At 69.3% G+C, this 113872-nt stretch carries 99 protein-coding genes and 1 pseudogene (2 of these 100 running past the window's edge); 43 read left to right on the forward strand and 57 right to left on the reverse strand.

The window, feature by feature from the left end:
• From test1122_RS09710 to test1122_RS09725, 4 genes are all read left to right on the forward strand, one after another.
• Positions 1-247: the 3' portion of a hypothetical protein gene (locus test1122_RS09710; RefSeq protein ID WP_232268758.1), read on the forward strand. Its footprint begins 128 nt before the window's first position; only the last 247 of its 375 coding nucleotides appear in the window; the start codon falls outside the window, past its left edge; it ends in the stop codon at positions 245-247.
• Positions 248-380: 133 nt separating this feature from the next.
• On the forward strand, positions 381-1124 hold the full coding sequence (locus tag test1122_RS09715) for a DsbA family protein (protein WP_232268759.1): 744 nt from the start codon (positions 381-383) through the stop codon (positions 1122-1124).
• Entirely contained in the window at positions 1121-2020 is a 900-nt protein-coding gene (locus test1122_RS09720) for a cytochrome c biogenesis CcdA family protein (RefSeq protein ID WP_232268760.1), read from the forward strand. The genes test1122_RS09715 and test1122_RS09720 overlap by 4 nt, the downstream gene beginning before the upstream one ends.
• 105 nt (positions 2021-2125) lie before the next feature.
• Entirely contained in the window at positions 2126-3250 is a 1125-nt protein-coding gene (locus test1122_RS09725; protein WP_232268761.1) for an ADP-ribosylglycohydrolase family protein, read from the forward strand.
• A gap of 161 nt (positions 3251-3411) precedes the next feature.
• On the opposite strand, the gene test1122_RS09730 is transcribed toward test1122_RS09725, so the two are convergent.
• From test1122_RS09730 to test1122_RS09740, 3 genes are all read right to left on the reverse strand, one after another.
• Positions 3412-4203: a hypothetical protein gene (locus test1122_RS09730; protein WP_232271850.1), complete on the reverse strand. Its 792-nt coding sequence runs from the start codon at positions 4201-4203 to the stop codon at positions 3412-3414.
• Between the two features lie 258 nt (positions 4204-4461).
• Positions 4462-4650: a DUF397 domain-containing protein gene (locus test1122_RS09735; RefSeq protein WP_232268762.1), complete on the reverse strand. Its 189-nt coding sequence runs from the start codon at positions 4648-4650 to the stop codon at positions 4462-4464.
• Positions 4647-5498 (reverse strand): helix-turn-helix domain-containing protein, encoded by an 852-nt coding sequence (locus test1122_RS09740; RefSeq protein WP_232268763.1) that lies wholly within the window; start codon positions 5496-5498, stop codon positions 4647-4649. The genes test1122_RS09735 and test1122_RS09740 overlap by 4 nt, the downstream gene beginning before the upstream one ends.
• 185 nt (positions 5499-5683) lie before the next feature.
• Between test1122_RS09740 and test1122_RS09745 the strand changes: the two genes are divergently transcribed.
• Together test1122_RS09745 and test1122_RS09750 are read left to right on the forward strand one after the other, a co-directional pair.
• The gene (locus tag test1122_RS09745; protein ID WP_232268764.1) at positions 5684-6019 is read left to right on the forward strand and encodes a hypothetical protein; all 336 of its coding nucleotides are present in this window, start codon (positions 5684-5686) and stop codon (positions 6017-6019) included.
• 648 nt (positions 6020-6667) lie between these two features.
• Positions 6668-7249 carry an extensin gene (locus test1122_RS09750; protein ID WP_232268765.1) on the forward strand — a complete coding sequence of 194 codons (582 nt, stop codon included), beginning with the start codon at positions 6668-6670 and terminating at the stop codon, positions 7247-7249.
• A gap of 4 nt (positions 7250-7253) precedes the next feature.
• On the opposite strand, the gene test1122_RS09755 is transcribed toward test1122_RS09750, so the two are convergent.
• Together test1122_RS09755 and test1122_RS09760 are read right to left on the reverse strand one after the other, a co-directional pair.
• Complete coding sequence (locus test1122_RS09755) at positions 7254-7628, reverse strand: hypothetical protein (RefSeq protein ID WP_232268766.1); 375 nt, start codon at positions 7626-7628, stop codon at positions 7254-7256.
• A gap of 226 nt (positions 7629-7854) precedes the next feature.
• Positions 7855-8664: a TIGR03619 family F420-dependent LLM class oxidoreductase gene (locus test1122_RS09760; RefSeq protein WP_232268767.1), complete on the reverse strand. Its 810-nt coding sequence runs from the start codon at positions 8662-8664 to the stop codon at positions 7855-7857.
• Between the two features lie 99 nt (positions 8665-8763).
• Between test1122_RS09760 and test1122_RS09765 the strand changes: the two genes are divergently transcribed.
• Both test1122_RS09765 and test1122_RS09770 read left to right on the forward strand, forming a co-directional pair.
• Complete coding sequence (locus test1122_RS09765) at positions 8764-10221, forward strand: CehA/McbA family metallohydrolase (RefSeq protein ID WP_232268768.1); 1458 nt, start codon at positions 8764-8766, stop codon at positions 10219-10221.
• 103 nt (positions 10222-10324) lie between these two features.
• Positions 10325-11401 (forward strand): NsdA family TPR-like regulatory protein, encoded by a 1077-nt coding sequence (locus test1122_RS09770; protein WP_422396958.1) that lies wholly within the window; start codon positions 10325-10327, stop codon positions 11399-11401.
• A 48-nt stretch (positions 11402-11449) separates the two neighbouring features.
• Here test1122_RS09770 and test1122_RS09775 read toward each other — a convergent pair whose 3' ends face one another.
• The 5 genes from test1122_RS09775 to test1122_RS09795 form a co-directional block, all read right to left on the reverse strand.
• Positions 11450-13189 (reverse strand): N-acyl-D-amino-acid deacylase family protein, encoded by a 1740-nt coding sequence (locus test1122_RS09775; RefSeq protein WP_232268769.1) that lies wholly within the window; start codon positions 13187-13189, stop codon positions 11450-11452.
• Positions 13182-14309, reverse strand: coding sequence for an LLM class flavin-dependent oxidoreductase (locus tag test1122_RS09780; RefSeq protein WP_232268770.1), 1128 nt, complete (start codon positions 14307-14309; stop codon positions 13182-13184). The genes test1122_RS09775 and test1122_RS09780 overlap by 8 nt, the downstream gene beginning before the upstream one ends.
• Positions 14310-14445: 136 nt before the next feature.
• Positions 14446-15732 carry an MFS transporter gene (locus test1122_RS09785; RefSeq protein ID WP_232268771.1) on the reverse strand — a complete coding sequence of 429 codons (1287 nt, stop codon included), beginning with the start codon at positions 15730-15732 and terminating at the stop codon, positions 14446-14448.
• Positions 15719-16996, reverse strand: coding sequence for an ATP-grasp domain-containing protein (locus test1122_RS09790; protein ID WP_232268772.1), 1278 nt, complete (start codon positions 16994-16996; stop codon positions 15719-15721). The genes test1122_RS09785 and test1122_RS09790 overlap by 14 nt, the downstream gene beginning before the upstream one ends.
• Positions 16997-17012: 16 nt before the next feature.
• Entirely contained in the window at positions 17013-18317 is a 1305-nt protein-coding gene (locus test1122_RS09795; RefSeq protein WP_232268773.1) for a lysine N(6)-hydroxylase/L-ornithine N(5)-oxygenase family protein, read from the reverse strand.
• Between the two features lie 656 nt (positions 18318-18973).
• On the opposite strand from test1122_RS09795, the gene test1122_RS09800 reads away from it, so the two are divergent.
• The 5 genes from test1122_RS09800 (at position 18974) to test1122_RS09820 (ending at position 24336) form a co-directional block, all read left to right on the forward strand.
• Positions 18974-19525 (forward strand): DUF3291 domain-containing protein, encoded by a 552-nt coding sequence (locus tag test1122_RS09800; RefSeq protein ID WP_232268774.1) that lies wholly within the window; start codon positions 18974-18976, stop codon positions 19523-19525.
• Between the two features lie 116 nt (positions 19526-19641).
• Positions 19642-21549, forward strand: coding sequence for a class I tRNA ligase family protein (locus test1122_RS09805; protein WP_277879897.1), 1908 nt, complete (start codon positions 19642-19644; stop codon positions 21547-21549).
• A gap of 11 nt (positions 21550-21560) precedes the next feature.
• The gene (locus test1122_RS09810) at positions 21561-22619 is read left to right on the forward strand and encodes an NAD(P)/FAD-dependent oxidoreductase (RefSeq protein WP_232268776.1); all 1059 of its coding nucleotides are present in this window, start codon (positions 21561-21563) and stop codon (positions 22617-22619) included.
• A 35-nt stretch (positions 22620-22654) separates the two neighbouring features.
• Entirely contained in the window at positions 22655-23146 is a 492-nt protein-coding gene (locus test1122_RS09815; protein WP_232268777.1) for a GNAT family N-acetyltransferase, read from the forward strand.
• 68 nt (positions 23147-23214) lie between these two features.
• Positions 23215-24336, forward strand: coding sequence for an amino acid:polyamine antiporter (locus tag test1122_RS09820; protein WP_232268778.1), 1122 nt, complete (start codon positions 23215-23217; stop codon positions 24334-24336).
• Here test1122_RS09820 and test1122_RS09825 read toward each other — a convergent pair.
• The 3 genes from test1122_RS09825 to test1122_RS09835 all read right to left on the reverse strand — a co-directional run bounded on the left by test1122_RS09825 (position 24326) and on the right by test1122_RS09835 (position 27515).
• Entirely contained in the window at positions 24326-25099 is a 774-nt protein-coding gene (locus tag test1122_RS09825) for an SDR family NAD(P)-dependent oxidoreductase (RefSeq protein WP_232268779.1), read from the reverse strand. The two genes, test1122_RS09820 and test1122_RS09825, sit on opposite strands and share 11 nt — an antisense overlap.
• 262 nt (positions 25100-25361) lie before the next feature.
• Positions 25362-26279 carry a TIGR03619 family F420-dependent LLM class oxidoreductase gene (locus tag test1122_RS09830; protein ID WP_232268780.1) on the reverse strand — a complete coding sequence of 306 codons (918 nt, stop codon included), beginning with the start codon at positions 26277-26279 and terminating at the stop codon, positions 25362-25364.
• Between the two features lie 3 nt (positions 26280-26282).
• A complete protein-coding gene (locus test1122_RS09835) occupies positions 26283-27515 on the reverse strand; it encodes an amidohydrolase family protein (protein ID WP_232268781.1) in 1233 nt (410 codons plus the stop codon).
• A gap of 142 nt (positions 27516-27657) precedes the next feature.
• Here test1122_RS09835 and afsR point away from each other — a divergent pair, with 142 nt between their 5' ends.
• The 3 genes from afsR to test1122_RS09850 all read left to right on the forward strand — a co-directional run bounded on the left by afsR (position 27658) and on the right by test1122_RS09850 (position 31346).
• Entirely contained in the window at positions 27658-30564 is a 2907-nt protein-coding gene (afsR, locus tag test1122_RS09840) for an SARP-family global regulator AfsR (RefSeq protein WP_232268782.1), read from the forward strand.
• A 206-nt stretch (positions 30565-30770) separates the two neighbouring features.
• Positions 30771-30950, forward strand: coding sequence for a hypothetical protein (locus test1122_RS09845; protein WP_232268783.1), 180 nt, complete (start codon positions 30771-30773; stop codon positions 30948-30950).
• Between the two features lie 210 nt (positions 30951-31160).
• The gene (locus test1122_RS09850) at positions 31161-31346 is read left to right on the forward strand and encodes a hypothetical protein (RefSeq protein ID WP_232268784.1); all 186 of its coding nucleotides are present in this window, start codon (positions 31161-31163) and stop codon (positions 31344-31346) included.
• Between the two features lie 77 nt (positions 31347-31423).
• On the opposite strand, the gene test1122_RS09855 is transcribed toward test1122_RS09850, so the two are convergent.
• From test1122_RS09855 to test1122_RS09865, 3 genes are all read right to left on the reverse strand, one after another.
• Positions 31424-33037, reverse strand: a complete 1614-nt coding sequence (locus tag test1122_RS09855) for a glycosyltransferase family 39 protein (RefSeq protein ID WP_232268785.1) — start codon at positions 33035-33037, stop codon at positions 31424-31426.
• Positions 33038-33110: 73 nt separating this feature from the next.
• Positions 33111-33536 (reverse strand): pyridoxamine 5'-phosphate oxidase family protein, encoded by a 426-nt coding sequence (locus test1122_RS09860; RefSeq protein WP_232268786.1) that lies wholly within the window; start codon positions 33534-33536, stop codon positions 33111-33113.
• 10 nt (positions 33537-33546) lie between these two features.
• Positions 33547-35130 carry a FadD3 family acyl-CoA ligase gene (locus tag test1122_RS09865; protein WP_232268787.1) on the reverse strand — a complete coding sequence of 528 codons (1584 nt, stop codon included), beginning with the start codon at positions 35128-35130 and terminating at the stop codon, positions 33547-33549.
• A 209-nt stretch (positions 35131-35339) separates the two neighbouring features.
• Here test1122_RS09865 and test1122_RS09870 point away from each other — a divergent pair, with 209 nt between their 5' ends.
• Genes test1122_RS09870 through test1122_RS09880 form a run of 3 tightly spaced genes read left to right on the forward strand, consistent with a single transcriptional unit; the run spans position 35340 to position 37692 of the window.
• On the forward strand, positions 35340-36491 hold the full coding sequence (locus test1122_RS09870) for a lipid-transfer protein (protein WP_232268788.1): 1152 nt from the start codon (positions 35340-35342) through the stop codon (positions 36489-36491).
• A gap of 5 nt (positions 36492-36496) precedes the next feature.
• The gene (locus tag test1122_RS09875; protein WP_232268789.1) at positions 36497-36931 is read left to right on the forward strand and encodes a Zn-ribbon domain-containing OB-fold protein; all 435 of its coding nucleotides are present in this window, start codon (positions 36497-36499) and stop codon (positions 36929-36931) included.
• Positions 36928-37692, forward strand: a complete 765-nt coding sequence (locus test1122_RS09880) for an enoyl-CoA hydratase/isomerase family protein (RefSeq protein WP_232268790.1) — start codon at positions 36928-36930, stop codon at positions 37690-37692. Before test1122_RS09875 ends, test1122_RS09880 begins: the two co-directional genes overlap by 4 nt.
• A gap of 381 nt (positions 37693-38073) precedes the next feature.
• Here test1122_RS09880 and afsK read toward each other — a convergent pair whose 3' ends face one another.
• Together afsK and kbpA are read right to left on the reverse strand one after the other, a co-directional pair.
• Positions 38074-40461, reverse strand: a complete 2388-nt coding sequence (gene afsK / locus test1122_RS09885) for a protein serine/threonine kinase AfsK (protein ID WP_232268791.1) — start codon at positions 40459-40461, stop codon at positions 38074-38076.
• A 272-nt stretch (positions 40462-40733) separates the two neighbouring features.
• Entirely contained in the window at positions 40734-41540 is an 807-nt protein-coding gene (kbpA, locus tag test1122_RS09890) for an AfsK-binding protein KbpA (protein ID WP_232268792.1), read from the reverse strand.
• Between the two features lie 136 nt (positions 41541-41676).
• Between kbpA and test1122_RS09895 the strand changes: the two genes are divergently transcribed.
• A complete protein-coding gene (locus test1122_RS09895; RefSeq protein ID WP_232268793.1) occupies positions 41677-42324 on the forward strand; it encodes a TetR family transcriptional regulator in 648 nt (215 codons plus the stop codon).
• A 274-nt stretch (positions 42325-42598) separates the two neighbouring features.
• Here test1122_RS09895 and test1122_RS09900 read toward each other — a convergent pair whose 3' ends face one another.
• From test1122_RS09900 to test1122_RS09910, 3 genes are all read right to left on the reverse strand, one after another.
• Positions 42599-43054 (reverse strand): nitroreductase family deazaflavin-dependent oxidoreductase, encoded by a 456-nt coding sequence (locus test1122_RS09900; RefSeq protein WP_232271851.1) that lies wholly within the window; start codon positions 43052-43054, stop codon positions 42599-42601.
• Positions 43055-43056: 2 nt separating this feature from the next.
• Positions 43057-44223 carry an acyl-CoA dehydrogenase family protein gene (locus test1122_RS09905; RefSeq protein WP_232268794.1) on the reverse strand — a complete coding sequence of 389 codons (1167 nt, stop codon included), beginning with the start codon at positions 44221-44223 and terminating at the stop codon, positions 43057-43059.
• 508 nt (positions 44224-44731) lie between these two features.
• Complete coding sequence (locus test1122_RS09910; protein WP_232268795.1) at positions 44732-45766, reverse strand: LuxR family transcriptional regulator; 1035 nt, start codon at positions 45764-45766, stop codon at positions 44732-44734.
• 44 nt (positions 45767-45810) lie between these two features.
• On the opposite strand from test1122_RS09910, the gene test1122_RS09915 reads away from it, so the two are divergent.
• From test1122_RS09915 to test1122_RS09925, 3 genes are all read left to right on the forward strand, one after another.
• Positions 45811-47019 carry a thiolase C-terminal domain-containing protein gene (locus test1122_RS09915; protein ID WP_232268796.1) on the forward strand — a complete coding sequence of 403 codons (1209 nt, stop codon included), beginning with the start codon at positions 45811-45813 and terminating at the stop codon, positions 47017-47019.
• A 126-nt stretch (positions 47020-47145) separates the two neighbouring features.
• A complete protein-coding gene (locus tag test1122_RS09920) occupies positions 47146-48981 on the forward strand; it encodes a glycoside hydrolase family 15 protein (RefSeq protein ID WP_232268797.1) in 1836 nt (611 codons plus the stop codon).
• The gene (locus test1122_RS09925) at positions 48978-49460 is read left to right on the forward strand and encodes a hypothetical protein (protein ID WP_232268798.1); all 483 of its coding nucleotides are present in this window, start codon (positions 48978-48980) and stop codon (positions 49458-49460) included. The genes test1122_RS09920 and test1122_RS09925 overlap by 4 nt, the downstream gene beginning before the upstream one ends.
• Before the next feature lie 16 nt (positions 49461-49476).
• On the opposite strand, the gene test1122_RS09930 is transcribed toward test1122_RS09925, so the two are convergent.
• Genes test1122_RS09930 through test1122_RS09940 form a run of 3 tightly spaced genes read right to left on the reverse strand, consistent with a single transcriptional unit; the run spans position 49477 to position 50921 of the window.
• Complete coding sequence (locus test1122_RS09930) at positions 49477-50028, reverse strand: GNAT family N-acetyltransferase (protein ID WP_232268799.1); 552 nt, start codon at positions 50026-50028, stop codon at positions 49477-49479.
• Positions 50029-50073: 45 nt separating this feature from the next.
• Complete coding sequence (locus test1122_RS09935; protein ID WP_232268800.1) at positions 50074-50472, reverse strand: Zn-ribbon domain-containing OB-fold protein; 399 nt, start codon at positions 50470-50472, stop codon at positions 50074-50076.
• Positions 50472-50921 carry a DoxX family membrane protein gene (locus test1122_RS09940; protein ID WP_232268801.1) on the reverse strand — a complete coding sequence of 150 codons (450 nt, stop codon included), beginning with the start codon at positions 50919-50921 and terminating at the stop codon, positions 50472-50474. Before test1122_RS09940 ends, test1122_RS09935 begins: the two co-directional genes overlap by 1 nt.
• Positions 50922-51049: 128 nt before the next feature.
• Between test1122_RS09940 and test1122_RS09945 the strand changes: the two genes are divergently transcribed.
• The 4 genes from test1122_RS09945 to test1122_RS09960 all read left to right on the forward strand — a co-directional run bounded on the left by test1122_RS09945 (position 51050) and on the right by test1122_RS09960 (position 56099).
• On the forward strand, positions 51050-52225 hold the full coding sequence (locus test1122_RS09945) for a flavin-containing monooxygenase (RefSeq protein ID WP_232268802.1): 1176 nt from the start codon (positions 51050-51052) through the stop codon (positions 52223-52225).
• A gap of 168 nt (positions 52226-52393) precedes the next feature.
• Positions 52394-54625: an acetate--CoA ligase family protein gene (locus tag test1122_RS09950; protein ID WP_232268803.1), complete on the forward strand. Its 2232-nt coding sequence runs from the start codon at positions 52394-52396 to the stop codon at positions 54623-54625.
• A gap of 13 nt (positions 54626-54638) precedes the next feature.
• A complete protein-coding gene (locus tag test1122_RS09955; protein ID WP_232268804.1) occupies positions 54639-55436 on the forward strand; it encodes an enoyl-CoA hydratase/isomerase family protein in 798 nt (265 codons plus the stop codon).
• Between the two features lie 69 nt (positions 55437-55505).
• Positions 55506-56099: a flavin reductase family protein gene (locus tag test1122_RS09960; RefSeq protein ID WP_232268805.1), complete on the forward strand. Its 594-nt coding sequence runs from the start codon at positions 55506-55508 to the stop codon at positions 56097-56099.
• Positions 56100-56431: 332 nt separating this feature from the next.
• Here test1122_RS09960 and test1122_RS09965 read toward each other — a convergent pair whose 3' ends face one another.
• A complete protein-coding gene (locus test1122_RS09965) occupies positions 56432-56707 on the reverse strand; it encodes a hypothetical protein (protein ID WP_232268806.1) in 276 nt (91 codons plus the stop codon).
• A gap of 157 nt (positions 56708-56864) precedes the next feature.
• Between test1122_RS09965 and test1122_RS09970 the strand changes: the two genes are divergently transcribed.
• Complete coding sequence (locus test1122_RS09970) at positions 56865-57173, forward strand: GntR family transcriptional regulator (RefSeq protein ID WP_232268807.1); 309 nt, start codon at positions 56865-56867, stop codon at positions 57171-57173.
• A gap of 26 nt (positions 57174-57199) precedes the next feature.
• On the opposite strand, the pseudogene test1122_RS09975 reads toward test1122_RS09970, so the two are convergent.
• From test1122_RS09975 to test1122_RS09985, 3 genes and pseudogenes are all read right to left on the reverse strand, one after another.
• Positions 57200-57346: pseudogene (locus test1122_RS09975) on the reverse strand (NAD(P)-binding protein); the annotation flags it as partial.
• A 14-nt stretch (positions 57347-57360) separates the two neighbouring features.
• Positions 57361-58425: an ACR3 family arsenite efflux transporter gene (gene arsB / locus test1122_RS09980; protein ID WP_232271852.1), complete on the reverse strand. Its 1065-nt coding sequence runs from the start codon at positions 58423-58425 to the stop codon at positions 57361-57363.
• Positions 58426-58493: 68 nt separating this feature from the next.
• Complete coding sequence (locus test1122_RS09985; protein WP_232268808.1) at positions 58494-58808, reverse strand: ArsR/SmtB family transcription factor; 315 nt, start codon at positions 58806-58808, stop codon at positions 58494-58496.
• A gap of 83 nt (positions 58809-58891) precedes the next feature.
• On the opposite strand from test1122_RS09985, the gene test1122_RS09990 reads away from it, so the two are divergent.
• Positions 58892-59305, forward strand: a complete 414-nt coding sequence (locus test1122_RS09990; protein ID WP_232268809.1) for an arsenate reductase ArsC — start codon at positions 58892-58894, stop codon at positions 59303-59305.
• Here the strand turns inward: test1122_RS09990 and test1122_RS09995 are convergent.
• Positions 59250-60110: an NAD(P)H-dependent oxidoreductase gene (locus test1122_RS09995; RefSeq protein ID WP_232268810.1), complete on the reverse strand. Its 861-nt coding sequence runs from the start codon at positions 60108-60110 to the stop codon at positions 59250-59252. The genes test1122_RS09990 and test1122_RS09995 overlap by 56 nt on opposite strands.
• Positions 60111-60181: 71 nt before the next feature.
• Here test1122_RS09995 and test1122_RS10000 point away from each other — a divergent pair, with 71 nt between their 5' ends.
• Entirely contained in the window at positions 60182-61165 is a 984-nt protein-coding gene (locus test1122_RS10000) for a GlxA family transcriptional regulator (RefSeq protein ID WP_232268811.1), read from the forward strand.
• 164 nt (positions 61166-61329) lie between these two features.
• Here test1122_RS10000 and test1122_RS10005 read toward each other — a convergent pair whose 3' ends face one another.
• Genes test1122_RS10005 through test1122_RS10020 form a run of 4 tightly spaced genes read right to left on the reverse strand, consistent with a single transcriptional unit; the run spans position 61330 to position 65871 of the window.
• Positions 61330-62391 (reverse strand): Zn-dependent alcohol dehydrogenase, encoded by a 1062-nt coding sequence (locus tag test1122_RS10005; RefSeq protein ID WP_232268812.1) that lies wholly within the window; start codon positions 62389-62391, stop codon positions 61330-61332.
• 10 nt (positions 62392-62401) lie between these two features.
• A complete protein-coding gene (locus test1122_RS10010) occupies positions 62402-63844 on the reverse strand; it encodes an aldehyde dehydrogenase family protein (protein WP_232268813.1) in 1443 nt (480 codons plus the stop codon).
• Entirely contained in the window at positions 63841-64983 is a 1143-nt protein-coding gene (locus test1122_RS10015; protein ID WP_232268814.1) for an acyl-CoA dehydrogenase family protein, read from the reverse strand. The genes test1122_RS10010 and test1122_RS10015 overlap by 4 nt, the downstream gene beginning before the upstream one ends.
• 6 nt (positions 64984-64989) lie before the next feature.
• Entirely contained in the window at positions 64990-65871 is an 882-nt protein-coding gene (locus test1122_RS10020) for an SDR family oxidoreductase (protein WP_232268815.1), read from the reverse strand.
• A gap of 100 nt (positions 65872-65971) precedes the next feature.
• Between test1122_RS10020 and test1122_RS10025 the strand changes: the two genes are divergently transcribed.
• Positions 65972-66898, forward strand: a complete 927-nt coding sequence (locus test1122_RS10025; protein WP_232268816.1) for a cyclase family protein — start codon at positions 65972-65974, stop codon at positions 66896-66898.
• Between the two features lie 546 nt (positions 66899-67444).
• Here the strand turns inward: test1122_RS10025 and test1122_RS10030 are convergent.
• The 4 genes from test1122_RS10030 to test1122_RS10045 all read right to left on the reverse strand — a co-directional run bounded on the left by test1122_RS10030 (position 67445) and on the right by test1122_RS10045 (position 71406).
• The gene (locus tag test1122_RS10030; protein WP_232268817.1) at positions 67445-67894 is read right to left on the reverse strand and encodes an ATP-binding protein; all 450 of its coding nucleotides are present in this window, start codon (positions 67892-67894) and stop codon (positions 67445-67447) included.
• A 263-nt stretch (positions 67895-68157) separates the two neighbouring features.
• Complete coding sequence (locus test1122_RS10035; RefSeq protein ID WP_232268818.1) at positions 68158-69048, reverse strand: acyl-CoA dehydrogenase family protein; 891 nt, start codon at positions 69046-69048, stop codon at positions 68158-68160.
• Between the two features lie 10 nt (positions 69049-69058).
• A complete protein-coding gene (locus test1122_RS10040) occupies positions 69059-70222 on the reverse strand; it encodes an acyl-CoA dehydrogenase family protein (protein ID WP_232268819.1) in 1164 nt (387 codons plus the stop codon).
• A complete protein-coding gene (locus test1122_RS10045; protein WP_232268820.1) occupies positions 70219-71406 on the reverse strand; it encodes an amidohydrolase family protein in 1188 nt (395 codons plus the stop codon). Before test1122_RS10045 ends, test1122_RS10040 begins: the two co-directional genes overlap by 4 nt.
• 203 nt (positions 71407-71609) lie before the next feature.
• On the opposite strand from test1122_RS10045, the gene test1122_RS10050 reads away from it, so the two are divergent.
• On the forward strand, positions 71610-73151 hold the full coding sequence (locus tag test1122_RS10050; RefSeq protein WP_232268821.1) for a class I adenylate-forming enzyme family protein: 1542 nt from the start codon (positions 71610-71612) through the stop codon (positions 73149-73151).
• Between the two features lie 12 nt (positions 73152-73163).
• Positions 73164-73634, forward strand: a complete 471-nt coding sequence (locus tag test1122_RS10055; protein WP_232268822.1) for a hypothetical protein — start codon at positions 73164-73166, stop codon at positions 73632-73634.
• Positions 73635-73706: 72 nt separating this feature from the next.
• Here the strand turns inward: test1122_RS10055 and test1122_RS10060 are convergent, their stop codons facing one another.
• A complete protein-coding gene (locus test1122_RS10060; RefSeq protein ID WP_422397066.1) occupies positions 73707-74066 on the reverse strand; it encodes an STAS domain-containing protein in 360 nt (119 codons plus the stop codon).
• Positions 74067-74404: 338 nt separating this feature from the next.
• Between test1122_RS10060 and test1122_RS10065 the strand changes: the two genes are divergently transcribed.
• Positions 74405-74971: a sigma-70 family RNA polymerase sigma factor gene (locus test1122_RS10065; RefSeq protein ID WP_232268824.1), complete on the forward strand. Its 567-nt coding sequence runs from the start codon at positions 74405-74407 to the stop codon at positions 74969-74971.
• Positions 74968-76290, forward strand: a complete 1323-nt coding sequence (locus test1122_RS10070; RefSeq protein WP_232268825.1) for a zf-HC2 domain-containing protein — start codon at positions 74968-74970, stop codon at positions 76288-76290. Before test1122_RS10065 ends, test1122_RS10070 begins: the two co-directional genes overlap by 4 nt.
• Positions 76291-76386: 96 nt before the next feature.
• Here test1122_RS10070 and purU read toward each other — a convergent pair whose 3' ends face one another.
• Entirely contained in the window at positions 76387-77274 is an 888-nt protein-coding gene (purU, locus tag test1122_RS10075; RefSeq protein WP_232268826.1) for a formyltetrahydrofolate deformylase, read from the reverse strand.
• A gap of 31 nt (positions 77275-77305) precedes the next feature.
• A complete protein-coding gene (locus test1122_RS10080) occupies positions 77306-77806 on the reverse strand; it encodes an SCO4402 family protein (protein ID WP_232268827.1) in 501 nt (166 codons plus the stop codon).
• Positions 77807-77923: 117 nt separating this feature from the next.
• Between test1122_RS10080 and test1122_RS10085 the strand changes: the two genes are divergently transcribed.
• The gene (locus tag test1122_RS10085; protein WP_232268828.1) at positions 77924-79249 is read left to right on the forward strand and encodes an ABC transporter substrate-binding protein; all 1326 of its coding nucleotides are present in this window, start codon (positions 77924-77926) and stop codon (positions 79247-79249) included.
• Positions 79250-79259: 10 nt separating this feature from the next.
• Here the strand turns inward: test1122_RS10085 and test1122_RS10090 are convergent, their stop codons facing one another.
• Both test1122_RS10090 and test1122_RS10095 read right to left on the reverse strand, forming a co-directional pair.
• A complete protein-coding gene (locus tag test1122_RS10090; RefSeq protein ID WP_232268829.1) occupies positions 79260-80672 on the reverse strand; it encodes a hypothetical protein in 1413 nt (470 codons plus the stop codon).
• 373 nt (positions 80673-81045) lie between these two features.
• On the reverse strand, positions 81046-82437 hold the full coding sequence (locus tag test1122_RS10095; RefSeq protein WP_232268830.1) for an NsdA family TPR-like regulatory protein: 1392 nt from the start codon (positions 82435-82437) through the stop codon (positions 81046-81048).
• Positions 82438-82777: 340 nt separating this feature from the next.
• On the opposite strand from test1122_RS10095, the gene test1122_RS10100 reads away from it, so the two are divergent.
• The 3 genes from test1122_RS10100 to test1122_RS10110 all read left to right on the forward strand — a co-directional run bounded on the left by test1122_RS10100 (position 82778) and on the right by test1122_RS10110 (position 85999).
• Positions 82778-83461 carry a bifunctional DNA primase/polymerase gene (locus test1122_RS10100; RefSeq protein WP_232268831.1) on the forward strand — a complete coding sequence of 228 codons (684 nt, stop codon included), beginning with the start codon at positions 82778-82780 and terminating at the stop codon, positions 83459-83461.
• Positions 83462-83585: 124 nt separating this feature from the next.
• The gene (locus tag test1122_RS10105; protein WP_232271853.1) at positions 83586-84353 is read left to right on the forward strand and encodes an ABC transporter ATP-binding protein; all 768 of its coding nucleotides are present in this window, start codon (positions 83586-83588) and stop codon (positions 84351-84353) included.
• Positions 84350-85999, forward strand: a complete 1650-nt coding sequence (locus tag test1122_RS10110) for a transporter (protein WP_232268832.1) — start codon at positions 84350-84352, stop codon at positions 85997-85999. The genes test1122_RS10105 and test1122_RS10110 overlap by 4 nt, the downstream gene beginning before the upstream one ends.
• Before the next feature lie 462 nt (positions 86000-86461).
• On the opposite strand, the gene test1122_RS10115 is transcribed toward test1122_RS10110, so the two are convergent.
• Together test1122_RS10115 and test1122_RS10120 are read right to left on the reverse strand one after the other, a co-directional pair.
• The gene (locus tag test1122_RS10115; protein ID WP_232268833.1) at positions 86462-87358 is read right to left on the reverse strand and encodes an alpha/beta fold hydrolase; all 897 of its coding nucleotides are present in this window, start codon (positions 87356-87358) and stop codon (positions 86462-86464) included.
• Positions 87359-87805: 447 nt separating this feature from the next.
• Positions 87806-88501, reverse strand: a complete 696-nt coding sequence (locus tag test1122_RS10120) for an iron-dependent transcriptional repressor DtxR (RefSeq protein ID WP_232268834.1) — start codon at positions 88499-88501, stop codon at positions 87806-87808.
• A 125-nt stretch (positions 88502-88626) separates the two neighbouring features.
• On the opposite strand from test1122_RS10120, the gene test1122_RS10125 reads away from it, so the two are divergent.
• Entirely contained in the window at positions 88627-89382 is a 756-nt protein-coding gene (locus test1122_RS10125) for an SIS domain-containing protein (protein ID WP_232268835.1), read from the forward strand.
• A 16-nt stretch (positions 89383-89398) separates the two neighbouring features.
• On the opposite strand, the gene test1122_RS10130 is transcribed toward test1122_RS10125, so the two are convergent.
• Both test1122_RS10130 and pdxH read right to left on the reverse strand, forming a co-directional pair.
• The gene (locus test1122_RS10130; protein WP_232268836.1) at positions 89399-90784 is read right to left on the reverse strand and encodes a PAS domain-containing protein; all 1386 of its coding nucleotides are present in this window, start codon (positions 90782-90784) and stop codon (positions 89399-89401) included.
• 819 nt (positions 90785-91603) lie between these two features.
• Positions 91604-92227 (reverse strand): pyridoxamine 5'-phosphate oxidase, encoded by a 624-nt coding sequence (gene pdxH, locus test1122_RS10135; protein ID WP_232271854.1) that lies wholly within the window; start codon positions 92225-92227, stop codon positions 91604-91606.
• A gap of 383 nt (positions 92228-92610) precedes the next feature.
• Here pdxH and test1122_RS10140 point away from each other — a divergent pair, with 383 nt between their 5' ends.
• Positions 92611-93714, forward strand: a complete 1104-nt coding sequence (locus test1122_RS10140; protein WP_232268837.1) for a citrate synthase 2 — start codon at positions 92611-92613, stop codon at positions 93712-93714.
• Positions 93715-93732: 18 nt separating this feature from the next.
• Here test1122_RS10140 and test1122_RS10145 read toward each other — a convergent pair whose 3' ends face one another.
• From test1122_RS10145 to test1122_RS10185, 9 genes are all read right to left on the reverse strand, one after another.
• Positions 93733-94311, reverse strand: coding sequence for a TetR/AcrR family transcriptional regulator (locus test1122_RS10145; protein ID WP_232268838.1), 579 nt, complete (start codon positions 94309-94311; stop codon positions 93733-93735).
• Positions 94299-95060 (reverse strand): enoyl-CoA hydratase family protein, encoded by a 762-nt coding sequence (locus test1122_RS10150; protein ID WP_232268839.1) that lies wholly within the window; start codon positions 95058-95060, stop codon positions 94299-94301. Before test1122_RS10150 ends, test1122_RS10145 begins: the two co-directional genes overlap by 13 nt.
• Positions 95061-95635: 575 nt before the next feature.
• Positions 95636-96799, reverse strand: a complete 1164-nt coding sequence (locus test1122_RS10155; RefSeq protein ID WP_232268840.1) for an acyl-CoA dehydrogenase family protein — start codon at positions 96797-96799, stop codon at positions 95636-95638.
• On the reverse strand, positions 96800-98722 hold the full coding sequence (locus tag test1122_RS10160) for an acetyl/propionyl/methylcrotonyl-CoA carboxylase subunit alpha (RefSeq protein WP_232268841.1): 1923 nt from the start codon (positions 98720-98722) through the stop codon (positions 96800-96802). It abuts the gene before it with no gap.
• Positions 98723-98756: 34 nt separating this feature from the next.
• The gene (locus tag test1122_RS10165; RefSeq protein WP_232268842.1) at positions 98757-100382 is read right to left on the reverse strand and encodes an acyl-CoA carboxylase subunit beta; all 1626 of its coding nucleotides are present in this window, start codon (positions 100380-100382) and stop codon (positions 98757-98759) included.
• Complete coding sequence (locus test1122_RS10170) at positions 100379-102136, reverse strand: acyclic terpene utilization AtuA family protein (protein WP_277879821.1); 1758 nt, start codon at positions 102134-102136, stop codon at positions 100379-100381. Before test1122_RS10170 ends, test1122_RS10165 begins: the two co-directional genes overlap by 4 nt.
• A 325-nt stretch (positions 102137-102461) precedes the next feature.
• Complete coding sequence (locus test1122_RS10175; protein WP_232268843.1) at positions 102462-103364, reverse strand: S1 family peptidase; 903 nt, start codon at positions 103362-103364, stop codon at positions 102462-102464.
• Between the two features lie 267 nt (positions 103365-103631).
• Positions 103632-104741 (reverse strand): type III polyketide synthase, encoded by a 1110-nt coding sequence (locus test1122_RS10180; RefSeq protein ID WP_232268844.1) that lies wholly within the window; start codon positions 104739-104741, stop codon positions 103632-103634.
• Between the two features lie 165 nt (positions 104742-104906).
• Positions 104907-107723: an FAD-binding and (Fe-S)-binding domain-containing protein gene (locus test1122_RS10185; protein WP_232268845.1), complete on the reverse strand. Its 2817-nt coding sequence runs from the start codon at positions 107721-107723 to the stop codon at positions 104907-104909.
• A gap of 145 nt (positions 107724-107868) precedes the next feature.
• Here test1122_RS10185 and test1122_RS10190 point away from each other — a divergent pair, with 145 nt between their 5' ends.
• Complete coding sequence (locus test1122_RS10190; RefSeq protein WP_232268846.1) at positions 107869-109074, forward strand: cytochrome P450; 1206 nt, start codon at positions 107869-107871, stop codon at positions 109072-109074.
• A gap of 457 nt (positions 109075-109531) precedes the next feature.
• Here test1122_RS10190 and test1122_RS10195 read toward each other — a convergent pair whose 3' ends face one another.
• Positions 109532-110185, reverse strand: a complete 654-nt coding sequence (locus test1122_RS10195) for a GDSL-type esterase/lipase family protein (RefSeq protein ID WP_232271856.1) — start codon at positions 110183-110185, stop codon at positions 109532-109534.
• A 93-nt stretch (positions 110186-110278) separates the two neighbouring features.
• Here test1122_RS10195 and test1122_RS10200 point away from each other — a divergent pair, with 93 nt between their 5' ends.
• Positions 110279-111301 (forward strand): hypothetical protein, encoded by a 1023-nt coding sequence (locus test1122_RS10200; protein ID WP_232268847.1) that lies wholly within the window; start codon positions 110279-110281, stop codon positions 111299-111301.
• Between the two features lie 392 nt (positions 111302-111693).
• Here test1122_RS10200 and test1122_RS10205 read toward each other — a convergent pair whose 3' ends face one another.
• A protein-coding gene (locus test1122_RS10205; RefSeq protein ID WP_232268848.1) for a cation-translocating P-type ATPase crosses the window boundary here: on the reverse strand, positions 111694-113872 show its 3' portion. Its footprint extends 269 nt past the window's final position; 2179 of the gene's 2448 nt are visible here — the last part of the coding sequence; its start codon lies off the right edge, out of view; it ends in the stop codon at positions 111694-111696.

Below are 113872 nucleotides of genomic sequence, written 5' to 3' on the forward strand. Positions count from 1 at the left end.
ACCGGGCGTGTCGGTCACCGCACAGGCGTCCAGCGGTGATGAGTCCCCCGCGTGCTCCGGTGACACCCAGGAGCCGGTCCCGCTGGTCGTACCGCGCCAACACCAGGACCCGGGCCAGCCCGCCGCGAGCCCCGTCCTGGCACCCGACACCATTGGCGTGCCGCCGGCCGGACCCGGGAATCCCCCGGCGCGCGGCCCTGGTACGCGCCCACCCGATCTCGCTCAGCTGTCGGTCCTACGGATCTAGAATCCCCGCCTTCCCAGCGCGCCGCCACGCGGCGCGCTGGGAAGGCTGCCCGACCCTGAGCACCATCTTCCCTCTCTTCCCTGTCTTCCTCCTGACCTACTTGCCGCGCCGTCAGCGCGGCATGGGAGTTCACATGACCATGAGCAAGAAGAAGCAGAAGCTCTCCGTCACGCTGCTGATCGCAGCGCTCGTCGGCGTGCTCGTCCTCACCTCCGTCTCCGCCTTCGGCTGGATCGGCAACAGCGGCAACAGCGGCTCGGGCGGCGCCTCCGATCCCGCCGCCAGCGCGGACGAGCCCAGCAAAGCCCAGAAGAACGCCCTGCTCGCCCTCGCCCGCCGGGACGCCAAGGACCCCTACGCCATGGGCAAGACCGATGCCCCGGTAGTGATGATCGAGTACGCCGACTTCCAGTGCTCCTTCTGCGGCAAGTTCGCCCGGGACACCAAGCCGGAGCTGGTCAAGAAGTATGTGGACGAAGGGGTGCTGCGGATCGAGTGGCGCCAGTTCCCGATCTTCGGCAAGGAGTCGGAGACCGCCGCGCTGGCCGGTTACGCCGCCGGGCAGCAGGGCAAGTTCTGGGACTTCCACGATGTCGCCTACGGCGAGGAGCGGAGGAAGAACAGCGGCGCCTTCGCCCAGGACAAGGTGGAGGCCATGGCCCGCGAGGCGGGCGTGCCGGACCTGGACCGCTTCGTCAAGGACATGAAGAGCGAGGACGCCAGGACCGCCGTCAACAAGGACACCGGCGAGGGCTACAACCTCGGTGTCTCCAGCACCCCCGCCTTTCTGGTCAACGGTCAGCCGGTGCTCGGCGCCCAGCCCGCCGAGGTGTTCACCAGCGCCATCGAGCAGGCCCGCAAGGCGGCCGCCGAGTGAGCGGTGACATCGGTTATCTCGCCGCGTTCCTCGGCGGGCTGCTCGCCCTGCTCAGTCCCTGCAGCGCGCTGCTGCTGCCCGCCTTCTTCGCGTACTCCTTCGCCACCCCGGCCCGGCTGCTGGGCCGGACCGCCGCCTTCTATCTGGGGCTGTGTCTGACCCTGGTCCCGCTGGGTGCGGCAGGCTCCTTCGCGAGCCGTCTCTTCTACGGTCACCGGGACACCCTGATCGCTGTCGGCGGCTGGACGGTGATCGCCCTGGGCGTCGCGCAGATCCTCGGCTTCGGTTTCGGTTCGCGCCGTATGCAGGAGGCGGCGGCCCGTATCCGGCCGTCCTCGGTGGTGTCGGTCATCGCGCTCGGCGCGGTCTACGGCCTGGCGGGCTTCTGCGCCGGGCCGATCCTCGGCGGCATCCTCACCATCTCGGCGGTGGGCGGCTCCCCGATCTACGGCGGTGTGCTGCTCGCCGTCTACGCCCTGGGCATGGCGGCACCGCTGTTCGCCCTCGCCCTGCTCTGGGAGCGCTTCGACCTCGGTCACCGCCGCTGGCTGCGCGGCCGGGCAGTGCGGGTGGGCCCGCTGGAGCTGCACACCACCTCACTGCTCTCCGGCGCTTTCTTCCTCCTCATCGGCGCGGTCTTCCTCCTCTACAGCGGCACCTCGGCGCTCCCCGGCATCCTGGACGTGGACCAGGAGGCCCGCCTTGAGCAATGGGCCCGCTCGGTGGGCTCAGCGGTCTCCGACACGGGTGTCCTGCTGGCGGTGGCGGCGCTGCTGGCGGTTGCCATCGCCGTACGGCTGTGGCGACGCGGCGGCCCGGCAAAAGAGGGCCCGGAACAGGGCCGGGAGCAGGAGCGGGAGCAGCAGTCGGGCGACGGTGAGGCGGCGCGTAAGTGAACGGCTGCGACGCTCAGCAGAGTGACCCGAACTCGTCCGTTCTGATCACTTCATGTCGTTTACAGTGCTGACTCAGGGCGGAGGCGATCGATTGGAGGGGGCGCGGTGACCGCTGGGACCAGTACGGCGATCTGGGGCCGGGTCGAGCAGCAGGACTTCCGCAGCCGGGTGCGCGGATGCCTGCTGGGTGGGGCGATCGGCGACGCGCTCGGGGCCGGTATCGAGTTCGACTCACTTGACGCCATCCGGGCGGCGCACGGCCCGGATGGCGTCACCGGCTATGTGCCCGCGTACGGGCGGCGGGGCGCGGTCACCGACGACACCCAGATGACCCTGTTCACCGTCGACGGCCTCATACGGGCTCATGTACGCCGCGACGCCGGGGCCTGGCACCCGCCGACCGATGTGCACGCCGCCTACCGCCGCTGGGCCGCGACCCAGCGGGACTGGGGCCCGGACGAGCGTAAGAAGGACGACGGCTGGCTCGCCCGCGAGGAGTGGCTGTACGCCCAGCGGGCCCCCGGGAACGCCTGCGTCACCGGGCTCGCCGATGACCGTATGGGCACCCTGGACAAGCCCAAGAATCCCGGCTCCAAGGGCTGCGGCACCGTCATGCGGTCGGCGCCCTTCGGGCTGCTCGTGGGCTGGGAGCCCCAACTCGTCTTCCAGCTCGCGGTGGAGTGCGCGGCACAGACCCACGGCCACCCGACGGGCTTTCTGGCCGCCGGTGCCTTCGCCGTCATCGTGCACGCGCTCGCCCGGGGCGACTCGCTGGACGCCGCCATCCAGCAGGCCCTCGCCCAGCTGATCACCCGCCCCGGGCACGAGGAGACCACCGACGCCCTCAAGCGGGCGCTCGGCGCGGTACGGCAGGGCCTGCCGACCGCCGAGCGGGTCGAGTCGCTGGGGCAGGGCTGGACCGCCGAAGAAGCCCTCGCGATGGGCGTCTACTGCGCCCTGGTCGCCGAGGACGTCCAGCACGGCCTGCTCCTCGCCGTCAACCACAGCGGCGACTCCGACTCCACCGGCTCCATCTGCGGCAACCTCCTCGGCACCCTGCACGGCGAGACCGCGCTGCCGCCCCGCTGGGTCGTCGAGCTGGAAGGCCGCGCCACGATCCTGGAGCTGGCCGACGACTTCGCCATGGAGATGACGCAGGGCCCCGCCCTGCACGACCCGGCCACCCCCGCGGGCTCCCCCGGCTGGCTGCGGCGCTACCCGAGAGCGTAGCCGCTTCCGGTGCGTTGTGGGTCGGGGGCGGTCCGGGGTGGAACGTTCCGGACCCATGATTTACGACCCGACACGCGGCAGCGTTGAGTGGGCCGGTGAGGTCTGTGTCGGCCCACAAATCACGGGCAAGCGTCCGGAACAACCCACCCCTCCCCACCCCCTCACGCAGACGCAGTCCGCGCCTGGCCGCGTGCGGCCTGAAAGGCAGCCCGTACCAGGGCCGGACCGGGATGCCCGGTCTCCGACGTCGGGTCCGGTTCCGGCGGCGCTACCCCGGCGCAGCGCCCGCAGATCCCCGACTCCTGCCCACGGGGCAAAGGGTCCCGGCATTCCCCGCACTCAGCAGGCGGCGGCACCGGAGGCACAGGCTTCGCGGGCAGCTTGGCCCGCAACCGGTACGCGGCAATCGCCCCCGGAGCATGCACTCGCCGGGGCAACCCGGCCGTCAGCGCATCCCGGATCTCGGCCTTCCCAGCACCGCGTGCGAACCACTCCTCGGCCAGCGGCGCCAGCCGCACGGCCTCGGCCGCCCCCAGCCGCAACCGGGGCTCAACCGCCCCGATACTGGCCAACACACGGGCAGCCCGCCCAAGTTCAGGCCCGGGCTCGGGCTCGGGAGGGTGGGGAGTGTTCTCCCGGGTGTTTACACCCTTGGGTGAGTCGCCGACAGCCCGATCCACTGGCTTACCGGCAGGCAGGATCCTGCCACCCGGCTGCCCTGCGAAAGCGGCGGCGATCTCCTCGTCACTCGTCAGCGCCACATTGGAGACCAGCACCCGGGTCTCCCACCGCCCCGTCTCGGGAGACTGCCACTGCCGGGTGTGAACGAACCCCTCATCCACCAGCTGCTGACGGGCCTTACGGATCGCGATCCGCCCCTCCGGCATCTGCTCCCCGATACTCGTGAACGTCTCCCGCGACCCCTCCGGCAACGACAACGCCCACTGCAACATCCGCACAGCCGTACCGTTCAGCCTCGGATGACGGATGATCTCATTCGGAACTTGAGTAAAGAAGCGCGCAGGCGCGATAACATGCCGAAGCATCCCAGGGTCTCCTCTAGTCGACCTTGGCGGTGAAGGCCCTCTTCGATGTTGGCAGCACCGTTGAGGGCCGCTTCACTTCTGTGAGCGAAGCGTGATGACCCGCTCACTCTAATCACATCACCGGCACCCCGGGCGAATCAGTCAAAACCGGTCAACTTCCGCCCATTAATGGGCGGTTCGCTTGGCAATCTCGATGAACGCGGACCAAGCGTCGGCAGAAAACACCAGCGCCGGGCCGCGTGGGTTCTTGCTGTCCCGAACCGGGACGGTGCCAGCAAAGTTGTCGGCGACCTCGACGCAGTTGCCGCCCTGGGTGTTGCTGTAGCTGGACTTGCGCCATTGTGCGGTGGTCATGTCTGGTCGGGGGGTTCGCATGGCTTGCAGTCCTCCATTGCCGATCGGATCCACGCGGCAGTCTCCTTGGGAGAAAGGGCGTACGCCCTCAGCGCATCGTAGGCGTGCCTGCGCTCCCGCACCGAGTCAGCGTCTTCGTAGAGGCGGCCAGCGTCAATGCCCTCCTCGTAAGCCACCGTAGTGTCGTCCGGCAGCGTGTGGAGCGTGAGCGAGCCGCCTAGCAGGCGGTGCTCACCATGGTTGTTCGGCAGAAGCTGCATCTTGGTCGTTGCGGTGTCCACTACCGGGAGCAAAGAGGCCAGTTGTTCACGCATGACCTCCGGACCGCCAACCATGCGCCGGATGGTTACCTCTTCCAGGATGGCCCACAGCCGAGGGGGGTCGTCGGACCGAAGCCGCTCCTGACGACTCATTCGTGCGGTCACCCGATCCTCAAGCTTCTCTTCCGAGGCATCGGGAGCACCGGCCCGTAGCAGCGCACGGGCATACGCCTCAGTCTGGAGCAGGCCGGGGACGACGTGTCCCGCGTACTCCTCTACGACCCTGGCCTCTGCCTCAAAGTCCATGTGACGGCGGTACTGGTCGGGATGCACCTCTCGCTTGACAGGTCCATACAACCGTGCGAAGTGGCCATCCGTGCCGAACGCCGCGTCCAGCGACTCAGAGAAGCCCGGCGGAGGCATCATCTGGGCTGTCTCAATGCGGTGTAGCTGGCTCTTGCTGTACCGAACGATCCCGGAGAGCCGGTCCAGCGACATATCGGTGTTGGTGCGGTAGCGCCGCATCTCGGCGCCGTAGAAGTGCCGGATAGAGCGGTCCGGTGTCAGTTCGCGTGGTCTCGCCGCCATGTGCAAGCCCCCTTGTTCCGAGCGGAGTCGTGGAACATCAGACCTCTATGAGTTTAGGCAGCGGAACGCAACTCTTGACGTACACACGGTAATTGCCGACCGGACGTACGGAGCACCCAATGACGCCAGATCACCAAAACACAGCTGTACAAGAAACCCGAGCAGCCCGGGACAGCCTGGGCGATGTGCTGGAACTCATCGGCGTTTCCCGATACATCGCCCAGCTCCAGGAGTCGGAGCTGGGCACGCCGCTGGTCCGCTTCGAGCCCCTGGACCGCGCGGCGGTCCGGGTGATCGCCAGCACGCTCACCCAGGGATGCATGAACGGCGCTCCCCAGCTCGGGGTCGCCATGTGGAGTGAGGGGATGCGGTGCGTGGGCGAGGTCATCGGCCGCAACGGGGCCACCGTGCGGCTCCGGGCCCTGGCTGACGGCCGCGAGTGGCGCAGCGCGCCGGACGATCTCCGGATCGCCCGGGTCCAGGAAGTGCACGCCGCCCTGAAGGTCCACCCCACGCAGTAAGCGCCCCGGCGGGTGCTGAAGACACCCCCGGGACATGGTCAACCAGAGAGAGAGCCAGTCGACATGCGCAACCTTATCGCCCGGATCGCCGCAAGGATGCTTACTCCCCGAACCCCGGGGCGGCATGCCCGGATCTCCCCCGCGACGCCGGACGTGATCGTGCCCCCACGTCCGCAGCATCCGCCACGCGTTCCCAAGCACAGCGAGCCGTTGGACGGTGACGCGGCCGCGATGGTCCGCCCGTACGTCGTCGCGCACGAAAGCGCACAACGGCGGCGGGATCGCGGTTTGTTCATCGCCCCGGGGGGACTCGATGACGTAGTGACGATCACTTGTTGAGGACTCAAGCATGACTGCCGCGTGTGACCATCAGGAACTCGAACGGCAAGGGAAGGACAAGGTCTGCAGGGGGTGCGGACAGGTCATCTACAGCGGACAGCTGACCTGAGCTGCCGTGGGTCGGCCGCCGTCCGCAGGCGGCGGCCACCGATGGATGGTTGAATCCCGGACAGAACAGTAGATCGAGGGCCCCTTAAGCTACTGACGCGTACCCACCGCGTAACGAATCCGCATCGGTATACCGTTCGGCCACCCGGTCGCGCTTTACTGTGCGCCACAGCAACCACGTCACTGGGAGATGCGAGCGAGATGGGCCGACACCGCCGACCAACCCGTGCCCACTACGCACGTGCCACGACGCTCAAGGCCGCTGCCGCCCTGAGCGTGGCGGGCAGCTTTGCCCTTGGCTTCCAGATGACGGCTGGCAGCAGCGACGAGGCCGCCCAGGCGCGTTCCGGGGCCGACTCGCAGCCGGACCAGCTGTCCGGCACCGAGCAAACCGCTGCGGACACGCCCAGCAGTCCGGGGCAGATCACCCCCACCGCCGCTGCGGAGCCGACGCTCCTGGAGGAGCGTACGGGCGACGACACCCGGACAAGCCGGGCCGAAGCGTACAGGCCGGGCACCAAATCCGCTCCCGATACCGCAGCGTCAGCTGCGCCCACCCGTGTAGCAAAACCGGCAACGTCGGACCCGGTGAAGTCCTCCTCGTCCGAGGAGACCACGCCGACCAAGGCGTCCACTTCTACGGAGCAGTCGAGCGAACCGCAGTCGGACGACAGCGAGGACGGCGGCCAGGACAAGGGACTGGTTGACGGTCTCGTCGACACCGTCGACAAGACCGTCGACGACGTGGCCGGTGGCCTGAGCGGCGGTCTGCTGGGCGGCTGACCGCTCAGGGGCCCCAGGTATGCGGGACCGGGGTGCACTGCACAGCGGCACCGGCGCCGAGCGAGTACCACTCGGTGATCTCGATGAGCTCGTTCGCCAGGGACGGCTTGCAGAGCATTGGCGCCACCGCGTCCTCTTCCTGCCGTAGCTCCTTCCAGGTCGTCTTCTCAGTAATCGGCGTGTGCGGCGCGCGGCAGCCGAAGTTGGTCATACCGTCGAACAGGGTGCCGCGCGTGCAGATCTTGATCTCTCCGCCGTCTTCGACGAATTCCGCCGGAGTGGGACCTTCGTTGGCGCTGGCGGCGGGAGCGGCGACGACCATCGCCCCTGCGGCGAGGACCGCTGATACACAAAGGGCGGGGAGACTGCGGAGACGCATGGTGTTCTTCTTCCTCTGGGGTCGCTGTCGTTGATGGATCGGACTACGTGCCCGTCCACGCAGACCGCCCAACGATCCGATGCTCTTTAAGACACGTCGTATGACAGACCTTCCATCCCTCATACGGGTGACACCCGCATCGTCGAGCTGCCCCCACCCGCCGGCCAGATCGTCGGAGTACTCCTCGGCTGCGATTCGGACGGCGTCAAGTGCCGTGCAGTCCGCGCTATAGGTACTGCGCGTATGAGTCCAACGCCCGCAGCACCTCGCCCTCCTCCGCCGATGGAAGCTGCACCACGACCTCCTCGATGCCCAGCTCCCGAAAGTGCGCCAGCTTCCCCGCTGATGGGGCCACATAGGCCGGGACGACCTCCGCCCGCGGCGCCACTTCACGCAGCCGGGGGATCGATTCGCGCAGGCTGCGCCCGCCGACCGGCATCCAGCCGTCCGCGTACTCGGCGATATGGGAGAAGAGCCTGGGACCTGCGGCGCCGCCGAGCAGGAGGCGGGGGCCGCGTGGGCGGGTTGGCTTGGGGTGGGCCTCGCTCGCCCGTACGGAGCCGAACTCACCCTTGTACGCGGTGGGTTCCTCCGCCCACAGCGCCCGCATCAGGGCCACCCGGTCACGTACGAGGTCTCGTCTGCGGGACCAGTCCACGCCGTGGTCGGCGGCCTCCTCCACGTTCCACCCGAAGCCGACGCCGAGCGTAAAGCGGCCGCCGGACATCCAGTCCAGCGTGGCGATCTGCTTGGCCAGCACGATGGGGTCATGCTGGGCGACCAGCGTGATCGCGGTGCCGAGGCCGATCCGCTCGGTCACCGCGGCCACCGCGCCCAGGGTGACGAAAGGATCCACGGTCCGGCCGTACTCGCGCGGCAGCGGATCGCCCATCGGGGCGGGGGTCTCCCGGCTGATGGGGATGTGCGTGTGCTCGGGCAGGTACAGGCCGTGGAAGCCGCGCTGTTCCAGCTCCTGAGCCAGCCGTACGGGGTGGATGGACTCATCGGTGAGCATGACGGCCGTAGAGATACGCATGCAGCGTTCCTTCCGTTCTCTTCGTTCCCTTTGTTGTCCTTCCCTGTTCTTACGTCAGGGTTCCGCTGCGTGTCTCGCAGCCGTACAACGGTGTCTTGTATGGACAGACGCGATGTGCTCAAGCTGTCGGCGGTTGCGGGGGCGGCGAGCGCGCTTACGCTCAGTACTGTGAGCTTCGCCCACGCAGCGGTGAGGACGGTCCGTGGCACGCTGCCCACCGGCGCCCCGGACTTCGTCTATCTGCCCATTGAGGTCCCGCGCGGGGTGCGCGAGATCGCGGTTTCGTACACCTACGACAAGCCCGAGGTCCCGCCGGGCACCCCGGGTAACGCCCTGGACATCGGCATCTTCGACGAACGCGGCACGGAGCTGCCGGGACGCGGCTTCCGGGGGTGGTCGGGCGGCTTCCGTACGGAGTTCACAGTGAGCGCGGAACGGGCCACACCCGGGTATCTGGCGGGGCCCATACGGGCCGGGACGTGGCATGTGGTGCTGGGGCCGTACACAGTGGCGCCGCAAGGCATGACGTACGAGGTCACCATCACCCTCCGGTACGGCAAGCAGGGCCGGACCCCGAAGCCGGTTTACCCACCGGAGCGGGCTGAGGGACGCGGGCGGGCTTGGTACCGGGGGGACTGCCATCTGCACACCGTCCACTCGGACGGCCAGCGTACGCCGGAGGAGGTCGCGGTCGCGGCCCGCGCGGCGGGGCTGGACTTCATCGCGACGACGGAGCACAACACAACATCGGGGCACGCCGCGTGGGATGGCCTCTGGGGCGACGATCTCCTGATCCTCTGCGGCGAGGAGGTAACCACACGCAACGGCCACTATCTGGCGCTGGGCACGGACCCGGGGGTGTTCGTGGACTGGCGGTACCGGGCCCGGGACGACGCGTACCGCCGCTATGTGCGGCGTATTCACCGAGGGGGCGGCCTGGTGGTGCCCGCGCACCCCAACTGCCCGTTCGTCGGCTGCCAGTGGAAGTTCGGGTACGAGGGCTCGGACGCGGTCGAGCTCTGGAACGGTCCATGGACGCCGGACGATGAGCTGACCCTGGCCGCCTGGGACAACATGCTGGTCGAGGAGCCGGGGCGATGGCTGCCCGCGCTGGGCAACAGCGACGCGCACCGCGAACCACAAGTGGTCGGCCTGCCCCAGACAGTGGTCTACGCGGAGGACTTGACCCGTTCCGCCATCCTCGACGCGATCCGGGCGGGCCGCAGCTACCTCACCCAGTCCTCGGCCCTCTCCCTCACCCTCACCGCGTCGGACGAGCACGGCAACCACGCCACCATCGGCGACCGACTGCACACCCGCCGCCCGGACGCCAGGGTGACCGTCCGCCTGGAGGCCACCGGCGCCCCAGCCAACGCCACGGCCCGGCTCCTGACCGACCAGGGCCAACTCCGCTCCGGCCCGGCAAGCACCCCGCTGGAGTGGCAGACAACCCCGTCGCTGGCAACGTACGTACGAGCCGAGATCCGCCACCCGGACGGCACTGGCGGCCTCCCGGGCGCAATGGCCGCGATGACGAACCCGGTCTGGCTCAGCTGACCGGCAACCACCGGCGGCCGGGGTGTCGTTCACCGGGCTGAGCAGACCGGTCACTGAGGCCGAGGCGGGCTTCCCGTTGGGGCTGAGTACACAGAGCGGCCCCATGGGCACGAATATTGTGGGAGGTCTCGTCGATCTGGGGAGGTGGGACATGGATCCCTCGCGCAGAACCGTCCTCGGTGCGGGACTGTTCTCGGTAGCCCTCACCATCCCCGGCTGGCCGGATGTGGTGGGCCGGGCAGAGGCGGTCCAGAGCGGCCGTACACGCCGTATCGGTGAGAGCGAAGTGGACACGGTCACCGCCATGACCGAGCGTATTTCTGAGCTCGACGATCAGTTCGGTGGGCGGCACGCTCGGCCGATGGCGGCGGCGTTCATGGTGAATACGGTGGCTGCGTATCTGCGGGCGGACGCACCGGAGAGCGTACGGAAGTCCATGCTGTCCGCCGCATCGGACCTGTGTTACCTAACCGGCTATATGGCCGTGGACGAGGGGCAACACGGGCTGGCCCAGCGCTACTACCTCAAGGCGCTGGAGCTTTCCGGCGCGGCAGAGGATTACCTCACCTACTGCACCACGCTACGCGGCATGAGCGTGCAGGCCGTCGACCTGGGACACGGGACGAAGTCCCTGGAACTGGCCAACGCCGCTGCCGCTGCCTCGCCGCAGGCGGGGCCGAGGATGCGGGCCTTCCTCACCGGACAGCAGGCACACGCGGCGGCTCAGACCGGCGACCGGCGCATGGCGCTGCGGTATATCCGTGAGGCCGAGACAGCGATGGACCGGGCGGAGTCCCGGGAGAAGGCGTTCGGCTCGTACGACCCGGCCGCGCTGAACTACCACATCAGCCAGGTGCGTTACGAGCTAGGCGATACAGGCGGAGCGGTCGCTGCCATGCAGCAATCCGACAAGGTTCGTGACAGCTTCTACCGGCGAACTCGCGTGAGGATGCGCGGTCTGCTGGCCGAACGCCAGCTGAGCGCGGGTCACCTGGAGGCGGGCTGTGCGACGTTTGACCTCGCCCTGGATGACTACCCACAGGTCCAGTCCGCGCGCGCCGACGACCGCATCCGTTCCGTACTCACCCTGCTCCGACCTCACCTGAACAACCGCACAGCCAAGGCCGTCTACGAACGAGCACGCGCCGTCACTCAGCATCGGCCGGTGGCTCCGGCCTGAACGGTCAGAGCGGGGCGTTGGACGCCAGGGTGACGGTCCGCTGACGTATTAGCGCGTGCTGACCGTTTCCGTGTCGCGGCCGGAGCGGAGGACCGTGCCGGGGGTGGCGCCCGTGACCTTGTCGTCGCGGATCGTCTCGGTGCCGTTGACCCAGACGCCGACGACACCGACCGCTTCGGAGTCCAGGCGGGGGCTGTCGCCCGGCAGGTCGTGGACCAGTTTTGCCGGGCCCGCGTCGATCCGGTCCGGGTCGAAGAGGACCAGGTCGGCGTGGTAGCCCTTGGCGATCCGGCCGCGCTCGCGGAGGCCGAAGAGGCGGGCGGGGTCGTCGGTGAGCATCTTCACGGCCTGTTCCAGGCCCACCAGTTTCCGGCCGCGCAGGCAGTCGCCCAGGAAGCGGGTGGTGTACGGGGCGCCGCACATACGGTCCAGGTGGGCGCCCGCGTCGGAGCCGCCGAGCAGGACGTCCTCGTGTTCCCAGGTCTGCCGGCGCAGCTCCCAGCTGGCGGGGTCGTTGTCGGGCGGCATGGGCCACAGCACGGTGCGGAGGTCGTCGTTCGCGCAGATGTCGACCAGGCACGCGAAGGCGTCCTGGCCGCGTTCGGCGGCGATGTCGCGGACCACGCGGCCGGTCAGACCCTTGTTCGCCGCCGAGTAGGTGTCGCCGATCACGTACCGGTCGAAGCGGGCCAGGCGCCGGAAGATCCCGGCTTCCTTGCTGTCCGCCCGGCGCAGCATCTCCGCCCGTACGGCAGGGTCGCGGAGCCGCGTGATCCGCTCGGGGACGGGCAGGCCCAGCACCTCGCCCCAGCCCGGGATGAGGTTCAGCGCACAGAAGGTGCCCAGGGACATGTTCATCGGGGTGAGGATCGGCATGGTGAGCGCGACGATCCGGGCACCCGCCTCGCGGGCCCGTTCGCTGGGCAGGAGCTGGCGCGGCACCCGTTCCGGGACGGCGGCGTCGATGGTGAGGACATTCCAGTTGAGCGGGCGTCCGGCGGCGGCGCTCATCTCCACGAAGAGATCGATCTCGTCGTCCGAGAAGTGGTCCAGGCACCCGGAGACGATCGCCTCCAGCTGGGTGCCCTCGTGTTCGGCGACGGCCCGGGACAGCGCCAGCAGCTCATCGGGCTCCGCGTGCCGCGAGGCGACCGGCTTGCCGTCGCCGTCCGCGTGGGTGGACGACTGGGTGGTGGACAGGCCCCAGGCGCCCGCGTCCATCGCCTCGTGGCAGAGGTTCAGCATGTCGGTCAGCTGGGCCTGAGTCGGCTGGCCGCCAATCGCGTTCTCGCCCATGACGTACCGGCGCAGTGCGCAGTGGCCCACCATGAAGCCCGCATTGACGGCGATACGGCCCTCCAGCGCGTCCAGATACTCGCCGAAGCTGTGCCAGCTCCAGGGCGCGCCTTCCTCCAGGGCCACCAGGGACATGCCTTCGACCTTGGACATCATCCGGCGGGTGTAGTCGGCGTCCTGGGGGCGGGCGGGGTTGAGGGGTGCGAGGGTGAAGCCGCAGTTGCCGCCGGCCACGGTGGTGACGCCGTGGTTCATCGACGGGGTGGCGTACGGGTCCCAGAAGAGCTGGGCGTCGTAGTGGGTGTGCGGGTCGACAAAGCCCGGGGTGAGGACCAGCCCTTCCGCGTTCTGGCTGCTGAGCGCTTCCTCGTGGGTGGTTCCGGGTGCGGCGATGACCGCGATACGGCCGTCACGGATGCCGATGTCGGCGGGGTACGCGGGTGCGCCCGTGCCGTCCACGACCGTGGCGCGCTCGATGAGATGGTCAAGCACTGGCGGCCTCCCGGAAACGCGTCGTCCGGTGAACCGGGTCCGTGTCAATCTTCGGGATGACGTGTTCGCCGATGAGCTTGATGGTGTTCATGGTGTCCCCGTAGCCGATCCCCACCGGCAGCCCGAAGCAGAGCTGGTCGGCCCCGGCCTGCTCCCAGCGCTTGCACTGCCGCAGCACCTCGTCCGGGTTGCCGCAGATCATGAACTCCTCGGCGATCAGCAGGTCGATGAGCTCCTCGGTGTACTCCGGGATCAGCTCCGGCCACTCCGGGATGCCCTCCGGGCGGGGGAAGGTGTCGTGGTAGCGGAAGAGCAGCGACTGGAGGTAGTTCAGGCCGCCGTTCACCGCGATCTGCCGGGCCTTGTCCGTCGTCTCGGCACAGATCGCGGTCGAGGTCACCATGACGTTGTCGTTGACGTAGCCGCCGATGGGCTCGGCTTCGGTGATGGCCGTCTTGTAGGAGTCGACGACCCACTCCATGTCACTGACCTTCTGCACGCTGAAGCCCAGCACGCCCAGCCCCTTTCTGGCGGCCATCGCGTACGAGGGCGGCGATCCCGCCGCGTACCACATCCCGGGGTGCGAGCCCCGGTATGGCTTGGGCAGCACCTTGCGGGGCGGGAGTGACCAGTGCTTGCCCTTGAATCCCGGGTACTCGTCCTGGAGCCACATCTTGGGGAACTCGGCGATGGTCTCTTCCCAGATCTCCTTGGTGTGGTTCATATCGGTTACGCCCGGCAGGAACCCCAGGATCTCGTGGCTCCCGGCACCCCGCCCCGATCCGAACTCAAAGCGGCCACCGGAGAGGTGGTCGAGCATCGCGACCTTCTCGGCGACCTTCACCGGGTGGTTGACCTGCGGCAGTGGGTTGAAGATGCCGGAGCCGAGGTGAATGCGCTCGGTCGCGTGGGCCAGATAGCCGAGGAAGACATCGTTCGCGGACAGATGGGAGTACTCCTCCAGGAAGTGGTGCTCAGAGGCCCAGGCGTACTTGAAGCCCGACCTGTCCGCCTGGATGACGTACTGGGTCTCCTCCATCAATGCGTTGTGCTCGGCCTGAGGGTCGGTCCTCGCCCGTGCGGCGGGCACATACCCCTGCACAAAGAGCCCGAATTCCAAGGCGGTTCACTCCCTCTGATCGGTGGCCTGCCCCTGCGCTTCTGACGGGTGGCTGACGTACCGTCAGATCGCGGTGCGACTGACTGTCGCACCGACCGCATGGACCGTCAATAGCTGACGGGGCATCAGGCAGGGATCAGGCAGACACCTTCTCGGCTCCGCCACGGGAGGAGGTCCTGGACAACAGCCGGAAAAGCAGCACGGTGACCACACAGCCCAGGGCACCGCTGGCCAGCCAGGGCACTTGCGGGCCCAAGCCGTACAAGAAGACACCGGTGGCCGGGCCCAGGGACATTCCGGTGGTCTGGCAGAAGCCCAGAAACGACTGATACCGGGCACCGGCGCCCTGGGGAGCGGCCTCGGTCGCGGCTGCCGCTGCCACCGGAGAGATCAGCATCTCCCCGAGCGTCCACAGAAGTACGCCGCCGATCAGAACCGGCCACACAACAGCCGTCGCGTTGACCACGAATCCGCCGAAGACACACACAGCGCCCAATACGATGGGGATCTGCGGGGTGAATTTCCGTACCACCATGGAGAGCGGTATCTCACAGAGGATGACCAGCACCGCGTTCATGGTGAGCAGCAGACCGAAGGCGGTGGTGCTGAAGCCGTTCTCCTTCATCGCCAGCGGCAGCGGGCCGGTGTGCTGCGCGTAGACCAGGGACACGCTGCCGAGCAGCACGCACGTCATGAGGAACTGCGGGTCCGCGAGAAGCACCCGCCGTTCAACGCGCTTGCTGGGCTCGCTGGTCCCTGGCGCACCGCGCCGTTGCACGCGCTGCCGGGGTGGGTCCTTCGGCAAGGTCAGCAGCAGGGCCGCGGAGGCCGCACCCACCGCGGCGTTGCCCCACAGCAGCGTTTCCATATTGCTTGACGCCCAGAGTCCACCCAGGAGCGCACCGAGGGCGACACCGATGTTCAGCGCTGTCCGGTAGACCGCGAACATCGTCACCCGTCGCGCCGGATGGGCGGCCTCCCCCACCACGGCCTGCGCCACCGGGCTGAAGCCCTGTACCACGGCTGCCATCAGACCGGCGAACACCAGGGTCCCCAGATAGCTGCGAATCCCGACGAGAGCGACCGAGAAGGCCGAGGTGAGCAGCGTAGTCAGCAGCAGCGTCCGACGCGGCCCGATCCGGTCGGCCACCCAGCCTGACATCCCGGCTCCGCCCATGCCGGACACGGCAACCACGATCAGACCCACAGTGATCTGGTTGGCGTCATAACCCCGATCGGCAAGGATCAGGGTCAGGAAGATCGCGAAGAACCCACCGACCCGGTTGAGGAAGACGCTGATGGAAACGGTGAGGATGGGTCGGGGGATGCCCCGGAAGCCCCGGTGGCCAGGGCCCTCCGCGTCGTCGTCCAAAGCAGCCGGATCGGCCGGATCTGCCGGGTCGGCTGGATTAGCCGTGGTCATCCCTCTCCTCCAGAGGTTCGTAATCGAGGGAGGCCAGCTGCTCCGCCTCGGCCAGCCGGGTACGGCACTCCTCCTCATCCCTGCCTTCAGCGATCACAAAGGCATACCGGGAGACATATTCGGCGGGCGGGCAGCGAAGCTCCGTTCCGGGCTGGACCATCGCGGTGGCCTGGACGATGCCTCGCATCCCCGCCGTGTCGCCGATGGTGATCTCGCGAACCCGGCAGTCCACCGTCGGCGCGAAGAAGCGGATACCGAGGGTCCTGGCCCGGTCGGAGCTGAAGTCCGGCTTCACCCCGGTGAGCACATCCACCGCCACACGGCCTGGATCGATGCCGGTGGCAAGCTTGCCCAGATACGGAATGAGGTCCCCGCCGAGCCGCCCGTTCACCTCGACGATGACCGGACCCCGTGAGGTCAGCTTGACCTCGCTGTGTGTCGTACCGTGCGTAATGCCCAGGGCTTTGTGCGCATCGGCCAGCATGGTCATGATGCGCGGGTCATCCAGCAGGGGGTCATCAGCGGACACCAGGTGCCCGGTCTCCACAAAATAGGGAGCCCCGGCCACCTGCTTGCGCCCGATGAACATGGGTGTGTATTCGCCGTCGAAGACGGCACCGTCGATGCTCACCTCCGGGCCGTCCAGATACTGCTCGATCACATAGTCATCCGGGACGTACACCCCCGGATAGGCGGCGGAGCTGGTAGCGGCGAACGCCGCCGCCATGTCCGCCGGCCCGTTGGCCATCACCACGCCTGAGCTGGAACCCAGGGTGCGGGGTTTCAGCACCACCGGGTACTGGAGTTCCTCAGCGGCACGCAATGCTTCTTCGGTCGAGCGCACGGTACGGAACTGTGGCTGAGCGATACCGGCCTCGGTCAGCAGGGCACGGGAGATCTTCTTGTCCCGGCAAGCACGGGCAGATTCCACCGAGAGGCCGTCGAGCCCAAGAGCTTCGGCCGCGTACGCAGCCGACAGCAGAATGCCCTCATCGGGGCAGAACATGCCGATGACCGGGCGGCTCGCGGCCAGTTCACGGGCCCCGTCAGCCAAGGTCTGCCCGTCGTAGCAGTCGAGCGCGGTCGCCCCGACGATGTACTCCCGCTGCCAGCTGGGCTCATCCGAGTCGAACAGCCAGACAGGGAAGCGCTGTGCCGCGGCGGAGAGCAGATACTCCCGGTAGGGGCGGCTGTCCCGGTCCTTCTGGCTGCCGATGCCGATGACCAGCAGTACCGGCTCCGCGGTGGTTACTTCATTGGCCACGGTTTCCTGTCCTTCCTCAGCTGGCATGAGCCGGGGCCGCGAATGTTCCCCGCTTGAGCAGGCCGTCCAGGATGGTCCCGGCACGCAGCGACAACAGGCTGAACGAGCCCGCGTCACCGATACCGTGGGAGGACTCGCACAGACCGTTGAGCAGGACCGGCGGACAGTCGGAGCCGCTGTCCCGGGGCTCAAGCGCGTAGTCCGCCGCGACGTACAGCTCGCCGGACTCCTCGGTGCGGAAGTGGCCGACGATGTCCTCCAGCACCGGCGGGTACGGCTCCTGGTCAGGCCCAGGGCCGAGGTCACGGAAACCCGTGGCCACGACGACCAGATCGAAGGTGTCGGACTCGGTCAGAGCGGTATTCCGCTCCTCAATCTCCAGCACCACCTTGTCGCCTTGCTCCCGCACCGCGGTGACCAGCCGGTTTCCATCGACATGCACCTTCTGGTCACCGTCCAGCCGCTGTTCGTAGATGAGCAGGTACAGCTCTTTGAGGACATCGGCGTCGACGCTGGAGTAGTTGGTGCCGTGCATATAGGCATCGAGGCGGCGCCTGCCCTCGGCCGTGGCCCGGTGGTAGTACTCAGTGAAGGCCGGAAAGTAGCCCTCCTCACTGAAGGGGCTGGTGTCCTTGAGCCGCAGGCTGTAGCTGCGTACCAGATTGCGCACCCGGGTCCTGGGGAACCGGCGGGCCAGGTCCAGGGTCAGTTCCGCGGCGCTCTGGCTGCCGCCCACCACGGCGACGGACTCCGGTGCGCCGTGAGTGGTGAACTCCTCAAGCCGGAACAAGTAGTCCGTCAGGTGGAACACCCGGCGGCTGGCAGCACTGTCGAAGGGCTCCGGGAGATAGGGCGCACGCCCGGGGGCAACCACCAGGGAGCGGCCAAGGTACACACCGCCGCACGCTGTGGTGACTTCGTACAGCGCTTCGCCATCATGCTGGATGAGCCGGACCTGCTCCGCACGTCGGCCGTAGTCCACGACCTCGTCGAACTGGCGCGCCACCCAGGTGATGTACCGGGCGTACTCCTTGCGCAGCGGAAACTCGATGGGCAGGTTCAGATGCTCAATCAGCCTGCCTTCCTCGAAGAGGTAGTTGAGGAAGGAGTAGTGGCTTCTGGGGTTGCGAAGGGAAACGAGATCGCGGCTCGGGTTGTTCTGGATGTCCGAGCCGTCCAGCAGCATGCCCGGCTGCCAAGCCGGTTCCGTACGAGCCTCCAGGAACCGTGCGCTCACGCCGGGCTCCTGCTCCTCCAGAGCAATAGCTAATGCAATGTTGGCCGGTCCGAACCCAATCCCCAATATGTCATAAACACGCATGCAAATCCCCGTTCTCAAGCCGGCACCCTGGGGGTCGACCCATACCTGAAGTGCTTCCGCCTGTCGCGTTAAGGGTGGGTGGGTACAGGGGCTATGTGAGGCAGCAATCCCTGGACCGACGGTCAGTGGGGCCGCGCTGCTCCAGCGGCGATGCGTTTCCCCAGCCGTCACAAACCGTTCTCGATCATAGCTTCAATTCGCACCACGCCAGAGGCGTGGTCTGTGCCGAGGATGACTCCCGTGCCCACAGCAGCCGCACGCCCCGCACCATGACCTCCCCCTAAACGAGCTGGGTCTCATCAACATGAGAGCCCAACAGCTCCAGCAGCATAGGACCATGGCGCAGAGCCTCACAAGAGCCTGACCAAGCCGAGTACATGGCGAATTTCCCTGTTGACGGAACTAAAATCTGTCCCCCGGGGAGGACGGTGACACCTCGCGCTGCGACTCTGACCTGCGGCGCGATGTCTCCTCATGCGGCGGATGCACGGCGTTCATCTGTCACTACATCAAGCCAGTGTTGTATACATCACGTCAGTGATAATCCCGTTGACGCTGGTTGACGCATCATGGCTACGGTGGGACACCGCAGTCAGCCGCAGCGCGGGGCCTCGGGCTGATCAACGGGCCGACTCTGAACAATGGGGGATGGAGAAATGGCACGGGTAGCGTTCACGACGTTCGCCGTACTGAAGAGGCCTTATGGCAACCCAGAGGTTCAGGAATTCGATGACCTGACCCCGCCGACCTTCGATGAGGCAGAGGGCAGTTCTGGCTTCATCGACCGCGCCAAGGCAGTCGACGACAACGAAGATCTCAGCAACTTCGAGCGTGACTGGGGAGTTTGGGGCGCCTTCTCCGTTCCCCGCTTCTACACGGGCGGCCGGACGACAGACACCGACAGCCGCGCCTCCACCCTGTCCCTGTGGCAGGACCTCGAATCAGTCTTCACCTTTGTCTATTCAGGGCTGCACCGGTCCACTCTGCGACGTCGGCATGAGTGGTTCGTCAAACCCGAGTGGCCCACGTACGCGGCCTGGTGGGTCGCGGACGATTCGGTACCGACCTGGGATGACGCATGCCGTCGGCTGGAGCTTCTGCACGACAGCGGCCCCACCCCCGACGCGTTCAACTTCCATCACCCGTTCACCGCGGAGGGCTCACCGACTCGGCCAGCGAGAATCGGCAGCTCCGCGGCCCGGGAATAGCAGGACCCCTTCTCATCGAATTACAGCCAACTCAGCACAAACGGGGGTTTCACTTGATCACGCGTGCTTTTGACCGCGACAGCATGAGCTGGTCCTACGAAATGTATCTGCAGCCCATGCTGGCGTCCACGGACATACCCGGCCTTCCGTTTGGCTCGGTATTCGGAAGCGTACCTCCGCATACGACATCCAAGAGACATGCTCACCAGGACGGGGAAATGTTCATCGTCCTGAGCGGCAAGGCCGTTGTTGTCCTCGGCGAGGAGGAGCAGGAATTCGGACCCCGCGAGGTCGTTCACCTCTCCCCGTTCTCCTTCCACGAGATCCGCAACGAATCCGATGAGCCATTCGATATCGTCTCGATCTTCTGGGAGAACATTCCCGCCGCCGTAGCAGCGCTGGACAAAATATCTCCCCGGGCTGAACTGCCCGAGCGGGCCCTGGTGTTCTGTCCACCACCGACACCGAACGGCGGACTGCACCTCGGGCATTTAGCAGGACCGTATGTCCGTGCCGATATGTTCGCCCGCGCACTGCGCACGATGGGCCGCGGCGCCCGCTACATCACCGGCACTGACGACTACCAGTCCTATGTCGCGGTTGCCGCCGCACTCACCGGGAGCGACCCCGCCAGAGTGGCCGGCAAGGAAGGCGACGGCGTCCTCGCCACGCTCCACGCAGCCGGTGTGCGGTGTGACCGTGCGACCCGGCCCACCCTGAACCCCGATCACACCAGCAGGATCAGAGAACTCTTCGCCCGGCTGCTCGAGTCACCCGCGGTCACCACGCAGGACCGGGAAACCGCCTACTGCGCCCAGTGTGATCTCTCCTTGTACCAGGCATTCGCCCGGGGCCACTGCCCCAGCTGTGCGGCCCCCAGCGACGGCGAGATCTGCGAAGCGTGCGGCCGGCCCAACGAGGCCCGGGACCTGACCGGACTGAGCTGCCGGATCTGCGGTAACGCCGCCACGGTCAGAACCGAAGAAGGCCTCTGGCTGGACATGAACCACTACGCGGACCGGCTGCGCGACTACCTCACACAGGCTGCCGCTACCCCTGACCTCCGGACCTTGGTCGAGAATCTCCTCGACTCCCCCGGTGGGCTGCCGGGTTACCGGCTGACCCGTACGACGGACTGGGGCGTCGCAACGCAAGAGGAGCAAGAGGAGGGGACACAGTCTGTTGACCCCTGGGTGGACCTCGCGCTGACGTTCCTGGACGCGGCTCACGCCGAGAAGGCGGACGGACCAGCCGAGATCACCCTCTTCCTGGGATACGACAACAGCTACTACTACGCGGTCCTTCTGCCCGTACTGGCCTTCGCGGCCGGACTCGAGGACTGCCTGCCCACCGCCTTCGTCACCAACAAGTTCCTGCACCTCGACGAGGAGAAGTTCTCCACCAGCAGGAAACACGCGGTCTGGGCGGACGACGCCCTCGCGGCCAACGGCCCGGATGCGGTGCGACTGGCCCTGCTGCGCCGCGCCCCCGAAGGGCGGATCACCCGGATCGCCCGAGACGACGCCGAGTCGCTGGCCGGAGACCCGCTCTATGCCGGATACCGGGAGTGGCTGACTGGATTTGCCACCGTGCAGGAGGAGTTCGGAACCGGCGTGCCCGGAACAGGGGCGTGGACGGATGCCCACCGGGAGTTCTACCGCTACCTCAATTCCCTCACCCAGCAGCTCGACGGTCTCCTGATCCCGGCAGCGTTCAGTGCCCACGGCTATATCACGCTGCTGGACTCGCTGTTGCACCGGACGACTGACTTCCGGGCGACCGAGACCGATCTGCGCCGGGTTCCCTCACAGGGGGAGGAGGCGCGGACCAGTCTCGCCCTGGAATACCTCGCGGCCAAGGTCTTCGCCGCTCTGGCCTGGCCGGTCATCCCCGGGCTGGCACAGGATGTCTGGAGCTGGCTGGGACTGCCCGGCACTCCTGAGCGCGAAGAGTCCTGGTCGTTCCTGCCCCCTGGGACTGAGTGCGGCCCGCCGGAATTCGCCGCGGTCCGGGGAAACCCGTGATGGGGGCGTCGGTGCGTGCCGGCGCACTGCCCTCGGAAGCCGACATCGTGGTCGTAGGGGCGGGGATCATCGGCGCTTCCATCGCCCACCAGCTGACGCTGCGGGGCAGGAGTGTCGTCGTACTGGAGCAGGCATCGCGCACCGGCGCGGGTGCCACCGGTCTCTCCGGTGGCATGGTGCGTGCTTACGATCCTGACCCCGTCGTCGCGGAACTCGCTCAGCTGAGCCTGGACACCTACCAGGACCCGGCACAGTGGCAGTCGCGGCGGTCGCCACTGCACTCGGTGTGCGCGCTGACGATTCAGGATCCGGCGATGGAGCAGCTACTGCGCGAGTCCGCCGCGCAGCTGGGTCCGTCAGCTCAGGTCATCACGGATTCCCCATATCTGGGCGTCCATTTGGACGGTGGTATCGCGCTGGCCGAGCAGCGGGGCGGCTATGTTCCCGCGGTCACGGTGACCGATGACTGGCTGCGCCAGGCATGTTCCCGTGGCGCCTCACTGCACTACCGAGTGCGGGTGCTGGGGATCGAGAAGGATGACGGCCGCTGCCGGGTGCACACCGGGGCCGGGGAAATCCTGGCCCGGTCGGTGGTAGTGGCGGCGGGAGCCTGGGCCGCTCAGCCGCTGGCCGGGGCCCATCGGCAGCACCCAGTGCGCAGCCGGTCCATCCAGGTGAGCGTTGTGCTGCGGGACCCGGCGGAATCAGCCCACGGGACATTCATTGACCTGCGTACGGGAGCCTATGGCAAGCCAGTCGGTGATAACCGGTCGGTGATCGGCCTGCCTCATCTGGTCTGGGACGAGGAGCCCGGACGCGGCTACGCGGAACCGGACACCAGGCACGCGGAACTCACCGCCAAGACGGTGACCCCGTATCTGCCCTGGGTCGCGGAGGCTGAACGGGCGGCGATTCTCCGTACAGTGGACGGATACTGCGACACCGGAGAACTCTGCGAGCCGACCGAGGTAGCGGGTGTGTGGTCAGTACGGGGCTGGAACGGCGGCGGGGTGAAGGTCGCCCCCGAGGCCGGGCGCCGGATCGCAGAAACAGTGATCGCCGGTATATGAACGCGTCGGCAGGACCAAGGCAGAGGGAAAACAACGTGCAGTACGACATCGACCGGGTGAACAGCGCCAGCTTTGAGCAGGTACTCCCCTTGATCGCCGAATACCAGCGTTTTTACGGCTGCGAACCCGATGAGGCACGCAATCGGAAGTTCTTCGGTGAGCTGCTGGACGACGATACGTATGGGCTGCAGTTGTCGGCCCGAGCCGGTGACCGGGTGGTCGGCTTCGTCACCCTGTACTGGACCAGGACATCAACACAGGCCACCACGGTCGCCCTGCTCAACGACCTGTATGTGCATCCGGACTTCCGCGGCGGAAGAGAGAACGGGGTGGGTGCGGAACTCATGCGTGCGGCAGCGCGCGCCGCCGCTGAACGCGGGTACCCCAGCCTCAACTGGGAGACCGCACCCGACAACCGGTCCGGCCAGGCGCTGTATGACCGCTTCCTCACGGAGGCACCTGCGCCGGGCAGTAAGTCATCCTGGATCCACTACGGTTACCCGCTGCCGCCCGGGCCGACGGCGTGATCTCCCGTACCCCTTTAGCGCCCACAGCTGCCACCGAAGGCAGTGACACCGCCGCACCGGCCGGGGCCGTGAAAACCATTGGCGGCGCGGTCACGCGAGGGGTACTCGGCGCGGGCATGCTGGTCATGCCGCCCGTCGTCCTGGGTCTGGCGGGCTCTCTGACCCCATGGGCCTGGGGGTTCCACCTGCTGCTGGGCGGTGCGGTAGCCCTGGTGCTCGCTCTGCTGGTACGGCAGGGTGCCCGTCCGGCTCCCCTGTCCGTCAGCATGGGGGAGCTGCTGGGGACCTGGGCGGCACGGTCGATCGACGGGGTGTTCGCGGTGGCCTTCACCGCGGGGCAGGCGGCCATCGCGTGGTTCGCCGCCAGCTACGCTCTCGCCGCGGCCTCGGGCGGTCGTCTGCAACCGGCCAACGCCAACGGTCTGCTGCTCGCTCTGGGTATTCTCGCCACAGCGCTCGGCCTGGCCCTGGCCGGCGTGCGCCCGGCACCACTGCTGCTCCGTATCCGCCCTTGGGCCACCGGTGCGCTGGCCATGGCCTGTGCCGCAGCGGGCTGGCCCATCGCCGCCGAAGACGGTTCCCCGCTGGGGCCGCCTGGCACGCTGGAATCTGGCGGCTTCTGGACGGCTGTCGCTGTGCTGTTCTTCGCCGGGGTCGGCTGGGAAACGGTCACCACGGCCGTCCCCGGTATGCGAGCCAGGCGCTCCCACATCATCGGGGGAGTGCTGTTCGGCACGGTCGCGGTGGCCGGTGTCTACCTCGGGATCGCGGTGGTCCACCAGCGCATGAGCGGCTCGTACGGCGAAGCGGACCGGCTGCCCGCCTGGTCGCAGTACGTCCTGGCGGGTGCGGTGGTGATCCTCGCGGCCTCCTACTGCTTCACCAACATCCGTACCGCATCCGTCATCGCCTCACGGCTCCGTGCCGGGGAAGGGTTCGTGACCCGTCCGGTCACGCTCATCATTGGGCTGATGTGTGCTGTGTTCGCCTGCGTCGGCATGCGGGCCGGAGGCGTCCCCCTGCTCCTGCTCGGTCCCGCGGTGGCTGCCTTGACTGGCTACTCTGTCGGCATGTTCGCTGCCGTAAAGCGGGGCGGACGCGGACTCTCGGCGACCGCTGGAGTTGTCCTGCTCACGTTGCTGGGCAGTGGGGCACTCGTCCTGTGGGAGTTGTCCGGCGTCAATAGCTGACGCCGGACAGCCAGCCGCCGTCGATCACAAAGGGCTGCCCTGTGATGTAGGAGGAGTCCTCCGAGGACAGAAAGAGGGCGAGCCTCGCCACCTCATCCGCCCGGCCGATACGCCCCATCGGAATGAGCTGAGCATAGAACTCCGCCAGCGCGCCCGCGTCCGCGCCCGTGTCCGCGCCCTCCTCCGGATGGGTCATCGGTGTATCGATCGCTCCCGGGCAGATGGCATTGACCCGGATTCCCTTACCTGCCAGCTCCATCGACGCGACGCGGGTCATTCCGACGATGGCCGCCTTGGTGGCCGCGTACGAGGTCAGATACGCCATGCCGCTCAGTGCGGCGTAGGACGACACATTGACGATCGTGCCGCCGCCGGCCGCCGCCAGCTCTGGCGCGGCCGCCCGCATCCCGAGGAAGCAGCCGGTCTGGTTGACCCGTACGACCTGCTCGAACTCCTCCAGCGGGGTGCTTGCCAGGGCGTTGAAGCGCACTATCCCCGCGTTGTTGACCAGCCCGTCGACCTTCCCGAAGGCATCGCTGGCGGCCTGCACCGCCGCCGCCCAGTCCTCCTCCCGTCCCACGTCCAGCCGTATGTACCGAGCGACATCCGGGCCAATCTCCCTGGCCACTGCCGCGCCTTGCTCATCCAGCACATCCCCGAGCAGCACGTTCGCGCCTTCGGCGGCGAAGAGCCGGGCCTCCTGCTCACCCTGCCCCCGCGCCGCCCCACTGATAATGACGACCCGCCCATCCAACTTCCCCATCACCCACTCCTCCCTGCCGGGGGCTGCCCCCGATTCGTGTTGTGGGCAGTCGTTCCGCAGGGCGGAACGGGTGGGCACAACACCCGGCCACCGTCCCGCACCCGCCCAACCCCGGGGCCCGGGGCAAAGCCCCGGATTTCGGGAAGGGGCGGGAATTGGGGAACCACCCGCAGCCCCCCGCACCCGGGGCGATGCCTCCCCTTCGCGGCGGAGCCGCACACCGGCACCGCCGCGAAAGGGAGGCATCGAAGGAAACCCACCCCTACTCACCCAGCCGCGGCGCCACCTCCGCCGCGAACGCCGCCATCTGGTCAGCCAGTTCCTCCCCACTCCGGCTACGGAACCGCACCTGTAGCTGCTGAACCCCCATCGCCCGATACGCCCGCAACGACTCGGCGACCGTCTCCGGCCTGCCGCTGACCGTGAACCGGCCGACGTCCCACCCCGGCTCCCCCACATACAGCGGCTCGGCGATGGCGCCGATGGTGAACGGCCCACCCCGCTCCCCCCTGAGCCGCCGCAGCCGCTCGATCTGCCCCGGAAGCTCACCCCTGGGGTCCCCCTGCGGCAGCCAGCCGTCACCGTGCCGGGCCGCCCGCCGGATGGCGGCGGGTGAGGAGCCACCCACCCAGATCGGCGGCCGTGGGGTCTGCGCCGGACGTGGCCGCTGGCCCAGCCCGCCGAAGGTGAAGCGTTCCCCTGAGAACTCCGGGAACTCCGCCTCCCCCAGCGCCGCCTTCAGCGCGTCAATGGTCTCGTCGAGAATCGCCCCGCGCCGGGAGAAGTCCACGCCCAACGCCTCGAACTCCTCCCGCACATGTCCGGCCCCGACTCCCAGGATCAGCCGCCCGCCGGAGAGATGGTCCAGCGTGGCGTACTGCTTGGCGGTGATCAGTGGATGCCGCAGCCCCGCCACCGCGACATGGCTCAGCAGCCGCACCCGCTCCGTCGCGGCGGCCAGGAACGCCAGCGTGGCCACCGGGTCGTACCAGACCGTGCTCATCGCCGCCGCCAGCCGCCTCGGTATCGCGATGTGATCGCAGCAGGCGATATATCCGAACCCCAACCGGTCCGCGGCCCGCGCTATCTCCACCAGATCCGCAGGCCCTGCCTCCGCCTCCCAGCTCTCCGCGTAGAGCGTGCTCTGCGACTGCACCGGCAGCTGTATGCCGTACAGCATGGGCTACGCCCCAGCCCAAGCTCCGGCCCAGAGGCCGTCAGCAGTCAGCCCGAGCAGCTCGATCGCGTTGCCCCGTACGATCCGCTCGACGACCTCCGGCGCCAGATGCCCCATCTGGGCCTCACCGACCTCCCGGCTCTTGGGCCAGGTCGAGTCGGAGTGCGGATAGTCGGTCTCGTACAGCACATTGCCGACGCCGATCGCATCGATATTCCGCAATCCGAAGGCATCGTCGAAGAAGCAGCCGTAGACATGCTCGGCGAAGAGCTCAGACGGCGGCCGCAGCACCTTGTCGGCGACGCCGCCCCAGGCTCGGTTCTCCTCCCAGACCACATCCGCGCGCTCCAGGACGTAGGGGATCCAGCCGATCTGCCCCTCGGCATACATGATCTTCAAGTCGGGGAAGCGGTCGAACTTTCCGCTCATCAGCCAGTCCACCATCGAGAAACAGCAGTTGGCGAAGGTGATGGTGGATCCCACCGCCGGTGGCGCGTCCGCCGAGGTCGACGGCATCCTCGATGACGACCCGATATGCATCGCGATCACCGTCCCCGTCTCATCGCATGCGCGCAGGAACGGGTCCCACTCATCGGTATGGATCGACGGCAGCCCCAGATGTGGCGGAATCTCGCTGAAGCAGACGGCCCGTACGCCCCGCGCGGCATTGCGCCGCACCTCCTCGGCCGCCAGCTCCGCGTCCCACAGCGGGATGAGGGTGAGGGGAATCAGCCGTCCCCGCGCCTCGGGCCCGCACCACTCCTCCACCATCCAGTCGTTGTAGGCCCGCACCCCGAGCAGACCGAGCTCACGGTCCTTGGCCTCGGTGAATGTCTGCCCGCAAAAGCGCGGGAAGGTCGGGAAACAGAGGGCTGACTGCACATGGTTGACGTCCATGTCCGCCAGCCGCTCCGGCACGCTGAATGACCCGGGACGCATCTGCTCGTAGGTGATGCCCTCCAGCCGGATCTCATCGCGGTCATAGCCGACGGCGGTATCCAGCCGTGTCAGTGGTCGGTGCAGATCCTCATAAACCCACCAGTCGGCTATGGGTCCGCCCTCACCGGGCGCACCCATGCTGGGCGCGAACTTACCGCCGACGAAGGTCATTTCCTTCAGTGGCGCCCTGACGACCCGGGGTCCTGTGTCGTGGTATTTCGACGGGAGCCGGTCACGCCAGACGTTGGGCGGCTCAACCGTATGGTCATCCACCGAGATGATCTTGGGGAAGGTCTCCATGTGGACTACCGTAGCGCTTACCTGACGCTTCGTCAGCTCTCGCGTACACGGCAAGAGGCTGGTACGGAGCTGCCGCTTCCGCCCCGGACAGGGCACACTGTGGGATGCGGCACCGACGGCAGGGAAGACGGAGGGGGCACTCATGGTCGCCGACCCGGGGCGGGGGCTGCGCTTTGCGGTGCTCGGGCCCGTACGGGCCTGGCACGACAGCGAGCCGCTGAACACCGGCTCACCACAGCAGAAGGCGCTGCTCGCCGCGCTGCTGCTACGCGGCGGGCACACCGCCACCGCGCAGGAGCTGGTGGACGGCCTCTGGGGGGACGAGCCCCCGCAGCAAGCCCTCGCTGCCCTGCGCACCTATGCCTCCCGGCTGCGTAAGGTCCTCGGCGCCCAGGCCCTGATCAGTGAGTCCGGCGGCTACGCGATACGGACCGGGCCCGGCGCCGAGCTCGACGCCGATACGGCGGCCCAGTTCGCCGCCGACGCGGAAAAGGCAGCCAGCACCGGCGACCGCTGCCGAGCACGGGAGCTCTACAACAAGGCCCTGGCGCTGTGGGACGGCGAGCCGCTGGCCCAGGTCCCCGGGCCGTACGCCGAGGCCCAGCGCGTCCGTCTGACGGAGTGGCGGCTGTCCCTCCTCGAACACCGTCTGGACCTTGACCTGCAGGTCGGCAGCCACGCCGAAGCCGTCTCCGAGCTCACGGCCCTGACCGCGGCCCACCCACTCCGCGAACGCCTGCGCGAGCTGCTGATGCTCGCCCTCTACCGCAGCGGCCGCCAGGCTGAAGCGCTCGCCGTCTACGCCGACACCCGGCGCCTGCTCGCCGATGAACTGGGCGTAGACCCCTGCCCTGAGCTCGCCGAACTCCACCAACGCATCCTGCAGGCCGACGAGGCCCTGACCTCCCCATCGGAGGAGCCCGCGGCCCCTTCCACCTTCATACGTCCGCACCAGCTGCCCGCCACCGTCCCGGATTTCACCGGCCGCGCCGCCTTTGTCGCCGAGCTCAGCGATCAGCTCGCCACCGCCGAAGCCCGCATCATGGCCGTCTCCGCCGTCGCCGGAATCGGCGGCGTCGGCAAAACCACCCTGGCCATCCATGTCGCCCACGCCGCCCGCGACCACTTCCCCGACGGCCAGCTCTACGTCGACCTGCAGGGCGCCAGCGCCACCCCCGCCGAACCCGAGGCCGTCCTCGGTGCCTTCCTCCGCGCGCTGGGCACCGCCGACTCCGCCATCCCCGACAGCGTGCAGGAACGCGCCGCCCTCTACCGCTCCCTCCTGGCCGGGCGCCGCATCCTCACCCTCCTCGACAACGCCCGCGACGCCGCCCAGGTCCGCCCCCTCCTCCCCGGCACCGAAGGCTGCGCCGCCCTCATCACCAGCCGCGCCCGCATGGTCGACCTCGCCGGAGCCCACCTCGTCGACCTCGACGTCATGAGCCCCGACGAGGCCATGACCCTCTTCACCAAAATCGTCGGTGCCGAACGCGTCAACTCCGAACGTGAAGCCGCCATGGATGTTGTCGGCGCCTGCGGCTTCCTCCCTCTGGCCATCCGCATCGCCGCCGCCCGCCTGGCCGCCCGCCGCACGTGGACGGTCTCCGTCCTCGCCACCAAGCTCGCCGACGAACGCCGCCGCCTCGACGAACTCCAGGCAGGCGACCTCGCCGTCAAAGCCACCTTCGAACTCGGCTATGGCCAGCTCGACCCCGAGCAGGCCCGCGCCTTCCGCCTCCTCGGCCTCGCCGACGGCCCCGACATCTCCCTCCACGCCGCCGCGGCCATGCTCAACCGCGCCCCCGAAACAACCGAAGACCTCCTGGAATCCCTGGTCGACACCAGCCTCCTGGAATCCGCCGCCCCCGGCCGCTACCGCTACCACGACCTGGTCCGCCTCTACGCGCGTGCGTGCGCCCACAGCGACGAACAACCACCAAGCGAGCGCGACGCCGCGCTCTCCCGTCTTCTCGACTTCTACCTGGCGACGGCGGCACATGTACTCGCCATGAACCGCCCGGGCGACCGGACCGTCGACCATCTGTGCCCCACCGAGCACGACGGTCTGGCCTTCGAGAGCCAGGACGCGTCACTCGACTGGCTCTTCGGCGAAGCCGACTGCCTGCTGGCCTGCGTCAGGCAATCGGCCGACGCGGGTGCGGTGCGCCTCGCAACGGACTTGCTGTTCGCGGCCAAGGATCTGGCCGACTCCGGCGTCCACTCGCTGCGGCATGAGCAGTCTGCCATCGCCGTTCGCGATGCGGCGGAACGGGCCGGGGACCCACGCGCCGAAGCACGCGCTCGGAACATGCTGACGCACGCGCACACCCTGGCTGGCCGGTTCCCGCAGGCCGATACTGAGGCCCAGCACGCCATGCTGCTCGCGCTGGCCGCCGACGATCCGCTGTCCGGTTCCTACGTCCCCAACGACCGGGGAATCATCGCCACCTACCAGAACCGGTACCGGGATGCTGAGGCGTACCTTTATCAGGCCATCGATGCCTTCCGCACGGACGGCAGTCGGCCCGGCGAGGCCAGCGCACTCTGCAATCTTTCCCGTGTGCATTCTGCTCTGGGGCAGCACGAGAGCGCGATTGAGTTCGCCGAGCGGGGAGTGGCGATCTACAGCGATTTGGGCATCGCCCTCCGTTTGGGGAACGCCAGGTACACCCTGGGCTGTGCACTGACACATGCCGGTCGTACAGCGGAAGGCCTGCGCCAGCTGACACAGGCCCTCGGGATCTTCCATGACAGCCGTCAGACACGGTGGGAAGGTGTCGTCCACTTCCGTATCGCCGAAGCGCACATGATGGAGGGCAGGGCCTCACTGGCCGCCAGCCACGCAGAGCAAGCGATCGCGCTCCGGCTCATCGGCGGCGAATACCGGCGGGCAACCGTGCTCGTCGTGCTGGGCAAGGCGCTTGCCGCCCTCGGGCAGTCGGACCGGGCCCGCGCCTGCTGGCAGGACGCACTGGCCATCTTTGAAGGGCTCGGTTCAGCCGAGGCCGACGAGACGCGCGAACTGCTCTCCCCCAGCGTGGCCGCCTAGCAACAGCCCCGCCTACTGGACGTTCATCGATCGTTTATCGGGCCCCGCCATGCTTAAGAACGTCGATCCGTCGCGTCGGGGGGCAGGCGGGTCGAGGGGGAAGCTGCCCCGCTAGGGCGAGCGGCCCTGAAAATGCCCGTCCGGCGACCCACGGGGGAGTCGCCGGGCGGGCTCGTCAGAGGAACACCTGCCCAAGGAGCTACATCATGACCACCAACGAAAAGCCAAAGAAGAAGGCCAAACCGAAGACGGGCGTGATCCCGTTGGTTGACAACCACGGAACCAGCGAGCCCGTGACGTTCACTCCCGAGGACAACGAGAGCACCTACGAGCCTGGGGAGTTCAACGCGCGGGACAACCACGGCACCAGCGAGCCCGTCAAGTAGGCCTAGCGCCACATCCTCGGGGGAGGCAGGGGTCGGTAACGGCGGCTGTGAGGGGGGCTGCCGTGACCGACCCCCTGCTTTTGCCCCGGCGCCCGTAGCGTGAGTAGCACCGTTTCCGCGACTGATTTAGCCGAAACGCTCAACCAGACAACTTCAGAGATGGTTTTTGCCCATCATGTAACAAAATTCCCTGGACACGAAGGAGTTGGAATGACCCGCGCGAAGAAAAGCCTCGCCATCTGCGCTATCGCCATGGGTAGCCTTGCCGCTCTCGTCACTCCCGCTACAGCCTCCGACGCTCACGGCACCTCGGCCCCCCGGGACGGCTCCAAGACGGTGATACCCGCTGACCGCCACCAGGCTGCCGTCCAGCTGAGCGACGGCCACTCGACCTGATTCACCACGTCGCCGGAGTCGTCTGGGGGCCGAGTCATTGACTCGGCCCCCAGCGCTGTTTCCGAGGGCTGCACGTGCTACACCAGCGTGATCACCGTGGCGGTGCCGAGGGAGCCCTTCGTGGGGACAGTGCGGGTCTCGGTGTCGCGGTTACCCACGAGGCGTTGCAGGGCCGCTGGGCCGGGCTGTAGGCGGCCGCGTTCGAAGAGGATCAGGGAGACCTTGGTGTCCGGGGGCGGGGTCATGCGGCGGTACTGCTGGTAGGTGACCGCGTCGCAGCCGGAGTACCAGCCGATCTCCGGCTCGTAGCCGGTGACCAGCAGGCAGGGGCCGTTGTTCGTGAGGGAGCGGGCGACCGGGAGGGTCGAGGCGTGCTGGTGGGTGGGGCCCGGCATGGCGCCGTGGGCCACGGACTGGGCGGTGCCGAAGACGGTGACAGCGGCCAGGGCGGCGACGGCGGTGAGGAGGCGGGCGGACCAGTTGCCCGCCCAGTCGGCCAGGGCCTGGACGCCGAGCACCATGAGGAGGATGACCGGGAGATAGACGAAGCGGGGTTCGCCGTCGGTGGCGAAGCCCAGCACGATGAAGATGAGGATCGCGGAAGTGGTGAGGAAGAGCTGGCGGCGGTCGTTCGTACGGGGGCTGCCGCGCCGGAGGCGTCTGACGGCCGCGACCGACGCGACCAGCCCAGCCGTCATCACGACCGCGCCCAGATCACCGGCGAGCCGGTAGGGGAAAATCGCCAGGTAGTAGAGGAAGCCATCGCCGATGAAGGCGCGGTTGGCCTGTGAGGTGGCCGAGAAGACCAGGCCGAGCGGCCAGTCGGCGACCCTTGTCGCGTAGACGAAGTGCGGGATCAGTCCCAGGAGCAGCACCCCCAGGCCGATCACAAGGTGACGGCCGTGGGCGGCCCAGGCGCGGGGGCCGTAGACGATCAGGGCCGCGAGTGCGATCGCCACCAGATTGCCGACGACGCCATAGCGGAGATAGAAGGCCGCCAGGACCACAAAGGGGAGCGCGAGAAGGGCACGGGAGCCCTCTCGCCCCTGGGCCTCCTGGGCCCGGGTCAGCAGATAGACAGCGATCAGCAGCAGGCCCGTCGACCCGATGTCGTTCAGGAACTCCGGCATCCGCCGCAGGAAGCCCAGCCCGCTGAGCAGCAGCAGGAGCACGACAACGGCTCGGCGCGGGGTGGTCCAGCGGGCGGCGGTCAGGTAGGTCACCGTCAGGGTGAAGAGGGCCAGGATGAGGGCTACGGCGCGTAGCGCGCCTACGTCGTTGTGGATGGCGAGCGCGAGACAGCCGAGCGCGGAGAGGCCGAGCGGCCGGTAAACCCCCCAGCCCGCGTCCGGGGTGCCATCGAGCCAGGAACGGGCCTTGTTCGCGTAGACCGCCTCTTCATGGCCCATATAGGGCTCGTGGTCCTGGAGCGCCGCCCAGAGGAGCGCCGTCAGGGCCAGTACGCCCAGGACGTAGGCCCAGACCGGCACCCGTAGCAGCCAGCCCGGCAGACGCCAGTCCCACCGAGGCCACACCGGCCGGGCGTACAGCCACAGTGGGGCCGCCACCAGCAGATACGGCCAGGGCTGCCAGCCCGGCAGCCAGCCGCCGAGGCCGACGGCGAGCATCACTTGTTGCAGAACTGCCGCCGCCGTCAGAACGACGGCGGCGGTAAAGGCCCACCTGCGCACAGTCGAGCGCCCCGTTGAGGAGAAGATTTCTGGTCAGCGGTAAAGACGGTGCAGGGCGCCGATCGGTTGCTTGTCAGGTCGGTCCGAGATCCGCCGAGAGCCAGCGCTCTGGGCGCATGCGTATGACGATCTGTGCGCCGAATACGGATTCCGCGATCGCCATATGGCGGTCAAACGCGGCCCCGGAGAGATAGCGGGCCGTGATCTCCCGGTACTGGTCCTCCGTCGCGGCGCTCGTCTCGGTGACCGGGCCCTCAGCGGAGACATAGCGGACCGTCGGCTCGGTGGTTTCGGCCAGCAGGGAGAAGCGGCCCGCCGCCCGGATCAGCCCGGCCTTGCGGGAGTCGGCGCCGGTCACGATCCAGATGTCTCCGCCCGGCTCATAGCCGTACCAGACCGGGACCAGCAGCGGGCCCCGGCCCGGGCCACCGTCCACCCCGAGTGCGCCGATATGGGGCTCGGCCAGAAAACGTTCACGTTCTTCACGGGATAAAGCCATGGTCCAAACCTTAGAGCCCAGCGCGGGTGGGGCGGGAGCGCAGCTGGGTCTTGAGGACCTTGCCGCTGGCGTTCCTCGGCAGCTCAGTGACGAACTCCACCTCCCGGGGCACCTTGTAGTTGGCCATCTCACGGCGGGACCAGGCGATGACGTCCTCGGCCGTCAGTACCGCGTCCGGGCGGCGGACCACATACGCCTTGCCGACCTCGCCCAGCCTGGGGTCGGGGATGCCGATGACGGCCGCGTCGGCCACTTCCGGGTGACGCAGGAGCAGTTGTTCGATCTCAGCCGGATAGGCGTTGAAGCCGCCGACGATGAACATGTCCTTGATCCGGTCGGTGATACGGAGGTTGCCGTCGGCGTCCAGCACGCCGACGTCGCCCGTGCGCAGCCAGCCATCCGCCGTCATGACCTGAGCGGTCTCCTCGGGCTCCTCGAAGTAGCCGGACATCACGTGATAGCCGCGCACCAGGACCTCACCGGGCTCACCGGCTGGGGCGTCGACCTTGACCTCGGTGCCCGGGATGGCTCGCCCCGACGTGCCCGAGACGACCTCGGGTGGGTCACCTTGGCGGCACATGGTGACCGTGCCGGTGGTCTCGGTCAGGCCGTAGGCGGTGAGGACCGTGGCGATCTTGAGTTCGCTGCGGAGGCGTTCGACCAGTTGCAGCGGGACGACCGCCGCGCCCGTGACCACCAGGCGGAGGGTCGAGAGGTCGTGCTCGGCCCGGCGCGGGTGGTCCAGGATCTGCTGGTGGAGGGTGGGCGGCCCGGGAAGCACGGTGATGCGTTCGGCGGCGATATTGGCCAGGGCCGTATCCACGTTGAAGACGGGTTGCGGGATTATCGTCGCGCCACGCGTGAGGCTGGCGATGATCCCCGCCTTGTAGCCGAAGGTGTGGAAGAAGGGGTTGATGACGAGGTAGCGGTCGCCCGCCGTGAGACCGGTCAGCTCGCTCCAGGTGTCATAGACCCGAAGGGTCTGCGCATGGGTGGTGACGGCGCCCTTGGGGTGGCCTGTGGTCCCCGAGGTGAAGGTGATGTCGGAGGCGTCGGTCGGCTTGATCGCGGCAGCGCGGGTGCGGACTGCTTTCGCGGAGATGGTGGCGCCGGAGGCCAGGAAGTCGGGCCAGGTGGTGAAGTCGGGCGGAGCGTCGGCCCCGAGGACCACCACGGTGCGCAGGTGCGGCAGCCGCGCGCCCTCCGCCGTCGCCCGGCGCAGGGACGCCACGTATGACGTACCCAGGAAGGTGCCGGTGATGAACAGCAGCCTGGCGCGGGTGCGTTCCAGTACGTACGCGGCTTCGGCGCCCTTGAAGCGGGTGTTGATGGGGACGAGCACGCCGCCTGCGGTGACCGCGCCCAGGGCGGCGACGATCCAGTCCAGGGTATTCGGTGCCCAGATGGCGACCCGGTCGCCGGGTTCTGTGCCTGAGGCGATGCAGGCGGCTGCGGCCTGGTCGACGCGTTGGGCCAGCTCGGTGTAGGTGATCCGGGTCCGGCCGTCTACGACGGCTTCGCGGTCGGCGTGGTGGGTGGCCGCCGTGCGGATGAGGTTTGGGATGGTGGCCCACGTTTGGTGGTTGCCGGGCATGGCTTGCCTCCCCTGTTGGTTCCCCTACCCCGCCCCTTCCCGTAACCGGGGCTCGCCGCCCCGGGCCCCAGTTTTTCGGTGCGGTCCGGTGGCTGGGTTGTGCCCACCCACAGCCCCTCGCGGGGCTGCGAGTGCCCACAACAAGGTAGCTGACTATCCGTCAGGTTAGCGGTACGCTGCTCGCTCTGTCAGTACCCGGGAGGTGGGGGATGGGGACAACGGTTAAGGACGCTACGGCGATTGCCGGGATAGGGCAGACCGCCTTCGGCAAGCGTCTGCCGGAGTCGGAGAAGGCATTGGCCTGCCGCGCGATCCTCGGCGCGCTCGACGATGCCGGGATCGCGCCCTCCGAAGTGGACGGCTTCGCCTCCTACACCATGGAGGAAACGGACGAGGTGGAGGTGGCCAAGGCCATTGGCGCCGGGGATGTCACTTTCTTCTCCAAGGTGGGATACGGAGGCGGCGGATCGTGCGCCACCGTCGCCCATCTCGCCGCCGCCATCGCCACCGGGCAGGCCAGCGTCGGCGTCGCCTGGCGCTCCCGTAAACGCGGCTCCGGTCCCCGCCCCTGGCGGAACACCGCCGTCCAGCTCCCCACCCCGGCGCAGTGGACCAGGCCCTTCGGGCTGCTCCGCCCGGCGGACGAGATCGGCATGCTGGCCCGGCGCTATATGCATGAATACGGCGCCACCCGCGACCACTTCTTCAATGTCGCCCTCGCCTGCCGCAACCGGGCCAACCAGAACCCGGCGGCCATGATGTACGAGCGCCCGCTGACCCGCGAGATGTATATGACGGCCCGCTGGATCAGCGAACCGCTCTGCCTCTTCGACAACTGTCTGGAGACGGACGGGGCGCTGGCCTGCGTCATCGTTTCCGCCGAGCGGGCACGGGACTGCCGCCGCAAGCCCGTCTATGTCCACTCCGCCGCGCAAGGGCTGCCCGCCCAGCACCACGGGATGGTCAACTACTGGAACGACGACCCGCTCACCGGGCCTGCCTGGACCGCCGCCCGGCAGCTGTGGAAGCACGCCGACTTCGGCCCTCAGGATGTTGACGTCGCCCAGATCTACGATGCCTTCACCCCGCTCATTCCGCTCTCCCTTGAGGGCTATGGCTTCTGCGGCCGGGGGGAAGGCGCCGCCTTCACCGAGGGCGGCGCACTGGAGATCGGTGGGCGGCTCCCGCTGAACACCGGCGGCGGCGGGCTCAGCGAGGCCTACGTCCATGGCTTCAACCTCATCACCGAAGGCGTCAGACAGCTGCGTGGTGTCTCCACCGCGCAGGTCCCCGACGCCGCCACCTGCCTGGTCACCGCAGGCGAGGGCGTCCCCACCTCCGCACTGCTGCTGAGGAGTTGAACGACATGCTGACCCCGGTCATCGACGCAGACGGCGCGCCCTTCTGGGCGTACGCCGCACGAGGCGAGCTCCGTATCCAGTCCTGCGCCAACGCCAGCTGCGGCGAACCGCGATTCCCGCCCCGGCCCTGCTGCCCGCACTGCCAGTGCTTCGACAGCGAGTGGCGCCGGATGAGCGGCCGTGGCCGTATCTGGTCCTTTGTACGCGCCCACCCACCCCTGCTTCCCGACTATGCCGAGCAGGCCCCCTACAACGCGATCCTTGTCGAGCTCATCGAGGCGCCCCGCATCCGGCTGGCCGGGAACCTGGTCGCCTCGGCCGACGCCCCGCTGAACTCCGTCGAACCGGAGAAGCTGCGCATCGGAGCGCCCGTGAAGGCGGTCTTCAGCCAGGTCACCTCGGACATCGCCGTCCCCCGCTGGGTACTGGAGCGGCCATGAGCATCCGTACGGATATCAAGGACGGTATCGCGGTCATCACGCTCGACCGCCCCGAGCGGCACAACGCGATCGACCTGACGACCGCGAGCGCGCTCACCAGCACCTGGCGGGACCTCCGGATGAACGATGCCGTGCGGGTCGCCGTCCTCACCGGCGCGGGCGAGCGGGCCTTCTGCACCGGCATCGACCGCTCAGCGCACGCACCCCAGCCGCCCTCCCCCTACGCCGTCGACGACCCGCTCCTCGCCATTGGCCCCAAGGCCAACGATCTCTGGATACCGGTCATCGCGGCCGTCGAGGGCATGGCGTGCGGCGGCGCCTTCTACCTCCTCTCCGAAGCCGAGTTCATCGTCGCCGCCGAGTCCGCGACCTTCTTCGACCCGCATACGACGTACGGCATGGTCAGCGCGTACGAGGCGATGGGTATGGCCCAGCGGATGCCGTTCGGCGAGGTCGCCCGGATGTCGCTCATGGGCACGGCGGAGCGGTTGGGGGCGCGGCGGGCCCATGCCATCGGGCTGGTCTCGGAGCTGACCGCCCCCGGCGCGGCGCTGGATGCCGCGCTGCGGGCCGCCGCCGTCATCGCCGGATATCCGACCGGTGCGGTGCAGGGGACCGTACGGGCCGTATGGGCGGCGAAGGAGGCGGCCCGTACGCAGGCGATGGCGCGGGCGCCTCAGCTCATCGCGCTGGGCAACCTACCGCCCGAGGAGCAGGCCAGCCTCTTCACCCACCGAGCGAAGGACTTCCGGCTCCGGTAACCGACAGGAATTTCCCCACCCCTCCCCGAAACTGGGGGGCTGCCACCCCCCAGACCCCGCCCCCCGTGTTGTGGGCACTCGCAGCCCCGCGAGGGGCTGTGGGTGGGCACAACACCGGCCACCGGCCCGCACCCGGCCACCCCCGGGGCCCCGGGGCGGAGCCCCGGTTACGGGAAGGGGCGGGATACGGGGACACCCCACAGCACCCCCGCAGCCGGGAAGGGGCGGGATCAGGGGAAACCCACCCCCGCGACCGGGAGCTGGTCAGGGGTGGCGACCAGAGGTAGCGTCGATCCCAAGGCGGCCGCCGTATATGAACCCCTTCCGCCCTCGGTACGACGGCCGTCACGGCCGTCACGGCCGTCACGGCCGTCACGGCCGTCACGCGCGAGCCTGCCCCGTACCCTTCGCCGCGTCCAAGGCGTACACACAGCGGTCCTTGCTGCACGCGTACAGCACCCCACCCGTCACCACCGGCGCCCCAGTGATCTCACCACCGGTCGCCAGCTTCCACCGCAGCTGACCACCCACCGCGTCCAGCGTGTACAGCGAGTGATCCGCCGACCCGAAGTGCACTCGGCCATCGGCCGTCACCGGGACGCCCACAATGTCGCCGCGCGCCTCAAAGCGCCAGCGCCCCGACCCCGGCACCGCGTCAATCGTGTAGAGCGCCTTGCCGCTGCCCACATGCACCAGGCCGTCCGCGACGACCACCGGCTCGGGCGACTGCCGGGCCTCGGTCGCGATCCGCCACCGGTCGTGCCCGTTCGCCGCGTCGAGCGCGTACACCGTGCCGAGATAGTCGGCGACATAGACACCGCCACCGGCGACCGCCGGGCCCGGCGCGAACGCCGGGGGGCACAGAAACGCCGCGGGCGCGTCAAAGCGCCACCGCTCAGCGCCCGTCGTCGCCTCCAGCGCGAGCACCCGCGACCCGGCACAGACGTATACCGCGCCATCCTCGGCGGGCAGCATCCGCACCGGCACACCGCCCGTCGCCGAGGTATCACCCACCGGATGCGACCACCGCTCGTTGCCGGTACGCGCGTCCAGCGCGTACAGCCGTCCGTCGGCCCACGTATAGACCGTGCCGCCATGCACCATCGGCCCGGACTCCGGGGTCTCGAAGTCCGTCTGAGCGCCGGAGAGCTGCCACAGCTGGTCGCCGGTCCCGGCGTCCCAGGCCTGTACGCCACCGCCCCGGGTGCCGGTCACCACCGTGCCGCGGTCAGCGGCCAGCGAGTAGACCCAGGCGTCGACCGCCAGCTTCCACCGCTCCGAGCCGTCCTTCGCGTCCAGCGCGAACAGGCTCGGCCCGTCCGAGGCGTGCACCCGGCCGTCCGCGACGGCCATGGACCACGCCACCTCGCGGGTCTTGAACTGCCGCCGCCCACTGGTCACATCGAGCGCGTGCACCTCAAAGGAGGTCACATACAGCAGGTCATCAACAACGACCGGGGTGCCCCACACATCGTTGGACATCCGGAACCGCCATGGCCGCCAACGCGGCGGCGCGGCCGCGACCGGCGAGGGCACCACGGCCGTATCAGCGGCCCCGGAATCCGGCGGCGGCGCGGCGGGCGCGGCACCATTCGGCGGCCGGACCCAGGCCATACCCGCCCCGGCCTCCGCGTCGCGGCCCTCTATCCGCCGGGGGCCGGGCCCGATCGGCACCTGCGAACCAGGCAGCCGCACCGGGTCGCTCTCCGGCGCGGGAGCCGGGTGCGCGACAGGCGCCTGGGGCGGCGCCGGGGCGGCCACCGCGCCGGCCGCTACCGGCGGCGCGTGCGCGGGCCGGGGCGGCGCCGCGGAAGGAGCCGGAGCCGGAGAAGGAGAAGGAGAAGGAGCCGCCGGCTTACGCGGGATACGGGCACGCCCGCCCCGCTTCCGCTCGATCAGCTCCACCGCCCCGGCAGGCAGCCATGCCGAAGCCGTACCGCTGTCGTCGCCGCCCGAGGAGAAGAGATGCGGCGCGAGCTGCGCCTGCAAATCAGCCGGGGTCGGCCGCTGCTCAGCCTCCATACGCATACAGGACTCGATCAGCGGCCGCAGCTCATCCGGCAGGCCCGCCAGATCGGGCCCCTCCCGCAACAGCATGAACACGGTCTCCACCGGATTGGCCCCATGGAACGGCGCGTGTCCGGTCGCCGCGAAAACCAGCGTCGACGCGAGCGAGAAGATGTCACTCGCGCCAGTGACACTGCGTGAGTCCTTGGCCTGTTCAGGCGACATATACGCGGGTGTGCCCACCGCCACATTGGTCATCGTCAGCCGGGTGTTGGAGACGCCCGACGCGATACCGAAGTCAATGACCCGTGGCCCGTCCTCCACCACCAGCACATTGGACGGCTTCAGATCCCGGTGTACGAGACCCGCACCATGGATGGACTGCAACGCCTCGGCGATCCCGGCCGCCAGCCAGCGCACCGCCTGCGCCGGCATCGGACCGCAGTCATTGATTATCTCCTCAAGCGAGGGAGCGGGCACATACGCGGTGGCCAGCCATGGCACCGCGGCACGCGGGTCGGCGTCCACGACCGCGGCCGTATAGAAACCGCTGACCGCCCGCGCCGCTTCCACCTCACGGGTGAAGCGGACCCGGAACAGCTGGTCCTCGGCGAGCTCGGTCCGCACCGTCTTGATCGCCACGCGCCGCCCGGACGCCGAGCGGGCGAGATAGACCAGTCCCATGCCCCCGGCGCCCAGCCGGCCGAGCACCTCGAACGGGCCGATCCGCCGCGGATCGTGCTGCGTCAGCTGCTCCACCACTTGCCTGCCACCTCCCCGTAGGGGCTCATTTCCCTAACTGCCCCGTGCAGCTTCTCACTGCCGTGCCGGAGAGTGATTCTTCCTGGCGAAGCCGACGGTTGCGAACCGGGGGGCGGTTCGGTCGTGTCTTCTCTCTTATGGCGCCTTAAGGCTTCCACACAAGAGACCAGGAAGATTCCGGCATTTCCCCCATCGCGAGGTATCACAGCAACTCCCCCGTTGGATTCCGCGATCCCTACCATGCTGGGGCATCCACCGCCCCGACGTCAGCGCTACTCGCTGGTCGTCGCCGGATCGATAACCGCGAAGATGGCCCCCTGGTTGTCCACCAGGATCGCAAAACGGCCATACGGGGCAGTCACCGCCGGGAAGAGCGTACGGCCACCCAGCCGCCCCACCGTGTTCACCGCCGCATCGCAGTCTGCCACCGAGAAGTACGTCAGAAAATGTGCCGGCAGCTCCGCCGGAATGCTGCCGACGATCACACACCGTCCGCCGATCGCGTGATCGTCATCAACCGGGTCCCCGGGCAGCGCCCACATCACATAGTCAAGATCGTCCTCACTGATGTCCCGCACCTCAAACCCGAAGACCTCCGTGTAGAAGGCGTCAACCGCGTCCTTGTCCCGGGTATAGACCTCGGTCCAGATGTACGCACCGGGCTCATCCGTCACCTCAAAGCCCCGATGCGCCACCGGCTGCCACAGCCCGAACACCGCACCGCCCGGATCGGCGGCCACCGCCATGGTGGCCGCCGGCCCCGAGCCGACCTGGATCGGCGCCGTGATGACCTGCCCGCCCGCCGCGCGGATCCGCGCCTCGACCGCCACGGCATCCGTCGTCGCGAAGTAGATGGTCCAGACGGTGGGCATCCGCCCGTCCTTCTTCCGGAAGAGCCCGGCGGCCTGCCTGCCGTCCAGATACGCGGCCGTATACGAGCCCTCCTCCGGCGGCCCCGGCTCCCCGAAAGTCCACCCGAACAGCTCGCCATAGAAGCGCTTGCCCGCCTCCACATCGGCCAGCATCACATCGGCCCAACAGGGCGTCCCCTCGGCGAGTACGCCTTCGGCAGCGGCCATGAGCCCGGTCCCTTCCTCACTGTCCGCACAGGTGTCGTACCGGAACGCTAGCTCCGACAGCGGTCGCCCGCAGAAGGGAGAACCCATTTGCATGCGGCCAGATCGCGCGCGGATCAGCCGTCGGTAAGCTGACGGCATGACAGGACAAGTTCGAACCGTTGACGGCAGGGTGGCCGGGCGACGCGGACAGGCAACGCGCCAGAAGCTCCTCGACTGCCTCAGCGAAATGCTCAGCTCGTCTCCGTACCGCGACGTCAAGGTCATCGATGTCGCCCGGAAGGCGGGCACGTCCCCCGCGACCTTCTATCAATACTTCCCCGACGTCGAAGGCGCGGTCCTGGAGATCGCCGAGTCGATGGCAAAGGAGGGCGCGACCCTGACCGATCTGGTCGCAGGCCGCTCCTGGACCGGAAAAGCCGCCTGGAGTACGGCAGAAGACCTGGTGGACGGCTTCCTCACGTTCTGGCGCAAACACGATGCGATCCTGCGCGTCGTGGACTTGGGCGCGGCGGAGGGCGACAAACGGTTCTACAAGATCCGGATGAAGATCCTGACATCCGTCACCAACTCCCTTACCGAAGCCATCAAAGAGCTTCAGGCCAAGGGCCGGGTCGGCAAGGACGTCAACGCCGCCGCGGTCGCGGGTTCGCTCGTCGCCATGCTCGCCTCGGTCGCGGGTCACCAGAAGGGCTTCCAGACGTGGGGCGTCAAGCAGTCCGAGCTGAAGCCGAACCTCGCACTGCTGGTCCACCTGGGCGTCACCGGCAAGAAGCCGACCAAGTAACGCGAACTCCTGACCGGACCTGTCACCGGCCAGACGGCGTGAGGGGGTGGGTAGGGGTGGGTTGTTCCGGACGCTTGCCCGTGATTTGTGGCCCGACACACACCCCACCGGCCAACCCAACGCCGCCGCGCGTCGGGCCGTAAATCATGGGTCCGGAACGGCCCACCCCGGACCACCCCCGACCCACCCACCCCGCGGTGGCCAACCCCCCACGGCGGGACACCCAGCCACGTACGGCCGGGCAGCAACCTGCTCACCCGCACCCAGCAACGCGCTACCGCCGCGACAGGCGGAAAAGCCGGATCCGGCGCTCCACCCGCGCCTGGTACACCCCGTACGGCGGCCAGAACCGAAGTACCGCGTCCCACGCGGCCGCCCGCTCCTCCCCCACCAGCAGCCGCGCCCGCACCGGAATATCCTCCCCCCGCCAACTGATCGCCGCCTCCGGGTTCTTCAGCAGATTCGCCGTCCACGCCGGATGTCCCGGCCGCCCGAAGTTGCTGCCGATCAGCAGCCAGGTGCCGGTCTCCTTCTCCGGCATACAGGCCAGCGGGGTACGCCGCGACCGACCGCTCTTCGCGCCCGTCGCCGTCAGCACAACGCCCGGCAACAGCTGGGTACTCAGCATTTTCCTGCCGCGCGTCACCTTGTGCAGCGCACGGTCCAGGGCCGGGACGACATACGGCGCCACCTTGGCGAAACCCCGGGAGGAAGAGATCCGCTGCACCATGTTCACGCGAACACCTCCGCCCGCTCGGCCGCCCGCGCCCGCAGCGCGTGCACAGGACCGAAGAGCAGCTCATCTCCCGCGGCCCGCTTGAAGTAGAGCTGCGCGTCATGTTCCCAGGTGAAGCCAAGGCCACCATGCAGCTGTACGGCCTCCGCAGCGGCCAGCCGCAGCGCCGCCAGCCCCTGGGCCAGCGCCAGCCCGCCCGCCTCCCCTGGCTCGCAAGCGGCGGCGTAATAGGCCGCCGAACGGGCCGTAGCGATCTGCACATAGACATCGGCCAACCGGTGCCGTACCGCCTGGAACGAACCGATCGGGCGGCCGAACTGCTCGCGGACCTTGACATAGTCAACGGTCCGCGCCAGCGCGCCATCGGCCGCGCCAACCGCCTCCGCCGCCAACGCGGCAGCCGCACCCGCACCAGCCCCGGCCAGCTCACCAGCCACCTCGACGCCGGCGTCCTCCTCCCCCAGCAACGCCGCCTCGACATCCCGGAGCTCGACCCGCGCCTGGCTCCGCGTCTCGTCCAACGCGGTCCGCCGGGCCCGTACGAGCCCGGCCGCCCCCGCTGCCCGTACCACAAAGAGCAGCGTCCGGCTCCGCGCGAAGCCACCCGTATGCGCGGCGACCAGCAGCACCTCCGCGCTGTGCCCGCCGAGCACCTGCTCCACCTGCCCGTACAGCCGCCACCCGGCCTTCCCCGGACCCACCCTCCTCGCCTGTACGCCCCCGGCCCGGCCCCCGCCCGCCCAGTCACCGTCATTCGCCCCGGTCAGCCCCAGCGCGGCCATCGGCGCCGCCAGCGCCACGGTCAACGCACCCGAGGCAATGCCCGGCAACAGCTCCGCGCGCTGCTCCTCGGTGCCCAGCGCCCGTATCAGCGGAGCACCCAGCACCGCCGAACCCAGCAGCGGTGAGGGCAGCAGCACCCGGCCGGCCTCCTCGCAGGCCACCGCCAGCTCGACCGCACCGCACCCAACACCCCCGTAGGCAACCGGCACCGCGAGCCCAGGCAGCCCCAGCCGCTCGGCGAGCTGCTGCCACAGCGTACGGTCGTAGCCGTCCGCGGTGGCCACCGCGGCCCGGATCTCATCACTCCCGCACCGCTTGGCCAGCAGCTCCGCCACGGTGCGCCGGATATCGTCCTGCTCCTCGGTGAACGCGGTGTCCATCGACAGCTCCGCTCCCTAAGTCTGACGGGCCGTCATGTTAAGGACGGAACGCGCAGAAACACAGAGGCGCGCGGTGCCTAAAGGCACCGCGCGCCTCTCCCCCCGCAAGGGACTGGCCGCGGAAGCTGCCGCACGGCGGCTTCCGGCGCCCAGCGCGATACGCACGCGTACGCGTACGTATGTGGATCTCTCGGAAGTCGAGCCGGAGTGGGATGAAGCGTGGGGGGTGGCTCAAGTCCGGTTTTAGTGGAACGGGAGCCTCCCCCGGGGCACATCAGTGCCAGAGACACAAAGGTGCCCACCCAAGGCGCAGCGTCACAACCAACCCCACCACTGCGCCCGCAACGCCAGCTGACTCCACCCCCCGGGGACAACCCCCGGACCCCCGGCCAGACCATCCACCCACCACCGTCACAACCAGCCTCGCCGCTGCGCCTGCAACGCCAGCTGACCCCATCCCCCGGGGGACAACCCCCGGACCCCCGGCCAGACCATCCACCCACCACCGTCACAACCAGCCTCGCCGCTGCGCCTGCAACGCCAGCTGGAAGCGCGATCCCGCTCCCGCCTGCGCCATCAGCAGCTCCATCCGGCGGAAGAAGGTCCGTCGGCTGATGCCCAGTTCGCGGATGATCTGGCTGTCCGGCACACCCGCGACCAGCATCGCCAGGATGCGGCGCTCGGCGGGGCCGGGCCGGGCGCCGGACGGGCCGCTGGTGCCGGTAGCCGCCTGGATCGGCAGGGCCCGGTCCCAGCACGCCTCAAAGAGGGCACGCAGTGCGGTCAGCAGCCCGCTGGGACGTACGACGAGCAGACTGCGGTTGACGTCCACCTCCGCGATCGACAGCGTCACAAAGCCGATCCGGTCATCGATGATCGTCAGCTTCACCGGCAGCTCGGGCAGTACCCGGGCCTGCTCGCCAGCGTCAACGCACGGTTGGATGTTGCTGGTCAGATGCCCGGGATGGGCCAGCGACGCCCGGGCGTACACGGCACGGTGCCGCACCCCTCGCTTCAGCATCGCGACCTCGGCGGCCGCCCCGCGCTCGCTGTCCCAGAAGTACGGCGGCGAATCGAACCGCAGCACCTCCTCGCGGGCCTCCGCCAGCGCCTCACCGAGCCGCCGCTCAATGTCCTCGCCGGTGACCTCCTCAGCCACCACCCCGCCCGCCGCCGCCGGCGAACGGCGCCGGTAGCGCTCGTACGCCCCGGTCACCGCGGCCCGCGCCTCCTCCAGCCGCAGCGCGGCACGGCGCGTCAGCAGTTCCAGCGCGGCGCCGGGCGGCACCGGCAGCAGCGGGTGCTCATCACCCTCGACAGCGAGACCGAGGGCAGTGAGCTTCCGCACCACCTCAGAAGACAGCCCAGAAGACAGCCCAGAAGACAAAGCGCGCATATCACACACATCGCCCGTGCCATCAAGCAGCCGCAGATAGAGCTCGACCGCATCGGCATCCAGCCCGAGCGCGGCCAGATGTCCAGCCAGCTCCGTACGCTCCGTACGCTCCGCACGGTACTCAGGCCCGGGTATGCCATGCCCCATGAGGCGGCACCCTAATGCAAAATACCTGATGTACCGTCAGATACATGTCTGCCGTCATACGCTCACGCCCTAGCCCGCGCCCGCACCCTCGCCCGCGCCCGCGCAAGGTAGCCATCGCCGGAGTCGCCCTCTCCGATACCGGCCGAGTCGACGCCATGACCCCCTACGCCCTGCACGCCCAGGCCGCCCGCCGTGCGCTCGCCGACTCCGGCCTGGACCGCTCCGTCATCGACGGCTTCGCCTCGACGGGGCTCGGCACCCTCGCCCCGGTGGAAGTCGCGGAGTATCTGGGGCTCCGCCCCGGCTGGGTGGAGTCCACCTCGGTCGGCGGCGCCACCTGGGAGGTGATGGCCGCGCACGCCGCCGACGCGATCGCGGCGGGCCACACGAACGCCGTACTGCTGGTGTACGGCTCCACCGCGCGCGCCGACCTCAAGGCGGGGCGCCGCACCGCGAACCTCTCCTTCGGCTCCCGGGGCCCGCTCCAGTACGAGGTGCCCTACGGCCACACCCTGGTCGCCAAGTACGCGATGGCCGCCCGCCGCCATATGCACGAGTACGGCACCACGCTGGAGCAGCTGGCGGAGATCGCCGTCCAGGCCCGTACGAACGCGGCCGCCAACCCGGAGGCGATGTACCGAGAGCCGGTGACGGTCGACGATGTACTGTCCGGGCCGCTGATCGCGGACCCGTTCACCAAGCTGCACTGCTGCATCCGTTCCGATGGCGGCTGCGCGGTGCTGCTGGTGGCGGAGGAGTACGTACCGGACCTCGCCGCGCCCCCGGTCTGGATCCTCGGCTCGGGCACGGCCGTCTCCCACACCACGATGTCCGAGTGGCCCGACTTCACGGTCTCCCCGGCTGCCGTCTCAGGCCGCGACGCCTTCGCCCGGGCCGGGGTCACCCCGGCTGAGATCGATATCGCCGAGATCTACGACGCCTTCACCTATATGACCCTGGTGACCCTGGAGGATCTGGGCTTCTGCGCGAAGGGCGAAGGCGGCGCGTTCGTCGAGAAGGGCCGGCTGACCCGGACCGGCGAGCTGCCGGTGAACACGGACGGTGGCGGGCTCTCCGCCTGCCACCCGGGTATGCGGGGCCTGTTCCTGCTGGTGGAAGCCGCCCGCCAGCTCCGTGGCCAGGCCGGGCCGCACCAGGTCCGCCGACCGGACGGCACGCTCCCGGGACTCGCGATCGCCTCCGGCACCGGCGGCTGGTTCTGCTCCTCGGGGACGGTGGTGCTGGGGCGCTAGCTCGCGCGCATGGCGCCGCGGCGCGGACGCCTTCGGCCGATGGGGCGGTCTTGAGCGGAGAGTGGCTGCGATGTCGGCACAGTGGGTACACGTGCCCCTGCACGACTCGGCAAAGGGGGTCTCGGGATGGAGCCCGACTCTTCGCAGCGGGCCGCGAACGCGCGGCCGGGGCTCCGTGACGGGTACGCCCCACTGCGGGATTACGCGGCGATCGGAGACGGCCGCACCGTCGCGCTGGTCGCCCGTGACGGATCCGTCGACTGGCTGGCCGTACCCGACCTGGACTCCGAGACGGTGTTCGCCGCCGTACTGGACGCCCAGCGCGGCGGCCGCTTCGTCCTGGAGCCCGCCGTGGCCTACGGAGTGGACCGCCGTTACCTGCCGGGCACCAACGTGCTGGAGACGACGTTCACCACCGATCTCGGGGTGGTCCGGGTGACGGATGCGATGACGCTGCCGGACCCGACGGGGCTGACACCGGTCCGTGAGCTGCAGCGCCGGGTCGAGGGGCTCGCCGGAAACGTACCGATGCGCTGGAGCGTGACGCCCGGGTTCGGCTACGGCGCCCGCACGCTCCGGATGAGCAGGCGGTCGGGAGTGCCGGTCGCCTCGTGCGGGGCGGACGCGCTCGCGGTGTGCACCTGGGAGGCCGGCGAGCCGCACTGCACCCAGGATGCGGTCAGCGGGCGCTTCGAGACGCGACCGGGGTCCCGCGCGTTGATCGCTCTGTGCTTCGCCCACCAGGACCCGCTGGTCTTCCCGACGCGCGCCGAGTGTGAGGCGCGCCTGGACCACACGTGCGCCGTCTGGCGTCGGTGGCTGGACGGGCGCGCCTGCCACGGACCGTGGCGGCAGGCGGTCGAGCGCAGCGCGCTGGCCCTCAAGCTGCTGGTGTTCGCCCCGTCCGGTGCGGTCGCGGCAGCGGCGACGTCCTCGCTTCCCGAGCACATCGGCGGGGTACGGAACTGGGACTACCGGTTCTCCTGGATCCGGGACTCGGCCTTCACCCTGGACGCGTTCCTGGAACTGGACTGCCCACACGAGGCGCAGGCGTATTTCTGGTGGCTGATGCACGCCACCCAACTCACCCACCCACGGCTGCGTGTGCTGTACCGGCTGGACGGCGGCGCCCGGGCGCCCGAGCGGGTACTGCCGCTGGAGGGCTATCGGGGCTCGTCGCCGGTCCGGACGGGCAACGCCGCCGGCAGCCAGTTGCAGCTGGACACCTACGGCGAGCTGCTGCAACTCACGTGGCTGTACGCGTCGGCCACCGGACGCCTCGACGCCGACATCGCCCGTCGGGTGGCCGGGATGGCCGACCTGGTCTGCCGCACCTGGCAGGCACCGGACGCGGGGATCTGGGAGGTCCGCAGCCAGCCGCGGCACTTCACTCAGTCGAAGATGATGTGCTGGGTGGCGCTGGACCGCGCCATACGCCTGGCCGACCGGGAACTGATCCCGCAGCGCCACGCCGACCGCTGGCGGCGGGAACGAGAGGCGATCAGAGAATTCGTCGAAACTCGCTGCTTCAGCGACCGCAAAGGCAGCTACGTCCGTGCCGCGGGCAGCCAGGAGCTGGACGCCAGTCTGCTGGTCGGCCTGCTGCACGGCTACGCCGGCCCGGACCAGCCGCGGATGCTCGGCACGATCGAGGCCATCCGCCGAGAGCTGGCCCATGGCCCGTTCGTCCACCGCTACAGCGGCGAAGACGGCCTGCCCGGCACCGAGGGCGCGTTCCTGGCCTGCTCCTTCTGGCTCGCCGAGTGCCTGGCCCGCTGCGGCCGCCGGGACCAGGCCGCCGACCTGATGAACGAGCTCGTCGGCCTGGCCAACGACATCGGCCTGTACAGCGAGGAGATCGATCCGTCCACCGGGGCGTTCCTGGGCAACATGCCCCAGGCACTCAGCCACCTCGCGCTGATCAGGACCGCCTGCGCGATCAACGAGGAGGACCAGCGATGAGCGTATGGGCAGCACTCGCGGGCGGGCTCGTCGGCACCCTCGTCCTCACCACCGCGCTGCGGACCGCGGGCGAGCTGAAGCTCACCCGTATGGATATCCCCTTCCTGCTCGGCAGCGCCTTCACCACCAACCGCACCCGCGCCAAGGCACTTGGCTACCTGCTGCACTTCGCCGCCGGACTGCTCTTCGCCCTCGGCTACTACGTCCTGTTCCTCATCCTTGGCCAGAGCGGCTGGATGCTGGGGGCGATGTTCGGAATGGTCCACGGCATGTTCGCCGGAACCGCGCTGGTCAACATCCTCCTGCCCCTCGTCCACCCCCGGATGGCCACCCCCCTCACCAGCGCCCCGGACGTGGCGCTGCTGGAACCTCCTGGCTTCCTCATGCTCAACTACGGCCTCGCCACCCCCGTCATCAGCCTCGTCGCCCACATCGTCTACGGCGCCCTCGTCGGCGGCTTCACCTTGCTCGCCCAGTAGCAGCCGGAGCCGGGGCTCAGTCCGTGGCCAGCCGGGCATGCAGATGGACGTCCTGGAACGTCACGCCATCCGCGCTCACCATGGCGCCGCGCAGCAGCCCCTCGGCGGGGTAGCCGCCGCGCTGCGCGACACGGCAGGAGGCGTCGTTGGCGGCGGCGTGCCCGAGCTCCAGCCGGTGCAGGCGCAGCGTTGCGAACGCCCAGCGGGTGATGGCCAGCAGCGCGTGGGTGGCCGCGCCCCGGCCACGGGCCTCGGGGAGCAGCCAGTAGGTGATACGGGCCGTACGGAACCCGTAGTCGATCGCGCCCACTTCGGCGTTGCCCAGAATGCGGCCGCCGTCCGCCGGGTCGGTGATGGCCCAGGACGCGCTCTCACCGGACTCCCACTTCTCGCCCCGGCTCGCCAGCCAGCACTGGGCGCCGGGCAGGTCGGGCGACGGCGCCAGTACGGTGTTCCAGCGGCGGAACTCCGGGTCGCTGAAGCCGCGTAACGCGGCGTCGAGATCAGCGTCACCGCGCCCCCACGGCCGCAGCACCAGCCCGGACATCTCCAGCTCAACAGCCTCCACAACCGCATTCAACCACCGGTGTTGTGGGCAATCGTTCTTCCCCCGCTACGCCGGGCGGAAGATCGGCACCGCCAGCTCGCCCGCCGCGCAAAAAGCGACCCGCAGCGGCATCCCCACCCGCAGCCCGCCCTCCGCACACCCACTCACCTCCGTCATCATCCGCGGCCCCTCCGCGAGGTCCACGACCGCAGCCACATACGGCACTCGGCCACCAAAGGGCGGCAGGTCGTTGCGGTGAACGACGGACCACGTATAAAGCGTGGCGCGGCCACTGGCCGTCTCCCAGGAGACGTCCTCGCTCCAGCAGCGCGGGCAGAATTCGCGTGGATAGTGATGGGCCGCCGTACACGACAGGCAGCGCCGGATCAGCAGTCGGCCGCACGCCGCCGCGTCCCAGTAGGTACGGGAGAAGACGTCGGCCTCAGGAACATCGAAGCGCGTCATCAGAACAGCCCGAGCGCACTGTCAAGCGACCAGGTCTGCCAGCTCATGCCGCCGAGCGCGACCAGTGATATCAGGGCCATCATGGAGTTCTGTCCCTGCTCCGCCCAGTCATGGATCATCAGCACCAGATAGAGCAGGTTGAGCAGCAGCCCGCCCGCCAGGGCGATGGGCGTGAGGAAGCCGAAGATGAGCCCCAGCCCCAAGGCCAGCTCCGCGTAGACGACGACATACGCCATCAGCTTCGGCCGCGGCGCGACCACCGCCGTGAAGCCCTTCCCCACGAACCGCCAGCTGTGCTTGTCCGCGACGTCCGCCGCCCAGGCGATGCCCGTGCCGCGCTGAAACCAGCCCTGCTTGTCCTTGTGCCGCCAGCTCTCCAGCCACCACAGGCCGAGGCCGATGCGCAGCACGGCGAGCCATTCGGCGCCGCTGAGCCAGATCGTCTCCACTGACGGCCACCTCTCTCCTGTTGCACGGGTTCCCCGCTTCCGCGGCATCCCAGTTTTCTGACGGTACGTCAGTTGAATGGATGAGACGGTATCTACGCAAGGGGGCAACCGGAGATAGGCTCATCGACATGCCCATATCCGACGATGACAGACCTGTTCACATCCTTGGCGCCGGTCCGGGCGGACTCGCCACCGCGGCCGCACTCCGCAAGCGCGGCATACGTGCCGTCATCCTGGAAAAGTCGGACTCGGTCGCCGCGTCCTGGCGTGGCCACTATGACCGGCTGCGGCTGCACACCACTCGCCGCTGGTCCGCGCTGCCGGGGCTGCCGATCCCGCGCTCCTTCGGGCGCTGGGTGAGCCGGGACGACCTGGTGCGCTATCTGGAGCGCTACGCCGAGCACCACCGGCTTGAGATAGCGACCGGGGTCCAGGTCAGCCGTATTGACCGTATCGACGGTAACGACCGCGCCACCGGCTCCGCGCAAGGCGAGAGCTGGCTGCTGCGGGCGAACGGCGGACGCGAGCTCAGTGCCCCGGCCGTTGTCGTGGCGACGGGGTACAACCACACCCCCCACATCCCCGACTGGCCCGGGCGCGACGACTTCACCAACGAGCTGCTGCACGCCGCGGACTACCGGAACGCCGCGCCGTACGAGGGCAAGGACGTCCTGGTCGTCGGCGTCGGCAATACGGGCGCCGAGATCGCCGTCGACCTGGCCCAGGGCGGTGCGGAGCGGGTGCGGCTGGCGGTGCGTACGGCACCGCACATCGTGCGCCGCTCAACGGCGGGGTGGCCCGCACAGGCCAGCGGGATCCTGGCACGGCGACTGCCGACCCGTATGGTCGACCGGGCGGCCGGAGTGCTGGCCAGGGTGAGCACCCCCAATCTGACCCGGCGAGGGCTGCCACGCCCCGATACCGGGCTGTACTCACGCGTCCGGGAGGGTGCGGTCCCCGTTCTGGACGTCGGCCTGATCAAGGGTGTCCGCAAGGGCTTGATCGAGCCGGTCGCCGCCGTGGACTCCCTTGAGGAGATAAAGGTCCACCTCGCGGACGGCGGCACGATCAGCCCGGATGTCGTCATCGCGGCGACGGGCCACCGGCGGGGCCTGGAGGATCTGGTCGGCCACCTCTCCGTCCTCGATGACCGAGGGCTTCCCCTCGCGCACGGCCGCCGTACGCTGCCGACGGCGCCCGGGCTGTACTTCACGGGTTACACCAACCCGATCAGCGGCATGCTGCGCGAGCTGGCGCTCGACGCGGAACGCATCGCGAAGGCGATAGCCCGCACCATGACGTGACACCAGGGCCGGAGACCACGGCCGGACACCGCCTGACTCCACAGCCTTGACGGAAAAACCGGCTGCACAATCGCCCGCCCAAGGGGTTACTGACGTCCTGTCACTTAAGTAATCTGACAGAGCGTCAGCTAATTATGTCAGGCCGACATACAGGAGTGGGCGAGAACGATGCTCGGATCAACTCACGGCACCCTCACCACCACCCCACGGGCCGCCCACGTCATGGCGTGCGGCGCACGACCCGGCCCCGCGGTCCATGAACGTACGAGGGACGATCTCGATATCGCCCTCGATGTCAGCGGCCGCCCGCTACAGGCCGCCGTACCCGATCTGGACCGGCTCTTCCGGCCCGAATCGGTCGCCGTCGTCGGCGCCTCGGATGCCGAAGGACGCCCCAACACCGGCATCACACGCCAGCTCATCCGCTGGGCCGAACGCGTCGGTGCCCGGCTGCATCCCGTGCACCCCACCCGGGAGACCGTCTTCGGCCTGCCCTGCGCCGCCGCTGTCGCCGATCTGCCCGAGCCCGTCGACCTCGCTGTCCTCCTCATCTCCGACCCCGCCCCGGTGATTGAGCAGCTGGCCGACACCAAGACCAGGTTCGCCGTCGCCTTCGCCTCCGGCTTCGCCGAGACCGGCGAGGACGGCGCCGCCGCACAGAAGCGGCTGACCGAGGCCGTAGCCCGCTCCGGGCTGCGGCTCCTCGGACCGAACACCAACCTCAACGCCTTCGAGGAGTTCCGCGAGGATCTGACGGGCCCGGCCATCGCCCTGATCACCCAGTCCGGTCATCAGGGTCGTCCGGTCTTCACCCTCCAGGAGCTGGGCATACGCCTGTCCCACTGGGCGCCGACCGGCAATGAGGCCGATCTGGAAACCGCCGACTTCATCTCCTACTTCGCCGAGCGGCCCGAGGTCGGAGCGATCGCCGCCTATATCGAAGGCATCAAGGACGGCCGCTCCTTCCTTCTCGCCGCCGACCACGCGGCCCGCAATCATGTCCCCGTCGTCGCGGTCAAGGTCGGCCGGACCGAGACCGGCGCCCGCACGGCCGCCTCGCACACCGGCAAGCTCACCGGCGCGGACGATGTGGTCGACGCGGCCATGCGGCAGTACGGCGTCATCCGCGTCGACGGGCTCGACGAGCTCCAGGACACCGCCGCCCTCCTGGCCCGCGCCCGCCCACCCCAGGCCGACGGGGTGGCGGTGTACTCCATCTCCGGTGGCACCGGCGCCCACTTCGCGGACCTGGCCGAAGCCGCCGGGCTCCATCTCCCCGCCCTCTCCGGACCGAAACAAACCGAACTCCACCGGTGGATCCCGGACTACCTCAGCGTCGCCAACCCCATCGACAACGGCGGCCACCCCGTGGGCGACTGGCGCGGCCGGAAAATCATCGACGCGCTCCTCGACGACCCGGCCATCGGCGTACTGATCTGCCCGATCACCGGCCCCTTCCCACCGATGAGCGACAAGCTCACCCAGGATCTCGTCGAGGCGGCCGAGCAGACGGACAAGCTCATCTGCGTGATCTGGGGCTCCCCGGTCGGCACCGAGGACGCCTACCGCACCACCCTGCTGGGCTCCTCCCGGGTCGCCACCTTCCGTACCTTCGGCAACTGCGTCACCGCCGTACGGGCCTACTTCGGCCACCACCACTTCACCCACGACTACCGCTCCCCCCTCGATGAGGCACCCCGTACGCCGTCCCCCTCCGCCCGGAAGGCGCGGGCGCTGCTACGCCCCGGGCAGCAGCTGAGCGAGCACGCCGCGAAGCAACTGCTGCGCTCCTACGGCATCCGGGTCCCCCGCGAGCAGCTGGTGACCAGTGCGGCGGCGGCCGTACGGGCGGCCAGTCAGATCGGCTACCCAGCGGTGATGAAGGCCTCGGCGCCCCAGCTCGCCCATAAGACCGAGCTCGGCCTGGTGAAGATCGGCCTCACCTCCGCCAGTCAGATCCGCGACGCCTATCGCGAACTCACCGATATCGCCCGCTACGAGGGCATCGAGCTGGACGGTGTCCTGGTGTGCCATATGGTCGACCGGGGAGTGGAGATGGCCCTGGGCATCACCCAGGACCAGCTCTTCGGTCCGACGGTCACCCTCGCCCTCGGCGGCACCCTGATCGAGGTGCTGCGGGACACCGCTGTCCGCGTCCCGCCCTTCGGCGAGAACCACGCCCGTACGATGCTCGGCGAACTGCGCGGTCATGCCCTGCTGGAAGGGGTCCGCGGCATGCCCGCAGCGGACGCCAACGCCCTGGTCGACGTCATCCTCCGCGTCCAGCGGATGGCGCTGGAGCTGGGCGGCGAACTCGCCGAGCTGGACATCAACCCACTGGTGGTCCTGGAACACGGCCAGGGCGCGGTGGCGCTCGACGCCCTCGCCATCTGCCGCTGAAGGGAACCCGCGCATGGACCAGCCGGTCATCCACGCCACCCACAACCACGTCACCTGGATCACCCTCAACCGCCCAGCGGCCATGAACGCCCTTACCTGGGAACACCGTGAGCGCGTCATCGCCCTGCTCGCCGACGCCTCCGCCGACCCGGACATCCGCGCGGTCGTCATCACCGGCACCGGCAAGGCCTTCTGCGCGGGCGCCGACCTACGCGCCCCCGCCCCTCCCGGCCCGGAACGCGACCGTGTCGCCGGAGACATAGCCCGTACGATCCGGCAGGGCGCCCAGCGGCTCATCGCCGCCGTACTGGACTGCGAAAAACCGGTCATCGCCGCCGTCAACGGCACGGCAGCGGGCCTGGGCTCACACTTAGCACTCGCCTGCGACCTGACCCTGGCGGCCGAATCCGCCACATTCATCGAGGTGTTCGCGCGCCGTGGCCTGGTCCCGGACGGCGGCGGCGCCTACCTCCTGACCCGCCTCATCGGCCCGCAGCGAACCAAGGAGCTGATGTTCTTCGGCGACGCGCTCCCCGCACCCGCCGCCGAACGGCTGGGGCTGGCCAACCGCGTCGTACCGGACGACGACCTGGAGAAGACGGCCCGCGAATGGGCCGAGCGACTGGCCACCGGCCCCACCCGGGCCCTGGCCCTCACCAAGCAGCTCGTCAACGCCTCACTCGACTCCGACCGCACCACCGCGTTCGCCGCCGAGGCGACCGCCCAGGAGATCAATATGACCACCGCAGACGCCGCCGAAGGCGTCCGTGCCTTCACCGAACGCCGCCCCCCGGACTACCAAGGCCGCTGACAACCACAACACCCATCCCCACCCCCCCAAACCCTTCCAATCTGACACTCCATCAGCTTCAATAATCCCATGATGGGACATGCAGGGATGGCCGCCACAGCCGTACGCTTTCTGCACTCGGCCGACCCCCTCCCGCCCCCGGAACTCCGATGCGTGCGCGAGGACGAACGCGCCCCCATTGCTCCGTCCGAACTCCGCCGGGTCCTGAGCCACTTCGCCTCCGGCGTTACGGTCATCACATCCCCGGCCACCGACGACGACCCCTCCCCAGCGGGCTTCGCCTGCCAGTCCTTCGCCTCCCTCTCCCTCACCCCACCGCTGGTCGCCTTCATGGTCGCCCGCACCTCGACCACCTGGCCACGGATCGCCCGTGCCGGAGTCTTCTGCGTCAACATCCTCGGCGACCACCAGGCCGAGCTGTGCCGCGCCTTCGCCATCAGCGGCGCGGACAAGTTCGCGGGCGTAACCCACACCCCCGCCCCCAGCACCGGTTCCCCACTCCTCGACGGCGCCCCGGCCTGGATCGACTGCACCATCCACACGGTCCACACCGGCGGCGACCACCTCATCGTCGTAGGCCGCGTCCAGTCCCTGGACACCCCCGCCCCCAACCGCCCCCCGCTCCTCTTCTTCCGGGGCGGCTTCGGCAGCTTCTGCGACTGACCCCGGCCCGAGCCTCCGCCCTACTGAGCAACCGTGCGCGCGGCTCTCCACGCCTGATAGAGCGCCCGCCCACGCGGGCACCCACGCCCGCCGCTCTGACAGCACGCCGCACACCTGGCAGCGTGCTCCAGCCAGCGCAACCACCGACCGTCGGCCGCAGTGCGGGATGGCGCCGTTTCCATCAGGTCGAGGGCATCGGGCCCAGGAAAATAGTGCACGGCACACGCCAAACAGGCCCAGACCGTACGACCGGGACCCGTGGCTGCGTGGATGTCACACACCTTGACCGGCTCATCAGCAACGAGATCACAGCGCGCACAGATCACATCCACTCAGGCCACCCCCACCAGCGCGAGAGCGGCACGCCGCTCCTGCTGCTCGTACGCGACGAGATACGGACGGACCATGACGGTCGCATCACCATCAATGAAGTCCTCACTCCGTCCACGCGGAGCCCAGGGCAGATACGGCGGATCCCACGACACCACCACGACAGGACGCCGCACCGCGACCGCCCGGCAGGGCGCGGCAGACGCCCGGTGGCGCCCGGTCGGCCGAGGCACAAACAGAGCCCTCGCCATCTCAATCAGAGCATGGATAATGCTCAAGTCACTCAGCTCCTTCTTAGCTGTTTGGCCACGCCCCGGGAGGTCTAGCCACCTCGCCGGGGTCCTTGGTATGCGCGACAATACAGGTACCTGGTCACACCCTGCCATGGCATGACACAAATTAACCGAGGTGCCCCTGCCCTCATACCTTCCGACCATGACTGAGATCCCAGCGGGGTACGGTCCCGACGACGAGATCGATCACGACGCGCCGGACCCCGTCTACCTGCAACTCGCCGCTGTGCTGGTAACCCGCATCGAGCGCGGTGACTACCCGCCACGGCGCGCCGTGCCCGGCGTGGACCGGCTGGTCCAGGAGTTCGGGGTCGCTCGCGGTACGGCCCGCAAGACGCTCGTACTCCTCGCGGAGCTGGGCATCGTGCGGACGGTCGTAGGAAAGGGCTCCTTCGTCATGGAGCCGCAGCCGGGAGGATCCAGCGAGGACGCCACTGACACCGAGGAATAGCCCTCGTCGCAGCAGTAGTTCCGTTCGTGCCGCCAGGCGCCGCCGGGCCGGTCCTGGGCGTCGAGGATGACGAACTCGGCGCCCAGGCGGCGCAGGTGGTAGCCGACGGCGAGCCCGGCTTGGCCTCCCAGGCCCTGGGGGCCTGGGAGGTGCCCACAGCCGACCACCACCACGTCGACGGCTGCGGTTACGTCGTGACGCGCTCTGCCTCTGTTGCCTGCGTGGTGAACTTCCGGCGCCAGGCGAGGGATACGTAGACGAGGGCGACCAGTACCGGGACCTCGATCAGGGGGCCGACCACGCCGGAGAGGGCCTGACCTGAGGTGACGCCGAAGGTGGCGATGGCGACCGCGATGGCGAGCTCGAAGTTGTTGCCCGCTGCCGTGAACGCGAGGGTCGCGGTGCGGTCGTAGGGGATGCCGATCGCCTTGCCGAGGGCGAAGGTGCCGAACCACATCACCGCGAAGTAGACCAGCAGCGGCAGCGCGATACGGGCCACGTCCAGCGGCTGGGAGGTGATGGTGTTCCCCTGCAGGGCGAACAGGATGACGATGGTGAAGAGCAGGCCGTAGAGCGCGAACGGGCCGATCTTCGGCAGGAACTGGGACTCGTACTTCTCCCGGCCCATCGACTTCTCGCCGAGGTTCCGGGTCAGAAAACCGGCCACCAGAGGGACGCCGAGGAAGATGACGACGTTCAGGGCGATCTTCCACATGGAGATGTCGAGGTGCTCGCCGTTGCCCAGGCCCAGCCAGCCCGGCAGCAGGTCGAGGTAGAACCAGCCGAGCAGGCCGAAGGCGATGACCTGGAAGACGGAGTTCAGGGCCACCAGTACGGCGGCTGCTTCGCGGTCGCCGCAGGCGAGATCGTTCCAGATGATCACCATCGCGATGCAGCGGGCGAGGCCGACGATGATCAGGCCGGTGCGGTACTCGGGCAGATCGGGCAGGAACGTCCAGGCCAGCGCGAACATCACGGCCGGGCCCGCGACCCAGTTGATGACCAGGGAGGAGATCATCAGCTTGCGGTCGCCGGTGACGGCGTCGAGCTTGTCGTAACGGACCTTGGCCAGCACCGGATACATCATGATCAGCAAGCCCAGCGCGATCGGCAGCGAGATGCCGCCGAGTTCGACTTTGCTGAGGATGTCGTTCAGGCCCGGGATGGCCCGCCCGAGGCCCAGCCCCAGCGCCATCGCGGCGAGGATCCAGACGGCGAGATAGCGGTCCAGGGTGGAGAGCTTGCCGACGATGCCCGCATCGTCGGCGGGGCTCTTCCCGTCGCTCTTCGCCTCCTCGGCGGCGGTGGTGTCTGTACTGGTCACGGGCAGGGCCTCTTCCGTGCGGTGTCGGTGGTGGTACGTGCGGACTCGGCCAGGGCGGCGAGGGAGTCCGCGACGGATGCGATGACGTCGGGCCGTAGCTTGTAGTAGGTGAAACGGCCGCAGGGCTCTGTCTCGACGATTCCGGCCTCGCGCAGGACGCGGAGGTGGTTGGAGAGGTTCGTCTGACGGGCGCCGGTCTCTTCGACCAGGTGCGTGGTGCACAGGGTCTCGCGGGCGAGCAGGGTCACGATCTGGAGCCTGAGCGGATCCGCGAGAACCCGGATCAGGTCAGTGTCGACTGACGTCATCATGGGCTGATACTGTCACATCAGTGGGTGCTGATGCCAGCCGCACCCTTCCGTCGTGAGACAACCGTCAGACAAGAGAGTCCCCGATGTCCGAGAAGCCCTCCGTTCTGTTCGTCTGCGTCCACAACGCGGGCCGCTCCCAGATGGCCGCCGCCTGGCTGACTCAGCTGGCGGGCGACCGTATCGAGGTCCGCTCGGCGGGATCGGCCCCCGCCGACCAGATCAACCCGGCCGCGGTCGAGGCGATGAAGGAGGTCGGCATCGATATGTCGGCCGAGGTCCCCAAGGTGCTGACGGTCGACGCCGTGCAGGCCTCGGATGTCGTGATCACCATGGGCTGCGGCGACACCTGCCCGGTCTTCCCGGGCAAGCGCTATCTGGACTGGCAGCTGGACGACCCGGCCGGTCAGGGCGTGGCGGCGGTGCGCCCGATCCGCGATGAGATCAAGTCCCGCATCGAAGGGCTGATCGCCGAGATCGACCAGGAAGCCCGCCGGTAAGCGGCGTCCGCACCGTCACGCAATGGATTCCTACGCCCGTGCGGCCCGGCGCGATGTGGGGGCGTAGGGCGAGGGTCTCATCGTAGTCGCTGTAGTCGCTGTAGTCGCTGTAGTCGCTGCCCTGCTCGTAGCGGTAGGGCAGCGGCTCCGTGGTTTCCAGTGCACGCAGCCGTTCGCGTAGCGCCGCAGCGTACTTCCTGTAGTCCGCGTCCGTCAGGCGATCCGCCCCGTACACCGCGAACGGCGGCAGTGCGGACATCCCGGTGTACCAGAACGTCCCGTGCAGCAACGGGAACAGCACCTCCTCCAGCTGGCCATGGATACCGCGTGGGCCGAAGCTCGACTCGCGTGCGCCGACCGATGTGATGACCAGCGCGCGCCTTCCGGCCAGCCCGCCGTCTCCGTAGCGCAGGGTGCGGCCGTTCGCGTCCTTGATGCCGAAGGCAAAGCCCTGCACCAGTACGCGGTCGAACCAGCCCTTGAGGATGGCGGGTGGCCCGAACCACCACAGCGGGAACTGGAAGACCAGAGTGTCGGCCCAATCGATCTTCTCCTGCTCGGCCAGGATGTCGTCGCTGAGCTTCCCTTCCGTGTAGGCGCGCTCCTGCTCCCCGCCGATGAACAGGCGGTCGCGGGACTCGCGTCGGAAGTCGGCGGTGTCCACGACCGGCTGCCATCCCATGGCGTAGAGGTCCGACACCTGATGCTTGTGCCCGAGCTCTGACAGCTGGCGCAGACCTTCGGACATCAGCGAACCGTTCAGGGAGCGCTGCTCGGGGTGGGCGAAAATCCATAGCACCTTCATGTGCCCGATCCTGCGTGCCCATCGTCGTCAAGACGAGTGGCCAGAATGCCAATGTGTGGAAGGATCTGGCCATGAGCGTCTTTACGCACCCCGGTCGGCACCGGGTGGCCGTGCTGGTCCGGCACGGGCTGATGCCGATGGAGCTGGGCCTGGTGCACCAGCTGTTCGGCCAGGCGCGGTCGGCCGCTGGGGAGCCGCTGTACACGGTTGTGACCTGCACGCTCAGTCCCGGAGCGGTCCGTACGGACGCCGACTTCCCGGTCCATGTCGGGCATGGTCCGGAGGTCCTGGGAGAGGCCGATACCGTGATCGTCCCGGCCTCCCATGAGTTCGATGAGACGGAGACGGAGGGGCGGCTGCCTGCTCCGCTGGTCGAGGCCTTCGCCCGGATCCGGTCCGGGGCGCGAATCGCCTCCATCTGCACCGGCGCCTTCGTGCTGGCCGCCGCCGGGCTGCTGAGTGGTCGCCGGGCGACCACTCACTGGAAGTCCGCCGAGCACTTCCAGCGGCTGTACCCGGATGTTGAGCTCGTCCCGGATGTCCTCTACGCCGACGAGGGTGATGTCCTCACCTCGGCCGGGGAAGCCTCCGGGATCGATCTGTGCCTGCATATGATCCGCCGCGACCATGGCTCGGCGGTGGCCAACGAGGTGGCCCGCGCCACGGTTGTGCCGCCGCACCGTGACGGTGGCCAGGCCCAGTTCATCCGGCGGCCCGTTCCCGAGCCGGGGATCTCCTCCACGGGCGCGGCCCGGGCGTGGGCGCTTGAGCACCTCGCCGGGCCCGTCACCCTTGGGGAACTCGCCGCACGGGAGTCCATGAGCGTACGGACCTTCAACCGGCGCTTCCGGGAGGAGGTCGGGCTTACGCCGATGCAGTGGCTGACGCAGCAGCGTATCGAGCGGGCCCGGGAGTTGCTGGAATCCAGCGATCTGCCGATCGACCGGGTTGCGGGGGAGGCGGGGTTTGGGACGGCTGCGTCGCTGCGGCAGCATATGCAGGCGGCGATTGGGGTTTCTCCGAGTGCGTATCGCCGAACGTTTCGTCCGGCGTGAGGATTCCCCCTATACCCTCCCCTTCCCGGAAACCGGGGCTTGCGCCCCGGGCCCCGGGGTTGGCCCGGTGGGGGCCGGTGGCCGGGTGTTGTGCCCACCCTCCCCCAGCTACCGCTGGGAGGTGCCCCCACGCCCCTCGGGCGGACCGAGTGCCCACAACACAGTCAGAAGGTGAGTACGGCGCGGGCCACCCGGCCCTGGCGGGCTTCGGCTGTGGCCTTGGGGAAGTCTTCGATGGGGTAGGTCTGGGTGACCAGTTCGTCGAGGAGCAGGTGGCCCTCTCGGTAGAGGTTCGCGTAGAGGGTGATGTCGCGCTGGGGGCGGGCGGAGCCGTAGCGGCAGCCGAGGATGGACTTGTCCAGGTAGAGGGTGGAGACCTGGAAGGACGCCTCGGCGCTGGCGGGTGGGACGCCCAGGAGGATGGCTTGGCCGTGGCGGTCGAGGAGGTCGATGGCCTGGCGGATGAGGGCGGGGCTGCCGACGCATTCGAAGGCGTGGTCGGCGCCGGAGGGCAGGATGTCCCGGACGGCGGAAGTGGCGGCGGAGGGCAGGAAGTGGGTCGCGCCGAACTGGCGGGCCAGGGGTTCCTTGGCCGGGTTGGTGTCGACGGCGACGATGGGGGCGGCTCCGGCGAGCCGGGCGCCCTGGAGAACGTTGAGGCCGATGCCGCCCGTGCCGATGACGACGACCGACTCACCCCGGTCGACCCTGGCGCGGTTGAGTACGGCGCCGACGCCGGTGAGTACGCCGCAGCCGATGAGCGCGGCGGAGGTGAAGGGGAGGTCGGTGGGGATCTTCACCGCCTGGACGGCCTTGACGAGGGTGCGTTCGGCGAAGGCGGAGTTGGAGGCGAAGTTGTAGAGCTTGGTGCCGTCGCCTTTGCGGGAAAAGGGCTGGGTGGGGCGGCCGATGGCCTTGCGGCACATGGTTGGGCGGCCTCGGTCGCAGTCGGGGCAGGTGCCGCAGTTGGCGAGGGTGGACAGGGCCACATGGTCGCCCGGTACGACGTGGGTCACGCCGGGGCCGGTTGACTCGACGACGCCCGCGCCTTCGTGGCCAAGGACCACGGGGGGCGGGAAGGGGATCGTGCCGTCGATGACGGAAAGGTCGCTGTGGCACAGGCCGGCGGCCCGGATGCTGACCAGGACCTCGCCGGGGGCTGGGGCGCGTAGCTCCAGGTCATTGACGACCTGGGGGTGTTTGCCGTCGAAGATTACGCCTCTCATCACCGCTCCTTCAGGATGGCCAGACGATGGACTGGAGCTCGCTGTAGGCGTGCAGGCTGAACGAGCCGCCGTCGCGGCCGATGCCGGACTCCTTGAAGCCGCCGAAGGGGGTTTCCGGGTGGCGCTGCAGGGTGTTGATGCCGATGTTTCCGCTGCGCAGGCGGGCAGCGAAGGCCCAGGCGTGGGCGGTGTCGGAGCTGAAGACGTAGTCGTAGAGGCCGTAAGGGGTGTTGTTGGCGATGCGGGTGGCGTCGTCCTCGTCGGTGTAGGGGATGGCTACGACTACCGGGCCGAACAGCTCCTCCTGGGCGACGGTCATCTCGGGGGTGACGTCGGTGATGAGGGTGGCCGGGACGTAGTAGCCGGGCTTGAGGTCAGGGCGTTCGCCGCCAACGGCGATCCGGGCGCCCTGGTCGCGGGCGCCCGCGATATACGCCTCGACGCGGTCGCGCTGGGCGGCCGTGATCAGGGGGCCGACGGTCTCGCCGGTGGGCAGGGAGGCTGCGTACCGGGTGAGGGCGGTGACGATCTCGTCGTAGCGGGCGGTGGGGATGAGGACGCGGGTGGGTGCGGTGCAGATCTGGCCGCTGTGGAAGGCCCAGGTGGAGGCGGCGGCGCCCAGGGCGGCCTGGACGGCTCGCTCGTCGGCGTCGTCCAGGATGATGGCCGCGCCCTTGCCGCCGAGCTCCATCAGGGTGCGCTTCATGGTGCGTCCGGCCGCCTCGGCGATACGTTTGCCGACCGCCGTGGAGCCGGTGAAGCTGATCATGTCGATCCCGGGGTGTGCGACCAGGGCTTCGCCGGGGGCGGCGCCGGAGCCGGTGATGACGTTGAAGACGCCGTCGGGGAGCCCGGCTTCCTGGAGTATCGGGCCCAGCTCCAGGGTGGCCAGGGGGTCCTGTGGAGCGGGCTTGCAGACGACCGTATTGCCCATGGCGAGGGCGGGGGCGACCTTGCCCGCGAGGTTCACCACGGGGAAGTTGTAGGAGGTGATGCAGCCGACGACGCCAACGGGGCGGCGTACCGCGGCGGCGCCGATCAGCCCGCCGGGGGCGAGCGCGCTGGCCCGCACGGGCTGTGGGGCGAGCGGGATGGTGTCGGGCTCGACGCGGGCGTAGCGCCGGAAGCGGTCGATGGCGGGCGGCAGTTGCATCCCGGCGGCCACCTTCCGCGTCGCGCCGGTCTCGGCCTGGATGAGCGGGACCAGGTCCGGGGCACGTTCGGCGAGCAGTTCGGCTATGCGGTCGAGGATGGCCGCTCTTTTACGGGGGTCGGTGCGGGACCAGTCGTCGTAGGCGGTACGTGCGGCGCGTACGGCGGCGTCCACGTCGGCCGGGCTCGCCTCGGGTGCCTGCCCGACCGGCTCTTCGGTGGCGGGGTTGGTGATCTGGTAGTGGCCGCCTTCGGGGGTGTGCCGGTCTCCGTTGATCCAGTGCTGCTGGCGAGTGGTCATGGGTGTGGCTCCCTGGGCAGGCCCAGCACCCGCTGGGCGATGATCTCGCGCTGAATCTCGTCCGAGCCGCCGTAGACGGTGTCGGCGCGGGTGAAGAGGAAGAGGCGCTGGAGTGGGTCCAGTACGTAGGGCTGTTCCGGCGTCCAGTCCTGGGGGCCGACGCTCGCAGCGGGCCCGCGCACCAGCATCGCCAGCTCACCCAGCCGCTGGTGCCAGCCGCCCCAGAGCAGCTTGGCCACGCTTGGCGCGCCGGGATCGTCCGTGCTGCCCAGCGTGCGGAGGGCGTTCCAGCGCATGGCCTTGAGCTCGGCCCACTGGGTGATGAGCCGTTCCCGTATCAGGGGGTCGTGGGCGGGGGCGAGGCGTATGACTTCGTCCAGCTCCGCGGCGAAGCCGATCTGCTGGGCGAGCGTGGACACACCGCGCTCCAGCGCCAGGAGTCCCATGGCGACGCGCCAGCCGTTGCCCTCGCCACCGACGCAGTGCGCGGTGTCAGCGGTCGCGCCGTCAAAGAAAACCTCGTTGAAGTCGGCCTCCCCCGACATCTGCCGGATGGGGCGGATATCGATAAGGCCTGGCTGCTCCATCGGGACGAGCAGGAATGAGAGTCCGTGGTGCCGCCGCGATCCCTCTTCCGTACGGGCCAGGACGAAGCACCAGTCGGCTTCGCGGGCGAGGGAGGTCCAGATCTTCTGGCCGGTGATGCGGTACGTATCGCCGTCCCGGACGGCGGCGGTCCGTATCCCGGCGAGGTCGGAGCCCGCGCCGGGTTCGCTGTAGCCCTGGCACCAGAGCTCTTCGCCGCGTGCGATGGGTGGGAGAAACCGGTCGCGCTGGTGTGGGTCGCCGAATTCGATCAGCGTGGGCGCCAGCAGGTTCTCCCCGATATGCCCCATCCGCGCCGGGGCTCCGGCGCGGGCGTACTCCTCGGCCCATACGACCTGTTGGAGGAGCGTCGCGGCGCGGTTGCCGTAGGTGCCGTACGTACGGTCCCAGCCGATACCGATCCAGCCGCCGCGGCCCAACTCCCGCTCCCAGGAGTGGGGATCGGCTCCCTGCGGCGGCACCCGGTGCTCAGCGAGCCAGCTGCGGGCTTCCGCGCGGAAGGCCTCGTCCTGCGGTCCGAAGCTGAAGTCCACGGCCGCCTACTCCGCGGTGGACCGCAGCTGTGCGAGCAGCGGCATCGGGTCGGCGCCGACCGACCCAGGCAGACAGTCGGCGATCCGCTCGGGCGTCCACGCGCCATCGGCGTACGCGGCGCGCAGTTCCCGTGGCTGCGCCCAGACCGCGATCTTCGGCCCGGCCACGGTGTACACCTGACCGGTGATCTCCTCTGACCGGGCATGGTCGGAGAGCAGATAGACAACGAGCGCGGCGACGTCCTCCGGGTCGCCGATCTCCTTCAGCTCCGTGGGGACATTGGCGGACATCCGGGTCCGGGCAACCGGCGCCACGCAGTTCGCCGTTACGCCGTACTTGTGCAGACCCAGCGCCGCGCTCCGTACCAGCGAGATGATGCCGCCCTTCGCGGCGGCGTAGTTCGCCTGGGAGAAGCTCCCCTGGTGGTTGCCGCTCGTAAAGCCGATGAGCGTGCCGGACTTCTGCCTGCGCATCACCGCCGAGGCTGCCCGGAAGACCGTGAACGTGCCCTTCAGATGAGTGGCGACAACGGGGTCCCACTCCTCCTCCGTCATATTGAAGAGCATCCGCTCCCGCAGAATCCCGGCCACGCAGACGACCCCGTCGATCCGCCCGTACTCAGTCAGCGCGGTGTCCACGATCCGCTGCCCACCGGCCATGGTGGAGACATCGTCGGCGACGGCGACCGCCTCCCCGCCCGCCGCGACGATTTCCTTGACCACGCCGGCCGCGATCTCGCTGGTTGGCTCGCTGCCGTCGACCGACACCCCGTAGTCATTGACGACCACCTTCGCCCCGGCCTGCGCGCAGCCCAGCGCCACCGCCCGGCCGATGCCGCGCCCGGCTCCGGTGATGGCGACCACCTTGCCGGCCAAGAAGTTCCCCACGGCGCGCCCCTTCCCATCTTTTCTGACGGACCGTTAGATTTTTGAGCACACGCGAGCCGAACACAAGCCCCATAAGCGGGTCACTTGGAGGAGGAGCCGTATGCCACTCCCAGCCGAGTTCCATGACATCGCCAAGCGGGTGAACAACTGGGGACGTTGGGGCGGGGCAGATGAGATCGGCACCCTCAACCTGATCACCGATGAGGTGGTACGGAGCGCGGCCGCCGCCATCCGGACCGGCCGCCGTATCTCTCTCGCGCTGCCGCTGAGGCAGGACGGAGTCCAGACCGGCCTTATCCCGGGGCGGGTCAATCCGCTGCACACCATGGTCGCGATCAACCAGGAACTGTTCGGCCCGGGAGCCGTCGCCACCAGCGATGACGTGGTGACCATGGGACTTCAGACGGCCACCCACTGGGACGCCCTCCCCCATGTCTCACACTCGGGGAAGATCTACAACGGCCGTACCGCCGACACCATCACCGCACATGGCGGCGCCGCGTTCAGCGGGATCGAGAAGACCGGACCCGTGGTATCCCGTGGAGTGCTGCTCGATGTGGCCCGCGCACATGGCATGGAGCGGCTCCCGAACGACCACGCGGTCAGCCCCGAGGACTTGGACGCGGCGGAGGAGTTGGCGGGTATCCGCGTTAAAGCGGGCGATATCGTACTTATACGGACTGGGCAGATTCAGCGGTATCTCACCGGCGACAAGGACGCGTACGCGTTTCCCTCGCCGGGGCTGTCCATCCGCACCCCCGAGTGGTTTCACGCCCGCGATATCGCGGCCGTCGCGAACGACACCATCACCTTTGAGATCTTCCCTCCGGAGATCGAGGGCCTCTGGCTGCCGGTACACGCGCTCGACCTGGTCGAGATGGGCCTCCTGCAAGGCCAGAACTGGAACCTGGAAGAGCTCTCAGCGGCCTGCGCGGCCGAAAGCCGCTATGACTTCTTCCTCTGCGCAACCCCGGAGCCGGTCGTCGGTGGCACCGGAACGCCCGTAGCCCCGGTCGCCATCCTGTGAAACCACCCCAACACGGCTGGGTGTCCGGCCGGGTCGTGCCGCATGAGGGGGTGTCCCCAATCCCGCCCCTTCCCGAAACCGGGGCTTCGCCCCGGCCCCGCAGACCTGGGCCGAAGCCCCGGTTTTTGGGAACTGGTCGGGCACCTCCTGGCGCACCCACCCCGCAGCAGGGCAACGGGCGCCGCCCCGCTAGGCAACCACCCACCCACACCAGCCACGACGACTTCCCCCACCCCGTAACGGGGCAACTGGCTCCACCCCGCTAGGCAACCACCCACCCACACCAGCCACGACGACTTCGCCCACCCCGTAACGGGGCACCCCGGCTGGGTGGCGGCGCGCAATACGCACCCCGAGCACGGTATTGCGGACCGCCACCCGGCTCCGGCACTCGGGCCCTGTCTCTCACGGTGGAGAATCCGGCACCGGACCGCGACCCGCACTCGCCAAGGAAGGCAGTCCCTCGACGTCCCCTCACAACGAATCGCTCAATCCAGGGTGATCATCCGGATACGACTCGTCAACACCTGATCGGCGCTTTGCCCCTTATACCCCATTTACCCCGGCGCATGGTTGGGCATATGCGCCCATCGGCAGCGTTTCCGGGTCCAACTCGCACCAGATGCGCTTGCCATCACCCTCCGGCTGCCAGCCCCAGCGGTCGGCGAGCCCGTCGACAAGCTCCAGTCCACGGCCGCCGGTGTCATCACCCTCGGCCTGCCGCCGCCGCGGCGCCTTGCTGCTCCTGTCGGCGACCTCGACCCGTACGGTCCCGTCAGCGTGCCGATCGGGCAGCAGCATACGCAGCACGGCCGGACAGCCGGTATGTACGACAGCATTGGTCACCAGCTCAGAGACCAGCAGAATCAACGTCTCGCCCAATGGACCGTCCGCGCTGATCCCAGAACCGGCCAGCCGTGACCGGGCCCATCGCCGCGCGCGGCCGACCTCCATAGGGTCTGGACCGATCTCCAGTTGCACCTGAAGCACCTGCACCGCTCACACCACCAAGACCGACGGAGTCACGGATCGTGACCCCGGAGCCACACAGCCTGCTGGACGGGCTGTCATATGAACAAGCGCTTCAGGCATATTCCGGCGCAAAGGAGTATGCGTACGGCATACTGTGCGACACCCCAGAGGGGGAGTCGAACGACGCGCCCCCTCATGGTTGCGCCTTTGAACCACTCGTACCCCAGGGAGGGTACCGGAGCGGAATCCTCCCGACCGCTTGAGGTCAGTCACGACCTGGTATCGACTCACGGCTGTCCCAGTCCGGTGGCCAGCGCCTCCTCGGCTTCGGCCGCTGTCTGCCACTGCTGGGCACGGACCCAGGCGCGTTTCAGATGGAGGTGCACGTCGGCCTCCCAGGTGAAGCCCATGCCGCCGTGGACTTGGAGACAGTCGCGGGCGTTGTTCACGGCGGCTTCGTCGGCCAGCAGCTTGGCGGTGGCGAGGTCAAGGGGGTCTTCGGTGACGGCGGCCGCGTAGACGGCGGTACGTGCCGTCTCCGTACGGACCAGCAGCTGGGCGCAGAGGTGCTTGACGGCCTGGAAGGCGCCGATGGGCTGGCCGAACTGTTCGCGGGTGCGGGCGTGGGACACCGCCATATCGAGGGTGCGGCCCGCGCTGCCGAGCTGCTGGGCGGCGGTGAGGAGGGCGGCGCCGGGGCACGGGGTGGTGGTGGGGCGGGAGCGGACTCGGTGGAGGGGGGTGAGGGGGTCGATGGAGCGGATGGGGGTAGGGGTGGGGGCGGGGGTGGGCTCCGGGGCTTCGCCCAGGATGTGGTCGGCGTCCGTCAGCCACTCGATGAGTTCGCCGTCGCGGGCCGTAACGACCGTATCGCCGGAGGCCGCACCCGGTACGGAGCCCGCGGCGAGGTGGGTGGCCACCAGGGGGCCGGGTAGCAGGGCGCGGCCCGCCTCTTCGAAGAGCAGGACAGCTTCGGGCAGGCCCAGTCCGACACCGCCCTCGGATTCGGGAAGGCGAAGGGCGAAGAAGCCCGCGTCGCCGAGTGCGCGCCACAGGGCGCGGTCGAGGGCAGGGTTCCGCACGGTGGCCCGGAGCCGCTCGCGGTCGAAACGGGCGGCCAGGAGGTCGCGCATCCCGGCCTGGAGGGCGCGTTGGTCGTCGGTGAGGCGGAAGTCCATACGGTCGGGTTCACCGGCCCTTCGGGAGGCCGAGGATGCGTTCGGCCACGATGTTCTGCTGTATCTGGGAGGTGCCTGCCGCGATCGTGTAGGAGAGGGAGGACAGCCGGTCCAGCGTCCAGGCGTGGGACAGGTCCAGGGACTCGGGCCCCAGAACCGCGGCGGCGGTGTCGTAGAGGTCCTGGCGGGCGTGGGAGTAGCGGAGCTTGAAAACCGAGCCGCCGACGCCCGGCACCCCGCGTTCGGCTGCCTCGGCCTCGCTGACATTCCACTGGGTGAGGCGCCACAGGGCACGGAATTCGGCGTGGAGGCGGCCGAGTCGGCGTCGCAGAACCGCATCGTCCCAGCGCCCATTGCGCCGGGCTGTTTCGGCGAGCTCCCGCAAGACACGCTGGCAGGCGATGACTTCACCGACGAAGGCCGTGCCGCGTTCGAAGGAGAGGGTCACCATCGTGACCCGCCAGCCGTCGTTCTCCTCACCGATGCGGTGAGAGACGGGGATACGGACCTCGTCGAGGAGGAGTTCAGCGAATTCCGTGGAGCCCGCGAGCGTACGCAGCGGGCGGATCGTCACACCCGGGGCGTCCATGGGCATGGCGAGCCAGGTGATGCCCCGGTGCTTGGGGACGGTGGGGTCCGTACGGACCAGAAGCTCGCACCAGTCCGCGACTTCGGCGTGCGAGGTCCAGATCTTGGTGCCGGTGACGATGTAGTCACCGGCACCGGCACCGGCACCAGCTCCGGCACCGTCGCGGACCGCGCGGGTGCGTAGAGCGGCGAGGTCGGAGCCCGCTTCCGGTTCGCTGAAGCCCTGACACCAGACCTCCTCCCCGCGCAGAATGGGCGGCAGCCAGCGCTGCCGCTGCTCAGGGGTGCCCTCGGCGGCGATGGTCGGGCCCGCGTGCAGCAGCCCGACAAAGTTCGCACCGACGTAGGGCGCGCCCGCGCGCTCGGTCTCCTCAAGGAAGATCAGGTGCTGGGTGGGGGTGGCCCCCCAGTGCAGCTCGCCGTATCCGGCGTCGTACAGCGTGCGTTGCCATCCGAGGTCGTACGCCCGGCGAGCCGGCCAGTCGAGCGGGTTGGGCTTGGGCGGCAGCGTCGGCAGCGTCTTGGCCAGCCAGGTGCGGAGCTCCTGGCGGAATCGCTCCTCCTCCGCCGTATAGCCGAGGTTCACGACAGCGCCAGGTCGAGCATCCGGATGGCGTTGCCACGCATCAGCTTGTAGACCGTCTCATCATCGAGACCCTTGACATGGTCGAGAGCGACCTCCTTCGTATGCGGGAAGGTCGAGTCGACATGCGGATAGTCGGTCTCGAAGGTGGCGTTGTCGCGGCCGACGGCATCGAGTGAGGCGACCCCGTGTTTGTCACGGAAGAAGCAGCAGAAGATCTGCCGGTAGTAGTACGTGGACGGGGGCTCCGGGATGAGGTCGCGGACGCCGCCCCAGGCGCGGTGCTCCTCCCATACGTCGTCGGCGCGCTCGAGCGCGTAGGGGATCCATCCCATCTGGCCTTCGCTGTACGCGAGTTTGAGCCGGGGGAACGTCACCAGTACGCCGCTGAACAGGAAGTCCATCATCGACGCCATGGCGTTGTTGAAGGAGAGCGAGGCCTGGACGGCGGGCGGGGCGTCAGGGGAGGCGGCGGGCATCTGGGAGGAGGAGCCAATGTGCATATTGACGACGGTCCCGGTCTCCTCGCAGGTCGCGAAGAAGGGGTTCCAGTAGCCGGAGTGGATGCTCGGCAGGCCGAGGTGGGTGGGAATCTCGCTGAAGGTGACGGCACGGACGCCACGAGCGGCGTTGCGCTGGACCTCAGCGACGGCGAGGTCGATGTCCCAGAGGGGGATGATGCACAGCGGGATCAGCCGACCGCCGCTGTCTCCGCACCACTCCTCGACCATCCAGTCGTTGTAGGCGCGTACGCAGGCGAGTGCGACCTCCTTGTCATGTGCCTCGGCGAAGGTCTGCCCGCAGAAGCGCGGAAAGGTGGGGAAGCAGAGGGACGCCTCGACATGGTTGAGGTCCATGTCCTTGAGCCGCTCGACCGGATCCCAGCACCCCCGGCGCATTTCGGCCCGGGTGATGCCCTCCAGCGTCATATCGTCGCGGTCGAAGCCGACGGCGGCGATATTGCGCTTGTACGGAAACCTCAGATCCTCGTAGATCCACCAGTCGGTGGGCGGTCCGTCGGGGTCCATGGTGATCTGGTATTTCCCGCCGGTGTACGCCAGCTCGCCGATCCCGGCGGTGAGGGGCTTGGGGCCGAGATCCCGGTACTTCTTCGGCAGCCAGGTCTCGAAGAGGTGCGCGGGCTCGATCACATGGTCGTCAACGCTGATGATGCGCGGTAGCTCCATGACGGCTTCCCCTTCGGCTGGCTGGCTGGCTGGTTGAGTGCCTGGCTGGCTGACGGGCTAGAGCTGTAGACCTGTAGAACTGTAGAGCTGATGCCTCGTCAGATATCGAGGCTAGCCCTCACCCCCTGGACCGACAAGGCGCATCGGCTTACGCTTCCGGCCGGAACTGACTAGCCGTCAGCTACAGGGATGGGGGATCGGGTATGACCGACACCGCACACGAGCTGGACACCTCCCGCACGCTGTGGGAGCTCGTCACCCGCCGCGCCGGACTCACCCCCGATGCGACGGTCCTGATCCAGGCAGCGGACGACCGTCAGCTGACCTTCGCCGGGCTGCGAGATCACGCCGAACGGGTCGCGGCGGGCCTGTACGAGCTGGGCCTGCGCCCCGGTAACCGGGTGGCGTGGCAGCTGCCGACCCGCATCGAAACCGTCGTGCTCTCCCTCGCCCTGACCCGCCTCGGCACCGTACAGACGCCGGTTATCCCCTTCTACCGGGACCGCGAGGTCGGCCACGCCCTGCGCCAGACCGAGCCCCGGCTCATCGCCGTGCCGGGCACCTGGCGGGGCTTCGACCACACCGCGATGGCGAAACGGCTGGCCGGACACGACACCCGGGTACTGGAGGCGTACGAGGCCCTCCCGGAGGGAGACCCGGCGGTGCTGCCCCCTCCGCCCTCCGATGGCACCGAGGTGCGCTGGATCTACTGGACCTCGGGCACCACCTCCGACCCCAAGGGTGTGCGCCATACCGACCGCAGCCTGATCGCAGGCGGCTCCTGCCTGGCCCACGCCCTGCGGCTGCGCCCCGACGACGTGGGTTCTATCGCCTTCCCGTACGCCCACATCGGCGGCCCCGACTATCTGGTGATGCTGCTGCTGTACGGCTTCCCGGCGGTGCTCTTCGAGCAGTTCGCGCTGCCGGGCGCGCTGGCGGCGTACCGACGCCACAAGGTGACCACGGCAGGCGGCTCAACGGCCTTCTACTCCATGTTCCTGGCCGAGCAGCGCAAGCAGCCCCAGCGGAAGCTCATCCCGTCCCTCCGGCTGCTGGCGGGCGGCGGCGCACCCAAACCACCCGAGCTCTACTACGAGATCACCCAGGAGCTGGGCTGCCAGCTCACCCACGGCTACGGCATGACCGAAGCCCCGATGATCACCATGGGGACGCCCGACGACAGCCCGGAGAACCTCGCCACGACCGAGGGCAGACCACCAGCGGGCATGGACATCCGGATCACCGACCCGGACGGCAAGCCGCTGCCCACGGGAACCGACGGCGAGGTCCGGCTGCGCGGCGAAGCCGTATGCCAGGGCTACCTGGACGCCGCCCAGACCGCCGAAGCCTTCGACGCGGAAGGCTTCTTCATCACCGGCGACCTCGGTCATCTCACCGAAGAGGGCCATCTCGTACTCACCGGCCGGATGAAGGACATCATCATCCGCAAGGGTGAGAACATCTCGGCGAAGGAGATCGAGCAGCTGCTCTACGAGCACCCGGGCGTGGGTGATGTCGCCGTCATCGGCCTGCCCGACCCCGAACGCGGCGAAAAGGTCTGCGCGGTGATCGAGCAACCGGAGAGCGCGGCCCCCTTGAGCCTGGAGACGGTAACCGGCTACCTGCGGTCCCAGGGGCTGTCCGTCCACAAGCTCCCCGAACAACTGGAGCTCGTCGGCGCACTTCCCCGCAATGAAGCGCTGCGGAAGGTTCTCAAGTACAAGCTCCGGGAGCGTTTTTCGTGATCAACTAGGCGTATGGAAGCGATCGCAGCAGCACTCATCGCCGTTACGGGCACGCTGATGGGATCTGCCGTCACCTACGTCTTCCAGCGCCGGGTCACCGAGCGCGGCGAGGAACTCGCTCGCCGCGAGCGGCGCAGGCACGAACGGATCGATGCCTACGCCGCCTACGCGGGGGCCGTGCACAACTACCGGCGGATGGAAATACACCGCTGGTTCGTCAAGAACGGACGCCTGGAATCGGAGGACTTCGACGCCGTCACCCGGGAGGTCTTCGAGCTGCGCTCGGACGCCATGGAGGCGCTGTTCCGGCTCCAGCTACTCACCGATGACCCCGCTGTGCGCGAGCGCGCGAACGCGGCGATGGACGCGGTCGGGGAGCTGCACGATGTCTGCCTGAACCGGGCCGAGCTGGACACCCGGCGCGATTCCTCACGCGCGGCGATCCAGGACTTTATCGCCGTCGGTTCCGCGCAGGTCAGCTAGGCACAGGTCAGCTAGGCAGGTCAGCCAAGACTTCAGCCACGCTGTCACAAGGATGCCGCGCTGTCACAAGCATCAGGCCGACAGCGGCCGGGCCGCCTCGTCGGTGGCGGCTTCCAGGTCCGGGTAGCACTCGAAGAGGCGACGGACGCCGAGGGCGGCGAGTACACGGTTGACGTGGGAGCCGTCGACCGCGCCCTGGGCGGGCAGTATCAGGCGGAGGCGGCCCGCGCAGGAGCGCATCAGGCGGCGGGAGGCGATCAGGACGCCCACCCCGCTGGAGTCGCAGAACAGTACTTGGGAGAGGTCGAGCACCAGGCTGCGCCGGCCGTCGGCGACCGCGTTGTGCACATGCTGCCGGACCGCCGGCGAGGTGACGAGGTCCATCTCACCCGTCACACGCAGCACGGCCCACTCCCCCCGTGTCTCCTCCATCACCTTCAGCGACACGTACTTGACGCCTTTCGCTCGCCCTACCGGAATGAATCCTTCCCCGCCTCGACTGCCCCGCCGACCACGGTCAAAACGAAGTCCCCCGCCCGACCCTATGCGCAAGCCGGTCCCTTCCTCCCCCTAGATCCGATCACACCCGCATAACACATCAGCAGATACGGGCATGAATGATCCACGCCACTCTGGGGAATCCAGCGCAACGTGACGGTTCCACCACCATGTGCAAGTCCCCCTAGGGGCGCACATTGCCGTAAAGGGGCGTACGTTGTCAGCCCCTCCGCACTACATTCGATGTACGAAGAGGGCTGGGGGTCGACACGATGGCACATGACACACCACCCCGCTGGGACCGGAAGATGCAGCAACGGCTGGCTCGCGGCGAGGCGGCGGCGCTCGGTGAACTGTACGACCGTTTCGCGTCGCTGGTGCACAGTCTTGCCTATCGAGTACTGGAGGACGAAGAAGCCGCGGATCGGATCACACGTGAGGTCTTCGGTTACGTATGGGAACATCCGGACACCTTTGAGCCCAAGGAAGGTTCGATGCGGTCCTGGATAGCGGGGCTGACGCACCGGCAGGCGGTGCAGCGGCTGCGGCGGCGGCATGGCGGTGATGACGGGCTGCCGGAGGAGATCGAGCAGCAGGTGCGGGCCGCGTCGGCCGCGGCCCGTGCGGATTACATCGTGACATCGATGCCCGCCTCACTACGGGACGCGCTGGAGCTTGCGTACATCCAGCGCCGCGACTACCGGCAGGCGGCCAGGCACCTGGGCGTTACGGAGGACGAGGCGCGGCGCCGGCTGCGGCTGGGCTTGCAGCTGCTGTCGACGGCGACCAAGGGCGCGCTGCCACCGGCTGGGCGAGCGGGTCTCGGAGGTCAGCGGTGAACGACGCGCATCCCGGCCGGTTCCCGGATGACGAGGACCCAGCGCGGTCTCCCCGTATACCGCCGCCACGGGCGGCGGCCGATGACGGGCCGGCGGTCGTGGGACGCAGGGCGGTGCCACAGCCGCGCAATGGCGAAGAACTGGTGCCAGAAGTGGTGCCAGAGTTGGGGAACGGGAAGGAGACAAAGGAGCGGGAGGAAGGGACGGAGAAGGAGGCCGAGACGGAGGTGAGCGCGTACGACCACGGTGTACTCAAGTCGCTGCTTGGGGCTTGGGCACTGTCGGCCTGCTCGGCACGGGAGGCCGCTGTTGTCGAGGCGCATCTGACCGACTGCGCGAGCTGCGCCGAGGAGGCGCTGCGGCTTCGGGACGCGGTGGGACTGCTGCACCCCGAGGACACGCTTGATCTCAATCCGGGGTTGCGCTCCCAGGTGCTGGCCGGATGTCTGGGGAGGCGACCGCCGCGCATCCCGATACCGGAGTGGGCGACGCCGTACGACGCGGAGACCGCGCGGCTTGACGCCCTGCTGGAGGACATGGGCGACTCCGAGTGGGAGACCGCGGTACGGCTTCACTGGGCGGATGGCGAACGGTATCTGACGATGTGCGGCGTGCTCGCCCATCTCGGCTCGGTTGACGGCATAGTGGCTGTGTCACTGGGGATCGATGACCCGCTGGGCCCCGATGGGCCGCGTACCATGCTGCAGCGCACCGACGCCGCCGTCGAACACTGCCGTGTCCATCCGCCCTCTTTCGTACGGAACAAGTGGCGCACCCAGACCCGGGGCATCGTACGCACGCTGTCGTTCGCCGGGGCGGGCGCCGCCGAGCTCCCCATCGACTTCATCGAGTTCACCATGCCGACGCGGGACGCGATGATCAGCCGCGCGTTCGCCTGCTGGATCCACGCCGATGACATCGCGACGGCGGTGGACTACCCGTATCCGCCGCCCGCTCCCGCGCATCTCAAACGCATGGTCGACCTGGCCGCCCGCAAGCTGCCCGGTACGCTCGCGGACCGTCGCCGTTCCGGCCTCGCCGCGCCGCCGCGACGGCTGACCGCCGCCGGGGCGCCGGGGCGGGCCCTGCATCTGGAGGTCGAGGGCGACGGCGGCGGTGACTGGTACATACCGCTGGACTCGCCCGCGGCGACCGCTTCCGCTCAGGACGCGGTCGCCCATGTGGCGCTTGACGGTCTGGAGTTCTGCCAGCTGGCGGCCGGTCATGTGCCGCCGCAGGACGCGGCGGCGGGCGCCGAGGGTGATCCGGAGGCCATCCGGGATGTCCTCTCCGCGGCGGCCTCACTCTCCCGGCTCTAGAAGTTCTGGCAGTTCTGACGGTCCTGGCAGTTCTGACGGCTCCCGCAGTTCTGACGGTTCTGGCAGCTCTGCCGGTTCTGACGGGGCTTCGGGCTGCTACGCGAAGACCACTGTGCGGTGGCCGTTGAGCAGGACGCGGTGTTCGCTGTGCCATTTGACCGCACGGGCGAGGGCCTGGCACTCGACGTCCCGGCCGATGGCGACCAGCTGCTCCGGGGTGACCCCATGGCTGACGCGCTCGACCTCCTGCTCGATGATCGGGCCCTCATCGAGGTCCGCCGTCACATAGTGGGCAGTCGCGCCGATCAGCTTCACACCACGGGCATGCGCCTGGTGGTACGGCTTGGCACCCTTGAAGCTCGGCAGGAAGGAGTGGTGGATGTTGATGATCCGCCCGGACAGGGCCTTACAGAGATCGTCGGAGAGCACCTGCATATAGCGGGCGAGTACGACCAGCTCGACGCCCTCGTCCTCGACGAGCCGCAGCAGCTTCTCCTCCGCCTCCCGCTTGTTGTCCTTCGTCACCGGGATGTGGTGGAAGGGGATGCCGAACGAGGCGGACAGCTCGGCGAAGTCGGTGTGGTTGGAGACCACGGCCACGACCTCCACCGGCAGAGCGCCGATCCGGGAGCGGAAGAGCAGATCGTTGAGGCAGTGGCCGAACTTGCTGACCATCAGCACGATGCGCATCTTCTCTTCCGCGCGGTGGATCTGCCAGTCCATCTCGAAGGAGTCACCGACCGCGGCGAAGCTCGCTCGTAGCTTCTCCAGGGTGACCGGCGCCTCCGCGCTGAAGTGAACGCGCATAAAGAAGAGCCCGGTGTCATGATCCCCGAACTGCTGACTGTCCTCGATATTGCAGCCGGTCATAAAGAGATAACTGGAGACAGCATGCACAATGCCCTGTTTGTCCGGGCAGGACAGCGTGAGGACGTACTGGTCAGGAACGTACTGGTCAGGGGTGACGGCAGGCGACGAGCTCATGGTCATAAGGGTGGCACATCGGCGGGGGCGGTCAGGCGGCTCGCAGCATGATGGCGAGCACATCGAGCGAGCGCGGCGGCTCATCGGGGTCGTCGCCGTCGTTCGCCGCGAGCTGGAGATGCGCCTCACGGCTGGCCCGTACGGCATCGGGCCAGCCCTGGTGCTCCAGATACGAGGCGACCGGGGCGTCCGCGCCGACCTGGTGCACGATGCGCAGCACCCGCAGCACCGCGGCATCGACCAGCGCGGCCTCCTGGGCATCGCGGAAGATCGTGCCCACGTATTTCTCGGCGGACCAGTTGTCCAGCCAGGTGTCCTCGACCAGTCGGTAGACGGCGTCCGTGACGTCGCCATACTCTGGGCGGCCCGCCAGCCAGCACTGCTGCTGGAAGGCGGGATCGGAAAGCATGTGCAGCGCGGAGCGCACATTGCTGCGCCAGCGCCACCACGGCATGTCATTGAGCGGCATGCCGCCCATGGTGGTGGACCGACGGCCGGGACGGGAAGAGTTCTCCGGAGCTTGCACGGTCATCGATCGTACGTTCCCCGTCAATACGTGCGCCTTGACCCCCGCAGTTCACCTTGTCGTCACTTTGCGTTCGAGGTGCAGCACTCGTGTGTTACTAGCGAAGCGGCAAGGTGCTTGGACATGACCGCATGGCGACGCTTCCGCCTCTGTCCGACCACTACCGCTTTTGTCGCCTCTGCGCTCTGTACGTCGCTGCTGCTCAGCGGCTGCGGAGCACTGCCGGGGGGCAGCAAGGCCGACAAGGGCCCCATCACCGTGATGACCTGGGCACCGGTGAAGACCAAGGCGACCAATATGCCGGGAATGCCTGCTTTGGCGCAGGCATATGCACGCTGGGTCAACGCCAAGGGCGGCATCAACGGCCGCGAGCTGAAGGTCATCACCTGCAATGAGGGCAACGACAGCGTACGCGCCGCGCAGTGCGCCAGACGCGCCCGTGATGAGGGTGCGGTCGCGGTGGTCGGCTCGTACAGCCAGCACGGCCGCATCTTCATGCCCTCGCTGGAGAGCGACGGCATCCCGTACATCGGTGGTTTCGGGGTCACCGAGGAGGAGTTCACCAGCCCGCTCTCCTATCCCGTCAACGGCGGTAAGGCCGCGCTGCTGGCCGGCAGCGGGCGGCAGCTGGCCGAGACCTGTGAGCAGATCTCACTGGTCCGTCCCGACACCATCGCCGGGGATGAGTTGCCGGGACTGTTCAACGCCGGTCTGGCGGCGGGCAAGCACAAGCCCGCCACGGATATCCGGGCCCCGGAGGACTCCGCCAGCTACGGCAGGGAAGCCGAGCTCGCACTGCGGGGCGCGGGGGTGGGCCGCGAACAGGGGGACGAACAGGGGGACGGGGTGGCGACGCTCAGCGGCGACGCGGAGGGCTCATGTGTCACGGCGGCACTGGGCGGGCGCACCGGCACATTCCTCGACTCCTTCTGGCGAGTGCAGAAGGAGGGCCCACCGGTGAGCATCGCCTCGGTACTGGGCAGTGTGCAGCAGTCGCTCATCAACCGCACCGGCGGTAAGAAGGGCCCGCTGGAGGGCGCGTATGTGACCGGCTGGTACCCGGCCAGTCAGGAGCCGGTCTGGGACCAGCTGAGGGAGGTCGTACGCGAACATGCCTTCACCGACAACCGTATCGATACCTCCGACCCCGGCGTTCAGACCACCTGGGTTGCCTATACGGTGCTGACCTCCGTCCTGGAGTCCCTGGGGGACCGGACGATCACCGGCCGCACCATCAAGAGGGCGCTGGACACCGGTGAGGCGATCAGCACCGGAGGCATCACCCCGGACCTGAGCTGGCGCTACGACAGCCTGCTCGGGACGCTCTCCTATCCGCGGATCGTCAACGCCATGGTGAACTTCCAGCGGGTGGAGAACGGTCAGCTGACCACCACGCGCCGGGAGGCGGTGGATATCGCGCCGACGCTGGAGCAGGTGCGTTCGGGCTGAGGCGCCGCCCCTAGAGCTGAGTCGGCTGGCGCTCGGTCAGGTCGTAGGTGCGGGCGATCGGATTCCACAGCCTGGCCGCCTGCTGCTTGGCCGCGGTCGCCACACCGCTGGCCCGGTTGCCCCTGGCGTGCTGACCGGTCGTACGGGCCTGCCCCTTGGGGCAGCCCTTCTTGCCCGCGACCTGACCGGCCCAGGCGGCGTAGTGGTGATCGGCGGCGGCCGACGCCTTCCACGCCTTGGTGAGCTCGGCCGACAGCCGCTCATGGTTGGGCAGTTGGTCGATGCTCAGCTCATTCAGCCGGGTCACCAGAGCATTGCGCTGATCGGCCGCGTCCCGTAGATCCGCGGCCGCCTTGCCGAGCTTCTCGCACTTCTTGATGTTCTCGACGGAGCGGATGACCGCGTCGCGGCTGTTGTTGCTGCTGGCCAGCAGCTTGTCCAGCTCCTTGGCCTGCTCCTCGACCGGATCGGTCGCGGGCTGCGTCTCCTTGACCTCTGCCGCGGACGCGTTGGCCTGGTTGCGCTGCTGCTCGTCCTTCTTGTCGTCGTCGCCACCGCCGCCGAGTGCGGCACCGCCGAGCATTCCGCCGCCGATGAGAACGGCGACAGCAATCGCGCCCAGCACGACCGGAGACGGCTTGCGCTTGCCATCCTCATGGCTGCCGCCATGACCGCTGTACGGGGCGTCGTACGGGCCCTGGTACGGCTGCCGGCGTTCCTGTGCGGCAGCGGCCTGGTTGAAGACCGGCAACTGCTGGGTGGCGGCGGGTGAGTGGGCTTCGGGCCCGGGCTCGGGCTTCGGTTCGGGCCGGAAGAGGTTGTCGAACTCCGTGGGTGGCTGCCGGTCTCCGGGCGCGCCAGGACGGATGCCGTAGGGCGCCCCGGGCGGGGGCGGGGGCACCGGCGACGGCTGCTGCTGCCCGGTGGGCGCCTCGGGCGGCAGGGGGTTCCGCAGCAGCTGTGTGGACTCGGCGTCGGCGGCGCCGAAGGGCGGCATGAACTGGGTGGCGTCTTCGTTCGGCGCCGCCGGGGGGTGGCCCCAGGGCTGGGTGCCGGGCGCGGGCGGCAGGCCGCCCTGCGGTGGGAGGCTTGGGGGTGGCGAACCTTGGGGTGGCAGGCCTTGGGGTGGCAGGAGCTGGGTCTCGTCAGCCGGGCCCTGCGGGGCCGCCTGGGGCGGCAGGGGTGGGGCGGGCATGGGTGGCGGGGCCGCGGGGGGCGGCGGGAGCTGCTGGGGCGGTGGGGGCGGCGCTGCGGCCGGGGGGTGGGGTGTCGCGTCGGCGGGGCCCCAGGGCTGGCCCCACGGCTGGCCCTGATCCGGGGTGACCTGCTGCGGCTCGCTCTGGCCGGGGATCCACGGCTCACCGTTCGAAGGCAGTACCACGCCTTCGCGTGGCTCGTCGCCCTGTCGGCTGTGCGTCGTCACCGGGACTCCTCGTTAATCTGGCCAACCAGAATCGTCGGCTCACGCTACCGGGTCCCGGGCACGCCCCACCACGTCGTCCCCCCACCGGGCCTCCGCCGGGGCGGCCTTCCCCGGTTCCGCCCCCTTCCCGGCTGCGCCGGTACGCGGCTGCGGGGGTGCCGTGGGTGGGTTCCCCAATTCCCGCCCCTTCCCGGAAACCGGGGCTTCGCCCCGGGGCCCCTGGGGTTGGCCAGTGCGGGACGGTGGCCGGTGTTGTGCCCACCCGTTCCGCCCCTCGGGCGGACCGAGTGCCCACAACAAGACGGGGGTCTGGGGGCGGAGCCCCCAGTTTCGGGAAGGGGCGGGTATTGGGGAAAATCCAGCCCGCCACGGCCTACGCTGCGGTGCCCAGTTCCAGGCGGGCTGTGAACTCGCGGACCATGGGCTCCTGCGCGTACGGCTCAAGGCGGTGCCGGAAGTCCGCCAGGTACTCCCGGCCGCGCTCCGACCGCAGGCCGCCCAGCAGTTGGACCGCCTTGGTGCCCGTATGGCAGGCCTGGTCGACCTCACGCTGCTGTACCTGCGCGCCCGCCAGCAGCAGCAGCCCGATCGCACGGCGCCGGGCGCGTCCCTCCGGGTGGCCGTCGAGGGCTTCCTCCGCCCGTCGTCGGCAGGGGCCGGGCTGGGCCAGGTCCCGGTGGCAGTGGGCGAGTTCATCGGCGAGATACGCCCCGTCGAAGTGCGCGATCCACGCCGGGTCGTCGCCCGCGTCGGTCACCGGCTGGGCCCGTTCGAACGCGGTCAGCGCCCGCCCGGCAGCGAGATGGCAGGTGCGGGCGTCACCGAGCAGCGCGTGCCCCCGGGCCTCGGCGGCGTGGAACATCGCCTCGACGCGCGGCGTGACATGCCCTCGGGCGCCCTCCTGCGCGGCCCGCGCCAACTGGGCGATCTCGCGTGGGTTGCCGAGCGATGCGGCGAGGTGGCTCATGCTCGCGGCCAGCACATAGCCGCCGTAGGCCCGGTCACCGGCCGCCTGGGACAGCCGGAGAGCCTGGATGTAGTACCGCTGGGCGAGCCCCGGCTGGCCCGTGTCGACGGCCATATACCCGGCCAGCTCGGTGAGCCGGGCGACGGCGGCGAAGAGCTCACGGCCGACGGATTCCCGGTAGGAGCCCGCGAGCAGCCCGGAGACGACGCTGTTGAGGTAGTGCACGACAACCGGCCGGACATGGCCGCTGCCGAAGCGGTGGTCCAGCTCGGCGAGGGCGGTGGTGGTGGCCCGCACGGCCGCCACATCGGCGGCCCCCACCCGGGCGCCCGCGGTCCGGGCGACCTGCGTATCCGGGGCGCTGATCAGCCAGTCGCGGCTCGGTTCGACCAGCGCGGAGGCGGCGACCGAGCGGCCGGTGAGGAACTCCCGGCGGCCGACGTCGCTGCGCCACAGCTCGCAGACCTGCTCCACCGCGCCCAGCACGGTCGGCGCGAACTGCAGGCCGACCCCGGCGGCGAGGTTCTTGCCGTTGGCCATACCGATCTCGTCAATGGTGACGGTGCGGCCGAGTTTGCGGCCCAGCGCCTCGGCGATGATGGCCGGTGCCCGGCCGCGTGGTTGCTGGCCGCGTAGCCAGCGGGCGACCGAGGTCTTGTCGTAACGGAGGTCGAGTCCGTGCTCCGCGCCACACATATTGACCCGGCGCGCCAGCCCGGCGTTGGAGCAGGCGGCTTCCTGAATGAGTGCTTGCAGCCGTTCATTCGGCTGACGGGCTACGAGCGGCCTGGCGGCCATGGCGGTCCCCCCTTGTGCGCTGATGGGTGTGCTGATGGCTGGATTGCGTTGCCTGCGAAGATCACTGCCCAGCGCATATGCCAAGAATTCCGGCACCGCACCGCAGATGTGACTACCCACCCAAGAGCGCCCCCCTGGCACGCGCCCCCGGACCTGCATCTGTGCGCCCTCTGGTCACCCGGTCGCACCCCCTGTGCGACACCGCGTCAGGACGGCCCTCTTGACGGTTTCGCGAGTTCGTGAGGGGCCTTTTCCGGGCCCCCCAGGTGGCGGAACGTTGCGCCCCGGCGAAGTTCAGACCCGGCCGTAACCCTTGGTCACCAGCGAAGTTGTGAAGTGCGTGGAAGAGACCATCGGAGTCACCTCAGGAGTCACGACAACCCCCCAGATCCCACAGCAGCGCGGCGAGCCGCTGCTCGACCACGCCGTCCGCTACGCGAAAGAGCGGCACTGGGATGTGTTCCCGGGCACTTGGCTGGAGGCGATCGACGGAGTGCCCCGATGCACCTGCGGCGCCGCCGACTGCCCCGCGCCCGGAGCACACCCCATTGATACGGACTGGCCCGCGCAGGCGACGGGCAGTGCGACGGCGGCGCGCCGGATGTGGGACAAGCAGCCGTCCGCCTCGGTACTGCTGCCGACCGGGCGGACGTTCGACGCCATTGATGTCCCGGACATCGCGGGGTGCCTGGCGCTGGCCCGGATGGAGCGGATGGAGCTGCCGCTGGGTCCGATCACCTGCACCCCGGATGGCCGGATGCTCTTCTTCGTACTGCCGGGCGCCGCGGCGAAGGTGCCCGACATGGTGCGGAGGCTGGGCTGGTCCCCGGGCGCGATCGATCTGACGACGCGGGGCGAGGGCGACTGGGTCGCGGCGCCCCCGACCCGGCTTGGGCTACGCGGCTCGGTGCAGTGGGCACGGCAGCCGACCCCGGCCAACCGCTGGCTGCCGGACGCGGAAGAGCTCATCCCACAGCTGGCGTACGCCTGCGGCCGGGAGGCCGCGGTGGCCCGGGGACGCTGAGCCACCAGCGCCGTCAGCCGGTTGGCCCTGGTCGTATCGTAGTCACGGACGGGGGCCGGACCAGCCCCCGCGCGGACGGCGAAGGGCGGCACCGGTGGTACGGGAGCCAGCGAACGGCAGCGCGGTGGTTCCCGCCGTGCGGGTCCGGGGGCTGTGGAAGCGGTTCGGGGAGCAGATCGCGGTCGCGGGGGTGGACTTGGAGCTGCCCGCGGGAGGGTTCATCGGACTGGTCGGCCCGAATGGTGCGGGGAAGACAACCACCCTCTCCATGGCCACCGGGCTGCTGCGTCCTGATGCCGGAAGTGTGCACATCGTCGGGCATGACGTCTGGCAGGACCCGGTCCAGGTGAAGTCCCGGATCGGGGTACTGCCCGAGGGGCTGCGGCTGTTCGAGCGGCTGTCGGGGCGTGAACTGCTCACCTATACAGGGCGGTTGCGCGGGCTGCCGGACGACGAAGTGGAACGGCGGTCCGCCCAGCTGCTGGATGTGCTCGATCTGTCGGGCGCGCAGCACAAGCTGGTCGTGGACTACTCCACCGGTATGCGGAAGAAGATCGGGCTGGCCTGCGCACTGCTGCACAATCCCGAAGTGCTCTTCCTGGACGAGCCCTTCGAGGGGGTTGACCCGGTCTCGGCACAGATCATCCGCGGCGTGCTGGAGCGGTACACCGCCTCCGGGGCCACGGTCATCTTCTCCAGCCATGTCATGGAGCTGGTGGAGTCGCTGTGTGACTGGGTCGCGGTGATGGCCACGGGGTCCATCCGGGCGCATGGCCCGCTCGCCGAGGTACGGGGCGACGCGCCCACGTTGCAGGCTGCCTTTCTGGAGCTGGTCGGGGCGAACGGCCAGGGAACCGGGCAGGAACTCGACTGGCTGGGCGGCGCCCGATGAGCGCGTCGGTCAGCACACCGGCGAGCACACCGGCCAGCACACCGGCGAAGGCGCCGATCACCGGCACTTTCGTGCGGCTGAAGCTTTCGCTGCTGCGTAACGGGCTGCGGCAGTCCGCCGGCCGTACCGCTGTCTTTGTCTCGGCGGGCGTTCTCGCGCTGCTCTTCGGCGGGGCGCTGCTGCTGGGGCTGCTGGCCTTGCGGGGCCGGGCGAACGCCGACACCGTGGGCGTCTTCCTGATCGCGGTGGCGGCGCTGGGCTGGGCTGTGATGCCGCTGTTCGCGGGCGGCGGTGATGAGACCCTCGACCCGGGGCGGCTGGCGATGCTGCCCCTGCGGCCGCGTCCGCTGCTGACCGCCCTGCTGATCTCCTCGGTGATCAGCATCGGGGCGCTGTTCACCGCCGTTCTCACGCTGGGGTCGGTGCTCGCCGTCGCGCACGGGGCCGCGGGCGCGGTGGCCGGAGTGCTGGCGGTGCCGCTGGTGGTCCTGGTGTGCGTGGCGCTGGCGCGTGCGGTGGCGACGGCCAATGTCCGGCTGCTGACCAGCCGTAAAGGCCGTGATCTGGCGCTGCTGAGCGGGCTGTTCCTGGCGATCGGTACCCAGATCGTCAATCTGGGCGCGCAGCAGCTTGGCCGGGAGGGCGGCCTCTCCGTGCTGCGGCCGTACGCCGATGTGCTGCGCTGGCTGCCGCCCGCCTCCGCCATTGACGCGGTGCGGGCTGCCGGTGAGGGCTCCTACGGGCTCGCCGTGGGCGGTATCGCCACGACCGTGGCCGCGCTGCTGGCGCTGATGTGGTGGTGGCACCGCGGTCTGGTCAAGGTGATGACGTCCCCGGACTCCTCCACACTGCAGGCCGCCCCGGTGGCGGAGCAGGGAGGCTCGGGTTCAGCCGCCGGGGGCCTGGCCGCGCTGCTGCCCGACGGCCGTACCGGCGCGGTGGCGCTCCGTACGCTGCGGTATGCCTGGCGGGACCCCAAGACCAAGGCGGGCTGGGCGACTTCGCTGGGCATTGGGCTGCTGCTGCCGTTCGTTATGGCGGTACAGGGCTCGGGCAGCGTCTATAACGCCTGCTGGGTGGCGGGGCTGCTGGGGCTGCTGATGTACAACCAGTTCGGTCAGGACTCCTCCGCTTTCTGGATGGTCGCCGCGACGATCTCCTCCCGGCGGGACGCCTATGTGGAGCTGCGCGCCCGGGCGTTCGCGCTGGCGCTGATCACGGTGCCGTTCACGGTGCTGGTCGTGGTGATGTCCGCTGCTCTGCTCAGCCAGTGGCGGCAGCTGCCGGATGCGCTGGGCCTGGCTCTGGCCCTGGGCGGCACGCTGATCGGCGGCGGCGCGGTCGCCTCGGCGCTCTTCCCTTACTCCATCCCGCAGGACAGCGGCTATAAGAACGTCGTACCGGGGCAGACCGCGGTGGCCTGGATGAGCCTGATGGGCGGGCTGGTCGCCGGGCTGGTGGTGTGCCTGCCGCTGCTGGCCCTGACGATCTGGCTGCGGGTGAGCGGCAGCGATGGGCTGCTGTGGCTGATGCTGCCGATTGGTGCGGGCTATGGGGTGCTTGCCGCGTTGGTGGGGCTGCGGGTGGCTGCGGCTCGTACGGTGGCTCGCCTGCCGGAGATCCTGACGGCGGTCAGCCGGGGCTAGGGCCCCGGGCCCCCGGCGCCGGATGTACCGATGCGGCTCCGCCGCGCGGCGGGGCTCCGCCCGGGCGCGGGGTGCCGTGGATGGGTTTCCCCGTATCCCTCCCCCAGCTACCTCCCCCAGACTCCGTCTGGGAGGTGCCCCCAGGAGGTGCCCCCACCTTCCCGGCTGTGCCGATATGCGGCTCCGCCGCGTGGCGGGGCTTCGCCCGGGTGCGGGGGCCGGGGGTGGGCTTCCCCAATTCCCGCCCCTTCCCGGAAACCGGGGCTTCGCCCCGGGGCCCCGGGGTTGGTCCGGTGCGGGACGGTGGCCGGTGTTGTGCCCACCCGTGCCGCCCCTCGGGCGGCCCGAGTGCCCACAACACACGGGGCACGAGTGCCCACAACAGGGGGTGGGGGTCTGGGGGCGTCAGCCCACAGTTTCGGGAAGGGGCCGGGTTAGGGGAAACCCACCCGCGGCCAGCGGTTACGCGGGGAGGGCGGATTGCAGGAAGGGCTCTACGGCTGTGCGCCATTCGTTCGGCTGGTCGTAGTGGACGAGGTGGCCGGCGTCGGCGACCTCGGCATAGGCGCCGCGGGGCAGCACCCGGACCATCTCCTGGGCCTCCGCCCGGCCCAGCTCACCGTCGATGCCGCGCAGCACCAGCGTGGGGCACTGGACTTGAGCGAGCTCTTCCCAGTGGGCGTCATACACCCATGTCTCGCGGGCGACCAGCATCTGGCGGCGGGAAAAGACGGGGCGCCAGCCGTCGGCGCGCTCGGCCATCACCTCGGCGAAGAACTCGCCACGCGAAGGGCTGGGGCGCTCCAGCACGGGATCCTCTTCGCCGAACCACTTACGGACATCGGCAAGGGTGGCGAAGGGCACCGGCCAGGAGCGGAACCAGGCCTCCCACTCGCGCTGTGACTGCTCGCCCAGCGCGGAAGCCCGCATATCGCAGATAACCAGGGCGTGTACGAGGTCGGGGCGCCGGGCGGCGAGCTGCCAGGCGGTAAGGGCGCCCATGGAGTGGCCGATAAGGGCGACGGGGCCAAGGCCAAGCTGCTCTATGGCCGCCTCAGCGTCGGCGACATACGCCTCGCGGTTGAAGGGGCCCTCGGTCGGCTTCTCACTGCGACCGTGGCCACGCTGGTCCAGGCCGACGGCCCGATAGCGCGCGGAGAGCCATCGGGCGGTGCCCGCCCAGTGCGAGGCCCGTCCCATCAGCCCGTGCAGTAACAGCACGCCGGGCGGCTCCCCGTCATCACGCGCCCGCGCACGCCCCACCTTGAAGTTCCCCCGCCTCCCTTTCGGCGGGTCGGCGAACTCCCAGGCAGCGAGCCGCACTCCACCCACCCCAGTGACATCGATACGTCGCACCATGCGTCCTGACACCCCCATCCCTCCTGTCCGCTGACCGTTGCCACGCTATCGAATCCCTATTCGAACGCACCTTTCGGTGGCGTAACACCCCTCGTTCGAGTGACACCACCCAAGGGTTGACCGCTGCCCCTGGGGGGAGACATTTCGCGGGAGGCGGGCGCCTCGCAGACTGGGGAGTTGCGCAGCGCCTGCGGGAAGCGACCCTGAGAGCTCGGGGCTCTGGGTCGCACCTGGAGGGGGACGTAGAGAGGCGAGGCCCCGGCTGCTTACAGCACCGGGGCCCTCGCTGAACAACCGGCCCATAGACGGCTCCCCTTCCGCCCCGCATATGCGACAGCGACAGCGTGACACGGCTCGTCCGCCATCGCGCCCTTTCCGGTCAACTCCGGTACGGGAGTAAGCCCCTCGGACGGGTGAGTCCCCAATCCGCTGCGGGTTGACCTCAGCTCAGCGCTTCGCGACGAAGACATGTGTGGCGATATCGGCCTCCAGCTCCGCCGCCTCACCGCCACTGCCCACCTGCACGCCCCCGGCCGTCCCGGCGGTCACCGTCACCACCGAGCCGGGCTGCACACCGGCCCGGCGCAGTGTGTACATCAGCTGGGCGTCCGTCTGGATCGGCTCCCCGATCCGGCGCACCACCACCGTCTTACCGTCCGTGCCGGGTGCGAGATCCATCAGGCTCACCATGGCTTCGTCCAGGAACGGATCGGCCTCGCCCTTCTCCCCCAGCTCCTCCAGCCCGGGGATCGGATTGCCGTACGGCGACTCGGTGGGATGGCGCAGCAGCTCCAGCACGCGACGCTCGACAGCCTCGCTCATCACATGCTCCCAGCGGCACGCCTCCGCGTGCACCTGCTCCCACTCCAGGCCGATGACATCGACGAGCAGACACTCCGCGAGCCGGTGCTTACGCATCACCCGGGTGGCCAGCTTCCGCCCTTCACCGGTCAGCTCCAGATGCCGGTCCCCGGCCACCTGGACCAGCCCGTCACGCTCCATACGCGCGACCGTCTGGCTCACCGTCGGCCCGCTCTGATCAAGCCGCTCGGCGATACGGGCACGCATGGGGACGACGCCTTCCTCCTCCAGCTCCAGAATGGTGCGGAGATACATCTCCGTGGTGTCGATGAGTCCGGACATGCGTGCCCCTAGTCAGCTCGTGCGGTGGCCCTGACTCAATTCTGACGTATCGCGCCGACAACCGTCCCCCGCCGGGCGGTACGGCTATTGACATACTTCTGGTCCAGACCTCTACCGTGAGCCGGATGAGCGAGAACAAGCTTGCTGAGCAGTTCCTGAATGGCGCGATCAGCCTGCTGGAACGGGTCCGGGACGAGGAATCCCAGAACATCGCCGCGGCCGGGTCCCTCCTCGCCGATACGGTCGCCGACGGCGGCCGCCTCTTCGCCTTCGGCGCGGGCCACTCCTCGCTGCCCGCACAGGATGTGGTCTACCGGGCGGGCGGGCTCGCGGTGATGAACCTCCTGGCCGTTCCCGGGGCCCTCGGGGTCGATGTCATGCCCGCCACACTGGGCAGCGCGCTGGAACGCGTCGACGGGCTCGCGGCCGCCGTGCTGGACACCAGCCCGGCGCGGGCCGGCGACACACTCGTGATCATCTCGCTCTCCGGGCGCAACGCGCTGCCCGTGGAGATGGCGGTGAACGCCCGGGCGCTGGGGCTGAAGGTCATCGGCGTGACGTCGGTGGCGTATGCGACGCAGACGAAGTCCCGGTATGTCTCCGGAACATTCCTGAAGGACCACTGCGATCTGGTCCTCGACAACAAGATCCCGGTTGGCGACACCACACTGACGGCGCCGGGCATACCGGCGCCGTTCGCGCCCGCGTCGACCGTGGTCACCAGCGCGCTGATGCAGTCCGTCATGGCCACCGCCGCGGGTGAGCTGGCGGCGCGCGGCATCGCGCCCCCCCTGCTGCGGTCCGGCAACGTCGACGGCGGGCATGAGTGGAACGACCAGGTCATGACCGAGTACGCGGACCGTATCTTCTACCGGCGTTAGAGGGCGTTAGAGGGCGTCAGAGGACTGCCGCCAGGTCCACGGACGAGGCGACGCGGACCGCTATGTCCTCGGCGTACGTCACATCAGCGCGGTCGAAGGAGCGGCGGCTCGGGCCACGGAGGAAGGTGACGACGCCGAGGGTGCGGCCCCGGCTGCGCAGGGCGGTGCAGAGCCCATGCACGGTGCCGTCCGGCCAGCTACGGGCCGCCGCCCAGCCGGGGATCTCCGCGCCGCCCGCGCTGGACCGTATGGAGCTGCCCCGTTCATACGCCTGAAGCGCCGGGTGGGAGTCCATGTAGCGCACCGGGATGCCGCTGTCCGCCGCCGGGGGGCAGGGCCCCGGCGCCCCTGCCGGGGTCTGGGCGGCCCGTACGAGCCGTGGCCCGGCCGCGAGGTCCAGCAGCGCGTGGTCGGCGAACCCGGCGAGCGCGAAGTCCAGGTGAACGGTCGCCGCCTCCATCGGGTTCTCGCACTCCGCCGCCGCCCGGGCCGCCCGGTGCAGCTGGCTGTCCCGGAACCGCAGCCGGGCCGCCTCCTGCTCCGCCAGCTTGGTATCGGTGATGTCCTGGAAGAGCCAGGCCACTCCCAGCGGCACCGGCTCCTCGGCGAGCGGTGAGGCCAGCCGGAGAAAGCCGCTGTGCCAGCAGCGGCGGCGCTTGGGCTCGTCAGCGCCGATCCCCTCAGTCGGCTCAGTCCGCAGCGTCACCCACAGATCCGCCGGAGCGGGCGGCGTGCCCCGCGCGAGGACATGCTGGAGCGCGCCCTCCAGCTCCTCCGAGCCCTGGCTCAGCAGATCGCCCAGTGGCCGCCCCAGCATCGCCGACCGGCCCACCCGCATCGCCCGTGCGGAGTGGGCGTTGGCGACGGCCGGGCGCAGATCGGCGTCGACGAGGACCACGCCCCAGGACGCGTCCTCGAACAGCGCCTCGCTCAGCGCGATCGACCGCTCCAGATCGATCTGCGCGTGCACCTCGCTGAACGCGCAGTACAGGCCGGTCGGCCGGCCGTCCGCCCCCCGGACCCCGGAGGACTGGGTACGGACGAGCACCCGCCCGCCGTCCTTCGTCAGCAGCGCGAACTCATGCACCTGCCGGCCCGGCGCCTCCATCGCGGCCAGCAGCCGCGACTCCACCTCATCTGCGTCCGCGCTGCGCACCGCCCAGCCGGCCAGACCCCGCTTGCCGACGGCCTCCTCAGGGGTCCAGCCCAGCAACCGCTCGGCTTCCCGGTTCCAGTGGGTGACGACCCCGTCGGCGTCGAAGGCGCAGAGCGCCGCGTCCATGCCGTCGAGCAGAGCGGCGAGCAACAGCTCACCACCGGCGCCGCTTGGCCCTCCGGGGCCGCTCGGCCCTCCGGCGCCGCCCGCTGCGGGCGTGGAGTGAGTATCGGGTTGAGCAGGCATCTTGCACCCCCGGCTGGACGCTGCCGCACACTGCCGCACGCACGATCATTCAACTCGAACGTGACCCGGCACACAGCGTATTCCGGGAAATCGTTGCGGCCCTGAAATTCGGTTGTGCGGGGTCCGCGGGCGGTATTAGCGTGCGGGGCACACGAGAAGGGAGGTGGTTCGGCAGATGTACAGCAACCGGACGCGTGAGGTGGCTGCGGCCTAGAGGCCAGCCGTCGCGTTTCAGCGCGCGTAGCCGGCTTCGCCGGCCAATCCCAAGCAGTCACCCGACCCGCGGTGTCGCCGGTACGTCCGACCGGCCCCTTCGCGCCCCTGGCGCGCAGGGCACGACCCCGCGGGTCGTTCCTTTTTGACGGCGCCCGCCGAAGTGCGGCTCCGCCGCGCGGCGGGGCTCCGCTCCGGGGGCCGGGGTGCCCGTGGCGGGGTTCCCCGATGCCCGCCCCTTCCCGGCTGTACCCGATGTGCGGCTCCGCCGCGTGGCGGGGCTCCGCCCGGCTGCGGGGGTGCCGGGGTGGGTGTTCCCCGTATCCCGCCCCTTCCCGGAAACCGGGGCTTCGCCCCGGGCCCCGGGGTTGGGCGGGTGCGGGACGGTGGCCGGTGTTGTGCCCACCCTCCCCCATAGCCTTAAGGGCATGGGGGGACCCCCATCGCCCCTCGGGCGGACCGAGTGCCCACAACAGGGGGTGGGGGTCTGGGGGCGGCAGCACCCCACGCGGCGGAGCCGCAAATCGGTACAGCCGGGAAGGGGCCGGGTTAGGGGAATCCCTCCGCCGGCAACGGCGAGGCGACCGCCCCGCCCAGAGGGGGCTTTTACGGGCAAAGGCGGTCGATTGCCCATTCTTCGTCCGTGCGGCGGTACCGCAGCCGGTCGTGCAGCCGGTTCTCCCGCCCCTGCCAGAATTCGACCGTTTCGGGAGTGACCCGGTAACCGCCCCACTGAGGTGGTGCCGGAACGTCCTCGCCCTCCGGGTAGCGGGCGGCCAGCGACGCGTACATACGGTCCAGGTCTTCCCGGGACGCCAGTTGGGAGGACTGCTCGCTCGCCCATGCGCCCAGCTGTGAACCGTGTGGGCGGGTACGGAAATACGCGGCGGTCTCGGCACGGCCGATCTTCTCCGCCCGGCCCGAGACGATCACCTGCCGGGCGATGCCGTGCCAGGGGAAGAGCAGCGAGACATAGGGATTGACCGTGATCTCCTGCCCCTTGCGGGAGCCGTAGTTGGTGAAGAAAACAAAGCCGTGTGCGTCGTACTGCTTCAACAGGACCGTACGGGAGCTGGGGCGGCCCTCCGCGTCCACCGTGGAGAGGACCATCGCGTTCGGTTCATGCAGCCCGGCCGCCTCGGCCTGTTCGAACCACCGGGTGAATTGCAGAATCGGATCCTCGGCGAGGTCCTTTTCCGAAAGGCCCTCCTCCCGGTACTGCGCACGCATCGCGGCGGGATCCAGGGCACGGCGGGCAAGGTCGGCTCGGGCAGCGGCTTCGATGGCGTCGTCAGCGTGAGGCACGCGCCTTATCTTGCAGCATTCCCCCGTCTGGCGGAGGCTGAGTCTGCCCGGTCTTCGCTGCCCGTACACCTGCGGCACGGAAATCACGGAGTGTGCCGCTTCTCACGCTTCCGCGCATGTGGCGAACCCGCCAAAATCGATACCCGGGAAGCTGTGTCCTCTGCACAGCAAAGGCTATGGTGTTCGACCGCCCAGGCTGGGTGACCGCCCACCATGCAGGGCATGACCCGGATTACCGGCAATGGACCGCCAGCTCCGCTATCAACGGCGGCGGAACCGTTCCGACACCATCACAAGGGAGCCGCCTGATGTCCGACTTCGTACCCGGACTCGAAGGAGTTGTCGCGTTCGAGACGGAGATCGCCGAGCCTGATAAGGAAGGCGGCGCGCTCCGGTATCGAGGTGTCGACATTGAAGACCTGGTGGGGCATGTCTCCTTCGGGAACGTATGGGGTCTGCTGGTCGACGGCAGCTTCAACCCGGGGCTGCCCCCGGCCGAGCCCTTCCCGATCCCGGTGCACTCCGGCGACATCCGTGTTGATGTCCAGTCCGCGCTGGCGATGCTCGCCCCCGTATGGGGTCTGAAACCGCTGCTCGACATCGACGTGGAGGAGGCCCGCGACGACCTCGCCCGGGCCGCCGTGATGGCGCTGTCGTATGTCGCCCAGTCGGCGCGCGGCCAGGGGCTGCCGATGGTGCCGCAGCGGGAGATCGACAAGGCGGAGACCGTCGTCGAGCGCTTTATGCGCCGCTGGCGGGGTGAGCCCGACCCGAAGCATGTCGCGGCCGTCGACGCCTACTGGACCTCGGCCGCCGAGCACGGCATGAACGCCTCCACCTTCACCGCCCGCGTCATCGCTTCCACCGGCGCTGATGTGGCCGCCTCTCTCTCCGGCGCGGTGGGCGCCATGTCGGGGCCGCTGCACGGTGGTGCGCCCTCCCGTGTGCTCGGGATGATCGAGGACATCGAGCGCACGGGTGACGCGACCGCGTATGTGAAGCAGCAGCTCGACAAGGGCGAGCGGCTGATGGGCTTCGGCCACCGGGTCTACCGCGCCGAGGACCCGCGCGCCCGGGTGCTGCGCCGCACCGCCAAGGAGCTGGACGCGCCGCGCTTCGAGGTCGCGGAGGCGCTGGAGAAGGCCGCGCTGGAGGAGCTGCACAGCCGCCGCCCGGACCGGGTGCTGGCGACCAATGTGGAGTTCTGGGCGGCCATCGTGCTGGACTTCGCGGAGGTGCCCGCGCACATGTTCACGTCGATGTTCACCTGCGCCCGTACGGCCGGCTGGTCGGCGCACATCCTGGAGCAGAAGCGCACCGGACGGCTGGTGCGGCCCTCGGCCCGCTATATCGGGCCGAGCTCCCGCAACCCGCGTGAGTTCGAGGGGTACGGCGACATCGCCCGGCCTTGATCGCCTGATCGCCCGGCCTTAGAGGGCCGTGTCGATGAGGTGTGCCCACTGGGCGATGACCCGTTCGCGGCGGGCACTGTCGTCGGTGAGGAGGTTGGCGAGCCCCAGCCCCCGAGCCATGTCGAGCAGGCCCTGAACGGTCTCGCGTACGCCCGGGGCACTCTCATCGGCGCCGAGCAGCTCGAGCGCCATACGGTGCGTCTCCCGGCCGATCCGGGCTTCGAGGTCGGTGACCCGGGGGGCGAGCTGTGGCTCGTTGGAAGCGGCCACCCACAGGTGCAGGGCGGCGCGGAAGAGCGGTCCGGTGTAGAGGTTGACCAGGGTGGTGACGGCCGCGTGGGTGCCGGCTGGCCGGGGCAGCTCGCGCAGGGCCGCCGAGCGCCGCTCGGCGACATGCTCGACGGCGGCCGTGAACAGGTCTTCGCGGGTCGGGAAGTGGTGCTGTGCGGCGCCCCGGGAGACGCCCGCGTGTTCGGCGACCACCGTGACGGTGCTGCCCGACCAGCCGTGCTCGGCCAGGCAGGTCACGGCCGACTCCAGCAACCGCTGGCGGGTGGCACGGCTGCGGTCCTGTTTGGGTGGTGTCACCACGCCCATTCCGGGTCCCGTCGTTCGAGGAAGGCGGTCATGCCCTCACGTGCCTCGGCTGAGCCGAAGAGCCGTGTGGACAGGGCAGTGAGATTATCGGTGTCCCGGTCGAAGGTACGCAGGACCTCCGCGGTGACGAGTTTCTTGGACTCCGCCAGCCCCTGCGGGGAGCAGCGGCGCAGCGCGGTGAGGAGGCGGTGAAGGGCGGCGTCGGTGGCGTCCGCGGTGTCGCCGTAGTCCGTGATAAGGCCGATACGGGCCGCCTCGGCGGCGTTGAAGCGCTCACCGGTGAGGTAGTAGCGGGCGGCGGCTCGGGGGTTGAGGCGGGGCAGCAGCGGCATGGAGATCACCGCCGGGGCGACGCCGATCCGGACCTCGGTGAAGGCGAAGCTGGCGGCTGCCGCCGAGGCGATGGAGATATCGCAGGCGCCCAGCAGGCCCAGCCCGCCGCCCCGGACATGGCCGTCGGCCCGGGCGACTACGGGCTTGGGCAGCTCGACGATCGTACGGAGCAGCTGAACCAGGTCGTGCGGGGTGGCGCTGCCGTCTGCGCCGCTGAGGTCGGCGCCCGCGCAGAAGGTGTTGCCGGTGTGGGTGAGCAGGACGGCCCGTATCGCCTTCGCCGCCGAGGCGTCGGCGAGCGCTGTGCGCAGCTCGGTCATGAGCTGTGCGGAGAGCGCGTTGCGGTTGTGCGGGGCGTCGAGGGTGAGGGTGCGGATGCCGTGGTTGTCGGTGCGACGGATGAGCTCAGCTGCCATATCAGGGTTCCGTTCGTCGTAGGAGGGTTCCCCGTCCAGCCCCTTCCCGGCTGCACGGATGCGCGGCCCCGCCGCGCGGCGGGGCTTCGCCCGGTCCGGGGTGCCGGGGCGGGGTTCCCCAATCCGCTCCGCCGCGTGGCGGGGCTTCGCCCGGTTGCGGGGTGCCGGGGGTGGGATTCCCCGTACCCCGCCTTTCCTGGCTGTACCGATATGCGGCTCGGCCGCGCGGCGGGGCTTCGCCCGGCTGCGGGGGTGCCGGGGGTGGGTGTCCCCGTATCCCGCCCCTTCCCGGAAACCGGGGCTTCGCCCCGGGGCCCCCGGGGTTGGCTCGGTGCGGGCCGGTGGCCGGTGTTGTGCCCACCCGTTCCGCCCTGCGGAACGACTGCCCACAACACTGGAGGGTGGGGGTTTGGGGGCGGCGGCCCCCGGTTTCGGGAAGGGGCTGGGTTAGGGGAATCCCTCCGCCGACAGCGGCGCTCAGCCACAACCACCGACGGACGGAGTCCGGCGCAGGCGGCCGAAGCCCGAGAGGCGCCCCAGGCGCCGAACGGTGCGAGGCCGCCGTTAGGAATGGCTCAGTAGGACTTGGGGAGGGACAGGGTTTGGTGGGAGACGTAGTTGAGGATCATCTCCCGGCTGACCGGCGCGATCCGCGCCACCCGCGCGGCGGCCAGCAGGCCGGCCAGCCCGTACTCCGTGCTCAGGCCATTTCCGCCAAGCGTGTGTACCGCCTGGTCCACGGCGTGGACATTCGCCTCCGCCGCCGCGTACTTGGCCATGTTCGCCGCCTCCCCCGCGCCCGCGTCATCGCCCGCGTCATAGAGATGGGCGGCCTTCTGGGTCATCAAACGGGCGAGCTCCAGCTCGATATGGGCCTGGGCGAGCGGGTGGGCGATGGCCTGGTGCGCGCCGATCGGCTCCTTCCAGACGGTGCGGGTACGGGCGTAGTCGAGCGCCCTGGTGAGTGCGTAACGGCCCATGCCGAGGGCGAACGCGGCGGTCATGATGCGTTCGGGGTTGAGCCCGGCGAAGAGCTGGAGCAGCCCGGCGTCCTCATCGCCGATCAGCGCGTCGGCGGGGAGCCGGACCTCGTCGAGGACCAGCTCGAACTGCTTCTCGGCGGCGGCCAGTTCCATGGGGATGAGGTTGCGCTGGAAGCCAGGGGTGTCGCGGTCCACGATGAAGAGGCAGGGCTTCAGCTTGCCCGTCTTCGCGTCTTCCGTGCGGCCCACGATAAGCGTGGCGTCGGCGATATCGACGCCGGAGATAAAGACCTTGCGGCCGGTGAGCAGCCAGTCGCCGGTGCCGGGGTCACGGCGGGCGGTCGTGGTGATCCGGTGGGAGTTGGAGCCCGCGTCGGGCTCGGTGATGCCGAAGGCCATCTTGCGGCTGCCGTCAGCCAGTCCGGGCAGCCAGCGGCGCTTCTGCCCATCGGTGCCGAAACGGGCGATGACCGTGCCGCAGATGGCAGGTGAGACGACCATCATGAGCAGCGGGCAGCCCGCCGCGCCCAGCTCCTCCAGGATGATGGCGAGCTCGGCGATACCGCCGCCCCCGCCGCCGTACTCCTCGGGGAGGTTGACCCCGAGATAGCCGAGCTCACCGGCCTCGGACCACAGCTCGTCGGTGCGCTTGCCGTCCCGTCCGTCCCCTCCGTCCCGTCCGTAGCGCTGTCCGAGCGCGGCGACGGCCGCCCGCAAGGCTCGGTGTTCCTCGGTCTCCAGCAGGGCGTGAGTCACTTAGGTTTCCTCCGATACAGCGGCTACGACGGCGAGCAGGGCACCGACCTCGACCTGATGGCCGGGTTCGGCGGGCAGTGCGGTGAGCGTTCCGGAGGCGGGAGCGGTGACCCGGTGCTCCATTTTCATGGCCTCCAGCCAGAGCAGTGGTTGCCCGGCCACCACGGTGTCGCCGACCGCCAGCCCGTCGGCGATCCGGACGACGGTCCCGGGCATCGGCGCGAGCAGGGATCCGGGCTCGGTGCGTGCGGCCGGATCGGTAAAGCGGGGCAGCGCGGTGAAGGCGTGGGCGCCGAGGGGCGAGTCGACGTATACGGCGCTGTCGTCGTATACGGCGACGTCGAAGACGCGGCGGACGCCGTCCGTTTCAAGGATGACGCGGTCCCGGGCCGCCGCCAGGGTCCGTACGCCTGGGTAGTTCTCGGAGGTCAGACCGCCGTTGTGCGGGTTCAGGAGATAGCGGACCTCGTGCTCGGTGCCGTCCGGCTCGGATCGGTAGGTCTTGGTCTGCGGCTGGGACGGTACGTTCCGCCAGCCGCCGAAGCGGGAACGGCCGACGGAGTCCGCGAGCGCGGCGGCGAGCGCGGAAAGCCCGGTGGCGCGGGGCTCAGCGGCTGTCAGCTCGGCCAGGTGACGGTCGTAGAAGCCGGTGTCGAGGCGGGCGGCCGCGAAATCCGGGTGGCGCAGGGACCGTACGAGCAGCTCACGGTTGGTGACGGGGCCGTGGATACGGGCACGCTCCAGCGCGTGCGCGAGCCGCCGGAGCGCCTCGCTCCGCGTCGGCGCCCAGGCGACGGCCTTGGCGAGCATCGGGTCGTAGTACGGGGTGACGGTATCGCCGTCCGTAACCCCGCTGTCGAGGCGTACGCCGCCGGGCACGGCGAGCCGGTGCAGCCGCCCGGTCTGGGGCTGCCACTCCCGTGCCGGGTCCTCGGCGTAGAGGCGGGCCTCCACCGCGTGGCCCGAGGCGGGCGGGGGTTCGGCCGCCAGTCGCTCGCCCTCCGCGATACGTATCTGATGGGCGACCAGATCGATACCGTGGACGCACTCGGTCACCGGGTGCTCCACCTGGAGGCGGGTGTTCATCTCCAGAAAGTACGGGCGGCCATCGGCCGATACGAGGAACTCGACCGTGCCCGCACCCGTATAGTCCACGGCCCGGGCGGCCTTGACCGCCGCCGTGTGCAGGGTCTCCCGCAGCTCATCGCCCAGATGGGGTGCCGGGGACTCCTCGATGACCTTCTGGTGGCGGCGCTGCAACGAGCAGTCCCGGGTGCCCAGCGCCCAGACCGTGCCGTGCCGGTCAGCCAGAACCTGGACCTCGATATGGCGGCCGCGCTCGATGTACGGCTCGACGAACACCTCCCCGTCGCCGAAGGCGGACGCCGCTTCCTGGGACGCGGCGGCGATCTCACCCGGCAGGGCGGCCAGTTCACGTACGACCCGCATACCGCGCCCGCCGCCGCCCGCGGCCGCCTTGACCAGCAGCGGGAGGTCCGCAGCGGTGGCCGCCTCGGGCCGCAGGGGCGCGAGCAGCGGCACCCCGGCCGTACGCATCAGCTCCTTGGCGCGGGTCTTGGAGGCCATGGCAGCCATCGCCTCCGGCGGTGGGCCGACCCAGACCAGACCGGCGTCCAGCACGGCGCGGGCGAAGCCGGGATTCTCGGAGAGGAAGCCATAGCCGGGGTGCACGGCGTCCGCGCCCGCCGCCAGGGCGGCCTTGACGATCAGGTCGCCGCGTAGATAGGTCTCGGCGGGGGCGTCGCCGGGCAGCCGGATGGCCGCGTCAGCCTCGTGGACATGGCGCGCGTCGGCGTCGGCGTCCGAGTGCACGGCGACCGTCTGGATGCCGAGCTCCCGGCAGGTACGGAAGATACGGCGGGCGATCTCGCCCCGGTTGGCGACAAGCAGAGAGTGAATCACCGAAGGCCCCTCATATCCGACGTCACATCCGACGTCACATCCGGAAGATGCCGAAGCCACCCCGCGCGCCCTGGACCGGCGCGGTGTGGATGGCGGACAGACACAGGCCAAGGACGGTCCGGGTATCCCTGGGATCGATCACGCCGTCGTCATACAGCCGCCCGGACAGAAACATGGGCAGGGACTCCGTCTCGATCTGCTGCTCCACCATGGCGCGCAGCGCGGCGTCCTTCTCCTCCGCGGCCTCGTCGTACGGCTTGCCCTTGGCCGCCGCGGATTCCCGCATCACGATCGACAGCACCCCGGCGAGCTGCTGTGGCCCCATCACCGCCGACTTGGCGCTGGGCCAGGCGAAAAGGAAGCGGGGATCATAGGCCCGGCCGCACATGCCGTAGTGACCGGCGCCGTAGCTGGCGCCCATCAGCACCGACAGATGAGGGACCGTCGAGTTCGACACCGCGTTGATCATCATCGAGCCGTGCTTGATGATGCCGCCCTGCTCGTACTCCTTGCCGACCATATAGCCGGTGGTGTTGTGCAGAAAGAGCAGCGGAACGTCGCGCTGGTTGGCCAGCTGGATGAACTGGGTGGCCTTCTGTGACTCCGCGCTGAACAGCACGCCCTGGGCGTTGGCGAGGATGCCGATGGGATAGCCGTGCAGTTGGGCCCAGCCCGTCACCAGGCTCGCCCCGTACAACGGTTTGAACTCGTCGAAGTCGGAGGCGTCGACGATACGGGCGATGACCTCGCGTGGGTCGAAGGGCACCTTGAGGTCCCCGGGGACGATGCCGAGGAGTTCGTCCTCCTGATACTTGGGCGGGGGTGCCGGGGGTGCCGGGGGCGCCGGGCCCCGATCGGGCTGGGCCTTGCGCCAGTTCAGGCGGGCCACCACGCGCCGGGTCTGCCGCAGCGCGTCCGGCTCGTCGACGGCGAAGTAGTCGGCGAGGCCCGAGGTGCGGGCGTGCATCTCCGCGCCGCCCAGCTCCTCGTCATCGGCTTCTTCCCCGGTCGCCATCCTGACCAGCGGCGGGCCGCCCAGAAAAACCTTGGAGCGCTCCTTGACCATGATCACGTGGTCCGACATCCCCGGGATGTACGCCCCGCCCGCCGTGGAGTTGCCGAAGACCACCGCGATCGTCGGTATCCCGGCCGCCGACAGCCGGGTGATGTCCTTGAAGAGGGCACCGCCCGGGATGAAGATCTCCTTCTGGCTGGGCAGATCGGCGCCCCCGGACTCCACCAGGCTGACGCAGGGCAGCCGGTTGGCGTACGCGATCTCATTGGCACGCAGCGCCTTGCGCAGCGTCCAGGGGTTGCTGGCGCCACCGCGTACCGTCGGGTCGTTGGCCGTGATCAGGCACTCCACGCCCTCGATCACCCCGATTCCGGTGACCAGCGACGCCCCGACCGTATAGTCGCTGCCCCAGCCTGCCAGCGGGGACAGCTCCAGGAACGGCGTATCGGGGTCGACCAGCAGCTCGATCCGCTCCCGGGCCAGCAGCTTGCCGCGCTCCCGGTGCCGCCGCACATACTTCTCACCGCCGCCCGCCAGGGCCTTGGCGTGCTCGGCCGTCAGCTCGGCCAGCTTCTCCAGCATGGCGGCACGATGAGCCGCGTAGTCGGCACCCGTCGGGTCGAGCCCGGACGTCAGCACGGTCACAGCAGCACCTCCGGTATCTCCAGATGGCGGGCGCGCAACCACTCCCCCACCGCCTTGGCCTGTGGATCAAAACGGGCCTGCGAGGCGACGCCCTCACCGAGAAGCCCGTCGACGACAAAGTTCAGCGCCCTGAGGTTCGGCAGCACATGCCGTACGACGGGCAGTTCAGCGGTCTCCGGCAGCAGGGCGCGGAAGCGGTCGGCGGTCAGCGTGTGCGCCAGCCATCGCCAGGTCTCCTGGTTCCCATCGCGTGCCCATACCCCGACGTTGGCGCTGCCGCCCTTGTCGCCGCTGCGTGCCCCGGCGACCAGTCCGAGCGGGGCGCGGCGGGTGGCGCCGTATCCGGTCAGCGGCTCGGGCAGGGGCGGCTGAGGCACCTCGGCCAGCTCCTGGCTCCGGGGCGCGGGCGGCACCCCGATACGGCGGCCATCGGGCAGTACGGCGGTGTGCGTGACCGTTTCGGCCGCCGTATACGCGGCCTCGAACACGCCGTAGGGCGAGGCCTTGCCGGGTGGCGCGGTGAGGTGGAAGCCGGGATAGCTGGCCAGGGCGAGCTCAACCGCGGCGCTGCTCACCAAGCGGCCCACGGCGTCGGGGTCACGGTCGCGGACGACGAGCCGGAGGACGGCGCTGGCCTCCTCCTGCACCGGAGCGTCCAGCCAGTCGGTGCGGGCCAGCGACCAGCTCACCTGTTCCGGGCCCGGCCTGCGCTTGCCCAGCACGTCCGCCATCTGCTCCTGGACCAGTGCTGCCTTGGCCTCGATCTCCAGCCCCGTGAGCACGAAGACGACCTCATTGCGGAAGCCGCCGAGCCGGGTGAGCCCGACCTTGAGCGTGGGCGGCGGGGGTTCGCCCCGTACGCCCTCGATACGGACCCGGTCGGTCCCTTCCCCGACGAGCCGCACGGTGTCGAGCCGGGCGGTGACATCGGGTCCGGCGTAGCGGGCGCCACCGGTCTCATAGAGGAGCTGCGCGGTGACGGTCCCGGCGGTCACCGCACCGCCCGTACCCGGGTGCTTGGTGATGACCGCTGAACCGTCCGGGTGGATCTCGGCGATGGGGAAGCCGGGGCGCCGGACATCGTGCTCGCCGAAGAACGCGTAGTTGCCGCCGGTGGCCTGGGTACCGCACTCCAGCACATGCCCGGCGACCACGGCCCCGGCCAGCGCGTCCCAGTCATCGGCGGCCCAGCCGTGGTGCGCGGCGGCCGGTCCGGTGACCAGCGCGGCATCGGTGACCCGGCCGGTGACCACCACATCGGCGCCCGCCCGCAGGCACTCGGCGATGCCCGCACCGCCGAGGTAGGCGTTGGCGGTGATCACGTCCTCGCCCCACTGCCGGGCGCCGCGCAGATCGTCACCCTCAACGTGGGCTACCCGTACGGGGACACCGACCCGGTCGGCCAGCTCCCGGATGGCGTCGGCGAGTCCGGCGGGGTTGAGGCCGCCCGCGTTGCTGACGAGCTTGACGCCGTGGGCCTGGGCGAGGCCGAGCCCCTCTTCCAGCTGCCGCAGGAAGGTGGTGGCGTAACCGCGGGCCGGGTCCTGCTGCTGGCCGCGTCCGAGGATGAGCATGGTCAGCTCGGCGAGGTAGTCGCCGGTGAGGACGTCCAGGGGGCCGCCGGTGAGCATGTCGCGCAGGGCGTCGAAGCGGTCGCCGTAGAAGCCGGAGGCGTTTGCGATGCGCAGCACGTTTGGCCCCTCCCTTGTCGGTGCCACGTCAGCGTGGCACCGACCAGAGAAACAATCAAGCATGCTTGCTCTACTTTTCCCTCCGGGGCCGCGGGTGGGTTTCCCCTAACCCGGCCCCTTCCCGAAACTGGGGGCTGACGCCCCCAGACCCCCAGCGTTGTGGGCACTCGCAGCCCCGCGAGGGGCTGTGGGTGGGCACAACACCGGCCACCGGCCCGCACCCGCCCAACCCCGGGGCCCGGGGCAAAGCCCCGGTTTCCGGGAAGGGGCGGGATACGGGGAAACCCACCCCCGGGGCGAAGCCCCGCCACGCGGCGGAGCCGCACACCGGGTACAGCCGGGAAGGGGCGGGATACGGGGACACCCTCCGGTGGCGACGGCGCTCGCGTCAGCGCTTCAGGCGCTGCTTCAGCCGCTTGCCCTCCGGGGACTCACCCAGCGTGTTCCACAGCTTGGCGGAGCTGGTGGAGGTGTAGACCCCCGGCGCCCCCTGCTCCGCACAGCCGTCGCCCCACGACACAACACCGATCTGGATGATGTCCTCACGGCCCGGCACCTTGCGGAAGATCGGGCCACCGCTGTCGCCCTGGCAGGAGTCCTTGCCTTCCTTCCCAGCGCAGATATTGACCTTGCGGTCGTAGTCGCTGTAGGCCACCTTGCACTCGTTGTGCGAGAGGATCGGCACATTGACCTTGCGCAGCCGGTCCGGCGAGTGCGGCAGATCGGTGTCGGTGTTGCCCCAGCCGATCACGGTCGCCTTGGCACCGGGGCGGATCAGCGCGTCAGTGCCCGCCGTGGGCATCTTGATGGGCTTGATGCCCGTCACCGGCTTGGCCAGTTCGAGGAAGGCGACATCGTAGGCCTGCTCCCCCTTGGCGTAACGCGGGTGGACGACGATGCCGCCGGGGTCGCCCTCGCCCTGGGGCTTTCTGATGTTGCGGATCTGCCCTTGCTGGGCGTTGGACAGGACCGTTCGGCCGACCGCCACCTGCAGATTCTTCGGCTGCTGGTGGTCGACGCAGTGGGCGGCGGTCATGACGACATACGGGTTGACCAGGCTGCCGCCGCAGAACTGCCGCTTCTTCGCGTTTCCTTTGCCCTTGCTCAGCAGAGCGACCATGAACGGGTAGGCGTCGTTGGACACATCGCCGCCACCGACGATGCGGGCGCCGGGCTTGGCCCGGTCCGCACCGGAAGGGGCGGCCTGAGCCGTCGGGGCAGTGGTCGCGATGAGCGCCACCGCGGCGGTCGAGGCAAGACCAGCCGCGGCTATTCGCAGGGTGGGTCGCATAGGTGGGGTGGCTCCTCTTCCATGAGAATGGATTCCGCCAGGCGAATGCGCACACCAAAGAGAATGCGTGAGCCCAACCTGCCCGGCACACAAGGATGTTGGGCATAGATTAAGAGCAACACCGCACCTGCGTCAAAGAATTCTCAGCACCGATCTCAGCACGGGGAAAGACAATTGCCGGGGCATTGGTCACGTCAGATGTTCAGACGCGGGAGCGGGCTCCGAGGTTTACTCGTTTGGTGGATACCTTTTCTGGCGGCACGCCAGTCATGGCCGTCGGCCGATGGCGCCCGACCGGCTGTGGGGGATGGCCGGCGCCCGGCAGGTGCCCCGCAATACCCACCGACCGACGGAGATTTCGGCGGTGATGCCAGGGCCGAAGCCAGCGAGCAGGCCACGCGCGGAGTCGACCGGGCTACCCTCGTCAAACAGCCTGCGCAGCGCGTCCAGCACCACCGCGCTGGCGATGTTCCCGTACTCGGCCAGCGTGGCACGGCTGAAACGGAACGCCTCGGACGGCACCCCCAGAATGCGGCTGAGGTCATCCAGAATCCGTGGACCACCCGCGTGGATGATGTAGAAGTCCAGTTCAGAGGCGTCCCAGCCATGCTGGGCGGCGAGGCTCCGCAGGGCTGGCGCCAGCGGTTCCATGGTCGTCGGCACCCGTTTGTCCAGCATGAAGTGGAATCCGGTGGCGCGGACCCGGTAGGCGATCCAGTCCTCGGTGTCCGGCACCAGATACGAGCCGTTGCGCTCCAGCGCCATGCCCGTACCACCCTGTCCGCGCACCACCGCGGCGGCCAGGCCGTCCCCGAACAGGCCGTTGGACAGCAGGTTCCCGACGCCGAGATCCGTGGGCTGGTAACACAGTGAGCAGAACTCACAGCAGACGATGAGGGCATTGGCATCGGGGTAGGCCGTACAGAAATCATGTGCGCGATTGATCGCCGCGCCACCGGCGGCACAGCCGAGCTGGGCGATGGGCAGCTGGCGGGTGTCGCTCGAGAAGTCCATGGTGTTGATCATCCACGCCGTCATCGACGGCATCATGAAGCCGGTGCACGAGACGTAAATGATCAAGTCGATGTCGGCGGTGCGGAGTCCGGCGTCGTCCAGCGCACGGTAGATGACCGCCGGAACGCGTGCCTTTGCCTCGGCTTCGTAGAGCGCGTTACGTGCTTCAAACCCGGGATGCCGCAGCGTCTCTTCGATCGGTTGCAGAATATGCCGCTTCTGTACTCCCGTGTTCTCAATCAACCGCAGCGCCAGGCCCAGCTGTGGATGGTCAGCGTGCACAGAGCGGGCCAGATCGAGGGTCTGCTCCATGGTGATCACAAACTCTGGAACGGAAACAGCAGGCCTGCACAGAGTCGCCATAATGCGGTATCTTCCCCCTCGCCTCAGCCCCGGAGCGTGGTCAAAGCCCCGTGGTTCACGCCCGCTTGTTCATGCCCACTTCCGAATTTTGGAATATGTCGGACGGAAATCCCACAAAAATCTCTGAAACTAACTCGATGGGATGACGCTTACCGCCCCAGCCGTCTACAACCGTTCGGCCAACACCTCCGCGAGATGACGGGCATGAGCGCCACCGAGCTGGGCGAGCTGGGTGCGGCAGGAGTAGCCGTCGGCAAGCAGCTCGGCCCGTGGGTCGGCCCGTCGTACAGCGGGCAGGAGCTGGTCCTCGGCGCAGGCCCGGGAGACCTCGAAATGGCCTTTCTCAAAGCCGAAGTTCCCCGCGAGCCCACAGCAGCCGGTGGACAGCTGACCGGTCAGCCCGGCCCGTTCCCGCAGTCGGCGGTCGGCGGCGTCGCCGATGACCGCGTGCTGGTGACAGTGGGTCTGTCCGGCCACCGGCCGGTCAACGCGCGGCGGCTCCCATTCCGGGGCGTACTCCTCCAGGGTCTGTGCGAAGGTTCGTACGGCCGAAGCGAGTTCCCGGGCGCGTGAATCCTCCGGCAGCAGCTCGGGCAGATCAGTGCGGAGCGCCGCCGCGCAGGGCGGCTCCAGTACGGCAACGGGAAGCCCGGCGGCCAGGGCCGGTTCCATCCGGTCCAGGGTGCGGCGCAGCACCTTACGGGCCCGGTCGAGCTGGCCGGTGGAGACATAGGTGAGGCCGCAGCAGACCGGCTCCGGCGGGACCGTAATGCGGAGCCCGGCCTGTTCGAGGACCTCAACCGCCGCCGATCCGGCCTCCGGAGAGAGGTAGTTGGTAAAGGTGTCCGGCCACAGCACGACCCGCTGACCGGCCGCCTCCCGCTCCCCCTCCCGCCCCCGCCACCACCGGGTGAAGGGCGTACGGGCCAGCGGCGGAACAGCACGCTCGGGTGTGATGCCACCCATCCGCTTGGCCAGCGCCGCCAGCGGAGTGCTGGCCGCCGCGTTCAGCAGCGGGGCCACCCGGCCGGCCGCCGCCAGCCGCAGCCACAGCGGCAGCCAGCCCATCGAATAGTGCGCCATCGGGCGGCGTCGGCCCGCGTAGTGGTGAGAGAGAAACTCTGCCTTGTACGTGGCCATATCCACGCCGACCGGGCAGTCGCTCTTGCACCCCTTGCAGGACAGACAGAGATCGAGCGCCTCGTACACCTCCCGCGACCGCCAGCCATCGGTGATGACGTCCCCCGCCAGCATCTCGTGCAGCAGCCGGGCCCGCCCCCGCGTCGAGTGCTGCTCGGCACCGGTCGCCCGGAAGGACGGGCACATCACATTCGCACCGGCAGTCGTATTACGGCACTTGGCGACCCCGACACAGCGGCGGACGGCGGCCGAGAAGTCGCCACCGTCTTGCGGATAGGCGAAGGCCACGTCCACCGGCTCCTGCGGCAGCACGGCGAAGCGGAGGTTCTCGTCGATACGGTGCGGCCGGGCCAGCATTCCCGGATTGAGCTTGCCCGCCGGGTCCCAGAGATCCTTGAAACGGCCGAAGAGGGCGACCATCTCCTCGCCGTACATCTTCGGCAGCAGCTCAGCCCGCGCCTGCCCATCGCCGTGCTCCCCCGACAGCGAGCCGCCATGCGCGACCACGACATCGGCGAGGTCGTACGAGAAGCGCCGGAACCGCTCGATGCCCTCCTCGCTCAGCAGATCGAAGTCGATCCGCACATGAATGCACCCGTCCCCGAAGTGCCCATACGGCAGCCCGCGCAGCTCGTAGTCGCGCAACAGCGCCCGGAAGTCCCGGAGATACGCCCCCAGCCGCTTCGGCGGCACCGCGCAGTCCTCCCAGCCGGGCCAGGCCTCGGAGCCGTCCGGCATCCGGGTCGCCGTGCCGGACGCGTCCTCCCGGATACGCCACAGGGCACGCTGCTCCGCCGCCTTCGTGACCAGGGCATAGTCACCGGCACCATCAGCGACAGCGGCCCGGCACAGCGCCTCCGCCCGCCACCGTGCCTCCTCCGGGCTGTCACCCCCCACCTCCACGAACAGCCAGGCTCCGCCCCCCGGCAGCGGGGCCCGCGCGGCCTTCCCCACCAGGTCACTGGCCATGCCCTCCACGGTGAGCGGCTCGAACGGCAGCAGCCCGGCCGCCGCCTCCGCCGCCCCGCTCTCGTCCCCGTAACCCAGCACCGCCAGCACCCGGGCCCCCGGGGCCGCCACCAGCCCGACGGTCGCCTCGGTCAGCACACCCAGGGTGCCCTCACTCCCCGTATAGGCGCGGGCCCAGTCCTCCCCCTTCTCCGGCAGCAGCTCATCCAGCGCGTACCCGGAGATCCGCCGTGGCAGCTCCGGAAATCCCGTCCGCAGCCGTGCCAGCTCTCCCCGCACCAGCTCCAGCCCGCCCTCGCGCAGCCGCGCGGGGACACCGTCCCCACCCGGGCTGAGGCGCGCCCGCTCACCCCCGTAGGTCAGGACGGTCAACTCCCGCACATTGTCAGCGGTAGTCCCCCAGGCCACCGAATGGGACCCGCACGCGTTGTTCCCCACCATCCCCCCGAGGGTGCAGCGGCTGTGCGTCGACGGATCAGGGCCGAAGGTGAGCCCGTACCGCCCCGCCGCCGACCGCAGCTCATCAAGGATCACCCCCGGCTGCACCACGGCGGTCCGTGTCTCCGCGTCAATCTCCACGATCCGGTTCATATGGCGGGTGAAGTCCAGTACGACCCCTGCCCCCGTGGCCTGCCCGGCAATGGACGTACCGGTCCCCCGTGCCACCACCGGCACGCCGCGCTGCCGGCACACCGCGAGCGCCGCGGCGACGTCCTCATCGTCACGGGGCACGACGACGCCGACCGGGACCCGGCGGTAGTTGGAGGCGTCCATCGTCATCAGGGCCCTGCTCGCCGCGTCGAACTCCACTTCGCCCCGCACAACCTCGCGAAGCTCAGCCGCCAATCCCGTGATATCCCGTTCCTCAGTCATGCTCCCAGCGTGCCCCCACACACGCCGTCCAGCGCGCGCACTCACCGATGCGCTTCCCATATGGGTTAATTCACCGCTACGCAGACATGAGTGGCCTTCCCTATGGGGAGAGTTGGACCGCTTTGCCCCCAAAGGAGGTTCAGTCATGAATACATCCAGCTCCGTACCGACATGCTCCTTCACCCATGTCACCGCTCTGGAATTCGACCCGCAGCTGCGACAGCTCATGACCGAGGCCCCGCTCACCCGTATCCGCATGCCGTACGGCCAGGGCACCGCATGGCTCGCCACCAGGTACGACGACGTCCGTACCGTCACCAGCGACCGCCGTTTCAGCCGCAAGGCCGTCACCGGCCGCGACTTCCCGCGGATGACTCCGGAACCGATCGTCCAGGACGAAGCGATCAACCTCATGGACCCTCCGGAGCACAGCCGGCTCCGGCGACTGGTCGCCAAGGGATTCACCACCCGGCATGTCGAGCAGCTGCGGCCCAGGACCCAGCAGACCGTGGACAGCCTGCTCGACGCCATGGAGGAACACGGACCGCCCGCCGACGTCGCCGCGCACCTGGCGGCACACCTTCCCCTCACCACCATCTGCGAACTCCTGGACGTCCCCGAGGCCGACCGGCCGGAGCTGCGGCGCAACGCCGTCGCCCTGATGAGTACCGGACGAGCCGACCGCGATGGCCAGCTGACCGCCAAGGCCGCGCTGCGCTCCTACTTCACGGAGCTCACCGCCCGGCGGCGCCGCGAGCCTGGCGAGGACCTGCTCAGCACGCTGGCGCAGGCGCGGGACGGAGCGGAGGTGCTGGACGACGAGGAGCTGGCGGTGATGGGCATGGTCCTGCTCCTCACCGGACACGACACCACCACGTATCAGATCAGCAACATCACCTACACCCTGCTCACCCACCCTGAGCAGCTGGCCAAGCTACGCGCCGACCCGGAGCTGCTGCCGCAGGCCCTCCAGGAGCTGCTGCGATTCATCCCCTTCCGCAAGGGGGTTGGGATCCCGCGGATCGCCACCGAAGACGTCGAGCTGGGCGGCGTGACCATCCGCGAGGGCGACACCGTCCATGTGTCCTACCTGGCCGCCAACCGCGACTCGGAGACCTTCGACCACCCCGAGGAGCTGGACCTGGAGCGGGACGGTACGGCGCATATGACCTTCGGCTGGGGCAGCCACCACTGCATCGGCTCCCATCTGGCCCTCATGGAGCTTGAGGTCGCCATCGGGACGCTGCTGACCCGCTACCCGGCACTGCGGCTGGCGGTCCCGCCGGGCGAGGTCAAGTGGAACACCAGCTCCATCTGGCGCTACCCCCTGGCCCTCCCGGTCACGTGGTGACGCGGATGCGTCGCCTCACCCGCCTTCCGCCGGTGGGTGGGTCGGGGGTGGTCCGGGGTGGGCCGTTCCGGACCCATGATTTACGGCCCGACGCGCGGCGGCGTTGAGTCAACCGGTTAAGCCCCTGTCGGCCCACAAATCACGGGCAAGCGTCCGGAACAACCCACCCCTCCCCCAGCCTGGCGGCTGGGAGGTGCCCCCACCCCACCCCCTCACGTAGCGGCCCGCTCACCTGCGGCTGCGCGGCTACGGGCTGACGGTACGTACCGGGTCAAGCAGTGGGGCCCCGTGACCTCTTCGCCGAGCTGGCTGACGCCGCCGCGTGGTGGCGTAACGCCGGGCGTCCGGAAGTCTCCCGGTTCGGTGTCACGGTCGCGGCCGACAGCGAAACGGTGTGGCTCGATTCGCCGGACAACCCAGTAGCTGGCGAGCCGCCATCAGGCCACGCAGTGGGTCACTAAGGGCTATACGGGCCGCCCACGGCCCAGGCCTGGTGCATCGCGTCGGCAAAGGCCGCCGCGATGCGGTGCTCGCCGCTCGGTGACGGGTGGGTGCCGTCGTAGGTGTCGCGGTGGATGTCGTAGTCCGGTGGTGCTGAGGCCAGGAGGAGGGGGGAGGCGGGTGTGGAGTGGTCGGCGACTGCCTTGGCCAGGAGTTCGTTGAAGCGCTCGCACTCCGTACCGAAGTCGGGGTCCGACTCGGCGCGGATATTGGGTATGACCGGCAGCAGTACCGCCTGCACATCCGGTTTGGCCGAGCGGGCCTCCGTGATGAAGCGGTGGACGTTCGCGGCGGTCTGCTCGGCGTTCGTATAGAAGCCGAGGTCTATCAGGCCGAGGGAGACCAGCAGCGTGTGGGGCCGGTGGATGCGGACGGCGTCAGCGATCAAGGGGGTCATCTGCAGCCACCCCTCGCCCCAGCCGGCGAGATGGTGCCGGGCGCGCTCCGGGAAGCCGGGGTCGCCGTAGTCGTAGGAATCCCCGAACAGCGCGTCACGCGGCCCGACGAGCCGGAACGGCCCGCCGTACGTGCGGCACAGGTGCTGCCAGAGGCGGTAGCGCCAGGTGAAGTCGCCGGCGCTACCGATCGTCATCGAGTCGCCGACGCACATGATCCGCACTGGGTCATCTTCCCGGATAACCACCCTGACCTCGACGTGATGCCGGTCACGCGGCATTTCGCTGGGAGTGGCAGGCTTAGCACCATGCGAAAAAGTGTCTGCGCGCTTGCCGTTGCGGTGGGGCTGGTCGTGACGGGACCGGTGGGGGTGGCCGTCGCCGAGGGGCCCGAGTCCTTCACCATCGAGGATTCGCGGATCGTCGAGTCCAGCGGGCTGGCCGCCAGCAGCACCCATAAGGGGATCTACTGGACGCACAACGACAGCGGCTACGCGCCGAATGTCTACGCGGTGGACAGCAAGACCGGTAAGACGGTGGCTACGATCTCACTGAGCGGCATCGAGGGACGGGACCTGGAGGCGATCTCCATGGGCCCCGACGGTGATATCTACGTGGGCGATATCGGGGACAACCTCGGGGGGAACTGGCCCGAGGTGTGGATCTACCGCTTCGCCGAGCCCAAGGAGCTGCGCGACCAGACCATCCAGCCCACCCGCTACACCGTGCGCTACGCGGACGGCCCCCGCGACGCCGAGTCGCTGGCGGTGCACCCCACCACGGGCCGGGTCTATATCGTCGGCAAGAACGAGGACGGGGATGGGCTGTACGCGGGGCCCGAGGAGCTGTCGAGCAGCGGTGTGAACACCTTCCAACGAGTCGCCGGTATCGATCTATGGGCGACGGACGCCGCCTTCTCCCCGGATGGCAGCCGACTCGCGGTGCGCGGCTACTTCGGCGGGATCATGTACGCGTGGAAGGACGGAAAGCCCAAGCGGATCGGACGGCTGAGCGTGCCCATCCAGCGGCAGGGGGAGTCGATGACCTTCACCCCGGACGGCCGGACGCTGATGTACGGCTCGGAGGGCGAGCGCAGCGAGGTACGGCCAGTGGAGCTGTCCGGGGAGCAGCTGCCGGTCAGCGTGGCAGAGCCGGAGGAGAAGGAGACGGAAGGGGAGAAGGGGGCGGGTGGCCCCGGGAAGTCCGGTGGCTCGGGGGGCGACGCCCCCGGTTCCGGGCAGGAGAGCAACCTCGTCCTCGGCGGGGTGGTCTTCGCGGTCGCGGCCGGGGCATGGATGGGGCTGCGGCGGCTGTTCCGGCGCCGCGACTGAAGGGACAGACGGGGCGCGGTCAGCCCTGCTCGGCTAACGCGGTCCAAGCGGCGTACCGCGCGGGCTGGACCTCCACCGCCGGGGCGTTGATGGTCAGGCCGGGCATGCCGGCGAAGTGAAACGCCGTGGCGGCCACTTGGTTCGGGTGGCCGCCACCCGGTTGGGCAGACCATATCGACGCGACGCCCCCGCAGTCGGCAGGCGGCGTGAGGGGGTGGGTAGGGGTGGGTTGTTCCGGACGCTTGCCCGTGATTTGTGGTCCGACACGGGCCTCACCGGCCAGCTCAACGTAACCGGCCGTCGGGCCGTAAATCATGGGTCCGGAACGGCCCACCCCGGACCGCCCCCGACCCACCCACGGCGGGAAGCCGAAGGGGGACCGAAGTAACCGATCACGTGGGGAATTTGCGGGCGACCAGGCGCCAGCAGAACTCCAGGCTCACCGCCGCCGCTGCCGCGATGGCGACCGCCGTCCAGGGCATCACCGCGCCCACCAGCCTCAGCCGGAAGAACTCCTGCAGCCAGGGAACGACCAGCACAACCAGGAAGCAGAGTCCCATGGTGAGCACGAGACCGATCCGCCACCAGGTATAGGGCCGGGCGACGATGAGCAGCACCCAGATCGCCACCAGGAAGAGGGTCAGCGTCGCCACGCTGGTCTCCGCGTCCAGCTCCCCCGGGCCCGAGTAGTAGAGCCGGGCCAGCAGATACGCGGTGAATGTCGCGGTCGCGGCGATCAGACCGGCCGGGACGGCGTACCGCATCACCCGCCGTACGAAGTGCGGCTTGGCCCGTTCCTTGTTCGGCGCCAGCGCCAGAAAGAACGCCGGGACGCCGATCGTGAGCGTGGACAGCAGCGTCAGATGGCGGGGCAGGAAGGGGTACGGGATCTGCCAGATGATGACCAGCATGGCGAGGAGGACCGAGTAGACGGTCTTGGTGAGGAAGAGGGTGGCGACGCGTTCGATGTTGCCGATGACCCGGCGGCCTTCGGCGACGACGGAGGGCAGAGTCGCGAAGCTGTTGTTCAGCAGGACGATCTGCGCGACGGCTTTGGTGGCCTCGGAGCCGGAGCCCATCGCGACGCCGATGTCGGCGTCCTTGAGGGCGAGGACGTCGTTGACCCCGTCGCCGGTCATGGCGACATCGTGGCCGCGGGCCTGGAGCGCGCCGACCATGTCCCGTTTCTGCTGCGGGGCGACCCGGCCGAACACCGTGCTGTCCTCGATGGCCCGGGCCTTCGCTTCCGTGTCGTCGGGCAGCTGACGGGCGTCGACCGGGCCGTCGGCGCTCGGCAGGTTGAGCTTGCTGGCGACCGCGCCGGCGGAGACCGCGTTATCACCCGAGATTACCTTCGCCGCGACATCCTGCTCCTCGAAGTAGCGCAGGGTGTCAGCCGCGTCGGGGCGCAGCCGCTGCTCCAGTACGACCAGCGCCTGCGGGGCGACCGCCTCGGTGACCCGGGGGTCGTCCAGGGTCCGCTCGGCGCGGGCCAGCAGCAGCACCCGTAGCCCCTGAGCGTTCAGGTCCTCGGTTTCGGCGAGGTGGGGATCCTCGGCGGGCAGCAGTACATCGGGGGCGCCCAGCAGCCAGGTGCTGGACGTGCCGTCCGGCCCGTCGAAGGTGGCACCGCTGTACTTGCGGGCGGAGGAGAACGGCAGTGAGTCGGTGCACTGCCAGCCGTTGGCCTCATCGGACGGAAAGGCGTCGATGATCGCCTGAAGGCTCGCGTTCGGCCGTGGATCGGCGTCCCCCAGCGCGCCCAGCACCTGCCGCAGGGAGGTGTCATCAGCGCCACCGAGGGGGCGCAGCTCGCTGACGTCCATGCCGCCCTGGGTGAGGGTGCCGGTCTTGTCCAGGCACACCACATCCACCCGTGCCAGCCCCTCAATCGCGGGCAGCTCCTGCACCAGACAGCGCTGACGGCCCAGCCGGATGACGCCGATGGCGAAGGCGACGGAGGTGAGGAGGACCAGGCCCTCGGGGACCATGGGCACGATGCCCCCGACCATCCGGCGGATGGCCTCGTAGACGTCCGCGTGCTCGATGAACAACTGGCTGATGATCAGGCCGATCGCGGCCGGGATCATCATGTAGGTGACGTATTTCAGGATGGTGCTGATGCCGCTGCGCAGCTCCGAGTGGACGAGGGTGAAGCGGGAGGCCTCTTCGGCGAGCTGAGCCGCGTAGGCCTCGCGGCCGACCTTGGTGGCGGTGAAGGCGCCGCCACCGGCGACCACGAAGCTGCCGGACATCACCGCGTCCCCCGGCTGCTTGACCACGGGGTCGGCCTCGCCGGTCAGCAGTGACTCATCGATCTCCAGGCTGTCGGATTCGGCCACCTCGCCGTCGACGACGACCTTGTCGCCGGGGCTCAGCTCGATCACATCGTCGAGGACGATCGCTCCGGTGGGGAGCTCGGCGCGCTGCCCGTCCCGGCGCACGGTCGGTCTCGCCTCACCGATGACCGCCAGATTGTCGAGGGTCTTCTTGGCCCGTAGCTCCTGGATGATGCCGATCCCCGTATTGGCGATGATCACAAAGCCGAACAGGCCGTCCTGGATCGGGCCG

Source organism: Streptomyces gobiensis, from assembly GCF_021216675.1.
In the GTDB taxonomy this organism is placed as follows: Bacteria; Actinomycetota; Actinomycetes; order Streptomycetales; family Streptomycetaceae; genus Streptomyces; species Streptomyces gobiensis.

What these genes read in the sequence shown, in the direction of transcription:
- test1122_RS10170 (WP_277879821.1), bottom strand. Translation starts at nt 102,136, where the DNA reads ATGCTTGATTGTTTCTCTGGTCGGTGCCACGCTGACGTGGCACCGACA.
- test1122_RS09955 (WP_232268804.1), top strand. Translation starts at nt 54,639, where the DNA reads ATGGACCAGCCGGTCATCCACGCCACCCACAACCACGTCACCTGGATC.
- test1122_RS10005 (WP_232268812.1), bottom strand. Translation starts at nt 62,391, where the DNA reads ATGAGAGGCGTAATCTTCGACGGCAAACACCCCCAGGTCGTCAATGAC.
- test1122_RS09750 (WP_232268765.1), top strand. Translation starts at nt 6,668, where the DNA reads ATGGGCCGACACCGCCGACCAACCCGTGCCCACTACGCACGTGCCACG.
- test1122_RS09985 (WP_232268808.1), bottom strand. Translation starts at nt 58,808, where the DNA reads ATGATGACGTCAGTCGACACTGACCTGATCCGGGTTCTCGCGGATCCG.
- test1122_RS09785 (WP_232268771.1), bottom strand. Translation starts at nt 15,732, where the DNA reads ATGACCACGGCTAATCCAGCCGACCCGGCAGATCCGGCCGATCCGGCT.
- test1122_RS10150 (WP_232268839.1), bottom strand. Translation starts at nt 95,060, where the DNA reads ATGGCAGCTGAGCTCATCCGTCGCACCGACAACCACGGCATCCGCACC.
- test1122_RS10200 (WP_232268847.1), top strand. Translation starts at nt 110,279, where the DNA reads ATGCGAAAAAGTGTCTGCGCGCTTGCCGTTGCGGTGGGGCTGGTCGTG.
- test1122_RS10180 (WP_232268844.1), bottom strand. Translation starts at nt 104,741, where the DNA reads ATGGCGACTCTGTGCAGGCCTGCTGTTTCCGTTCCAGAGTTTGTGATC.
- test1122_RS09845 (WP_232268783.1), top strand. Translation starts at nt 30,771, where the DNA reads ATGACCACCAACGAAAAGCCAAAGAAGAAGGCCAAACCGAAGACGGGC.
- test1122_RS10175 (WP_232268843.1), bottom strand. Translation starts at nt 103,364, where the DNA reads ATGCGACCCACCCTGCGAATAGCCGCGGCTGGTCTTGCCTCGACCGCC.
- test1122_RS09850 (WP_232268784.1), top strand. Translation starts at nt 31,161, where the DNA reads ATGACCCGCGCGAAGAAAAGCCTCGCCATCTGCGCTATCGCCATGGGT.
- test1122_RS10060 (WP_422397066.1), bottom strand. Translation starts at nt 74,066, where the DNA reads ATGGAGGAGACACGGGGGGAGTGGGCCGTGCTGCGTGTGACGGGTGAG.
- test1122_RS09990 (WP_232268809.1), top strand. Translation starts at nt 58,892, where the DNA reads ATGTCCGAGAAGCCCTCCGTTCTGTTCGTCTGCGTCCACAACGCGGGC.
- test1122_RS09830 (WP_232268780.1), bottom strand. Translation starts at nt 26,279, where the DNA reads ATGCTGTACGGCATACAGCTGCCGGTGCAGTCGCAGAGCACGCTCTAC.
- test1122_RS10125 (WP_232268835.1), top strand. Translation starts at nt 88,627, where the DNA reads ATGAGCGAGAACAAGCTTGCTGAGCAGTTCCTGAATGGCGCGATCAGC.
- test1122_RS09730 (WP_232271850.1), bottom strand. Translation starts at nt 4,203, where the DNA reads ATGTTGCAGTGGGCGTTGTCGTTGCCGGAGGGGTCGCGGGAGACGTTC.
- test1122_RS10195 (WP_232271856.1), bottom strand. Translation starts at nt 110,185, where the DNA reads ATGTGCGTCGGCGACTCGATGACGATCGGTAGCGCCGGCGACTTCACC.
- test1122_RS09895 (WP_232268793.1), top strand. Translation starts at nt 41,677, where the DNA reads ATGACAGGACAAGTTCGAACCGTTGACGGCAGGGTGGCCGGGCGACGC.
- test1122_RS10095 (WP_232268830.1), bottom strand. Translation starts at nt 82,437, where the DNA reads ATGGCCGCCAGGCCGCTCGTAGCCCGTCAGCCGAATGAACGGCTGCAA.
- test1122_RS10055 (WP_232268822.1), top strand. Translation starts at nt 73,164, where the DNA reads ATGGAAGCGATCGCAGCAGCACTCATCGCCGTTACGGGCACGCTGATG.
- test1122_RS09995 (WP_232268810.1), bottom strand. Translation starts at nt 60,110, where the DNA reads ATGAAGGTGCTATGGATTTTCGCCCACCCCGAGCAGCGCTCCCTGAAC.
- test1122_RS09865 (WP_232268787.1), bottom strand. Translation starts at nt 35,130, where the DNA reads ATGCCCGGCAACCACCAAACGTGGGCCACCATCCCAAACCTCATCCGC.
- test1122_RS09800 (WP_232268774.1), top strand. Translation starts at nt 18,974, where the DNA reads ATGGCACGGGTAGCGTTCACGACGTTCGCCGTACTGAAGAGGCCTTAT.
- test1122_RS10115 (WP_232268833.1), bottom strand. Translation starts at nt 87,358, where the DNA reads ATGGTGCGACGTATCGATGTCACTGGGGTGGGTGGAGTGCGGCTCGCT.
- test1122_RS09960 (WP_232268805.1), top strand. Translation starts at nt 55,506, where the DNA reads ATGATGGGACATGCAGGGATGGCCGCCACAGCCGTACGCTTTCTGCAC.
- test1122_RS09825 (WP_232268779.1), bottom strand. Translation starts at nt 25,099, where the DNA reads ATGGGGAAGTTGGATGGGCGGGTCGTCATTATCAGTGGGGCGGCGCGG.
- test1122_RS09760 (WP_232268767.1), bottom strand. Translation starts at nt 8,664, where the DNA reads ATGCGTATCTCTACGGCCGTCATGCTCACCGATGAGTCCATCCACCCC.
- test1122_RS09755 (WP_232268766.1), bottom strand. Translation starts at nt 7,628, where the DNA reads ATGCGTCTCCGCAGTCTCCCCGCCCTTTGTGTATCAGCGGTCCTCGCC.
- test1122_RS09905 (WP_232268794.1), bottom strand. Translation starts at nt 44,223, where the DNA reads ATGGACACCGCGTTCACCGAGGAGCAGGACGATATCCGGCGCACCGTG.
- pdxH (WP_232271854.1), bottom strand. Translation starts at nt 92,227, where the DNA reads ATGCGTGCGCAGTACCGGGAGGAGGGCCTTTCGGAAAAGGACCTCGCC.
- kbpA (WP_232268792.1), bottom strand. Translation starts at nt 41,540, where the DNA reads ATGGCCGCTGCCGAAGGCGTACTCGCCGAGGGGACGCCCTGTTGGGCC.
- test1122_RS10110 (WP_232268832.1), top strand. Translation starts at nt 84,350, where the DNA reads ATGAGCGCGTCGGTCAGCACACCGGCGAGCACACCGGCCAGCACACCG.
- test1122_RS09915 (WP_232268796.1), top strand. Translation starts at nt 45,811, where the DNA reads ATGTCTGCCGTCATACGCTCACGCCCTAGCCCGCGCCCGCACCCTCGC.
- test1122_RS10080 (WP_232268827.1), bottom strand. Translation starts at nt 77,806, where the DNA reads ATGACCGTGCAAGCTCCGGAGAACTCTTCCCGTCCCGGCCGTCGGTCC.
- test1122_RS10190 (WP_232268846.1), top strand. Translation starts at nt 107,869, where the DNA reads ATGAATACATCCAGCTCCGTACCGACATGCTCCTTCACCCATGTCACC.
- test1122_RS09795 (WP_232268773.1), bottom strand. Translation starts at nt 18,317, where the DNA reads ATGCGTGTTTATGACATATTGGGGATTGGGTTCGGACCGGCCAACATT.
- test1122_RS09715 (WP_232268759.1), top strand. Translation starts at nt 381, where the DNA reads ATGACCATGAGCAAGAAGAAGCAGAAGCTCTCCGTCACGCTGCTGATC.
- test1122_RS10185 (WP_232268845.1), bottom strand. Translation starts at nt 107,723, where the DNA reads ATGACTGAGGAACGGGATATCACGGGATTGGCGGCTGAGCTTCGCGAG.
- test1122_RS09875 (WP_232268789.1), top strand. Translation starts at nt 36,497, where the DNA reads ATGCTGACCCCGGTCATCGACGCAGACGGCGCGCCCTTCTGGGCGTAC.
- test1122_RS09870 (WP_232268788.1), top strand. Translation starts at nt 35,340, where the DNA reads ATGGGGACAACGGTTAAGGACGCTACGGCGATTGCCGGGATAGGGCAG.
- afsR (WP_232268782.1), top strand. Translation starts at nt 27,658, where the DNA reads ATGGTCGCCGACCCGGGGCGGGGGCTGCGCTTTGCGGTGCTCGGGCCC.
- test1122_RS10085 (WP_232268828.1), top strand. Translation starts at nt 77,924, where the DNA reads ATGACCGCATGGCGACGCTTCCGCCTCTGTCCGACCACTACCGCTTTT.
- test1122_RS09970 (WP_232268807.1), top strand. Translation starts at nt 56,865, where the DNA reads ATGACTGAGATCCCAGCGGGGTACGGTCCCGACGACGAGATCGATCAC.
- test1122_RS10000 (WP_232268811.1), top strand. Translation starts at nt 60,182, where the DNA reads ATGAGCGTCTTTACGCACCCCGGTCGGCACCGGGTGGCCGTGCTGGTC.
- test1122_RS09925 (WP_232268798.1), top strand. Translation starts at nt 48,978, where the DNA reads ATGAGCGTATGGGCAGCACTCGCGGGCGGGCTCGTCGGCACCCTCGTC.
- test1122_RS09935 (WP_232268800.1), bottom strand. Translation starts at nt 50,472, where the DNA reads ATGACGCGCTTCGATGTTCCTGAGGCCGACGTCTTCTCCCGTACCTAC.
- test1122_RS10130 (WP_232268836.1), bottom strand. Translation starts at nt 90,784, where the DNA reads ATGCCTGCTCAACCCGATACTCACTCCACGCCCGCAGCGGGCGGCGCC.
- test1122_RS09945 (WP_232268802.1), top strand. Translation starts at nt 51,050, where the DNA reads ATGCCCATATCCGACGATGACAGACCTGTTCACATCCTTGGCGCCGGT.
- test1122_RS09900 (WP_232271851.1), bottom strand. Translation starts at nt 43,054, where the DNA reads ATGGTGCAGCGGATCTCTTCCTCCCGGGGTTTCGCCAAGGTGGCGCCG.
- test1122_RS09770 (WP_422396958.1), top strand. Translation starts at nt 10,325, where the DNA reads ATGGGCACGAATATTGTGGGAGGTCTCGTCGATCTGGGGAGGTGGGAC.
- test1122_RS09950 (WP_232268803.1), top strand. Translation starts at nt 52,394, where the DNA reads ATGCTCGGATCAACTCACGGCACCCTCACCACCACCCCACGGGCCGCC.
- test1122_RS10120 (WP_232268834.1), bottom strand. Translation starts at nt 88,501, where the DNA reads ATGTCCGGACTCATCGACACCACGGAGATGTATCTCCGCACCATTCTG.
- test1122_RS10010 (WP_232268813.1), bottom strand. Translation starts at nt 63,844, where the DNA reads ATGACCACTCGCCAGCAGCACTGGATCAACGGAGACCGGCACACCCCC.
- test1122_RS09740 (WP_232268763.1), bottom strand. Translation starts at nt 5,498, where the DNA reads ATGGCGGCGAGACCACGCGAACTGACACCGGACCGCTCTATCCGGCAC.
- test1122_RS09805 (WP_277879897.1), top strand. Translation starts at nt 19,642, where the DNA reads ATGCTGGCGTCCACGGACATACCCGGCCTTCCGTTTGGCTCGGTATTC.
- test1122_RS09765 (WP_232268768.1), top strand. Translation starts at nt 8,764, where the DNA reads ATGGACAGACGCGATGTGCTCAAGCTGTCGGCGGTTGCGGGGGCGGCG.
- test1122_RS10045 (WP_232268820.1), bottom strand. Translation starts at nt 71,406, where the DNA reads ATGGAGCTACCGCGCATCATCAGCGTTGACGACCATGTGATCGAGCCC.
- test1122_RS10065 (WP_232268824.1), top strand. Translation starts at nt 74,405, where the DNA reads ATGGCACATGACACACCACCCCGCTGGGACCGGAAGATGCAGCAACGG.
- test1122_RS09910 (WP_232268795.1), bottom strand. Translation starts at nt 45,766, where the DNA reads ATGGGGCATGGCATACCCGGGCCTGAGTACCGTGCGGAGCGTACGGAG.
- test1122_RS10145 (WP_232268838.1), bottom strand. Translation starts at nt 94,311, where the DNA reads ATGGGCGTGGTGACACCACCCAAACAGGACCGCAGCCGTGCCACCCGC.
- test1122_RS09735 (WP_232268762.1), bottom strand. Translation starts at nt 4,650, where the DNA reads ATGACCACCGCACAATGGCGCAAGTCCAGCTACAGCAACACCCAGGGC.
- test1122_RS10035 (WP_232268818.1), bottom strand. Translation starts at nt 69,048, where the DNA reads ATGGACTTCCGCCTCACCGACGACCAACGCGCCCTCCAGGCCGGGATG.
- purU (WP_232268826.1), bottom strand. Translation starts at nt 77,274, where the DNA reads ATGAGCTCGTCGCCTGCCGTCACCCCTGACCAGTACGTTCCTGACCAG.
- test1122_RS09835 (WP_232268781.1), bottom strand. Translation starts at nt 27,515, where the DNA reads ATGGAGACCTTCCCCAAGATCATCTCGGTGGATGACCATACGGTTGAG.
- test1122_RS09860 (WP_232268786.1), bottom strand. Translation starts at nt 33,536, where the DNA reads ATGGCTTTATCCCGTGAAGAACGTGAACGTTTTCTGGCCGAGCCCCAT.
- test1122_RS10025 (WP_232268816.1), top strand. Translation starts at nt 65,972, where the DNA reads ATGCCACTCCCAGCCGAGTTCCATGACATCGCCAAGCGGGTGAACAAC.
- test1122_RS09880 (WP_232268790.1), top strand. Translation starts at nt 36,928, where the DNA reads ATGAGCATCCGTACGGATATCAAGGACGGTATCGCGGTCATCACGCTC.
- test1122_RS10050 (WP_232268821.1), top strand. Translation starts at nt 71,610, where the DNA reads ATGACCGACACCGCACACGAGCTGGACACCTCCCGCACGCTGTGGGAG.
- test1122_RS09920 (WP_232268797.1), top strand. Translation starts at nt 47,146, where the DNA reads ATGGAGCCCGACTCTTCGCAGCGGGCCGCGAACGCGCGGCCGGGGCTC.
- test1122_RS10140 (WP_232268837.1), top strand. Translation starts at nt 92,611, where the DNA reads ATGTCCGACTTCGTACCCGGACTCGAAGGAGTTGTCGCGTTCGAGACG.